Raw genomic sequence first — 113,919 nt, 5'->3', positions numbered from 1 at the left:
TGCTGGAAAAGAACGCTATTGAACGCGAGATCCAGGCGATCGGCGCTACCACCGTTTAATTATTGATCTCGCTACAAGGACCAGCCGTGCTTATCGCCTTTCTGATTTTTCTCGCCACCCTGATCCTCGTCATCTGGCAGCCGCGCGGCCTCGGCATCGGCTGGAGCGCTGCCGCCGGCGCCATCGTCGCGCTGCTGGCCGGCGTCATCCATGTCGCCGATATTCCCGTGGTCTGGCATATCGTCTGGAACGCGACCGGCACCTTCGTGGCGGTGATCATCATCAGCCTGTTGCTCGACAAGGCCGGCTTCTTCGAGTGGGCGGCGCTGCATGTGGCGCGCTGGGGGCGCGGCAGCGGCAAGCGCCTGTTCGTGCTGCTGGTGCTGCTGGGCGCCGCAGTGGCGGCCCTGTTCGCCAACGATGGGGCGGCGCTGATCCTCACGCCGATCGTGATCGCCATGCTGCGCGCGCTGCGCTTTTCGGCCAGGGCCACGCTCGCTTTCGTGATGGCGGCCGGCTTTATCGCCGATACGGCCAGCTTGCCGCTGGTGGTGTCGAACCTGGTGAACATCGTTTCGGCCGATTATTTCAAGATCGGCTTTGCGCGCTATGCCGCCGTGATGGTGCCGGTCAACCTGGTGGCCGTTGCTTCGACCCTGGCCGCCCTGCTGTGGTTCTTTCGCAAGGACATCCCGGCGAACTACGACCTTGCCCAGCTGAAGTCGCCTGCCGAGGCGATCCACGACCGCGCCACCTTCGTCACCGGCTGGTGGGTGCTGGGCTTGCTGCTGGTAGGCTTTTTCTGGCTAGAAAGCCTGGGCGTGCCGATCAGCGCGGTCGCCGCCGTGGGCGCGGCGCTGCTGCTGGCGGTGGCCGCGCGCGGTCATCGGATCGCCACACGCGAAGTCTTGCGCAACGCGCCGTGGCAGGTGGTGGTGTTCTCGCTGGGCATGTATCTGGTGGTCTACGGACTGCGCAATGCCGGCCTGACCGACTACCTGACCGGCGTGCTGAACATCTGCGCGACGTATGGCGTCTGGGGCGCCGCGCTGGGCACCGGGTTTATTACCGCGATGCTGTCGTCGATCATGAACAATATGCCCACCGTGCTGATCGGCGCCCTGTCGATCGATGCGACCACCGCGCAAGGCGTGGTGCGCGAGGCAATGATTTACGCCAACATCATCGGCAGCGATCTCGGACCGAAGATCACGCCGATCGGCAGCCTGGCCACGCTGCTGTGGCTGCACGTGCTGTCAAACAAGGGCATACGCATCTCGTGGGCTTACTATTTCCGCGTCGGCATCGTGCTGACCCTGCCGGTGCTGCTGATCACGCTGGCCGCACTGGCCGTGCGCCTGGTTTGATGCCACCGGCATTCACATTGAAGAGGAGAGCTGCTTGAATATTCGCAACGCAAACAGGGGGGACGCCACGGCAATCGTGGCAATTTACAACCACTTCATCGTCAACACAGCCATCACCTTCGAGGAGCAGGCCGTCACGGAAGATGACATGGCGCAGCGCATCGCCGATGTGCAAGGCGCAGATCTGCCCTGGCTCGTTGCCGAGCACGATGGGACGGTGGTCGGTTATGCGTACGCCACCAAATGGCGCGCGCGCCATGCCTATCGATTCTCGGTCGAAAGCACGGTGTATCTGGCGCCGGCGTTGGCTGGCAAGGGCATCGGTACTTTGCTGTACCAGGCCTTGCTCGGGCGCCTCTGCGAACAAGGCTACCATCTGGTCATCGGCGGCATCGCCCAGCCCAATGCCGCCAGCGTCGCCCTGCACGAGGCGCTGGGATTTGAGAAAGTGGCCGAGTTCAGGGAGGTGGGTTTCAAGTTCGGACGCTGGGTCGATGTCGGGTATTGGCAACTGACGCTGTCAGGCCCCATGCAAAATGAGTCAAGCTGACAGGGCGGCATTTGCCTGGGCCTCGCTGAACAACCCGGCCGTCCAGTCGGTGAATGCCCGCATCGCCGGCGACAGAAAGCGGTGATGGGGGTAGAGCAGCGATACCGGCACCGGCGCCGGCCGCCGGTCGGCCAGCACCTCGACCAAGGCACCGCTGCCTAACTGCTCGCTGACCAGGATCTCGGCCAGCTGTATCAGGCCGTGGCCGTCGAGGCACAGCTTGACGTACAGCGCAGTGTCGTTGACTGCCACCGCACCAGGAACCGGCACCGCGATGCTGACGCTGTCTTCGATGAAACGCAGGTCGCTGCCGCGCCGCATCGTACTGGAAAAGTAATGGACTGCCCGGTGTCCTTGCAAAGCCTCGACGGTCTCGGGAATGCCGTGTTCGGCGAGGTAGGACGGCGCCGCGCAGGTGATCCAGCGCAGCTCGCCCAGGCGGCGCGCGACCAGGGTCGAGTCTTCCAGGCTGCCGGTACGGATGACGCAATCGACGTTTTCCTGGATCAGGTCCACCTGGCGATCGTTGACGCCGATCAGCAGGTAGATGTCCGGGTAGCGCTGCTGGAATTGCCACAACTGCGGCAGGATCACGGCATGGGCCAGGCCGCCAGGCATATCCACCCGCAGGCGTCCTTGCGGACGCCCGCCCGATCCTTGCAGGCTCGCTTCGGTGTCGGCGATCAGGTCGAGTATGTCGCGGCAACGGTGGAAGTAGCGCTCGCCTTCCGGCGTCAGGCTGAGGTTTCTGGTCGAACGATTGAGCAGGCGCGTCTGCAAATGTTTTTCCAGCCGCTTGATGATGGCGGTGACCGATGAGGCAGGCATGCTCAGAGTCTCTGCCGCGCGCACAAAACTGCGGCTTTCGACTACCCGAAGAAATACCTGCATTGCTTGTACGCGATCCATGTTTTGTCCGTCTGGCAGTAATAGAGACGGCACTATAACCCGGCATTGTTCGCGTTTCCTGCATGGTGAAAACGCCGCGTGCCACTTTTTCTGTGTGCTGGCGTTCGCTAGACTGCCAGCAACCGATAATCTACGCAGGAATCCACCATGCTCGAACAAGACCGTACATTGCTGGCGCCGCTGGCAGCAATCCCGCACAAGATGCTGATCAAGGGCGCGACCATCATCAGCATGGACCCCCACGTCGGCAATTTGCCCAGGGGCGACATCCTGATTGTCGATGGCGCGGTTGCCGCCATTGGCACGGACCTGCCGTTTGACGGCGCCGAAGTGATCGATGCCGCAGGGATGATCGCCATTCCCGGCATGGTCGATACCCATCGCCATGCCTGGGAAGGCCAGCTGCGCCGCATCAACCCCAATGCGGCAACGCTCGAGGACTATTGCAACGCCACCCATTTTTCGTTTGCCAAATACTACCGGCCGCGCGACATCTACGTGGGCAACCTGGTGACCGCCCTGGGCTGCATCGATGCCGGCATCACGACCGTAATCGACAACTCGCACAACAGCCGCACGGCGGCGCACTCCGACGCGGCGGTCGAGGCACTGCTCGATACGGGCATCCGCGCGGTGCACGCCGCCGGCTCGCCCGTCTCGGGCGACTGGGACAAGGCGCACTGGCCAGGCAACCTGGCACGCCTGCAGGCCAGGTATTTCACCGACCCTGACAGCCTGGTGACACTGGCCATGATGGCGCAGCTCGAACCCGGGCAGTGGGCCGTCGCGCGGCAGCTGGGCATTCCCATCGTGACCGAGTTTTTTGGCGGCGTCATGGCAGACGAGCTGGAAAGCCTGCACCAGCAGGGACTGCTCGGCAGCGACAATATCTTCAACCACTGCACCTGCCTGCCCGATGCCGGCTGGACCATTTTGCGCGAGGCCGGTGTACGCGTCAATGTATGCCCGCGTTCGGATGCCCACTACGGTATCGAGGACGGCATGTACGCCTGGCAGGCGGCGCTGCACCACGGCATCCGCCCTGGCCTCAGTGTCGACAACGAGACCTCGTACAGCGGCGACATGTTCATGGAAATGCGCGTGGCGTTCTACCTGCAACGGGTGATGGCGCATCACCAGCGCCTGCATGGGCATCACCATGCGGCCGCGCCCACCAATGCGTTCCGCTTGCTGGAGGCGGCCACGATCGACGGCGCCGCAGTGGCGGGACTGGAACAGCGCATCGGCAGCCTGGCGCCGGGCAAGCAGGCCGACCTGATGCTGATACGCACCGGCGACCTCAACCTGTACCCGGTCAACAACGCCATCGGTACCGTGGTGCACGCGGCCGAGCGCAGCAATATCGATACCGTCATCATCAAAGGGCGCGTGCGCAAACGCGGCGGCGTCGTGCCGGGCGTCGACCAGGCCAGGCTGCACGCGGCGATCGACGAGTCCTGCGCTCACCTGTTCGATGCCGCCGGTTACCAGAGCGATCTGTTTGCCGAATCGTTCGCACCGATACACCATGCGTAAGCGGCGACTATCCTTCCCTCGAGCGTCAAAGCATATTTTCGGATGTCCTGACGTTTATCGGCCTGCGTACCAGCAACGCCAAAGATGCGGCCGCGCTGTCGGGCATGTCGCAGTGCATCGGCTATCTGATGGCTGCTGCGGGGCCGATGATGCTGGGCGGCGTGCACGATATGTCGGGGGGCTGGTCCACGCCGCTGTTGCTCGCCGCCGTGATTGCCCTGCTTGGCGCATGGACGGGCTTGCTGGCCGGACGCAACCTCCAGCTCCAGCCCGCCGCAGCAGCAAACTGACTTGTCACTGCCGCGAATAGCGGCTGTGGCAAGAGCGCGGCGGCATCGATTGTGACGCAACAAGCGCGCCAGATTCACCTTGTCGAGCAGATGCCGGTGATAGAATGTAAGATTATCAATTGCCGGCCGCGGCATGGCCGTGGCGGGTCTTGCAGACGATGACAACCAGCAAACGCAGCAAAGCCAGGCAGCACCGCCTTCCAGCCGCTCCGGAAGCGTCGGCCATCAGCTTTCCCGTAGTGGCCATCGGCGCCTCGGCCGGCGGACTCGATCCCATCGTCGCCTTCCTGGCCCAGGTGCCGCAGGAAAGCGGGCTGGCCCTGGTCGTGATCCAGCATCTCGATCCCACGCAAAAAGCCATGCTGCCGGAATTGCTGCAGCGCGCCACCAGCATCCCCGTCACGGAAATCACGCACCATATGCAGTTGCGCGCCAATCATGTTTATGTGATTCCGTCGAATGCCGATCTGGGCCTGTCCAAGGGCCGCTTCGTGCTGCGCGAACCGCTGCAGCCGCGCGGCCACCGCTTGCCGATCGATATGTTTTTTGAAGAGCTGGCGTCCGAGCTGGGCGAACTGGCCGTCGGCGTGGTGCTGTCCGGCATGGGTGCCGACGGCACGCGCGGCATGCAGGCGATCAGGCAGGCCGGCGGCCTGACCCTGGCCCAGCATCCCGATACGGCCAAGTTCGACATGATGCCGCAAAGCGCCATCGCGGCCGAGGTGGTGGACCTGATCGACTATCCGGAAAGGATGCCGGAAAAGATCATCAACTATCTGTTTCGCAGCAGCTTCCTGAGCCTGCCCGGGCATGAGCCGAACGGGCGCAATAGCCTGCATGAAATCGTCAGCCTGCTGTCCGGGCACACCGGCAACAGCTTTGTCGACTACAAGATCAATACGGTGTTGCGGCGCATCGAACGGCGCATGAGCTTGTACCAGATCACCTCGATGGAAGCGTACGTGCCGTATTTGCGCGATAATCCGGCGGAGATCGATTTATTATTCAAGGAATTACTGATCGGCGTGACCAGTTTTTTCCGCGACCAGAAGGTGTGGGAATACCTGAAGATGGTGGCCTTGCCGCAATTGCTGGCATCCAACCCCGACGGACGCGCCTTCAAGGCCTGGATCCCCGCCTGTTCGACGGGCGAGGAGGCGTATTCGCTGGCGATGGTGTTCCACGAGGTGGTGGCCGGCATCAACCCGCCGTCGAAGTACAGCTTGCAGATCTTTGCCACCGATCTGTCGGCCGACGCCATCGACCGCGCGCGCCAGGGACGGTTTTCCAAGAGTATCAGCAGCGACGTTTCGGACGAGCGCCTGCAGCGGTTTTTCGTGGCGGACAAGAACGATTATTGCATCAAGAAAGAGATCCGCAACATGATCATCTTTGCCCAGCAAAACATTATTTCCGATCCGCCGTTCACCAAGCTCGACATCCTGTGCTGCCGCAACCTGCTGATCTATCTGAACGCCAAGCTGCAGCAGCGCCTCATACCGCTGTTTCACTATGCCCTGAACCGCGACGGCTTGCTGTTGCTGGGCAGCGCGGACACGCCGGGCCATTTTTCCGAGCTGTTCGTCCCGCTGATTACATCGACCCGGCTGTATCGCCGCCTCGACAATCTGGCGCGCCAGCGCCTGCCGACGTATTTTCCGACCAAAGTGTCGTTGGCGTCCCCCCCCGCAACCAGCGACACGAGAGAAGTGAGCATGCCCGGAAAGATACAATCCCATGTGGAGCAGTTGCTGCTCCAAAAATATTCGCCGGCGGCCGCCTTGCTGAACCAGGACGGCGATATCCTCTATATCAATGGCCGCACGGGCGCCTTTCTGGAGCCGGCGGCCGGCAAGGCCAACTGGAATATCCACGCCATGGCGCGCGATGGCTTGCGCTATGAATTGCCGGGCCTGATCAAGCAGGCGCTGCAAACGGAAGGGGTGGTGCGCCTGAAGGGCCTGGTGGTCAAGGATCACGCTGGCCAGTCGCTGGGCGTGGACCTGACGGCCGAGGCGCTGAGCCAGCCCGAGTCGCTCAGGGGCATGGTGTTCATTACCTTTTCCAGCGTGCCTCTGACGGCCCAAGCGCGCCGCGGCCGCTCGCCCAGTCCCAAGGTGCTGGAGCTGGAACAGCAACTGGCGCAGGCGCGCAATGAAATCCAGGCGGTGCGCGATGAAATGCAGACCTCGCGCGAAGAACTGAAATCGGCCAACGAAGAATTGCAGTCGACCAATGAGGAATTGCAATCGACCAACGAGGAGCTGACCACCTCAAAGGAAGAAATGCAGTCGCTCAACGAAGAACTGTACACGGTCAACGCCGAGCTGCAGTCGAAAGTGGACGACCTGTCGCTGGTCAACAGCGACATGAAAAATTTGCTTAACAGCACCGATATCGCCACCATCTTCCTCGACAGCGCCCTGCGCATCCGTCGCTTCACGGCGCCGGCCACGCAAATCTACAAGCTGATCCAGACCGACCTGCGCCGGCCGCTCAGCGATATCGTCAACGACCTCGATTATCCTGGCCTGGAGACCGATGCGCTCGAAGTCATCCGCAGCCTGGTGTTTTCCGAGCGCCAGGTGCAGACCAAGACGGGGCGCTGGTATAACGTGCGCATCATGCCTTACCGCACCGTCGACAACGTGATCGATGGCGTGGTGGTCACCTTTATCAACATCACCGAGTCGAAGTTGCTGGAAGCCCAGTTGCGCCAGATACAGTCCGGTGGCGTGGCCGGCAGGGAGCCCGGCGGGAGCGCAGCGTGAACAAGGCAGGCAAGACAGGCAAGGCAGGCAAGACAGGCAAAGTCAGCGATGGCGAGCCGTTCAGCGTGAGGGTGCGTGAGCAGGCCGAGCAACTGGTGACGCAAGCACCACCGTTGCCGCTGTCGAGCGAAGACATGCTGCGCCAGTTGCACGAATTGCAGGTCAGCCAGATCGAGCTGCAGTTGCAAAATGCCGCCCTGGCCGAGCTCGAACAGCTGCGCATCGAGTCCGAAACCAGCCGCGACCGCTATGCGCGGCTGTACGAGGAAGCGCCGGTCAGTTATTTTTCGCTCAACCGCGATGGCGTGATCACGCGCGCCAACCTGGCGGCCAGCATTTTGCTGCAGCGCGACAAAGCCATGCTGCTGGAACGGCGTTTCGAGCAGTTTATCGCACCCGAAGCGCAAGGCTGTTTCCGCCTCTTTCTCGCGGCGGTGTTCGACAGCGGCGCGCGCCAGGTGCACGAGGCGCCGCTGTTCCAGCGCGAGTGCCAGCGCGAGTGCCAGCGCGAGGGCGGCGCGCTGGCCGTCGCCGGCCTGGTGCGCATCGAAGCGAACCTCGACGCCGGCAGCGCCAGCGTGCGCATGCTGGTAACCGACCTCGGCGACGAGCTGGCGCGCGATTCGGCGCTGCGGCGGGCCTTTGTCATTCTCGATACCATCCGCGAAGGCGTGATGGTGACCGATAGCGGCAACCGCATCATTTCCGTCAACCCCGCCTTTACCGCCATTACGGGCTATCTGGCCGAGGAGGCGATCGGCCGCGATCCTTCTTTTCTTGGCGCCGGCACGCACACGCCGCAGTTTTATGCCGGCATGTGGGACAGCCTGCGCCGCGACGGCAACTGGTATGGCGAACTGGTCAACCGGCGCAAGACCGGCGAGCGTTTCGTCGAGTCGCTGTCGATCACGCCGATGCGCGCCCAAGACGGCGCCACCACCCATTTTGTCGGCGTGTTTTCCGATATCACCGAACGCAAGCTGGCCGAAGCGTCGCTGCGCGAACTGCACCGCGAGCTCGACCAGCGCGTGATCGACCGCACGGCCGAGCTGCTGCTGGCCAACCAGCATCTGCGCCAGGAAGTGCACCAGCGCGAAGTGGCGCAGCAGGCCTTGCGCGAAGCCGAGCGTTTTTTTCACGCCACCATCGATTCGCTGTCGGACCGCGTGCTGGTGCTGGACCAGGATGGCGGCCTGGTGCATGCCAACCAGGCTTGCCTGCAATTTGCAGGCCATGCGCCGGGCGATCTGCCATATCTGCAGTTTTGCGAGACGGACCCGCGCTGGCAGCGCGGCGCCGGGCGCGAGCTGGCCGCCGGCATCAAGTCGGTGATTGCCGGCCATGCCGACGCCTTCGCGCTCGAATATGAATTTGTCACCTGGGCCGGCGCGCACTGGTCGCTGGCCAAGGTCAGCCGTTTCCGTGGCGAAGGTCCGCTGCGCGTGGTGGTGGCCCATACCGACATCACGGAACGCAAGTTGATGGACAGCGCGCTGCGCCAGTCCCACGCCCAGCTGCGCCAGCTGGCGCTGCACCTGGAAACGGTCAAGGAAGACGAGCGCAAGCGTATTTCGCGCGATATCCACGACGAGCTGGGACAAAACCTGCTGGCCTTGCGCATCGATATTTCCATGCTCAGCGCGCGCACGCAAAACGCGCATCCGCGCCTGCATCGCCGGGTGGCGTCGGTGCTGGACAATATCGACACGACCATCAAGAGCGTGCGCGGCATCATGAACGAATTGCGGCCGATGGCGCTGGACCTGGGCTTGCAGGCGGCCATCGAATGGCAGGTGGGCGATTTCCGCAAGCGCAGCGGCATCGCCTGCCACTTGCACATCGGCGACGAAGCGCTGTTTGCCACCATCGGCAGCCAGGTCGAGACGGCGCTGTTTCGCATCGTCCAGGAAGCGCTGTCGAACGTCATGCGCCATGCGCAGGCCAGCGCGGTCGAGCTGGAGTTCCATTCGGATGCGCGCGCCGTGTATCTCAGCATCAGCGACAACGGCGTCGGCATCACGGCCGAGCAGCAGCGCAAGAAGCAGTGTTTCGGCCTGATCGGCATCCGCGAACGGGTGCGCGCGCTGGCCGGCCAGGTCGAGATCGGCGCACCGGCCTCGGGAACTGGTTGCCGCCTGTGGCTGCAAGTGCCGCTGCGCCTGCCGGCCTGAGTTGTTCGCCGTGATACATAAAATGCAGTGAAGTAATTTTTGCCGACGCGTGCCCTCCGGCGCGCTATACTTCCGCCTGCTTTTTATGGAGGCTTACCTTGTTCAAGACTATCGTGTTACCAGTCGCCCTGATGGGCGCGTTCGCCGGCGTACAAGCCGACGAAGGGCAGTGGCAACCACACCAACTGCCGCAGCTGAAGGCCGAACTCAAACGTGTCGGCATCGAGATCCCTGCTGAAAAGCTGGCCGACTTGAGCAAGCATCCGATGAGCGCCATCGTCTCGCTGGGCGGCTGCTCGGCCGCCTTTGTGTCGAACGCCGGCCTGGTGGTGACGAATCACCATTGCGCGTATGGCGCGGTGCAGCGCAATTCGACCCCCGAACACAATTACATCACCGACGGCTTCCTGGCCAGGACCCGCTCCGCCGAGCTGCCGGGTGGCCCGAACAGCCTGGTGTATGTCACCGACAAGGTGGAAAACGTCAGCGAGCGCGTGTTGAAAGGACTGACGGCAAGCATGACCGGCCGCGCGCGCCATGAAGCGGTGGAAAAACGCATCAAGGACCTGATCGCCGAATGCGAGACGGACAAGATGTACCGCTGCTCGGTGCCGGCCTTCCATCGCGGCCTCGAGTACTACCGCATCCGCCAGATGATGATACGCGACGTGCGCCTGGTGTACGCGCCGTCGGACAAGATCGGCAACTTCGGCGGCGACATCGACAACTACGAATGGCCGCGCCACACGGGCGACTATTCCTTTTTGCGCGCCTACGTGGGCAAGGACGGCCGCCCGGCCGATCCGTCGCCGGACAACGTGCCCTACCAGTCGAAGGACTTCCTGGTGGTGTCGGCCGAAGGCATCAAGGCCGGCGACGGCATTTTGCTGGCCGGCTACCCGGGACGCACCAGCCGCTACAAGCTGCCATCGGAAATCCGCTATGCGCGCGATGCGGCCTTCCCTTTGAAAGTGGCCGAGCTGCAGGCCGACCTGGCCGTGATGGCCGACGCCACCCATGGCGACGCCGCCGCGCAAGTGCGCTACGCCAGCGTGGTCAAAAGCATCAACAACGTGCTCAAGAAAACCCAGGGCCTGCTCGACGGTTTCGCGCGCAAGGATATCGCCGCCATCAAGGACGTGCAGGATGCGCAGTTCCGCGCCTGGTACGCAAAACAGCCGAACGTGTCGCCGACCCTGCTGGCCGAACTGGACGCGGCAATCGCCAGCGACATGGCCCTGAGCGACGAAGAGTTCGCCTGGTCGGTGGCCACCAATAGCGACCTGCTGAAAAGCGCGCGCTCCTTGTACCGCTACGCGCAGGAAGGCAAGAAGCCCGATGCCGAACGCGAATCGGGCTACCAGCAGCGCGACCTGGCTTTTATCAAGGCCCGCCTGGCGCGCCTGGAACAGTCGTATGTGAACAAGGTCGACCAGGCGCGTTTCGAAGCGGGCCTGAAGCGCTACGCCGCGCTGGCCGCGAAGAGCCATCCGCAAGGCCTGGACGCGCTGCTGCCGGCGCCGAACGCCGTCGTCGCCCTGTACACGAAGACGCAACTGGCCGACACCGCCAAACGCCTGGCCTGGCTGGAAAAAGACCAGGCGGCGTTCGGGCAGTCCGACGACGCTTTCGTGCAACTGGCCATCACATTGCAGCCGGTCGCGGCCGCGCTGGAAGAGCGGCGCAAGGAAATCGACGGCAACCTCGAGCGCGTGATTCCGCAATACATGCAAGCGGTGATCGCCTGGAAACAGTCGCAAGGCAAACCGGTCTACCCGGACGCCAACGGGACCCTGCGCGTGACCTATGGCACTGTGGCGCCATACTCGCCGCGCGATGGCATCAGCAAGGGGCCGTTTACCACCGTCGAAGGTATCGTTGAAAAAGTCACCGGCAAGGCGCCCTTCGAGGCGCCGCAAGGCCTGCTCGACGCCGTCAGGGAAAAACGCTACGGCCAGTTCCGTGATCCGGTGCTGGGCACCGTGCCGGTCAACTTCCTGACCAGCGCCGACACCACCGGCGGCAACTCCGGCTCGGCCGTGATGAACAAGCGTGGCGAGCTGATCGGCCTGAACTTCGATTCGACCTATGAATCGATCACCAAGGACTGGTACTTCGATACGGCCATTACGCGCGCCATCCATCTCGATATCCGCTACATGCTGTGGGTCATGAAAGAAGTCGACCATGCCGACAACCTGCTGGCGGAAATGACGATCAAGTATCCGAAGCCCGCAAAAACAGCGAAGAAATAGTCGTCGGTCGCTGAACGCAAGCCGCATCCGCCTCCGGGCCGATGCGGCTTTTTTACGTATGGGCAACTAGTTGAGTTTCATCAAGATGCCAGCGCTCACCCTGGTTAGCATAAGCCAGGGAAACAATTGCGCAGGAGGCGAGATGGATGATGGCAGGCTGGCAGCCGATCTGGCGCGCCTTTTCGCAGCAGGCCGGCGGGTCCAGGACAGCCGCTTCCTGCGCATGGATTTTCCGCACGACGATGGTCCGCCCGATACCGCGCTGCTGGTCAACAGCTTGCGGGCGCACGAGGAAATGTCACGCGACTTCCGCTTCGAGGCCGAACTGCTGTCCGACAATCTCCACGTTCCCCTGACAGCGATGATGGGACGCATGGTCACGATTTCGATGGTGCGCGATGACGGCAGCTTGCGCCATTTTAATGGTTATGTCGGCGAATTTCGCCTGTTGCGCAGCGATGGCGGTTTCGCGTTCTACCAGATGGTGCTGCAACCCTGGCTGGCGTTTTCCAGGCTGCGCATGGACAACGTCTCGTTCCACGGACGCACGGTCATCGACATCAGCGAAACGACCTTCGAGCATTATTTGCAGCGCGACTGGCAAAACCGGCTGCAAGAAGATAAAGCGATATTAAGCTGCGCCAACCAGCATAATGAAACCGATTACAACCATCTGCACCGGCGCTGGGAAGAGCAGGGACTCCATTATTGGTATGAACATCGCGCCGACGGTCACGCGCTCTGTCTGGGCGACAATACCTGCCTGAGCGACAGCATCGACCCCAGCGACCGCCATGCCAGTGTAGCGGACGAGATGGTATTTCGCAGCGGTGCAGGCTCGCTGGAGCGCGACGGCATACGCGATTGGCAGGCCATACGGAAGATCGCTTCAGGCTCGCTCACGCTGGCCAGCTTCAACTACAAGCATCCGTATGCCACCCGCGCCAGCGGCTATGCGCTGCACCAGCAGGGTGACGTGTTTGCCCATGAACTGTATCAGGACACCGGCTATGGCTATGCCGACATTGACGACGGCGACGCGCTGGCGCAACGCCGCATGGAGGAACACAACTGCCGGGCGCAATACTTCGAAGCGGGCGGCAATCACCGCTGCGCCCAGGCCGGGCGCAGTTTCACGCTGGGCGGCCACTTCAGCGGCAAGCAATCCATGCCGGCCAGAGGTGAAGCGGCGCGCCCGGACATCGGCTCGCGCGAATACCTGATCCTGTCGGTCGATCATATCGCCAGCAACAATTACCAGGCAGGGCCGGGCGCGAAGTCGCATTATGAAAACCGTTTCAGCTGTATCCGCAAGAGCATCCGCTGGTATCCGGGGCGGCTGTTCAACAGCACGCCTTGTACATTTTCCGGCGTGCAGACCGCGATGGTCACCGGGCCGGCAGGCGAAACCATCCATACCGACGCGCTGGGGCGGGTGAAGGTGCAGTTCCACTGGGACCGGCTGGGCAAGTTCGACGCGGGCAGTTCGCCATGGATCAGGGTCATGACGCCTTGGGCGGGCCAGGCGTTCGGCCAGATCGCGTTGCCGCGCATCGGCCAGGAAGTGCTGATCCAGTTTCTTAACGGCAATATCGACCGTCCCGTGATTGTCGGCGCGGTGTACAACGGCAACCATGCGCCGCCGTGGAATTTGCCGGGGCAATGCATGCTTGGCGGCTGGCGCAGCGCCGAGCTGATGCCTGGCGGCGGCTACGGCGTGCGCGGCAACCAGTTGGTGTTTGATGACACGCACCAGCGCATCCAGGCGCAACTGAAAAGCGATCATCAGCACAGCCAATTGTCGCTCGGCTGCATCAGCCGCATCGAAGACGCCAGCGGGCGCAAGGATGGTCGTGGCGAGGGCTGGGAACTGGCGTCAGACGCCTGGGGCGTGGCGCGCGCCGGCCGCGGCATGTTGCTGACCACCGAGGCGCGCCCTGGCGCCGCCTCGTCTATCAAAAGCATGGATGAAACCTTGCGCCGGTTGGCCGAGGCGGCTGAGCGGCACAAGGCGCTTGCCGCCTTGGCGCAGCATTACGGCGCGCAAGAAAGCGCCGCCCAGCAGGGCGCCGCCGCCGATGAGCTGAAATCCCAGCATGCCGCGATCAAGGGTGCCGGCGGTGGCGAAGGCGTATTTCCCGAGTTGGCGGCACCGCATCTGGTGCTGGCCAGCCCGGCCGGCATCGAAACGACGACCGCGCAATCTACGCACATCGCCAGCGCCGGGCACACCGCGCTGACGACCGGGCGCGACCTGTCGATGGCGGCCGGCGGCGGCCTGTTCGCCAGCATCGGTGCAGCGCTGCGCCTGTTCGTCCACAAGGCAGGCATGAAACTGATCGCCGCAGCCGGCCCGGTGCAGATCGCGGCGCAAACCGATGCGGTCGAGATCGTCGCCAACAAGGTACTGGAATTGATCAGCCAAGCCGACTGGGTGACTATTCGCGGCCGCAAAGGCGTGCGCCTGCATGGGGCCGATTGCATGCTCGAAATTGGCGACAAGGTACAGTTTTTTACCGCGTCGCCGACGCTGTTTCATGGAAACCTGGAAACGCTGGCGCCGAAAAACCGGCCGCAACCGGAGATGGAACCGCCCATCGCGCCGGTAGCAGGGCAGTTGCAGCATACGATACAGGCCCGTGCGGATGGCGGCCAGTGTGCCAACGTGCCGTACACGCTGTACAAGGGGGACGTCGAAGTCGGGCAAGGCCTGACCGACGAATTCGGCCGCATCCTGATCGCGCACCAGGACGGCACGCCACGCTACCGTGTCGTCCTTGGCAATGGCGAGGAGTTTTCATTGCAGGCCAGCGCATGCTTCGATGCCAGTGCGGCACCGGACGGCGAACAGAAGCTGTCGAACCGTGGCTTGCGCGCGCTCGACGCTACCTGCGACGGCCGCAGCTTTCAATGATCACCTTGCACTGACTGGAGAACGCCATGCCGGAATCGACCAAGCGCACTGAAACCACCCACATCGACGAGGTCGGCCGCACTGCCACCAGTTCGCTCCAGTGGCTGCTGGAAAACCGCAACCTGAAAGGCAATGCCAGCCACCCGATTACGCATAACAACAAGCTGACGCTGTTCATTTGCGGACAGGAAGGGTTCGCCGACATCGCTGGCGAGATCGCCAGGGCTGAAAAGTCCATCGACCTGTGCTGCTGGGGTTTCGACCCGGGCATGGAACTGGTGCGCGGCAACAGCGCCACCTGGCCGCGCGGCGAAACGTTTGGCGACTTGCTGATCGACGCCGCACGGCGTCACGTCAAAGTGCGGCTGCTGATCTGGCATGACCGGATCGGCTCGCCAATGGTGCACAATATGCCGGGCTATTCGCACGGCACCTCGCCATGGAAAAACAGTGGACAGCGTGCCGACGACATCAGCGCTAAAGCCAGCCTGGCGATGTTGCAGGACGCGGTCGCCAGGAAAGAGAGGGTTAGCGGCGGTTACAGGGGCGATAGGATCCCGCCCGAGGATATCCCGATGCTGGCGCGTGAAGAATATTGCTACAGTTGGTATGTGCTCGCGTTCAAGGGTCTGTTTGGAGGTCTGGAGATTCGCTTGCGCCATGGCGACAGCGCCGCGATCAGCAAGAGTATCGCGACCGAAATCAACCAGCCGCGCGGCTTGACGATGCTGGAAATCGAAAAGCCCGGCATGCAATACCTGGGCACGCATCACCAGAAGCCGGTCCTGATCGATTTCGACCACAAAGAGGGAGCCAAGGCCGTCGGTTACGTGATGGGCCTGAACTCGGTGACCGATTATTGGGATACGACGGCCCATCTGCTCGACGATACGCGGCGCGAACAGGGCGGCGTCAACGAGCGGCGCGAGTGCTTGCAAGGAATGGCCGCGGACGGCGGGTTTGCCACGCTGAAACCGTACCAGGATTATGCCTGCCGCATCGACGGCGGTCGTGCGCTGATCGCGCTGTACAACAATTTCGTGAAGGCATGGGATCGCGCGATCGACGACCGCACGCGTTCGGCTTCCACCGACTGTGTTAGCCGGGAGTTGCCATGTGGTAGCCCACCGGCACGACTGTTGGATAAGGCCGGACCAAGCGACTCCACCGTGCAGATCGTCCTGACGCAGCCCGAGGAGCAGGACAAGACCATCAAGGAAACCTACTTTCGCGCGGTGACCCAGGCCAGCCTGGCGGCCGGCTACCTGTACGTGGAAAACCAGTATTTCCAGTATGAGGAATGGGCCAGGCATTTGCTGGCCGAGCGCAAGAAGGTGGTCGCCGCCTGGAAGGCCGGCAGTGTCAAGGCCGGCAAGACCATGCGTGATATGCCCATCATGCACGTGTTCATCGTCATCCCGGTGCCCGAGCGCGCGCAGATGGTGCCGCGCACCCACGACACGCTGGCGGCACTCGGGCAGCACGATGGCATGACGGGACAAAACACGATGATCGATGACTACAACAAGCAGCCGAAAACCCGGCGTGTCAGAGGCGGATTCGGCATCACCAACGAGGTTGAAGTCAAGTTGCCCGACGTGGTGCGGCACTCCAACGGCATCAACAAACCGGGCGCGATGACGCTCGAAAGCGAGTTCGGGCTGAAGGTCTCGGTGGCCATGCTCAATGTCAGCGCGTTCGACACCGACCGCTGGCGCTACCGTGAAATCTACATCCATTCCAAATTGATGCTGGTCGACGACGTATTCATGACCTTGGGCAGCGCCAACCTGAACCAGCGCAGCATGGCCGTCGACAGCGAAATCAATATCGCCACCGTCGATTACCGCGTGGCCCGGGACTTGCGCAAGCGGGTGTGGCGCATGCTTAGCGGGGGATTGGTCGATGGCGGGGGCGGGACGAAGGCGGAGATTGCGTCGGCGTTCGGGAAATGGGTTGAATTGATGGGAGAAAATCGCGGCAGGAAAAAATCTGATTCTGCAAGTGCGGACCACAAGAAAATGACCGGATTTTTGCTTCCCTTGGAAGATAGCCGTAGTTCAACGCTACGTTTAGGTTGAACATGAAAAATTTTAAAAACTTCTCCCTTCTCCTGTCATTTTTTATCTTGGCAGTATTCCTGAATATTTCTTTAATCGCCTGCAAAATGCCTAACGACAAAAAAGAAGTCTTGCCACGCAACCAAAGCTTGCCATTATTCAATCCCCACGTTGCGGATTTTATCTGTGAAACCGAGGCAAGCAAGGTGCCGCCCATCGATGCGCAAGCCGAGGACTGGTTCCTCGAAGCACGCGCCTTGGAAGATCCTGAAATTTTCGTGGAAGATCGCGATTACAACAAAATTGTCGATCTGACACATCGGGCGGCGGAGCGATTGCACTGGAAGGCGATGCTCAATCTGGCCAGCCTGTATGTGGAAGGGCGCGATCCCTTATACGGTAATGAAGAGGCGGTTCAACTGGTGGAAAAGGCGATGCGGCTCGGGATACCGGCCGCGTATGATCGGATGGGAACGTATTATGCGAACAGCACCGGCGTTGACGGCGACATCACTCGCGCTTATGCCTTCTGGCAAAAGGCGGCGCAGATGGGTAATCCTCAAGCGATGGAATTTTTGGCAGATAAATTAAATGTTGGACCTGCAAATGAGGGTGCAGGGTATTGGGCTAATATTCCTGTCGCAATAAAAATGATGGAATGTGCATTTTCCCAAGGAAATGGGCCGGTTGCATATAATCTTTCTTATATGTATGCGTCCCCCAGAACGGCCACGGGGAGAGTTAGTGGTCCGCGTACGCTAGAAACCAAAGCACTTGCTCTTAAAGTCTTACACAAGGGAGTAGCATTAGGCTGCGGAAAATGCGCAAACAAACTGGAGATTGAATTCGGAGATCCATTTGATCTTGCAAACATGCTGGTTCCATATATTGATAAAGCACGTGCAGAACGTTATGGTGTACTTAATCGTGAACTGGGATTCAATCCCAATGCGCGCTTTCCTAATCTGGACAAGGTATTGCCGCTGCCCCCCGCCGATCTGCCGCCCTGGAATGGCGACAGGGATACCTTGCTGCATGCTGCCAAGGGCGTGCGCCCGCCACCCGCCATCCCGCAGCCAAGCGCCGCCTCGCTGTTACAAAAACCGTATTTCCTGGCCGCCGACTATGCGCTGCGGTCCACCGGCTTGCACAGCGACGCGCCGACTGCGCCATTTTCGGCGTACTGGCAACCCGCCGGTGGGCAGGGCTTGACGGAGCCGGCCCGGCTGCTGCGCAAAGGTGAAGAATTCCGCCATTTCGGCGTGCTCAATGCTGCTGGCACGGTCCGTTATGGCCCCGTGACATGGGAGCATTGCCTGACGATACGGCATAACCATGGCGCGGTGGAACCGCGCGCCGCACGCGGTTTGCTGCGCGAAGTGGCGCGGCCCGAGCCATTGTTGAGCTGCGCTTGCGGGCAAGCGTGTCCGGTCAGCGGCGTCTGGCAACCGTGGGTAGCGGCCGACCATCCTCTGCAGGCCATCGTCAACCAGTCCTGGCGCCAGGCGTGGCTTACCCAGGGCGCGCCGTTCCCGCAACCGCGCCGCGATTGGTTGCTGGCCTTGCCAGATGACGACGTGACGTGGCATTTGATGGAGGCATCCATTGCAGATCCGGCTAACGCCTGACGACGATGGACAGGATGCAGGTCAGCGGTGCTGGCGTCAGTGCCGCTGCCGGCAGCTGGAAAAACCCTGGCACCAGCGCTGGCGACAGTTCCTTGCCGCCCGCTCAGCAGCAGCATCACGTAGCCGTGGCCCAGCGACCAGCCGGCGCTCGCGGCGGCGCGCTATTTGTGTCATTCTGCCGCGCCAGTTTCATAAGTTATCACAGTTTACAGTGCCTGGCTTATGTGTATCATCACCATGTCAGTTGTGAGCACATTCTCTCTACACATGAGGCCACCATGCAAGCAATCACACTCAAGGCGCGCAAGGCAGCCTTGCCGCCGCAAGCGGCCATCGCGCCGCTGTATCCGGGCAGCGACCTGGCCGACGCCTATGTCGTCGCCTTGCCGAACGCGCAGGCGGCCGGCATGGACATGGAGCGCCTGGCCAACGTGGTGTTTGGCAGCCAGCCCGGCTGGGCGCAAAAGCTGATGGTGCTGCGCGACGCCATCGTGGCGCGCTTCGGCATCAAGACCGCGACCGAGTTGACCAAGGGCGGCGGTGGACGGGTGGGCATCTTCCGCATCTACGCCGTCACGGCCAACGAGATTATCGTCGGCGAGGATGACAGCCACCTGGACTTTCGCCTGTCGATGCTGCGCAGCGCGCAGGGCGGCGCGCATGGCAGCCTGACCCTGGCCAGCGCCGTGCACTGTCATAATTGGCTGGGACGCGCCTACCTCATGCTGATACGGCCCTTCCACAAGCTGATCGTTCGGTACACGCTGACGCGGGCGGCACGCAGCGGGTTTCGGTAAGTCCGGTAAGTCCGGCACAGGGGGGGCGATTCTTGCTTATTCAGGCCTGGTATTGCATACTGCACCACCAGCCTCATCCCCACTCTCATGAACGATACGCTTTTCCTGCTGGGTTTTGCCACCACGCCGCTCGAACTGATTTCCTTTGTCCTGGCCTTGATCACCGTCGCGCTCAATATTGGCCAGAATCACTGGGCCTGGCTGTTTGCCATCATCTCGTCGGCCGCTTACGGGTTTGTGTTTTTCGACTCGCGCCTGTATGGCGACATGGGCTTGCAACTGCTGTTTATCGCCATATCAAGCTGGGGCTGGTATCAGTGGCTGCATCCGACAAGCGGCGCGCCGGTCTTGCCCGTCACCTGGCTCACGCCGCGCGGCTGGCTGGGCAGCGGCGCGGCCTGGCTGATCGGTTTCCTCCTGATTTCCTGGCTGCTGACCTCCACCGATACCGACGTGCCGCATGCCGACGGCTTTTTGACGGCCGGTAGCCTGCTGGGCCAGTTGCTGCTGTCGCGCAAGAAGATCGAGAACTGGATCGTCTGGATCGTGGTCGATATCCTGTACGTGGTCTTGTATGTCCACAAGCACCTGATGCTCACGGCCGTGCTGTACGCGGTGTTCGTGGCGATGGCGATGATCGGCCTGCTGGCCTGGAAAAAGGCGGCGCCGGCCGCGCCGGACGCGATGGTCCTCAAGTGAAGGCTGCCTTGTTGCGGGTTGCCATACTGGGGGCCGAATCGTCTGGCAAATCGACCCTGGCCGCGGCCCTGGCCGAGCGCCTGGGTACCGTGTGGGTGCCCGAATACTTGCGCGAATTTGTCGAGACGCAGGGCAGGGTGCCGCTGGCGCAGGACCAGTTTTTCATTGCCAGCACCCAGCTCGCGCGCGAGCGTGAAGCGAGTGATGCTGCGCATGGCGTGCTCATTTGCGATACCACGCCCTTGATGACGGTGCTGTACAGCCGCCATTATTTTGGCGGCGAAGACGCCCCACTGGCGGCGCTGGCCGCCAGTACGCACTATGATTTGACATTGGTGACGGCGCCCGATACGCCGTGGGTGGCGGACGGCTTGCAGCGCGAGTCGGAAGCCGTGCGTCAGCTGATCTACCGTCAATTGCTCGATGAACTGGCGGCGCGCGGGATTGCTCATCATGTGCTGCACGGCAGCTTGGCGCAGCGGCTGGTGCAAACCGCGCCGCTGCTCGATGCGCTGCTGGCCAGCGCTTAAAAGTCGAACTGCGCCGACACTTTCAACGTGCGGCTGGCGCCCGGGAACAGGTAGCCGTCGGATTCGGGCGTCACGTCGCGCCAGTAGAACTTGTCGAACACATTGTTGACGGCGGCGCGCAGCACGGCCTGCTTGCCGGCCAGGCGCGTGATATAAGCGGCGCCCAGGTTGGCCACGTGATACGACGGCACGAAGGTGTTATTGTTGAACTCGAACGCTTTCTTGCCCGAATACTCCCAGCTGCCGTTCACCGACAGACCCGCCACCTGCGGCACGCGGTAATCGAGGTTGACGGCGCTCTTGAAGGCCGGCACGTTCGGCACGCGCTTGCCGTCGAGCGAGGCTAGACCCGTGTTCGATTGCTGGCTGTTCAGGGCCGTGACCGAGACGCCGATATGGAGGTCGCGGCTGGCCTTGCCTTGCGCCGACAGTTCCAGGCCGCGGTGCTGGGCCTGGCCGGCGCGCACGAAAACGTTATTGGCGTTCTGGAATTCCAGGCCCTTGCGGATCTGGAACAGGCTGGCGGCGACCATCAGCTCCGGCGTGAGCTCGGCTTTCACGCCGAACTCGATCTGCTTCGAGCGGCTCGGCGACAGTTCCTCGTTCGCGTTCTGCGCCTTGCGGTCGGCCGTGCCGCCGTGCTCCATGCCCTGCGAGTAGGCGCCGTAGACGGCCAGGTTGTCCAGCGGGTTGTACACCAGCGCCACGTTGGGCAGCAGGAAAGCATGTTTGGCGCGCACTTCGGCCACGCCCGGGTCGGCTTTGAGCACATACTGGAAACCGTCGACATCGATATGGCGCAGGCCCGCATGCAGCTTCCAGTTCGGTGCCAGGGTCACAATGTCCTGCACGAAGACCGAGTTTTCCTTGTCATTGCGCGTCTCGCGCACCGGGCCTTGCACGCCGTTCGAGAGGGGCACGATGACGGGCTTGTAGATATTGCTGGTGCCGGCGTAGTCGTACACATAGCGGCCGGCGCGGTCCTTGCGGTGGAAGGTGGCCACGCCCGCCGTCAATTCATGGCGCAGGCTGCCTGTGGCGAACTTGCCCTGGATCATGGCTTGCGCGCTCAAGGGCTTCTTGGTTTCGCCCAGGCTGCGGTAGTCGTAGACATCGTAGTCGCCATTGCCGCAGAAGCCGGGAAACAGTTCCTGCGTGCTGCAGCCATACGGAAACGCCGTATAGTCGTCGCGCTTGAACGAGTGCTGGTTGGCGCTCAGGGTGGCGTGCCAGATGTCGTCGAACGCATATTCAAAGCGCAGGCCGAGGTTGCTGGTGATGGTCTCGACCGGGCGCGTCCAAGGCTGCAGGTTGAGCAGGGTGTCGGCGCGCACGCCGGTGGGCAGGGTGGTATTGTTCAGCAGTTGAAAACCGGGCGCGGTGATCTGCGATTTGTCCTGGTAATCAAGATCGAGCTGCAGCAGGGCCTGTGGCGAAATCTGCCAGTCGAAGGCGCCGGAGATGAATTTGCGGTTGCCGTCGGCGCCCTTGACGTAAGAACGCAGGCGCTCGGCCGCCACGTTGATGCGGTAGCCGAAGCGCGGGTCGTCCAGGCGTCCGCCCAGGTCGACCGCGCCGTACAGCGTGCCGCGTTCGCGCGCTTCGACGGTGACCGTGCGCAGTGGCGTATTGGTGGGGCGCTTGACGATAAAGTCGATCACGCCGCCCGGCGCGGCCATGCCGGCCTGCAGACCGGCCAGGCCTTTCAATACTTCGATGCGCTCCTTGTTTTCCAGCGGGATTTGCGTGTCGCCGGGGATCGCAATGCCATCCTTGCGGTAGCTGGAATTGTTGTCGAGCTTGAAGCCGCGGATCGAGAACTGCTCGGCATAGCCGACGGCGTTGTAGGCGTCGTTGATGCTGGCATCCAAACGCACGGCGTCGCTGGTATTGCGGATCTGCAGGTCCTGCATGGTTTGCTGCGAAATGACGGTGACGGCGGCCGGCGTTTGCAGCAGCGGTGCATCGGAAAAGCCGCCCACCGAGGCGCGCTGGGCGGCGGGTGCCTTGCTGGCGGTAACGATCACTTCGGCCATGCTTGGTGCATCAGCGGCATCAACGGCGTCATCGGCAAAAACGGGCGCGGCAAACGCTTGCGCGATGGCCAGGGTCAGGATGGAGACAGACAGATTCGGTGTGGACATGATTGCTCGTGGTTCAAGCCGTTTTATCAACGGCAGGCTGCTTGTTCGGCTGGCGCCAGCGCAGGAGCTATCAAAGGGGGAGGTACTTTGCGCTTTCCCTTCGCTGGCATTATCCAGATCAGGTACGAAGGGTATCTCTCACCCGGATGACTGCTCCAGGACCCCTAGCGAGCCGACAGCTTAGCATGAAGCGTCACCCCCTGTCTGCGGGGCTGACGGTTTTACAACACCGTGCAGTGACGCTACAAGCTCAGTTCCAGCACCTTGCGGCTGACGGCCAGCGTTACTTCGCCCTGTTCGCCAAGCGCCGTCATGCCGTGCGCTTCCAGTGCGGCAAGCACGGCGTCGACGCTGGCGTGGTCCAGGCCATAGTCGGCCAGGCGCGTCCTGACGCCCATATGGCGGAAGAAATACTCGGTGCGCGCGATTGCCGTTTCGATGCGGCCGTCCTCGTCGCCGCCATCAAGGCCCCACACGCGGGCCGCGTACTGCAGCAGCTTGGCGCGCTTGGCCTGCTTGCGCACGCGCAGCATGCTGGGCAGGATCACGGCCAGCGTCTGCGCATGGTCGAGTTCATACAGGGCCGTCAGTTCATGGCCGATGGCGTGCGTGGACCAGTCCTGCGGCACACCCACGCCGATCAGGCCGTTCAGGGCCAGGGTGGCGCACCACATCACGTTGGCGCGCACGTCGTAGTCGTCCGGGTGCGACAGCGCCTTCGGGCCTTCCTCGATCAGCGTCAGCAGGATGCCTTCGGCAAAGCGGTCCTGCACCGAAGCGTTGACGGGGGCCGTCAGGTATTGCTCCATCACGTGGGCAAACGCATCGACGACGCCGTTGCCGACCTGGCGCAGCGGCAAGGTAAACGTTTTTGACGGGTCGAGCACGGAAAATTGCGGGTACACCTTGCGGCTCATGAACGAGCGTTTTTCCTGCGTCGCCTTGCGCGTGATGACGGCCGAGCCATTCATTTCGGAACCGGTGGCGGGCAGGGTCAGCACGGTGCCGAAGGGCAGGGCGGCGTCGATGATCTTGCCGCCTTTTTGCAGGATGTCCCACGCTTCGCCGTCGCGCAGGGCGGCTGCGGCGATGAACTTGGTGCCGTCGACCACCGAGCCGCCGCCGACGCCGAGCAGGAAATCGATGCCTTCGCTTTTTACCAGTGCCACCGCTTGCATCAGGGTTTCATAGCTGGGGTTCGGTTCGATGCCGGCAAATTCGAGCACCGTGTGGCCGGCCAGCGCGGCGCGCACTTCATCGTAGACGCCGTTCTGCTTGATGCTGCCGCCGCCATAGGTCATCAGCACTCTGGCCTCGGGCGGTATCAGCTTGCCGATGGCGGCGATCTGGCCCTGGCCGAACAGGATCTGGGTGGGATTGTAGAAGTCGAAATTGAACATGGCGCTCCTGATGCTGATGAGGTTCCAGGCCTGATTATGGACGATGATGGCCGCACGCGTGTTTGCCGCTTGAGATTTTCGCGCGTGCGGTGGAAAATGCAGCGCATGTTGACCCGCCTGGCCGACGCACACAAAGGAAATCGCATGTCGTTTTTACCCCTGGAAGAATCGGGCCTGCCGGCCACCGCACTGGACATGCACCGCGCCATTGGCGCCCTGGTCGCCGCGCTGCAGGCGCTGGACCTCAACAGCCAGCGTCTCGAGGCCTGCACCGACCCTGAACTGCGCCGCGTGCTGGCCCATGCGGGCGACACCAGCCGGCGCGAAGCGGCCATGCTGTTCGAATGGATGCGCCGGCGCGATGCGCGGCTGGACAAGGAAATGAAGGAAGCGCTGTTCAAGGCGGGACCGATCGTGGCGCAATATCACTACGACGACAAGGTTCAGTAGGCCTTGGCGGCTGCGTACCATGCGCCGTGGAAGTGAGGGCTCGCGTAGACTGTGCCCGGAATACGATTTTGGGAGTGTACAGTGATGAAGTCTTTACCATACCGCGAAGGCAGCTGGTTTGCCGTGCCCTTGCCGGGTGGAGGGCATGCCGTCGGCGTGGTGGCGCGCCGGGCGCCGGCAGGGCGCATCATGCTGGCCTATATGTTCGGCCCGAAACGCGATGCGCTGCCGTCGCTGGCCGAACTGGACACACTGCGGCCGGAACAGGCCTTGCGTCGCTTGCGCACCGGCGACATGGCCCTGCTGAACGAGCGCTGGACCATGCTCGGCGACAGCGAACACTGGCAGCGCGATGAATGGCCGATGCCCTCGTTTATCCGCCGCAATGAGTCCTTGCAGCGCGCCTGGCGCGCCACCTACGCCGACTTTGATCCGGCCAAGCTGGACCGCGAAGAATCCGTGCCGTTCGATACGCCGGGGCTGGAAAGCGATTCCTTGTACGGCTATGGCGCGACGGAATTGTTGATGAGCAAATTGCTGGTCACGCCGCCGGCAAACTGATCTGGAACGCCAGCCCGCCACCGGCGCGGTTGCGCACCTGCAGCTCGGCGCCATGGCGCAGCAGCACGCGCTCGACGATCGCCAGGCCCAACCCTGCGCCATTTGCCTGGCCGCGCGCCGTGTCCAGCCGGGTAAATGGCTTTAACATCTGCTCGATCTTTTCCACCGGCACGCCGGGGCCGTGGTCCTGCACGTCGATGATCACGCGCCGCGCGGCGCCGCTGCCCCTGAGCTGGCAGCTGATGTCGAGTTCGGTGAATTCGCTGCCCGGCGTCCTGGCATAGCGGCGCGCATTTTCGACCAGATTGTTCAGCACGCGGCGCAAGTCGGTCGGGTTGCCCATCACATGCGCATCGCCGGCAATCGCGGTGCTAATTCTTACGTCAGGCAGGCGCATGGTTTCGCGCGCCATATCGGTCAGCAAACCGCTCAGGTCGACCTCGGTGAAGCTCGACGCTTCGGTCGGCTTGGCGTAGTCGAGGAACTGGCCGATGATGTCGTCCATCTGGCCGATATCGGACTGAATGCCGTCGCGCGCCTCGTCGGACAGGTTGGCCATTTCCACTTCCAGCTGCATGCGCGCCAGCGGCGTGCGCAGGTCGTGCGAGATGCCGGCCAGGATCACGGCGCGGTCGGACTCCACCTGTTTCAGGTCGTCGACCATCTGGTTGAAACTGCGGTTGGCCTCGATGATTTCGATCGGGCCTTTTTCCGGCAGCGGCGCCGGCTGCTTGCCCTGGGCGATGGCGCGCGCGGCCACCGTCAGGCGCGACAGCGGCAGGTTGATCAGGCTGGAAATGATGGCCGCGCCGATCAGTGACAGCAGCGACACCAGGCTGGCCCAGCCCAGCCACTGGAAGCCGGTCAGGCCGCGCAGGCGCTCGCGGTCGAGCATCAGCCAGTATTCGTCGTCGTCGATCTTGAAGCTGACCCAGAAGCCGGCCACGCCGTTGACGCGCGCGGAAAAGCGCGTGTCCTGGCCCAGCTTGGCCTTGACCAGCGCTTCGATATCGGGCATCAGATAATTGTCGGGCGGCGGATCGATGCGGTCGTCTTCCTCCAGCGGGAAGATGCGGATGCCTTCGTTGCTGACCAGGTCGAACAGCAGCTCGCGGCGCAACTCGGGCGCCGAGTGGGTCAGCGCCGCGTGCGTGATGGTGACCACCGAAATGACCTGCGCGGAAATCTGCTGCGCCTGCGGTTCGCGCTGGATCACGGAAATCATGCCGATCCAGGAAATCATGCTGACGGTAGTCAGGGTGCCGAGCAACAAAAACGTGCGCCAGAACAGGCCGCTTTTCAGCCGCGCAAGGCTGAGTTGGGGAACAAGTTTCATCTAGCCTCGCCAGCGATCAGCGCGGCTGTCCGTCCGGAATGAAAACATAGCCCAGGCCCCACACCGTTTGGATAAACAGCGGGCTCGACGGATCGGGTTCGATCAGTTTGCGCAGGCGCGAGATCTGCACGTCCAGGCTGCGGTCGAACACTTCGTACTCGCGTCCGCGCGCCAGTTCCATCAGTTTTTCGCGTGACAGCGGCTGGCGCGCATGACGGGCAAATACTTTCAGTACGGAAAATTCGCCTGTGGTCAATGGCACCGTCTCGCCTTTTTTCTTCAGGGTGCGCGTGCCCAGGTCCAGCACGAAGTCGCCGAATTCGAAGGTTTGCGGCGTTTCCGACGGCGCGCCCGGAATTTCGTCGGGACCCTTGCGGCGCAGCACGGCGCCGATGCGCGCCACCAGTTCGCGTGGATTGAACGGTTTTGGCAAATAATCGTCGGCGCCCATTTCCAGGCCGACGATGCGGTCCACGTCTTCGCCCTTGGCCGTCAACATGATGATCGGCGTCTGGTCGCCGGCGCCGCGCAGGCGGCGGCAGATCGACAGGCCGTCTTCGCCAGGCAGCATCAGGTCGAGCACCAGCAGGTCATAGCGTTCGCGCAGCCACAGTTTGTTCATGGCGGTGGCGCTCTCGGCCGTGAAGACGTTGAAGCCCTGTTCGGTCAGGTAGCGGCGCAGCAGGTCGCGCAAGCGCACATCGTCATCAACCACCATGATCTTCGCTTGGTGGCCATGGATATTTTGCGTTGTGGCACTGCTGCCGGAAGTGGAAGTTGTGGTCATTTTGGGGGTCGTGTTATCTTATAATTAGTCGCTATAGTAACGCCTGGCGCGGCATGGGCAAGTGGCTGGCGCAACCCATTACATACTGTTACAAACTTTACCCAATTACTCTTACTGCACCGTGTAAAGCATCATACACTGGGGCCACAGTGGAATTGCGCTTTATGTTCGGCATCGCGGAAGAGGAACTCAATGAATATCGTCAGCCAAAAAATTCACCCCGCTCCCGGCGCATCAGCGTCCGTACATGCCGTGCACGTGCTGTCTTCGTTCGTCCTGTGCACGGTATTGGCCTGTGGCGTTGCGCAGGCACAGTCGCAGCAGCCACCGCGCCGTGACGACCAGCAGCAGATGCAGTCGCAGCGCTTCGAACAGCCGCAGCGCGGCAATGATAACCGACTGCGCGAACAACGTGAGGCCCGCAGTTTCGACACGCGCGTGGAAGAGCAGCGCCGCGCTGGCGAAGGCAGCGATGCGGCCCGCCGCACCGGCCGCATGACAGCCGACGAGCGGCGCGACCTGCGCCGCCAGATCAATGAAGCGGGCCAGGATATCTATTCCAATCCACCGCGCCGCTAAAAGCAGGGCTGCGCCGCTTGCTGGCGCGCATGGCGCCTGATTTTTTTTGTTTCCACGATCCCGCCGGCACGCACGCCGGGCCTCCCCGTGATATTGTTCCAGTGCAACGTGAACAGTTTCACTATTGGGGGGCGCAGTGAGTAATGAAGAGACACCAGTGCCCGGCGCCATCGAAGCTGGCAGCTTTGCGCCGGGCTTGCTGCAGCGCAAGGAAGGGATATTCTTCGACTTGTCGCTGGCGCCGGAACAGCTGCGTGCGGCTGTCGACCAGCTGTTCCGGTCAGGCATGCTGCTCGCCGGCATCGACTATCCTCTTTTCCAGATGACCTTGTACCACGCGCCGGGGCCGCGCACCGCGCCCAAGGGCGAAGCCGTGGTGCGTATCGCTGCGGGGGTGGCGCCATTTTCGCCGCTGCGGCGCGAACTGTACGAACATATCAAGGTCAGCGGCGAGGTGGCCGATTGCTATTTCGAAGCAGTGCCGTCGAGCGAGGACAGCCGTGTGCCGGTGGCGCGCGATTTCGACGAAATGGTCGCCGCGCTGTGGGCCACGGGTGTGTTTTACGGTATCGACAGCGGCGTCGTGCGCGCCATGATCGCTTCCGGCAAGGCCGAGCGCATCACGGTGGCGCGCGCGCTGCCGCCCCAGCCGGGGCGTGACGCCCAGCTGGTGGAAGTGTCGCAAGGCATCCATCGCAACGACGCGCCACGCGAGCGCTCGAACGGCAGGCTCGACCTGCTCAGCTTCAAGAACCGTTTCCCGCAAGTCAAAAAGCATGCGCGTTTGCTGTACAAGCTGCCGTCGGTACCGGGGCTGCCCGGTCATGCGCTCGACGGCGCCGTGTTGCCACCGCCGCCGCCGCTGGAAGTCGAACTGGCCACGGTGGCCGGCGAGGGCACCACGGTCGAGCGCTACAGCGAGGGCGAGTTCCTGGTGGCCGCCATGGACGGCTATCTGAATATCGACGAGCAGGGCAAAATTTCCATCGGTAACAAGATTGTCAGCCGCGAAGGGGTCAGCAGCCGCACCACGGGCAACCTGAAGTTGCGCGCCGCCTATGAAGAATACGGCGAGGTGCAGGAGCAACGCGAGCTCGACGGCAGCGACATCACCATCCACGGACACGTGTACGGTCGCCTGCACTCCTATGGTGGCACAATTTTATTGCACAGCAACCTGGTCGGCGGCACGGCCGTCAGCGAGCAGGGCGACATCCGCGTCGATGGCGTGGCGTCCGGCGCCGTGATCCAGGCGCGCCAGGGCGAAGTGCGCTTGCGGCGCGCCGAAAGCTGTGTCATTTCCGGCACGCGCGTGGTGATTGACCATGCCAGCAATTGTGACATCATCGCCGATGAAATCGTCATCGAGATGGCGCTCGGTTGCGCGGTGGCGGCGCGCACCATCCGCATCGGCAGCGCCGGGGCGCGCAAGCAAATTGAAATGCGCGCCTTTCCACTGGTGCCGGACCTGGCGCTGCTGGAGCAGAAAATCGCCGACAGCGTGGCCCGCGCGGCGCAGTATGAGCAAATGCAGCGCAAGCGCCAGCAGGAGATCGATGCCATCGCGCAACTGCCCGAGGTGCGCAGCTACCTGGCCCTGGCCGGCCAGCTGCGGCGCGGCGAGCTGGTGCTGCAGCCAGCCCAGCAGGCGCCGTACGACAAGCTGGCGGCCCGCATCGCGCCGGTGCTCAAGGAAGTGGCGCGGCTGCGGGTGGAAGTGAAACAGTCGGAAATCCTGCAGGCGCAGATGCTGGCGCTGGCCGAGGAGAGCCGCGCGCAGCGCGCGGCGACGGCCGGCCAGTCGCGCTGCGTGCTGGACCTGGTCGATGGCGACACCATCGTGCGCTCGATGGTGGCGCCGCCCGGGCAGGCCAAGGTGTATGACCTGGCGCCGAAGGAAATCAAGGCCCTGCTGCACAGTGCGATACCGGTCACGGAGAATGTGTTTGCCGACAGCAGCGGCAGCCTGGACTGGACCTACACTCCACCGCCGCTCGGAGCCCTTTAATCGGTGACTTTACCGCGCGACTGCTTGAGGGCGCTGTGCGTGCTCTTGCTGTCCAGGCGCCGCCGCTGCGAGCCGCGCGTGGGCTTGGTGGCGCGCCGCACGGCCGGCAGGCAGGTCACGCTATCGATGATTTCCTGCAGCCGGCGCAAGGCCTCTTCCTTGTTCTGTTCCTGGCTGCGCGATTGCTGCGCCTTCAATACCAGTACGCCGTCCTTGCTGATGCGGCTGTCGCGCAGGGCCAGCAAGCGCTCCTTGCATGCGTCGGGCAGCGACGAGGCGGCAATCGGAAAGCGCAGGTGGATGGCGCTCGACACCTTGTTGACGTTCTGTCCACCCGGCCCCTGGGCGCGGATGGCGGAAAATTCGACTTCGGCGGGATTGACGAGGTGTTGCATGGCCTGTCCGGGATTCAAAAGGTGTTCATTGTAAGCGAAACAGGGCGCCGCCCTGTGCTGGCGCAAGGAAGCCAGCCCTTGCTGGAAGTGTCCTACGAGCAATTTGACGTTCCACAACGCCCGCGCTGGCCAGTTGCTTAGCATGGGCTTTTCGCGCAGGCCCGCGCGCCGAACGTTGAGAGGACGCCCATGCAGCCCACCACCATGCCCTGTGCCGAGCAAACGGCGGACTACCTGAGCTTTCGCCTTGGCGGACTCGACTATGGCCTGCCCTATGGCCGCGTGCGCGAATTGCGCCCGTTCAGGGAGCTGGACCGTTTTTCGTCGGAAGGGGCGCTATTGCATGGCGTGGCCGTTTCGCGCGGCATGATCATCCCCATCGTCGACATGCGCGCCGCCTTCGGCCTGAGCAATCAGGCCCCCGATCCGCAGCTCGACGTGATCATCTTGCAACTGAGCAGCTGCGTGATGGGCATGCTGGTCGACGAAGTGGGCGACATCGTCAGCCTGGGGAATGGAAATATCCATCCGTTGCCGGGCCTGGGCACGGTGGAGGCGGACTATCTGATCGGCCTGGGGCTGGCAGCGGGACGGCGTCTGATCCTGCTCGATATCGACCGGCTGATGGCGATTCGCCCCACCCATCCAGTGCAGGCGGCCTAAGACGGCTTGCGCCGTCTTTGGTTTATTGCTTAAGCCCCCAGTTTTTCCAGCTGATCCTGCAGCTCCAGCCATTCCGCTTCGAGCTGCGCCAGATCCTTGTTGAAGAAGGTCTGGTCGGCCAGCAACTGCTTCAGCTTGGCCTTGTTGGCCGCGTCATAGATGCCCGGCTCGCCCAGCTTGGCTTCGGTTTCCGCCTTTTGCGCATTGCGCTTGGCGATCTGCTCTTCCTGGCGCTTGAGCTTGTTTTCGATCGGCTTGCGCAAGGCCGCCGCTTTCTGGCGCTCCTCGGCTTCCTTGCGCTTGTCGCGCACCGGCGCGGCAGCGGCCACCGGCGAAGCGACAGACGACGTCACCGGGAAGTCCGTCTTGTTGGCCTTGCCGGCCGCCGGCAACACGTCGGTGCCCTTGCCCAGCTTGGTCTTGAACAGCCAGTCCTTGTAGTCGTCCAGGTCACCGTCGAACGGCTGCAGCTTGCCGTCGGCGACGATGATGAACTCGTCGGTGGTGGCGCGCAGCAGATGGCGATCGTGCGAGACCACCACCAAAGTGCCTTCGAACTGTGCCAGCGCCTCTGTCAGTGCTTCTCGCGTTTCCAGGTCCAGGTGATTGGTCGGTTCATCGAGCAGCAGCAAATTTGGCCGTTGCCAGACGATCAGGGCCAGCGCCAGGCGGGCTTTTTCGCCGCCCGAAAACGGCGCGATCGAGGCGGTGACCATATTGCCGGGGAAGTTGAAGCCGCCCAGGAAGTTGCGCAGTTCCTGTTCGCGCGTGGTCGGCGCGATCTTCGACAAGTGCCACAGCGGCGACTCGTCATGGCGCAGCATTTCCACCTGGTGCTGGGCGAAGTAACCGATGTTCAGGCCCTTGCCCATGGTGGCGTCGCCCGTCAGGGGCATCAGTTCGCCGGCGATGGTCTTGATCAGGGTTGATTTGCCGGCGCCGTTCTGGCCCAGCAAACCGATGCGCTGGCCGATCTGCAGCGAAAACTTGATGCCGTTGACGATGGTTTTATGCGTGACTTCGCCGGTCGCTTCGTTTTCGATCTTGTAGCCTGCATCGACGTCTTCCATCACCAAGAGCGGGTTCGGCGCGCTCAGCGGCTCGCGGAATTCGAACGAGAACTCGGCGGCGGCGCGCAACGGCGCCAGCTCTTCCATCTTGGCCAGTGCCTTCATGCGGCTTTGTGCCTGGCGGGCCTTGGAAGCCTGCGCCTTGAAGCGGTTCACGAACGACTCCAGGTGGGCACGCTTGCGCTGCTGCTTTTCCAGCGCGCCGGCGGCCAGGATCATCTGCGCCGCGCGCTGGCGCTCGAAGCTCGAATAGTTGCCCGAATAGCGTTTGAGCTTGCGCTCGTCGATATGCACCACCACGTTGACCACTTCGTCGAGGAAGTCGCGATCGTGGGAAATGATCAATAAAGTGCCGGCGTAGCGCTTGAGCCAGTCTTCGAGCCAGATGATGGCATCCAGATCCAGGTGATTGGTCGGTTCATCGAGCAGCAGCAGGTCGGACGGGCACATCAGCGCTTGCGCCAGGTTCAGCCGCATGCGCCAGCCACCCGAGAAGCTGGCCACCGGTTGCTGCATCTGGTCCAGGGTGAAGCCCAGGCCCAGCAGCAATTGCTCGCCGCGCGACTGTACCGTGTAGGCGTCGGCGTCGGCCAGCGCGCTGTACATATTGCCGATGGCGATGCCGTTTTCGGTGCTTTCCGGCTGGGATTCCAGGTGCGCCAGTTCCGCTTCCAATTTGCGCAAGGTGGCGTCGCCGTCGATGGCGTAGTCGAGCGCGGCACGGTCCAGCGGCGGGGTTTCCTGCGCCACGTAAGCCACGCGCCATTTGGCCGGGAAATCGATCTCGCCCTGGTCAGGGTGCAGCTCGCCGCGCATCATGGCGAACAGGCTCGATTTGCCCGCGCCATTGGCGCCGATCAGGCCGATCTTGTCGCCCGGGTTGAGGGTGACGTCGACTTGTTCGAGCAACGGTTTGATGCCGCGCATCAGGCTTACTTGTAAGAAACGTATCATTTTTTTCTTTGTATTGGAAATTAAGGCGCCGCGCCGCTTGCGCCAGCGCTTATGCTAACTTGAGCTGCTCGGCCGTCAGCAAAAACACCATGTCGTCGCCGGCGCTGGTGGTCAGCCAGGTCAGGCCCAGTTCGCCAAATGCCGCTTCGGCGTAGGCGCGCTCGTTGCCGATCTCGATCATCAAAATGCCGTCGTCGGTCAGGCGCTCGGCGGCGCCGGCGATGATTTTGCGTACCAGCTCCATGCCGTCGCTGCCGCCGTCCAAAGCGATCTGCGGCTCGGCCAGGTATTCCTGTGGCAACGAACGCATCGATTGCGAATTGACGTACGGCGGGTTGCTGACGATCAGATTGTATTTCTTGGCCGGTACGTTGGCGTACAGGTCGGACTCGATCAGCTTGATACGGTCAGCGAGCTTGTAGGTGTCGACATTGCGCCTGGCCACGGCCAGCGCGTCGGCGGAAATATCGACCGCGTCCACGGTGGCGCTCGGGAAGGCGTCGGCCATCATGATGGACAGGCAACCGGAGCCGGTGCACAGTTCCAGGATGTTTTCCACCGATTCCGGTTCTGGCACCCAGGGCGCAAAGTATTCAGGGATCAGTTCGGCGATAAACGAGCGCGGCACGATCACGCGCTCGTCGACGTAGAAGTTGTAGGTGCCCAGCCACGCTTCGCGCGTGATGTAGGCGGCCGGCACGCGGTCGATGCTGCGGCGGTCGATCACGCTCATTACGGCTGCCACTTCCGACTGCAAGAGCTTGGCGTCCAGGAAGGGTTCGAGCTTGTCGAGCGGCAGTTTTAACGTATGCAGTATCAGGTAGGCCGCTTCGTCGAAGGCCTCGGCGCTGCCATGGCCGAAAAACAGCTTGGCGGTGTTGAAACGGGTGGTGGCGTAGCGCAGCAGGTCGCGTGGCGTGGTAAACGGATTGGGGGTCATGGCATTCTCGAAAAGACGATGTTCCGGCCCGCCTTGACGGGCCTCGGTAATGAGTCAGGCGGGCAGCAAATGCTCCAGCGTGCGCCGGTAAATATTCGTCAAAGGATCGATATGGCGCAGTTCGATGTGCTCGTCGATCTTGTGAATACTGGCATTGGGCGGCCCGAATTCTATCACCTGAGGGCAGATCTGCGCGATAAACCGGCCATCCGAGGTGCCGCCGGTAGTCGACAGTTCGGTGCTGACGCCGGTTTCTTCGAAGATGGCGTTTGACAAGGCATCGGAGAGCGTGCCGCGTGGCGTCAGGAAGGGCAGGCCGCTCAGGGTCCAGTCGATATGATATTGAAAGTCATGCTTGTCGAGGATTGCATGCACGCGCTGCTGCAATCGTTCGGCGGTGCTGGCGGTGGAAAAACGGAAATTGAAGTCGATCACCATCGCACCCGGTATCACATTGTTGGCGCCCGTACCGGCATGGATGTTCGACATCTGCCACGAGGTGGGCAGGTAATACTCGTTGCCTTCGTCCCAGCGCTCGGCCACCAGGTCGGCGAGCGCCTGCGCCGCCACGTGGATCGGGTTTTTCGCCAGTTGCGGATAGGCAATATGGCCCTGGATACCCTTGACGGCAAGCCGCCCGGACAGCGAGCCGCGGCGGCCGTTCTTGATCATGTCGCCCAGTTGGGCGCTCGACGTCGGTTCGCCCACCAGGCAATAATCGATGGTGACACCACGCGCCTTCAATTGCTCGCAGACGACGACCGTACCGTCAGTGGCCGGGCCTTCCTCGTCGCTGGTGATCAAAAACGCGATCGAACCCGAGTGATCCGGCCTGGCGGCGATAAATTCTTCGCAGGCCACCACCATGGCCGCGATCGAGGTTTTCATGTCGGCCGCGCCACGGCCGTACAGCTTGCCGTCGCGTTGCGTGGGAATGAACGGCGCCGAGGCCCACTGTTCGGCCGGGCCGGTTGGCACCACGTCGGTATGGCCGGCAAACACGAACACGGGCGAGGCCGTGCCGCGGCGCGCCCACAGATTCGTCACGTCATTCGATTGAATGGTTTCGCAGACGAAACCGAGCGGCGTGAGCAGGTCGATCAGGTGCTGCTGGCAGCCCTTGTCATCCGGCGTGACCGACGACAGCGCGATCAGTTTTTCGGTCAGGGCGAGGGTTTTCGAGGCAGTCATGGCTCAGGCGGCAAAAAGAGTGGTGTATTGCGCGCTGGAGAACGCCACGCTGAACTGGCCGTCGCGGTCCAGCACGGGGCGCTTGATCAGCGAAGGATTTTCCAGCATCAGGTCAAGCGCACTGGCCGCGTCAACGATGCTCGCCTTGCGCTCGTCGGACAGGGCGCGCCAGGTCGTGCCTTTCCTGTTGACCAGCAGGTCCCACGGCAATTGCGTCAGCCACTGTTCGGCGGTGGCCCGTTCCAGGCCTTGCTTCTTGAAATCGTGAAAGGTGAAGGCGAGCTGATGGTCGGCGAGCCAGGTGCGGGCTTTTTTGACGGTATCGCAGTTGGGGATGCCGTAGAGTGTGATGGTCATAGTGGGTCGGGCCAGGAAGGACTGCGGATTGCTTGATCGCGACGCTTGCACATTTGCAAGATCAGCGGGTTTGGCCGCCATTATACAGTCGTTGCGGGGCGATGCGGCGCTGCAACACAGCTTCTGTCAAGGTTGCACCTTGCGCGATGGCGCCATTCTGGACTCGATCGCGCTGCTGAAGTCAAGGCCCAGCCGCAAGGCCAGCGCCCGCATGGCGCCGCTCTGTTGCAATTGCATGGCCAGCGCGATATGGCCGTCCGGACGCACCAGGTAGGCGCAATCGCGGCCCAGGCCGGCCAATTTGGCGGCCGCATTGAAGGCATAGCAATGCACGGGCAGCTTCAAGGCGCGCGCCTCGTTCAGCAGTTCGGGCGCCGGCTCGCCATAGATGTGCAGCTGCCAGTCCATGCTGCGCAGGGCCGTGAAATTGTCTTGCGGGCCATCGGACAGCCACGGCAGGCGGTCGCCGCCGCGCAGCTGTTCGGCATGGCCGCCCGATAGCGCGCTGTCTTCATAGCTGATCTGGATTTGCGACACGGTCTTGAACAGCAGCCGGCGCGTGGGCTCGAAGCCGGACAGGTAGGGCAGGGCGTGCGGCAACAGCCAGCGGCGCAGCAAGCGCCCACCTACTCCTTGCGCGACGATGGCGCGAAAGGCGCGGTCGGTGGTGGCGACCAGGCTGCGGGCAAAGCCGATGCGCTCGCTTTCATAGGTGTCGAGCAGGGTGTCGCCGGCCTGGCCATGCAGTTTTTTCGCCAGCTTCCAGGCCAGGTTGACGGCGTCGCCGATGCCGGTATTCATGCCCTGGCCGCCGACGGGGCTATGCACATGGGCCGCGTCGCCGAGCAGGAAGCAGCGGCGCTGGCGAAAGTGGGTGGCGACGCGGTGATGCACGCGGTAGCTGGAAAACCAGTTGACGTGACGGACCTGAACGTCGAGCAAGCTTTCCACTGCGCCGCGCACATCGTCGAACACGGGGGCGGGCGCGTTATCGGGCCGGTCGGGCAGGATGCCGATCAGGCGCTGCATGCCGCTGGTGCGCACCGGCAGCATCAGCGCAAAAGCGTTCTCGCCCAGGTGGACATGCAGGTCGGTATTGCCGCCGGCCACTTCGGCGTCGGCCACGTAGTAGCGGTGCTCGTAGGTGCCGCCGGAAAAGTCGATGCCGGCAATGCTGCGCACGGTGCTGCGCACGCCGTCGCAGCCGCAGAGATAGTCGAACACGCCATGCTGGCGCTGGCCGTGTTTTGTGATCGTGGCCCGTACTTCGCCGTCGACCTGCACCCAGCTCTCCAGCGTGGTCTGCCACTCGACTTCGACGTGGGCGCGCGCCAGTTTGCCGATCAGGAATAGTTCATGTTCGTCCTGCGGCAAGCTCAGCACGAAAGGGTAGGGGCTGAGCCCGGTACCGATCTCGCCCAGCGGCAGGCTGGCCAGTTCCCGGCCTGCCTCGTGGAGATGCATGGCTTCGATCTTGATCCCCAGCGCGACGAGTTCGTCGGCAAAGCCCATCTGCTGGTAAAACTCCAGCGTGCGCGCGTGCACGGCCATGGCGCGCGACGCCTCGCCGGGGCCGCTGTTGCTGTCGATGATGCGAAACGCCACGCCATGGCGGGCCAGCCGCAAGGCGAGCATGAGACCGGTCGGGCCGGCACCGACGATCAGGACCTGGGAGGTGTTCATCCGAACAGTATAGGACAGCTTTTTTCAACAGCACAGAAAATGGATCCGAAAATGACAATGTCCCGCACGTGGCGGGACATTTCTACCTTTTTAACGCAGGTATCGACGCATCAGATACCGCGCAGCAACTCGTTGATGCCTGTTTTTGCGCGGGTTTTGGCGTCCACGCGCTTGACGATCACGGCGCAGTACAGGGAATATTTGCCGTCTTCCGAAGGCAGGTTGCCAGATACCACGACCGAGCCGGCCGGCACGCGGCCATAGCTCACTTCGCCGGTGGCGCGGTCGTAGATCTTGGTCGACTGGCCGATATACACGCCCATCGAGATGACCGAGTTTTCTTCGACGATCACGCCTTCGACGATTTCCGAACGGGCGCCGATAAAGCAGTTGTCTTCGATGATGGTCGGGTTCGCCTGCATGGGTTCGAGCACGCCGCCGATGCCGACGCCGCCGGACAGGTGGACGTTCTTGCCGATCTGGGCGCAGGAGCCGACGGTGGCCCAGGTGTCGACCATGGCGCCTTCATCGACGTAGGCGCCGATATTGACGTAGGACGGCATCAGCACCACGTTTTTGGCGATAAACGAGCCGCGGCGGGCGACGGCCGGCGGCACCACGCGGAAACCGCCCTTGGCGAAGTCTTCGGCCGTGTAGCTGGCGAACTTGGTCGGCACCTTGTCGTAGAACTGCATCGTGCCGTCGGACGGCAGCACGACGTTGTCTTCCAGGCGGAACGACAGCAGCACGGCTTTCTTGACCCACTGGTTGACGACCCAGTCGCCCGAGGTTTTTTCGGCCACGCGGATGCTGCCGTTGTCCAGGCCATTGATGACGTGGCCGACGGCGTCACGCAGTTCGGCGGCGCCGTTGCGCGGAGTGATCTCGGCGCGGTTTTCCCAGGCCTGGTCGATGATGGTTTGCAGTTGTTGGCTCATGATGATGTCTTGTCTAGTTGGTTGTTGCGGATGCGGGAAGCTGCTGGCAGAATTTTACTATGCGCAGAGCCGCTTCCAGCCCTTCGGCCGTTTCGGCCACCAGGGCCATGCGGATGCGGTTGCGGCCCGGATTGCTGCCGTGCGCGTCGCGCGCGAGGTAACTGCCAGGCAATACCGTCACATTATATTCGGCGTACAGGCGCTGCGCGAACTCGGTGTCGGACAGGCCGGTACGGCTGACGTCGGCCCACAAATAAAAGCCGGCGTCGGGCAGTTGCACATCCATCACCGTTTGCAGCAGCGGGGTGATGGCGTCAAACTTGGCGCGGTACTTTGCGCGATTTTCCTCGACATGGGTTTCGTCGTTCCAGGCCGCGATGGAGGCCGCCTGCACGGCAGGGCTCATGGCGCCGCCGTGGTAGGTTCGGTAAAGCAGGAATTTTTTCAGCACTTCGGCGTCGCCGGCCACAAAACCCGAGCGCATGCCGGGCACGTTGGAGCGCTTCGACAGGCTGGAAAACACCACCAGCCGCGCATACGGGCGCTCGACTGTTGACAGGCCCAGCATGTGGGCCGCCTGCAACGCGCCCAGCGGCGCCGTGTCGCCGTGATAGATCTCGGAATAGCACTCGTCGGCGGCGATCACGAAATCGTAGCGTTCGGACAGGGCGAACAGGTGTTCCCAGTCGGTCAGGGTGAGCACGGCGCCGGTCGGGTTGCCCGGCGAACACAGGAACAGCAGTTTGACTTTTTCCCAGACGGCGGCCGGCACGCTGTCATAGTCGCAGCCGAAGTTGCGGGCCGGATCGGAATTGACGAAATACGGTTCGGCGCCGGCCAGGTAGGCCGCGCCTTCATAGATCTGGTAAAACGGGTTCGGGCTGATCACCAGCGAGCCGGCGGATGGATCGATCACGGTCTGCGCCAGCGCGAACAGCGCCTCGCGCGAGCCGTTGACGGGCAGGATCTGCGTGGCCGGGTTCAGCGCGGGAATGTCGTAGCGGCGCTTCAGCCAGCCGGCAATCGCGCCGCGCAACGCGTCCGAGCCGATGGTGGTCGGATAGCTGGCCAGGCCTTTGATATTGTCGATCAGCGCCTGCTCGATAAAGTTTGGGGTCGGGTGCTTCGGTTCGCCCATGCCCAGGCTGATGGGCGTGTAATCGGGATTGACCGTCACGCCGGCAAACAGCTGGCGCAGCTTTTCAAAGGGATATGGTTGCAGTTTGGAAAGAAGTGGATTCACGAGGCGGACCAGGGCAAGAGTAGGGAGAATGGATACGGCGTGTTCTGTGCAAAAATGACAGCGATCAAGCATTCCATTATAGCCGCCCTGACTGCTGTGCATGCCTGGCGCGGGCGCGGCAGGGTAAAATACGCGCCATGTCTACCATACTTGCCCTTGAAACTTCTTCCGAACTCGCCTCGTGCGCCCTGCTGCGCGGCGATGTCGTGCTGTCCCGTTCCTCGTCGGGCGTGCGTACCCATTCCCAGTCGATCTTGCCGATGGTGCAGCAATTGCTGGCCGAAGCCGGCGTCACCCTGGCCGAGTGCGATGCGATTGCCTACGGCTCCGGCCCCGGCTCGTTTACCGGCGTGCGCACGGCGTGCGGCATCGCCCAGGGCCTCGCCTTTGGGGCCAGGCTGCCGGTGGTGCCGGTCGTGACGCTCGATGCCATGGCGCTCGCTTGCCGGCAAGCGCATGGCGCGCAGCAGGTGCTCACCGTGCTCGACGCCCGCATGGGTGAAGTCTATTGGGCGCAATATGATGTGAGCGATGGCGTGAAAACCGTCGTCTCGCCGGTCTTGACCGCGCCTGCCGGCGTGGCGCCGCAAGGCGACGTCACGGCGTGCGGCAATGGTTTTGCCGCCTATGCCGAAGCGCTGGCCGGCTTGCCCTGCGCCCTCGATGCCGATGCCGCCATCATGCCGCACGCGGTGCAAATTGCTCAGCTGGCGCGCATCGCCTTTGCCGCCGGTCATGTTGTCAGCCCCGCCGAGGCGCAGCCGCTGTATCTGCGCAACAAGATCGCCTATACCAGCGCCGAGCGGCTGGTGATGCAAGAGGAGAAAGCGCAGGAGAAAGCGGCGGCGGAGGCGGCGCCATGATGCCGGCCGGCCAGCGCGACTTGCTGCGCCTCGACTACCGGCCGATGCTGGCAAGCGACCTGCCTGAGGTGGCGGCGCTGGAGCAACGCGTCTATCCGCATCCCTGGACGCAAGGCAACTTCGTCGATTCGCTCCACAGCGCCTACCCGGCCTGGGTGCTGCGCGACCCGGATGGTGTGTTGCTCGGTTATTTCCTGCTGATGCTGGTCGTCGATGAGGCGCATCTGCTGAACGTGGCCGTCGATGGCGCCCTCCAGGGCCAGGGCCTGGGCCGCTTCCTGCTGGACCAGGCGTGCCACTGCGCGCGCCAGCATGGCATGGTGTCGATGTTGCTGGAAGTGCGCCCGTCGAACACGCGCGCGCTCGATATTTACCAGCGCTATGGTTTTGAACAGATCGGCCGGCGCAAGGGATATTATCCGGCCAGCAATGGACAACGCGAGGACGCCATCGTCATGCGGCATGCCTTATGAACCGCAGCGCCGTCTTTCTCGATGAAATGGGCGTCGGCCCGCTGTGGCGATTGCGCCAGGGCGCGGCGCCGGCTGTGGCTGAGGAAATCTTGCCCGAGTTGCCCGTGGAAATTGCCGCGCCTGTGCCTGCGCCCGCGCCCGTGCCTGCGCCCGCGCCCGCGCCCGTGCCTGAACCCGTTGCCGTGGCTGCAGACGACTCCACCGCCTGGTTCGACGACGCACCGGCACCAAAGCCCGCCAGGCAGGTCACGGATGCCGAAATTGCGGCGATGGATTGGGATGCCTTGTCCGCCGCCGTGGCCAAATGTACGCGCTGCAAGCTGTGCCAGACGCGCAAAGGCGTGGTGATGGGGCGTGGCGACCGCCAGGCCGAGTGGCTGATGGTGGCCAGCAGTCCGTCGCGCGGCGAGGAGCGCGAAGGGCGCGCTCTCGGTGGCGAGCAGGGACTGCTGCTGGACAATATGCTCAAGGCCATGCAGGTTGATGCCGGCAAGAATGTGTATATCACGCATCTGCTCAAATGCCGTCCGCTCGACGATAGCGGCCAGGAACGCTTGCCTACCGACGCCGAATCGGCCGCCTGCCGGCCGTATTTCGACCGTGAACTGGCGCTGCTGCAACCGCGCACCATCGTCACCCTGGGGCAACTGGCCGCCGCCGGCTTGATTGCCGGTGAAAAACCCGTGCGCGGCAAGGTGCGCTGGCTGGGCAGCGCGTCCGTGGTGGCCACGTTCCACCCCGACAGGCTGCTGCAGGACGAGACCGGCCAGGCCAAGGCGCGTGCCTGGGCCGACCTGTGCCTGGCGACCGGCGCGCATGCCACGCGAGACTGACACTTGCCAGAGGCGCTACGAGCGCCGCTGGGGTCACCTGACCCTGCCCCACGTGCGTGCGCTGGCCTGGCTGCTCGACGCGCCCGACCTGCTCGACTCCCGCAGTGTTCACTGGCACGGGCAGATCGCCAGCCTGGGTCCCGTCACCGCCGATATGGCCGGCTGGCTGGCCGCACTGCAGGAAGACCCGTCGCCGCTCGATCGCGCGCTGGGTGCGAAATGCTATTCCCGCCTTGGCCTGTACGCCGAAAAGCTGCTGGCCTTTTATTTCGAGCAGCACGGCCTGCTGCACGCCCATGGTCTGCAGGTGCAGGTCAACCGCAACGATACGGTGGGCGAGTTCGACTTCCTGCTCAAGCGCAATGGCAAGTTGGTGCATTGGGAATTTGCCACCAAATTCTATTTGCTCGAAGGCGCGCCTGATCCGGGCGTATTTCACCACCTGATCGGTCCCAACCTGGCCGATACGCTGGGTCTGAAAATGCGCAAGATTATCGACAAACAACTGGCACTGTCACGCCATCCCGCAGCGGTCAAGCTGCTCGATGAACCTGTGCAGGCGGCGCAGGCGCTGGTCAAGGGCTGGCTGTTTTATGAAGAGGGCGAGGCGCAGGCGATGGACGGCATTGCTGCGGATCACAACCACGGCTTCTGGTGCACGGCGGCGCAATTGCACGGCGAGCGCTATGTGATGCTGCCGAAACTGCAATGGCTGGCGCCGTTCAAAGGGCGCGATGTGGATGTATTCGATGCTGTCCGCTTGCAGGCCAGTGTGGCCGATGCGGCGCAACCGGTGCTGGTAGCGGCCGTCGAGCAGGTGGACGGCTGGGAAGTGGAAACGGCGCGTGGCTTTGTGGTGCCCGATGACTGGCAACGCCAGGCGGCCGAGCGGCGACTGCTGGGAAAACTGCCGCCCTGATCTGATCAGTTAGTGTTTCTGTTCGCCGATCAGCGCCAGATTGTCATGCTCAGCCTGGTTCAGCTTGTGCTTGCGCATGATCATGTACATGGTGCCCGCCACAAACATGCCGAATACGATAATGATGATGTTCAGCGGCAGGTGCAGGCGGATCATGATGGAATACACGGCCAGCATGGTCAGGATGGACAGGTTCTCATTGAAGTTCTGCACCGCGATCGAGTGCCCGGCGCTCATCAGCACGTGGCCGCGGTGTTGCAGGAGCGCATTCATCGGCACCACGAAAAAGCCCGACAGCGCGCCGATCAGCACCAGCAGCGGATAGGCGATCCACACGGAATGCACTTGCGTCATCATCATGACGATCACGCCCATGGCGATGCCGAGCGGTATCACGGTGAGCGATTTGCGTAGTGGAATAAAGCGGGCCGACAGGATGGCGCCGGCGGCCACGCCGATGGCGACCACGCCGACCAGGCTGGTCGCCTTGTCAAACGGCATGTTCAGCGACTGCTTGGCCCATTCGAGCACAATCAGTTGCAAGGTGGCGCCGGCGCCCCAGAACAGGGTGGTGACGGCCAGGGTGATCTGACCCAGCTTGTCTTTCCACAGGATGCTGTAGCAATTGGCAAAATCGCTGATCAGTTTGACAGGATTGCGTTCCTGGTGCGCATACTTGCAGCCGGTGTCCGGGATTTTCAAATTGGCCACGGTGGCCAGGATATAGATGCCGACCACCACGCACAGCGCCGCTTCGCTCTTGCTGGTGATGCCGGTGTCGATCATGGGGAAGTCCAACGACAGCAGCATGTCCGAGACATGGCCGCTGACAAGGGCGCCGCCCATCACGGTGCCGAGAATGATGGAGGTCACGGTCAGGCCCTCGATCCAGCCATTGGCGGCCACCAGTTTTTCAGGCGGCAGCAATTCGGTCAGGATGCCGTATTTGGCCGGCGAATACACGGCGGCGCCAAAACCGACCACGGCGTAGGCCAGCAGCGGATGGACATGGAAAAAGACGAGCGCGCAGCCGAAGATCTTGACCATGTTGGCGATGAACATGACCTTGCCTTTGGGCAGGGAATCGGCGAAAGCGCCGACAAAGGCGGCCAGCAATACATAGAACAGCACGAACGACAGCTTGAGCAGCGGCGTGATCCACGCCGGGGAGTTCATGGACACCAATAAATCGACGGCGACAAAAAAGAGGGCGTTATCTGCCAGTGAGGAAAAGAACTGCGCCGCCATGATGGTATAAAAACCACGATTCATTCTGGATTGCCTGAAATCATATCTGGCTTGCTTTATACCACGAAAAAACGGCTACCCCCAAGTTTGGGCGGGGCCGTTCTGGCGGAAATACTTAAGACGCCGTTAAACCTTTGTCATAGTAAAAATGTTTATATTCATGAATATTTTATAAATGGCAGCAAGGTCCGCAAGGCGTATCCGATCAAATGCTCGGTATTGAATGCCGCGTGACGCCGTGAGCGCGATTGTATATACTGTATATATAACCAGTTATTTTAAGGCGAACTTCCCCATGGCCAAAGCCAAGACCAATTACACCTGCAGCGATTGCGGCGCCATCAGCAATAAATGGATGGGGCAGTGCACCTCCTGCAATCAATGGAACACCATGGTCGAGACGGTGGCCGAGGCGGCGCCCGGCAATAACCGTTATTCGAACCCGCAGCACATGTCGCTGGCGCAGACGGCGCCGGTGCTGTCGCTCGACGATATCGACGCCATCGACGTGCCGCGTTTCGGCACCGGCATCGAAGAGTTCGACCGCGTGCTCGGCGGCGGCATGGTGGCCGGCGGCGTGGTGCTGATCGGCGGCGACCCCGGCATCGGCAAGTCCACCTTGCTGCTGCAGGCGCTGGCCAATATGTCGCACCACAAGCGCGTGCTGTATGTCAGCGGCGAGGAGTCGGGCGCGCAGATCGCGCTGCGCGCCAAGCGCCTGGCGATCGACGCCAAGGAACTGAAATTGCAGGCCGAGATCCAGCTGGAAAAAATCCTGTCCACCTTGCATGACCTGAAACCCGAAGTGGTGGTGATCGACTCGATCCAGACCGTGTATTCCGATGCGCTCAGCTCGGCGCCCGGTTCGGTGGCGCAGGTGCGCGAATGCGCGGCGCAGCTGACGCGCGCGGCCAAGCAGACCGGCGTGACCATCATCCTGGTTGGCCACGTGACGAAAGAGGGCGCGCTGGCCGGCCCGCGCGTGCTCGAGCATATCGTCGACACGGTGCTGTATTTCGAGGGCGACGCCCATTCCAGCTTTCGCCTGGTGCGCGCCATCAAGAACCGCTTCGGCGCCGTCAATGAACTGGGCGTGTTCGCCATGACGGAGAAAGGCCTGAAGGGCGTGTCGAATCCTTCGGCCCTGTTCCTGTCGCAGCATGACAACCAGGTGCCGGGTTCGTGCGTGATGGTGACGCAGGAAGGCACGCGCCCCTTGCTGGTGGAAATCCAGGCGCTGGTCGATACCAGCCATTTGCCCAATGCGCGCCGGCTGTCCGTCGGCCTGGAGCAGAACCGACTGGCCATGCTGCTGGCCGTGGCCCACCGCCATGCGGGCATCGCCGCGTTTGACCAGGACGTCTTCATCAATGCAGTCGGCGGCGTGAAGATCACGGAGCCGGCGGCCGACCTGGCGGTGTTGCTGGCGATTAATTCATCGATGCGCAGCAAACCCTTGCCGCGCGGCCTGGTGGTATTTGGCGAAGTGGGGCTGGCCGGTGAAATCCGGCCGGCGCCACGTGGCCAGGAGCGCTTGCGTGAAGCGGCCAAGCTGGGCTTTACCCTGGCCATGATTCCGAAGTCGAATCTGCCCAAACAGCCGATCGAGGGGATCAAGGTGATTGCCGTCGAGCGTATCGACGAGGCGTTCAACAAGTTGCGCGATCATGAATAAATAATGATGTGGTCAAACTGATAATTTTATGCTGAGTTAAACGAAATTTCTATTTAGAACTATAATATTCGCCCTAGTCAGGTGTGCCGTTGTGGCGCATTGGAATGAATTTCTTGAAGAGCGTATACAGTGTCAGTAGAACAAAGGCAGAGCGCGCGCAAGATCTTGCGCGCCAAGGCAATGTTGATCATGGATGGTGCCGGCCCGGTGGCGGCGCGCACCATCGATGTGGGGCCGGGCGGCATGTCTGCCGTGGTGGCTGAACCGGTGCAGGCCGGCAAGCAGGGCAAGGTGCTGTTCGAATTGTTTTTTGACGGCAAGCCCAATATCATCGAAGCGCGCATCGGCGTGTCGCATTGCATCTTCAGCAGTGCCGGCTTCAAGGTGGGGTTGAACTTCATGCGGCTCGATATGGCGGTCACCAGCGCCATCTCCAAGTTCATGCGTTAGAATAGGTGTAGTGAGGGAAAAACAGCGTTGTTCGCTGTTTTGATCATTCAGTAATACTGCATAATGAGCAATCGGCAGAAGCTCGCCGCTGCGCCATGCGCGGCGCGGCGTGCTTTCTGCGGGGCGCGCGGTGATGAGCTGAGCCGTGTGTTGTGATCGACAACGGACGGGAATGCCATACCATGTTTAACTCCACCATCACCAGCAAGCCCTATACCAATACGGCCAGCCAGACAGCGCCCTCGGCCGAAGTGTATGCCAAGGTCGAGAAGCAGATGCTGTCGCAAAATACCGGCGTCACCAAACTCAATAACAACCTGACGCGCGACCAGACCAAATTGTCGGCGCTGGGTCAGTTGCAATCGGCGCTGGCCAAATTCCAGGGCGTGGCGCAGAACATGGCCGGCAGCGGCCTGGCGACCTCGGCCACTTCCAGCACGGCTGGCGTGCTGAAAGCCACGACCAATGACAAGGCCGTCAGCGGCAGCTATGCCATTGATGTGAAGCAATTGGCACAGGGCCAGACCCTGGCGACCAGCGCGCAAAAGGCGTCGAATACGGCCATCGGCACGGGCGCCACGGCGCAGATCAGGATCGAGCTGGGCAGTGTTGACGGCAAGCAGTTTTCCGCCGGCGACGGCAAGGCCATCACGCTCGATATCGACAGCAGCAACAATAGCCTGGACGGCATCGCCGCCGCGCTGAAAAAAGCCGGCGTCGACGCCAGCGTGATCAAGGGCGAAGACGGTTACACCCTGACCCTGAACGGCAAGAGCGGCGCCGGCAACAGCATGCGCATCAGCGTGACGGGCGACGCGGCCATCAGCAATCTGCTCACTTATTCGCCCAGCGCCAGCAAGGGCATGCGGCAGACCATGGCCGCACAGGACGCGCTGGCCACCGTGGCCGGCAAGCAAGTGAGCAGCGCCAGCAACACCTTGACCAGCGCCATCGACGGTGTCACCGTCGAGTTGAAAGCCAAGGGGCAGACGAACCTGGTGGTGGCCAAGGACAGCAGCCAGATCGCCAGCAATGTCGCCAGCTTCGTCAAAGCCTACAACGAGCTCAATACCAAGATGCAAAGTCTGCAAGATGGCGACCTGAAATACGATACGGCTCTGAAACAGGTCGGCACGCAGATGTCGCAGGTGCTGCGCACGGCCAGCAATGGCGTGCCGGTCTCGGTGCTGGCCAGCGCCGGCGTGACCCTGGGCAGGAGCGGTGAACTGGTGCTGGATGAAAAGCAACTCAAGTCCGCCATCGACGCCAACCCCGACGCCGTCAGCAAGTTGTTTACCAATAACGGCAAGGGTGTGGCCGATCAGTTTGGCAGCAAGATCGGCGAACTGACGGGCACCAGCAGCCTGATCACCAAGGAAGTGCAAACGGTGGGCAAGGAAATCACCAGCCTGAACACCAAGAAGGCCGCGCTGGCCAAGACCTTGACGGCGCAGGCCGAAGCGCTGGTGAAACTGTATTCGGCGCAGGAGCAGGCGGGCATCGGTTCCGTGCTGCCCGGCTATACCGGTAAAAGCTCCTTGTTCGACTTTATGGCTTGATGATTCAGCGCTGCTCTCGCTGCGCAAAAAACGCCGACGGCGAACTGCCGAAGGTTTTCTTGAACATGGCCGAAAAGGCCGACTGGCTGGCATAGCCCAGTTCTTCGGCCACTTGCGACAGCGGCACTCCGCGCGCGATCAGCGGCGCCGCGTGGGCCAGGCGCACCTGCTGGCGCCACTGGCCGAAACTCAAGCCCAGTTCCCGTTCGAACAGCCGCGCCAGTGTGCGTTCGGAGGCGCCCACCACCTGCGCCCAGTGTTCCAGGGTCTGGTTGGAGCCGGGCTCGTCGATCAGGCTGGCGCACAGGGTTTTCAGGCGCTTGTCGGTCGGTAGCGGCACGCGGATGGGGCGCGTGGCGGAGCGCGCCAGTTCGTCCAGGATCAGCTCGGCCAGCAGCGCTTCGCGTGTCGGTTCCTGGCCCGGATCGAGCTGCTCGAGCGCCATGATCAGCTGGCGCAGCAGATTGGACACTTCCAGCACCTTGCAGTCGCGGCCGGCAAACGGTGCGCGCTCGGCCAGCACGCACAAGGGGCGCAGCCTGGTTTTCTCGAGCATCGTCACTTCATGTTCCACATTCGGCGCGATCCAGATGGCGCGCATCGGCGGCAAGATCCAGCTGCTGCCCAGCGCGGTAATGCGCAGCACCCCTTCGAGCGCCAGCGTGACCTGGCCCCAGGGGTGGCTGTGCGGCAGCAGGAATTCGTCGGGCTGCAGGTCGCGCGCGATCATGGTCACGGGAATGGCCGCGCTGGGCGCTTCGCGCGGCGGACACATGCGGGTATGGCGAAAAATGGGAACAGCCATCAGCTTGGCAGGAAATCGATAAAGAATGTCATTCTATCGGAAAACAGGCGATAGCAATTTGCATACACTACAAGCTGACCAGTATAAATCAGGGGAAGACATGACATCAACCTTGCGCAGCGACGCGCACGTGATCGGCCTGGTGGGCCTGGCGCACGGTGTCTCGCACTTTTATCACTTGATCCTGGCGGCCCTGTTCGTCTGGTTGAAACCCGCCTTCGACCTCAGCTATGCCGAACTGGGCCTGTTGATGACGGTGTTTTTCATTATCTCGGGCGTGGGCCAGGCGCTGGCCGGCTTCGTGGTCGATCGCTTCGGCGCGCGCGCCGTGCTGTTTGCAGGAATGTTACTGCTCGGAATATCGGCCCTGGCGCTGGCCCAGGCGCACAGCTATACCGGGCTGATGCTCGGCGCCATGCTGGCCGGCACCGGCAACAGCGTGTTTCATCCGGCCGACTACACCATTTTGAACCAGCGCGTCTCGCCGGGCCGCGTGGCCTATGGTTTTTCCATGCATGGCATCAGCGGCAATATCGGCTGGGCGCTGGCACCCCTGTTCATGACCTTCATGGCCACCCATTACGACTGGCGGGTGGCCTTGATGAGCGCGTCCGTATTGCCATTATGGGTGCTGCTGGTGTTGTTCCTGAACCGCCATGCGATCCGCCCCGAGCCCTTGAAGAGCCGCGCCGCGCCGGCAAAAGGCGGCCTGCCTGCCGAAGGCACGCTGTCGTTTTTACGCCTGCCGGCCGTCTGGATGTGCTTTGCCTTCTTTTTTATTACCGCCATTGCCCTGGGCGGCATCCAGAGCTTTGCCAGCGTGGCGCTGGTGAAACTGTATGGCATGAGCCTGGCGCTGGCCACCAGTGCCTATACGGCCTATATGCTGGCCTCGGCGGTCGGCATGGCCGCCGGCGGCGTGCTCGGCGCGCGCAGCACCCATCCTGACCGCAACGTGGCGATTGCTTTTTCGGCGGCGGCGCTGCTGGCGGTGCTGCTGGGCATGAGTCTGGTGCCGGCCTGGGGCGCGGTGGTGCTGATGGGCGCGATCGGCCTGACGTCCGGCGTGGCGGGGCCGTCGCGCGACCTGATGATACGCGCGGCGGCGCCACCGAACGCCACCGGCCGCGTGTATGGCGTGGTGTACTCGGGGCTCGACAGCGGCCTGGCCGTGGGACCCTTGCTGTTCGGCGCGCTGATGGATGGCGACCAGCCGGCGCTGGTGTTCGTGTTCATCGGCGTGTTCCAGGCCCTGGCGATCGTTACGGCAGTCGGCGTCGGTGGAAAAGCGCGCGCGGTGGCGCTGCAAAAGGCATAAAATCATGACTATATGTAATGCCCTCGTGCCTGGCACCCTGGAAATGCCGGGCCATGTGCTGGTGACCAGGCACGCACTGGCATGCAGGCTTCAGGGATCGTGTGCGTAGGCGCTGACATTGAGCTCGAAATGGTCGATCTGCGCCCAGGCTTTGCGTGTGCGCACCGGTGTCTCGCCCGAGGCCATCACCAGCATGTAGCCGATGCCGGTGCGGCGGTCGCGCCAGAAATGCGGCGAGCTGTCCCAGGCGCAGCAATAGCGTTTCAGTTCAGGCAAACCGTAGCTGCTGCGCAGATAGCGTTCTGCCTGCAGGGCATGGCTGCCATCGACCCGGTAGCGTGCGACAAGGGGCTGGTCCTGCAGATTTACTTCCTGTTTGCAACCTTGATAGACCAGGTAGTCAGGTTTGTGCTTGAGCTTGGCCAGCAGGTCGCCGCAGGCCAGTTCGGCTTGCGCGGCACCGGCCGCCAGCCATGACAGCAGCGCCAAAAATTTCAATCTTCGCATCATTGCTTCCCCCTTCACTCACGATGGTAGTGTGCATCGCCGGCTTGAGGCAGGCATAGCGAAATGCAATAATGCCCGAACAATACCGTAGCAGACCATAAGGACATCCATGCAAGCCACAACTGGCAACCCGACTGTTTTACTCGATCCGGTGGTCGCGCCGCGCATCGCCGTCGCGCGCCTGCTCGCGGGCGTGCTGCAAGGCTTGTTGTTGTACTGGCTCTACGGCGCGGCGCAGGCCAGGGCCTGGCCCGCCACCGAACCCTGGCTGCTGGCGCCGCTGATGCTGGCGGGCTTGCTGCTGCCGGTGCTGCTGGTATCCAGCCTGGGCCATCTGTCGCCGCGCCGCATCGGGCTGTGGATGACGGGCGCGGCGCTGGTATTGGCCATGCTGGCGCTGCACGATGTGTCGCGTGGCGGCGAGCATTTTATATGGGGCAACTACAAGCCCGGTGCGCCACTGCGGGTGATTTCGGCGCAGCTGTTCGGTTTTTGCGTGGTGGGCTGCTATATTGCCCACGCGCTGGTGCTGGCCAGCGCGCAGGACGGGCGCCGCCTGGCCAGCTATCCGACGTATTTTGAAGTCGCCTGGAAGCTCGGCATCCAGTTAGTGTTTTCCCTGCTGTTCGTGGCGGTGCTGGTGCTGGTGCTGTGGCTGGGCGGGCAGTTGTTCCTGCTGATCAAACTGGATTTTTTGAAAAGGCTGCTGGGCCAGGCCTGGTTCGTGATTCCCGTGCTGTGCTTTGCCTTCTCGTTTGCCATCCATATCACCGATGTGCGCCCCTCCATCGTGCGCGGGATTCGCACCTTGCTGCTGGTGCTGCTGTCGTGGCTGATGCCGATCGCCGCCGTGCTGGTGGCGGGTTTTCTGCTGACCCTGCCTTTTATCGGCTTCGAGCGCCTGTGGGCCACGCGCCATGCGGCCTCCGTGCTGCTGGGCATGGCGGGCTTGCTGGTGGTGCTGATCAACGCCGCCTTCCAGAATGGCCAGGCGGGCCTGGGCGTGGCGCGCGGCATCCGCTTCGGCACGCGCCTGTCGTGCCTGCTGTTGCCCTGGCTGGTCGGCATCGCCATCTACGCCCTGATACTGCGCGTGATGGCGCATGGCTGGACCTCCGAGCGCATTATCGCCGGCGCCTGCCTGCTGGTCGCCAGTTGTTATGCGACAGGTTATGCCTGGGCCGCCAGCAAGTATGGCGACTGGCTCAACTGGATCGCCAATGTCAACGTCGGCACGGCGTTCATTACCTTGCTGGTGATGCTGGCGCTGTTTTCGCCGCTGATGGACCCGGCCCGCCTGTCGGTGGCCAGCCAGATGGCGCGCTTGAATGACGGCAAGGTCAGCGTCGACAAGTTCGACTTCGAGTACCTGCGTTTCCAGGGCGCCCGCTATGGCCAGGCGGCCTTGCAGCAACTCGCCAACCGCACGGGGCCGGACGCGGCCGTGATCCGCGCGCGCGCCGAGGCCGTGCTCAAGCGCGAAAACCGTTTCGATGACACAGGGGCGTTGAGTGATGTGGCGATCAACCTGACCGTGCGCCCGGCCAGCGCCACATTGCCGGCCAGCTTTTTGCAACAGGACTGGAGCGAGGCCGGTCCAGGCTGGCGGCTGCCCGCCTGTCTGAAACGGGCGGGGCAGCAGTGCGACGCCTATGTGCTTGATTTCGACGGCGATGGCCGCCAGGAAGTGCTGTTGATCAGCAATGATCCGCGCGCCACGTCGGTCTTGCTGGCGGAAAAGGAAGCGGGCGGCTGGTATGCGCGGGCGCAGATCCGCAGCGAGACCCTGCGCTGCGGGCCGCTGCGTGAAAAGCTGCAGGCCGGCCAATTCGCGCTGGTGCCGCCGAAAGTGCGCGAGCTGGAAGTGGACGGCCAGCGCGTGCCGATGATCGTGTACAACGAGCAGGAGGCCAGCTGTCCGGAACAGTAACCTGTGTCAGTTGCGCGTCTTGACCTGGCGCACGTGGCGTTCCAGTTCGCTGAACGATGGGCGCTCGGTGGCCGAAATCACCTTGCGGCCGAACTCGACGGCCAGCGCCGGTGCGTAGCCGTTCAGGCTGGCCAGCAGGGTCACTTTCACGCACTGGTACATCTTGCTGGTTTCATGGTGCTTGCGGCGCAGCAAGCTGGCCAGCGGTGCGATAAAACCATACGCCAGCAAGATGCCGATAAAAGTGCCGACCAGCGCCTGCGCGATCAGCACGCCCAGCTCGGCTGGCGGCAAGCCCACCGACGCCATGGTATGCACCACGCCCATCACGGCGGCCACGATGCCGAAGGCGGGCATGGCGTCGGCCAGCTGCGAAATGGTCTGGATCGGCATTTCCGCGTCTTCATGATGGGTTTCCATTTCGTTGTCCATCAGGTTTTCGATCTGGTAGGCATCCATATTGCCCGACACCATCAGCCGCAGGTAATCGGTAATAAATTCCAGCAAATGCTCGTCACCGAGCGTATAGGGATATTTGGTGAACACGGCGCTGCGGTAAGGGTCGTCGACATCGCCCTCGATCGACATCAGCCCTTCCTTGCGCACCTTGCTCAGGATGTCATACATCAGCCCCATCAGCTCCATATAGCGCGACTTGGTGTAGCGCGCGGTATGAAACAGCGTGGGCAGGGCGGCGAACGTGGCGCGGATGGCCTTGGCGTCATTGCCGACAAAAAAAGTTCCCAGCGCTGCGCCGCCGATCATCAACAGTTCCAGCGGCTGGAACAGCGCCGCCAGATGCCCGCCCTGCAGTGCAAAGCCGCCAAAGACGGAAAACAGCACGACGATAAATCCAAGTATGACCAGCACCAGGTACTCCCCGTAAAATTGCTATAACACAATATTGTAGTGTAACCTGATTCAGAGGCCTTGCATGCATCGCCTGGCGGCTGTTGCTTCAGGAATGTAAGCAATCTGCACAGTTTTTGCCGTCTACCATCACGTTTCGCTTGCTCGCTGCCAGAAACGCAACTTGCTGCCAAACGGGTCGGCCACCTCCATGATGCGGCCCCAGTCCTCGTCGCGCACGCCGGCCCGCGCACAGAAATAGCAATAGAACTCTCCCACCTTGTTTTCCGAAAAACTGCGCAGGATGGGGATGGGGGCGTGCATGCTGTGTTTTCAATAAGGCAGGTGGTCTATTTTAGTGTTTTTCAGCATGGCCTGATCAGCTCAATAGCGTGCTGTACATGCTTGCCTCTATAATCCCGGCATGACTTTCCTATCACCTCGCGCCAGCTCCGTGCTGGCCACGGCCGGCAAACTGGCCGCTTCCCTTGTTATTCTGCTCACCGCCCTGTGGGGCGCACTGGCGCTGTGGTACCAGCTGGCCGGCGGCGTGGCTGCGCAGACCATCGGCGCGGCGCTGTGGGCCGCGCTCGGGGTCGGCAGCATCGCGCTGTGGTGGAGCCGTGGCAGCGCGCGCGCCTTGCTGCCGTATGCGGGCGGTTTTGTGTTGCTGCTGCTGTGGTGGAGCCTGATCGCACCAATGCAGGACCGCAGCTGGGCCGACGACGTGGCGAGGAACGTGACGGGCACGGTCAAGGGCAGCGTGGTGACGCTGGACAATGTGCGCAATTTCGACTGGCGCAGCGACGACGATTACACGGTCAGGTGGGAGCAGCGCAGCTACAACCTCGATGAGCTGCGCACGGTCGACACCGCCCTGTCGTACTGGACCGGCCCGTTGATCGCCCACACCCTGGTGTCGTTCGGCTTTGCCGATGGGCGGTTCCTGACCTTTTCGATCGAGATCCGCAAGGAGAAGGGCGAGCGCTTTTCCGCCATCGGCGGCTTTTTCAAGCATTTTGAAACCAGCCTGATCGCCGCCGACGAGCGCGACATCATTCGCGTGCGTACCAATGTGCGCGGCGAAGACATCCATCTGTACCGCGTGATGATGCCGCACGCCGCCATGCGCTCGCTGTTCCTGGCCTACCTCGACGAAGCCGATGCCCTCAAGCGCAAGCCGCAGTTCTACAATACCTTGACGGCCAACTGCACCACCATCGTCTTCGAGATGGCGCGCCGCATCGTGCCGGGCCTGCCTTTTGACTATCGCCTGCTGGCGTCGGGCTACCTCGACCGCTACCTGTTCGACGTGCGGGGACTGGCGCCGGGCAAGACGTTCCAGCAACTGCGCGATGGCGGCCATATCACGGCGCGCGCGCGGGCCGCCAATGACGACCCGGATTTTTCGCATGCGATCCGGCGCGCCATGCCCGGCTATGACGAGCAGGGAATTCCCGTCAGGCAAATGCCCAAGCAGTAGGCATTGCTTTATACTGGCGCCTTTTCAAGAATACAAGAAGGCCCGCCATGCCATTTTCCTCACTGGGTCTGATTCCCGCACTCGTACGCGCCGTCGGCAAGGCTGGCTATGCCGCGCCGACCGCCATCCAGACCGCCGCCATTCCCGCCATCCTGCGCGGCAGCGATGTGCTGGGTGCGGCGCAGACGGGTTCCGGCAAGACGGCCGCCTACGCGCTGCCGCTGCTGCAGGCGCTGATGGCCCCAAGCTCCGGGCCGCGCCAGGTGCGCGCGCTGATCCTAGTGCCCACGCGCGAATTGGCCGCGCAGGTGGGGCAGACCGTGCATGCGCTGGCCAAGCCGCTGCCCGTCAAACTGAAAATTTCCGTGCTGTTCGGCGGCGTGTCGATCAATCCGCAGATGATGGACTTGCGCGGCGGCGCCGATATCGTCGTCGCCACGCCGGGCCGCCTGCTCGATCTGGTCAGGCACAATGCGGTCAAACTGGGCGGCGTGTCGCTGTTCGTGCTGGACGAAGCCGACCGCCTGCTCGACATGGGTTTTACGGAAGAAATCAACGCCATCCTGGCGCTGTTGCCGGCCAGGCGCCAGAACCTGTTTTTCTCGGCCACCTTCCCCGACAGCGTGCAGGCGCTGGCCGACAGTTTATTGACGCAAGCGGTGCGCATTGAAGTGGCGTCCGAACCGCAGGACAAGCCCGACATCGTGCAGCGCGCCATCACTGTTGATGTGCCGCGCCGCACGCAGCTATTGCGCTACCTGATCTTGCAGCAGCAGTGGGAGCGGGTGCTGGTGTTTGTCGCCACCAGGTACGCGGCCGAACACGTGGCCGACAAGCTGCAGCGCGCCGGCCTGCACGTGGGCGCGTTTCACGGCGAGTTCAGCCAGGGCACGCGCAGCCAGTTGCTGGCCGACTTCAAGGCCGGCCGCCTGCAGGTGCTGGTCGCCACCGACGTGGCCGCGCGCGGCATCGATATCGCCGGCTTGCCGGCCGTCGTCAATTACGACCTGCCGCGCTCGGCCGTCGACTACACGCACCGCATCGGCCGCACCGGCCGCGCCGGCGAAAGCGGCATGGCGGTCAGTTTTATTACCGCCGATACGGAAGCGCATTTCCGTTTGATCGAAAACCGCAACGACCTGCGCATCGTGCGCGAAGTGGTGGCCGGTTTCGAGCCGACCGAACTGCCCACGCCGGCGGGCGCCGTCACCGACACCGTCAACGGCGGCGTCAAGGGGGCGCGCAAGAGCAAGAAGGACAAGTTGCGCGAAGCGGCGGCGAAAGCTGCCGGCAATTAAATGGTCCTTATGTGCGCTGGGCACTGGAGTGCCCGGCCGCCGCGGTCTACTATTGCTGTTCAGAAAGCAAAAATACGGGACGGACATGCACATCAAGACGATCAATACGGCAGCGATGCTGGTCACTGTGGCGTTGCTGGCAGCCTGCGCCGGCCTGCCGGGGCAGGGCGCTGGCAAGCCCGGGCTGCAAATGCCGGGCAAGGCGCCCGTGAATGACGACGTGGCCGCCACCTGGTACAACCCGCCCGGCGAGTTTCCGGGTATTTGCCTGACCCAGTTCAAGGATGGCCGCTTGCGCTTCGATGGCGGCTTTGCTTTCTTCAATCCGGGCCGCTGGTCGTATGATGCGGACAAGGCGCAATTGCGGCTGGAAGTGCGGCCCTGGCCGGATCTGGCCAGCGCCCACGCCCACCAGTCCAAAGCGAGCAATCTGCTGCGCGTGGAGGCGGACAGGAATATGCTGGTGTACGGCGTCAAGGCCGACACGCCCACCATCGGCGTGGGCGGCTTCATTTTCTATCGCGACATGCCTTGCCCTGCAGGCGGTTAACTATCTGCAATGAATACAGGGCAATCGCGAATAGTTCGCCGTATAATTCCAGACAGAAGACTGTCGCCTGGCCGGTTCCAGCCGACAGTCCCCCTGCAGGCAAGCCCCGATGTCGCTGCCGCGATGACAGGATGGTACGATGGATGTGCACCATGCCCCGGTACCCGATCGTACCGATGAAAGACCTGACGCTCCCCGGCGCACGCTGCTGCTGGTCGATGACGAGCAGAATATTCTCGCCGCCCTCAGGCGCCTGCTGCGGCGCGACCCTTACCATATCCTGACGGCCACCAGCGGGCAAGAGGGACTCGATGTGCTGGCCGGCCATGCGGTTGACGTGATCGTGTCGGACCAGCGCATGCCGGGCATGCTGGGCGCCGACTTCCTGCGCAAGGCCAGGCTGCTGTATCCGCAGACCATGCGCATCATGCTGTCCGGCTATACGGAGTTGCAGGCCGTGACGGACGCCGTCAACGAAGGCGCCATTTTCAAGTTCCTGACCAAACCGTGGGATGACCAGCAATTGCGCGGGCATCTCGCCGAAGCGTTCCGCCTGAAAGGCATCGACGACGACAACGCGCGCTTGAACGAGCAACTGCGCGAGGCCAACCTGGCGCTGGCCGTTGCCAATGACGCCATGCAGGCCTTGCTGCACCGGCAGCAGCACCAGATCAGCCGCGATGAAGTCAGCCTGGGTATCGCGCGCGAGGTACTGCAGTTCCTGCCGCTACCGGTGCTGGGTCTGGACGAGGATGGCATGATCGCGTTTATCAATACGGCCGCCGCGCAACTGTTCGAACGCGGCGCGGCGCTGCTGGGCAACGAAGCGGCGCTGGCCCTGCCGCAGTTGTTCCAGGCGCACGCCGATACCCAGCGGAAAGTGACCATCGGCGGCAAGTCGTATGCGGTGGCGCTGCACGCGATGGGCGCGCGCTCGCGCTCGCGCGGCAGCCTGGTGACGCTGTGCCTGGACGGAACGCCGCCATGAACGAGGGCGAACGCGAAGTGCCGCTGCGGCAGGCGCAAGAGGGCGCCATCCTGTCGCGCGCCTTGCGCGACGCCAGCGGTACCGTGCTGCTGGCGCAAGGCGCCGTGCTGACGGCGGCCAGCCTGGCCGCCTTGCACAGGCGTGGCGTGGAAGACTGCTGGATCGTCGCCGCAGCGCCGCCCGATGCCGCCGGCCAGGCGCAGGCCGATGCGGTGCGCCAACGCCAGCTGGAACGCTTGTCGATCCTGTTTCGCGCGACGCCGCCCGATGCCGCCGGCGCCGGTCTGCTGGCCTTGCTGCGGCGTTACCGTCAAGGGGATGATGCATGACACCTTTGATCTTTGACCATGTCATCCGGCAGATCCAGGCACTGCCGTCGCTGCCGGCGGTGGTGCTGGAATTGCTCGCCAGCCTGGAGCAGCAGGATATCGACGTGCATGTGCTGGCGCACAAGATCGAACTGGACCAGGCCATGGCGGCCAAGACTCTGCGCATCGCCAATTCCTCGTTCTACGGCATGCAGTCGGAAGTGACGAGCATCGCGCAGGCCGTTGCCGTGCTCGGTTTTCACAGCATCCGCACGGTTGTCACGGCGTGCGCGTTGACGGGCAGTTTCGCGCCCGTGGCAGGCTTCGACTTCCAGGGCTTCTGGCGCCACTCGCTGGCCACCGCCGTGGTGGGCCGCCTGCTGGCGCCGCACCTGGGTGTCAATCCGGAAACGGCGTTTACGGCGGGCCTGCTGCACAACCTGGGCACGCTGGTGCTGGCGACGCGCTTTCCCGAGCAGCATGCGCAGGTGCGCAGCTATCGCCAGCACCATGATTGCCAGATGATCGAGGCGGAACTTGCCGTGCTCGGCATCGACCATGCGCAGGTGGGCAGCGCGCTGGCCGCCTACTGGAAGTTCCCTGCCGCGATACAGCAGGCGGTCGCCGACCAGCATGCCATCGACCGCCTCGATGCGCCCGGCCTGCCGCTGCTGGTGCACATGGCCAACGCGATTGCCCATGCGCTGGACCTGGCCGGCAGCGAGGAGGCGCTGGTGCCGCCGCTGGCGCCCGCCTGGCGCACGGTGGCGCTGGACGAGGCGCACTGGTTTGCGCTGTTTCGGCAGGCCGAGCGCACGTTCGATGACATGTCGCGCATCATGCTGGCGTGACGCCGGCGACACAATGGGAGCATCATGAGACCAGACGACGACAAGACCTTTCCCGGCGCAGCCCTGTCGGCGTTCTTCGACGGCCATCCGGTGGCCACCTTTGCCATCGATACCGACCATGTGGTGACGCACTGGAACAGTGCTTGCGAGCAGCTGCTGGGCTTTTCTGCCGCCGCGATGGTCGGCACGCGCGAACACTGGAAGGCGTTTTATCGCAGGCCGCGCGCCTGCCTGGCCGACTTGCTGGTGGCGGGCGATATCGGTCTGGGCGAGCAGGGACTGTACCAGGGCAAGCTCAAGGCGTCCTCGTTGATACCGGGCGCCTACGAGGCCGAGGATTTCTTTCCCAATATTGGCGCCAGCGGCCACTGGCTGCACTTCACGGCGGCGCCCCTGCGCGACCGTCAGGGGCGGCTGGTTGGCGTCATCGAAACGCTGCGCGACGTGACCGAGCGGCGCAACGCCGAAAGCGCCCTGCGCCGCGCCCACGATAACCTGGAAAACCTGGTGGCCAGGCGCACGGCGGAGCTGGCCGAGATGAACGAGCGCCTGGCCGACGATATCGCCCAGCGAGAAATCGCCGACATGGCGCTGCGCGAACGCAACCTGGCGCTGACCGAACTGAACGACAAGCTGTCGCTGGCCCAGCAAAAACTGCTGCAGTCGGAAAAGCTCGCCTCGATCGGCCAGCTGGCCGCCGGCGTGGCGCACGAGATCAACAACCCCATCGGCTATGTGTTTTCCAATTTTGGCGCGCTCGAAGGCTACCTGGCCGATCTGTTCACCATGCTCGATGCCTATGAAGGGGCCGAAGCCGATATCGCCACGCCTGATGTGGCGCAGCGCCTGTGCGCCTTGCGCGAACAGATCGACCTGGCTTTCCTGCGCAACGACATCGGCCAGCTGATGAGCGAATCGAAAGAGGGCATCGTGCGCGTGCGCCGCATCGTGCAGGACCTGAAGGATTTTTCGCGCTCCGACGCGCTGCAGCAATGGGTCTGGGCCGATCTGCGCCAGGGCATCGACACCACGCTCAACATCGTCAACAACGAGGTCAAGTACAAGGCCGACGTGGTCAAGCAGTACGGCGACATTCCCGATATCGAATGCCAGCCCTCGGAGCTGAACCAGGTGATCATGAACCTGGTCGTCAATGCGGCCCACGCCATGGGCGAAGAGCGCGGCCGCATCACGCTGCGCACCGGCAGCGAGAACGACAGCGAAGTGTGGATCGAGGTCGAGGACACGGGCAGCGGCATCGCCCCCGAGCATCTGTCGCGCATCTTCGATCCGTTTTTCACCACCAAGGCGGTCGGCCAGGGCACGGGCCTGGGCCTGTCGCTGGCCTACAGTACGGTGCAAAAGCACCACGGCCGCATCGATGTGCGCAGCGTGCTCGGCAGTGGCACCACGTTCCGCATCACGCTGCCCGTGTGCCAGGCGCCGCTGGCCGCACCATCACTTTTACCGGACACCGCACCATGACCAGCATTGCCACCGCGCCGCCGACCATCCTGTGCGTCGATGACGAACCGAATATCCTGTCGGCCCTGCGGCGCTTGTTCCGCCCGCATGGCTACCGCATGCTGACGGCCGACAGCGGCGCCGCTGGCCTGGCCTTGCTGGAAAGCGAGGCGGTGGACCTGGTCATTTCCGACATGCGCATGCCGCAGATGGACGGTGCGCAGTTCCTGGCCCAGGTACGCCAGCGCTGGCCCGCCACCATGCGCCTGCTGCTGACCGGCTATGCCGATATTCAGTCGATTCTCGACGCCATCAACCAGGGCGAGATCTACCGCTACGTGACCAAGCCGTGGGACGAGAACGACATCGTGCTGGTGGTGCGCCATGCGCTCGAGCGGCGCGCGCTGGAACAGGACAAGCTGCGCCTGGAAGCGCTGACGGCCAGCCAGAACGCCGAGCTGCTGGTGCTCAACGCCAGCCTGGAAGAGAAGGTGGCCGTGCGCACGCGGCAGCTCAAACTGTCGCATGACGAGCTGCAAACGGCCAATGACAAGCTCAAGGCGACTTTTATTACCACCATCAAGGTGTTTTCCAACCTGATCGAAATGCGTGGCGGCAAGCTGGTCGGCCATGCGCGCAGGGTGGCCGAGCTGTCGCGCAAGCTGGCCCAGGCGCTGGGCCTGGAGGCGCAGGAGGCGCGCGACGTGTTCATCGCAGCCCTGCTCAAGGATATTGGCAAGCTCAGCCTGAGTGACGACTTGCTGGAACTGCCGGCCAGCGCCTGGAGCGGCGAACAGCTGGCCACCTTTCGCAAGCATCCGCTGCGCGCCGAGCAGTTGCTGATGGCGCTCGATGAACTGCGGCCCGTGTCGGTCATCCTGCGCTCGCAGCTCGAGCGCTTCGATGGCGCCGGCTTTCCCGACGCCCTGGCGGGGCTGGCCATTCCGCTGGGCGCGCGCATCCTGGCGCTGGCCTCGGACTACGACGGCTTGCAGATCGGCGCCATGGTGCAGCGCAGCCTGCGCGCCGACGAAGCGTGCAACCTGGTCTATGACAGCAGCGGCAAGCGTTATGATCCGGCAGTGGTGGCCGCTTTTCGCAGCCTCATGGACCAGACGCAGGCGCCGCCGCGCGACATGGCCGTGCTGTCGGGCGAGCTCGCGCCGGGCATGGTGCTGTCGCGCGACCTGGTCAGCCGTGACGGCCTGATGCTGCTGGCCGGCGAACACGTGCTGACGGCGCGCGTGATTGCCCAGCTGCTCGATTTCGAAGGCAAGAATGGCGGACGCCTGGCGATCCGCGTCTATCCGCCCGCCAAAGCGCTCTGAGGCAGCGCTTCGGTCAGCTGCGCCGCCGGCGGCGCCACCGGCAGGTGCACGGTAAAGCGCGTGCCGCGCCCCGGTTCCGATGCCACCTCGATGCGTCCGCCATGCTTCATGACGATGCCGTACGACAGCGACAGGCCCAGGCCGGTGCCGCTGCCGACGGGCTTGGTGGTGAAGAACGGCTCGAAGATGCGGTGCAGGTGTTCGGGCGCAATGCCGGCGCCGGTATCGCCGATCTCCACCCATACCCAGCCGTCAAGATGCCCGGTGCGGATGCTGATCACGCCATCGCCGGCGATGGCCTGGCCGGCGTTGACCAGCAGATTCATGAACACCTGGTTCAGCTGCGAGGGCAGGCATGCGATGGGCGGCAGCTGGCCGTACTGCTTGTCGATGCGTGCCTTGTACTTCAATTCGTTGCCGACGATATTGAGCGTGCTGTCGAGGCCCGCATGCAGATGGGCGACCTGCCAGTCCGTTTCGCCCACGTGCGAAAAATCCTTCAGCGCCTGCACGATGTCGCGCACCCGTTTGAGCCCATCCATCGACTCGCCCAGCAGGTCTTTCACGTCCGACTGCAGGTAGGCCAGGTCGGCCTGCTGGCGTACCTGCGCCACGCACTCGGCCAGCGAGGCGCCATCGAGCGGCTGGCGCATCGCCGCCTCGTACCGGGCTATCACGTCGAACAGGGTGGCGACATAGGCTTGCAGCGAACTCATGTTTGAATTCACGAAGCCGATCGGGTTGTTGATCTCATGCGCGATGCCGGCCGCCAGCTGGCCGATGGAGGCCATTTTTTCGGCTTGCAGCAACTGCTCGTGCGCCTGCTGCAATTTGCTGATCAGGCGCTGCTGCTCCTCGCCGCGCGCCTGCAGCATCGCTTCCATGCGCTTGCGCTCGGTAATGTCGGTCAACGAGCCGATCACCTCGCACGGCACGCCGTGCTCGTCGCGCACCAGGCGCAGGCTGTCGTGCATCCACAGATAATTGCCATCGCTTACGCGGAAGCGGTATTCATAGGCGCGCGCGCCTTGCACGAAGATCTGCGCCAGGCTGGAAAAAATGCCGGGCGCGTCGTCCGGATGGATATGGTCGAACCAGAAGTTGGGATCGGCCACCATCTCGTCGGGATGGTAGCCCAGCACGTTCAGGGCATTGTTGCTGACAAAGGTCATCTTGAAGTCGCCGCTGGGCACGGTGCAATAGATGATCGATGGCGTGTTGTCGAGCAGGTACTGCAGGCGCCCGTGGCTTGTGCCCGTCGCCACGCTGTCGGCTGGCGCCACGGCGTTGGGAAAGCTGAAGTCTTCGAATTGCATCCTCGCACCTCACCGCATCGGTGGCCGGGAGATCGGCCTGCCTCCGATTATGCCCGAAGCCGGCGCCGCCGGCATGGCAATTTTACGGCGCGGGCGGCTCGCCGACCAGCGCCATGCGGCGCGCGATGCGTTGCGCCTCAGGCGCGTCGCCCGCCTGTTCGGCGCGCAGGCGCTGTACCCCCAGCCAGGCCAGCAGCGGGCGGCGCCAGCCCTGGTCCGACGCGGTCGTGACCGCCATGTCGAGCAGCTCGGGGCTGGCGCGGCCGGCGCGCAGCAGCACGCCGGCCGCCACCAGTTTGCCCAATGGCTCCTTGATGGCGGCCGCGGCGCTGGCCGCCTGCGTATCGGACGTGGCGGCGGCCACCGCGCGCTGGCTTGCGGGCAGCAGGGCGGCGTCGGACGGCTGCGCCGTACCGGCCAGATAGCGGGCGTAGGCGCGGTCGGCGTCACCGGCGTCCTCGCGCAGGGCCTCAAAACCGGTGCACGGCGCGAACGCCAGGCTGGCCACGCGCGTGGCGCAGCGCAGCAGTTCGACCCTGGCGATCAGCTCGACCTTGCCGGTGCCGGCCACCTGGCTGCGCGCGCGCTGGAATTCCGTCTGTTCCACCAGCGTCCTGCCGGCGAGGTAAGCCGCTTCAAAGCGCTCGATCGCACTTTGTGCATTCATTTTCCAGTCCGGCACCGGCGGGCCGCTGGCGCAGGCGGCCAGCAGGCTTGCCAGCGTGGCGGCGAGAAAGGGGCGTGTGATGGTCATGGCAGGATAATCTCCGGATTGCGCTTGAACGGCCATTTGCGGTTGATTTCATTGACCAGTTGCTCGACCTTGCGCAGATTGCTTTCCACGTCGGCGCGCAACGGGCCCAGGTCGGCCGTGGCGGCCCTGGCATTGGCGCCCACGGCTTGCGCCTCGACCAGCACGGCGTCGACTTTTTTGAGGCTGTTGCGGGTGTCGGCCAGGAGGGCGTTCAACTGCACGATGGTGGCCTGCGCATCCGTCATCACGCCTTGCGCGCCAAACACGCGGCGGTCGGCATTGGACACCAGGCCATCGGTGCGGTGCGCCAGCTGGTCGGCCGTCACCAGGAGGGCGTTGGCGCGTTCGATCAGCAGTCTTGATTGCTTGTCGTCGCCCGTCAAGAGGCCCATGGCGCCGCCGGGGCCGCTGAGCTTGCCGGTGACCGCCTGCACATTGCGCAGGGTGGTGTCGAGCGCCGAATCGGTGGCCGTCAGCGTGCCCAGGTTGGCCAGCAAGTCCTTGGCGGCGGCCAGCAGGCGCGGGATTTCGGCCGCCATGTCGCCCACCAGCAGCTCGCGCGTGGCTTCGTCGGGCAGCGCCGGATCGGTCAGTATGCCGCTGTAGGCGCGCAGCTTGGCGCCGCCGACAATGCCGCGCTCCAGCGTGAAAATGCTGCTGGTGCGCAGCCAGTGCGCATCTTTTTTCGGCACGTCGACGATCACGCGCGCGCGGCCGGTGGGCGCCAGTTCGATGCGCTGCACGCGACCGATGGGAAAGCCGGAAAAGGTCAGGTCGGCGCCGACCACCACGCCGTCGGAGTCGTCGGCGGCCAGCACCAGCGTCTGCGTCGCCTCGAACGCGCCGCGCGCATACATCAGGTACAGCACCGAGCCGACGATCAGCGCGAACATGGAGACGAGCAGGATGGCCGCCTTCAGTTCGGCATGGCGCACCGGCGGCGGCGCGGGCAGCACGGCCTCGGGCGCCGTGATGTCGGTCTGGTCTGGAGTGGAGGGAGTGCTCATGGCTTGGTACTCGAAGTAAAGTGATCGGACATCAGTAGTAGTTTCCCATCAGCGAGGCCACTTCGACCAGCAGGATGACGGAAAACAGGCGCAGCATTTCGGACAGGCCGTGCGCGGCAAACAGGCGCTGGCGGTGGTGGGCGTCGGGCCGATGGTAGGACGACGACAGCGGGATCAGGGCCACGGCAAAGCTGAAGAACACCACCTTGAGCATCAGGATCAGCACCACCGCCGGATTGAAGATCTGTCCCACCACCCGCGTGTAACCCTGCAGCGCCCACGGCGTAAAGCCGTAGATGGTCAGATAGGCGAGGATCAGCGAGCTGACGCAGCTGGCGATGGCCAGCATCCAGACGGCGAAGATGCCCGATATCACGCGCGGAAAATACTCGCCGCGCAGCAGGTCCGTGCCTTGCCGCTGCAGCTTGTCGAGCAGGCCGTTCGAGCGCATTTGCGCAAACGCGATGCCGTCGGGCAGGGTCAATCGCAGCGCCACGAACAGCGCGGCGGTGAGCGGGATCAGTTCAAGCACCAGCACGCGCACCACCATTTCCAGCGCATAGCGCGACAGGCCATAGCTTTGCGCGCTGACCACCACGATGCGGATCAGCACCAGGCTGACCAGTGTGCAGGCGACGCTGAACCAGACCAGGTTGGGGGCGGTATTGCTGACCAGGCGGTGCGCGAGGATGGGGCGATTCTGCCGGTTGTAGCTCGACGGCGACAGCGTCAGCGAAAAGATCAGGGTCGAAAACTGCAGCAAACGCCACCAGCTGACGAACCAGGCCATGGCGACCCGGTTCAGGCGGCGCAGGCGAATGATGATGGAGGTGGAAGCTGTCATCGTGGCATCTTATCATTGCCCGTGCCTTGCCCGCGCTTCCCTTGCGCCGCCGCCTGCCTCCTGGCCCTTACTCCTGCAGCTTGCGCCAGGCAACCATCTCTTCGATGGTCAATATCGGCATGCCGTGCAGCTCGGCAAAGCGTTCGATATCGTCGCCGCGCATCATGGTGCCGTCCGGGTTCATCAGTTCGCACAGCACGGCGGCCGGGTTCAGGCCCGCCATGCGCGACAGATCGACCGATCCTTCCGTGTGGCCACGGCGTTCGAGCACGCCGCCGGGCGCGGCGCGCAGCGGAAACACATGGCCGGGGCGCACCAGGTCCGATGGTTTTGCATCGGGCGCGATGGCGGCGCGGATGGTGGTGACGCGGTCGGCGGCCGACACGCCCGTGGTGACGCCCTCGCGCGCTTCGATCGAGACCGTGAAAGGTGTGCCGTAGCGGCTGCCGTTGTCAAGCGACATCGGTGGCAACTCCAGCGTTGTCACTGTCTCGGCGGGCAGGCACAGGCAGACGATGCCGCTGCATTCGCGGATCAACAAGGCCATGGTTTCGTTCGTCAGTTTTTCGGCGGAAATGATCAGGTCGGCTTCGTTTTCACGGTCGAAATCGTCGAGCAGGATCACGGGCAGGCCGGCGCGCATGGCGGCCAGGGCCGATTGCATGCGACCTTCAAGGTCATGGGACAGGACGGTGTAGCTGTTGACTAACATGGTGGAACGCTCCTCGCACAGGCGAAAAACGCTGCAGGGCAAGCGCACAGGCGCAGCAGGCCGCTACGCGCAAAGCGAGCGGACAGCAGGTCTGACGCACATCTTCTTTCATCCGGACTATACCGTCGGCCCCGGAGTCACACCGGATCTGCTGACCCTTTCAAGCGAAACTTGAAAAGCGCTCGCGGGCTTGACCGTTGCCGGTCTTACCGCCGGTGGGGAATCGCACCCCGCCCCGAAGACGTATTGTTGTGCCGGTCCACATGACCGGCGGCAATACTTTAGCATAATTCAGGCACCTGGGCCGGAGCTTGTCCTTTGTATCGCAGTATGTCCTCTAAGCTATTTTTAATCGGTGGGCCGGCAATTCGGTGTAAGGTATGCTTGTTGCATCTACCCTATGAGAACACATGAAGCTGAGTAAATTACGCCTGATCTCGGGCGCCGTGCTGCTGGCCTGCGCGTCCCTGGCGCACGCCGATCTCCGTTTGAGCGATGCGCTGCCGGTGGCACCGGAAGTGACGGTCGGAAAGCTGCCGAACGGCCTGACCTATTACATCAAGAAAAATGCCCGCCCGGCGCAGAAAGTCGAATTGCGCCTGGTCGTGAAAGCCGGCTCCATCCTGGAAGACGACGACCAGCAGGGCCTGGCGCACTTTACCGAGCACATGGCCTTCAATGGTTCGACGCATTTCAAACGCAATGAACTCATTTCATATCTGCAATCGATCGGCGTGAAATTCGGCGCCGACCTGAACGCCTACACCAGCTTCGACGAAACCGTCTACGTGCTGCCGATTCCCACCAACAAAAAGGGCAACCTGGAAAAAGGTTTCCTGGTGCTCGAGGACTGGGCCCATGGCCTGAAATTCAACCCGGCCGATATCAACAGCGAGCGCGGCATCGTGCTGGAAGAGGCGCGCCTGGGCAAGGGCGCCAGCGACCGCATGAACAAGGTGCTGTATCCGAAACTGCTGAACGGTTCGCGCTATGCCGAGCGCATGCCGATCGGCAAGGAAGAGATACTGAAAACCTTCAAACCCGATACCATCAAGCGTTTCTACAAGGACTGGTACCGGCCCGACCTGATGGCCGTGATGGTAGTGGGCGACATCGAGCCGAAGCAGGCTGAAAAACTGATCCGGCAGCATTTCGGCAAGCTGAAAAACCCGGCCCGTCCGCGTGCGCGCCTGTATGCCGACGTGCCGCAGCGCGCGCAGACGGAAGCGCTGGTGATCACCGACAAGGAAGCGGCCGACGACAGCGTGTTTATCCGCTATCCGATCCGCCCGGCGCAGGAACCGGTGACGATCGCCGACTATCGCCGCCAGATGATCGAAAACCTGTATGGCCAGATGCTCAGCGCGCGTATGCAGGAACTGACGCAGCAGGCCAACCCGCCCTTTATCCAGGGCGGCAGCAGCATGGGCAAGCTGGTGCGCGGCTATGAATCGTTCAGCGCCTACGCCTTGCTGGGCAAGGGCGGCGTGCAGCCGGCCATCGATGCGCTGGTGCGCGAAGACGAACGGGCGCGCCGCTTCGGCTTCAGCCAGGACGAGCTCGATCGCGCGCGCAAGAACATGCTGCGCAACTATGAGCGCGCCTATAACGAACGCGACAAGTCCGACTCCGCCGGTTTCGTGGCCGAGTATTCGCGCAACTTCCTGGAGCAGGAAGCCATCCCCGGCATCACCAACGAGCTGATGTATGCGCGCGAATTGCTGCCGCAAGTGACTTTGCAGGAAATCAACGAGACGGTGGCGAAAGCCATCCCCGAGCAGCAAAAGAAACTGGTGGTCTTTATGGGGGCTGAAGCCAAGGCTGGCGCTGCCGCATCGAATGTGCCGAGCCAGCAGCAATTGCTCGATGCGGTGGCCAGCGCCGAACAGCAGAACATCGCGCCGCAGGCGGAAAAAATGGTGGCCGGCAGCCTGATGGATGGACCGCCGTCTGGCGGCGCCATCGTCAGCGAGAAGCTCAACAGTGCGATTGGCGTGACGGAACTGACGCTGGGCAACGGCGTGCGGGTGCTGTTGAAACCTACCGATTTCAAGAACGACCAGGTGCTGATGGGCGCCACCCGCTTCGGCGGCCAGTCGCTGTATGACGACGCCGATATCTACAACGCCCGCTATGCCAGCGCCGTGGTCGGCAGCATGGGCCTGAAGGGCATGACGCCGCTGGACCTGCAGAAAGTGGTGGCCGGCAAGACCGTCAACGTGGGTGCCTCGCTGGGCGAACTGAGCGAGGGTTTTGGTGGCTCGTCGAGCAGCGCCGATATCGAATCGATGCTGCAACTGGTGTATTTGTACATGCATGACGTGCGCAAGGATGGCGACTTGTTCCAGTCGTATATCGGCAAGCAGCAGGACCTGGCAAAAAACACCCTGGCCCAGCCCGACGCGGTGTTCTACGATGCCGTGCAGCACACCCTGTTTGGCAATAACCCGCGCATCGACGGCGTACCGCGGCCGGCCGACTTCGACAAGGTCAGCCTCGACCGTTCGCTGGCGATCTTCCGCCAGCGTTTTTCCAGCGCGCGCGACATGACCTTCATTTTCACGGGCAGTTTCGAGCTCGACAAGATCAAGCCCCTGATCGCCAGCTATCTTGGCACCTTGCCGGTGACCGAAGTGGCGCACGCCTACCGCGATGTCGGCATGCGTCCGGTGCAAGGGGTGGTCAAGCAAGCCGTCTATGTGGGCAGCGAACCGAAAAGCACGATTTCGATCACCTTCACGGGTGACGTCGCATACTCGGACGAGCAGAAGCTGACTTTGCAAGCGCTTGGCGAAGTGCTGAACCTGAAGGTCATCGAGGTGCTGCGCGAAAAGATGAGCATGATTTACGGCGGCGGTTTTGAAACCGCGATGGGCCAGCACCCGTATGGGCATTATTCGGTGGCGCTGTCGCTGCCGACGGCTCCTGAAAACGTCGACAAGGTGATCGCCGCCGCGTTCGCCGAAATCAATAAAGTAAAAACGGACGGACCGAGCGTGGCCGACCTGGAGAAGGTCAAGCTGAACTGGATCACGCGCCAGCAAAAGGCGATGCGCGAAAACAATTACTGGATGAGTCAGCTGATGGGCTCGGTAACCCAGGACCGCGACCCGACACAGATCCTGCGCTACGCGCAGCGCGTGCGCGCCATCACGCCGCAAGCGGTGAAACAGGCCGCCCAGCGCTACCTGAACATGAATAATTATGTGCAGGTGGTGTTGTATCCGGAGCAGGCAAAGGTGGCGGCAAACAACAGCCAGCAAGATACCTGGAGGCGGGCGCGGCCGGAAATGTTAAACTGGAGCCTGCCGAGGTGATGGCAAATGAACTCTCAGAAAGCGCAAGATGGCCAAGAAAGAAGAACTCGATCCGGAAACCCTGGAACTGATTAACTGGTGTATCGAAGTCGAAGGCTTTTTAGTTGCCGGCGGCGCCACGGTGGAACAGGCGCAGGACCATATCGAAGAACAGGTCGAGTGGTTTACCGACCAGTTCTATGATGGCCTGACGCCGGAAGAAGCAGCCAAGGAAGCATTGGCCTGAACGCTGGGCCTCACAGCGGCATATTGCCGCATCAGAAACAATAGCGGGCGGTGCCTGCCGGGCGCCAGCCCGGTAGCGCTGCCCGTTTTGCATTTTTAAAAATGTTTTCCCGGGTTCTACCTTCACTTTTCGGACATACGCCATGACACTCCGTTCACGCATCCTTTTGTTATGTTTCAGCACCTTGCTGGGCATTGTCCTGATCGCATCGTTCTCCCTGTATTCGCTGCGCCAGACCATGATGGCCGAGCGCACCGGGCAAGTGTCGGTGCTGATCGAACTGGCCAATGCCGCAGTGGAAAAAGCCTATGCGCTGGAGCAGTCCGGCAAGCTGACGCGTGAGCAGGCCCAGCAGCAAGCCAAACTGGCATTGAGCAGTTTCGTCAAGGATGAGATGTATTTTTTCGTGCGCGATTACACCACCGACATCTTGTATCTGCACATCAAGAAGGACCGTATCGGTGTGCCGCAAAAAGGCGCAAAGGAGGCCGGTGACCGCTATCGCGCGGCCCTCGCCCAGAACCGTATCGGCGTGTTGCAGACCAACGGCAGCCGCCCCGGGGTGGCCGAACCGGTGGCGAAACTGTTTGCGCTGATCAAGTTCGCGCCCTGGGACTGGCTGATCGGCACCGCTACCTATATCGACGACATCAATGCCGCCTTCTGGGCCCAGGCGCGCGTGCTGCTGGGTATCGGCGTGGTGCTGATGCTGGTGGTGGCCGCGCTGGCCGCGCTGATGCTGCGCCGCATACTGGGCCAGCTCGGTGGCGAACCCGACTACGCCGCCGCCATCGTTGCGCAAATTGCCGGGGGCGACCTGACCACGCCGGTGCACACGCGCGCCGGCGACTCCGGCAGCCTGTTGATCGCGATCAGGGTCATGCGCGACAAGCTGGCCCATCTGGTGAGCCAGGTGCGCAACGATGCCGAGTCGATTTCGTTGGCCTCCGGTGAAATCGCCGCCGGCAATCACGACTTGTCGGCGCGCACGGAGCAGCAGGCGGGTTCGCTGGAAGAGACCGCTTCGACGATGGAGGAAATGACCGCGACCGTGCGCCAGAATGCGGACAATGCGCGCCAGGCCAACCAGTTGGCTATTTCTGCATCGCAAGTGGCCAGCCAGGCCGGCGGCGTGGTCGGCCAGGTGGTCGAGACCATGGGCGCGATCAACGCTTCGTCGAAAAAGATCGGCGACATCATCAGCGTGATCGACGGCATCGCCTTCCAGACCAATATCCTGGCCTTGAACGCGGCCGTGGAAGCGGCGCGCGCGGGCGAGCAGGGCAGGGGGTTTGCCGTAGTCGCCACCGAGGTGCGCAACCTGGCGCAGCGCTCCAGCCAGGCGGCCAAGGAGATCAAGCAACTGATCGACAGTTCCGCCGAGCAGGTCGGCACCGGTGAAAAGCTGGTGGCGCTGGCAGGCGACACCATGGCCAGGGTAGTCGCCAGCGTGCAGCAGGTCACCGATATCGTGGCCGAGATTTCTTCGGCCAGCAGCGAACAAAGCACCGGCATCGATCAGATCAACCAAGCGATTGTCGAGATGGACAACATGACCCAGCAAAATTCGGCGCTGGTGGAGCAGGCGGCGGCGGCGGCGCAGGCCATGAACGAGCAGGCGGCGGGCCTGGCGCAGCTGGTCAGCGTGTTCAAGGTGGCTGCCACGTCGGGCCAGGACGGGTCGCGCGCGACTGCGCTGCTTCTGAAATAAATTTCAGGTATTTCGGGAACTTTTTATCGTAATGCCTGTCAATACTTTCTTGGTTCTTGCGTAATGACGCAAGGCATCCGGAAAGGTGAGCATGACAGACGGTTTTTCTTATCACGCGGCATTTGCCCGCAACCTGGGCTGGGTCACGCGGGCCGAACAGGACAGCTTGCGTGGCAAGCGCGTGGCCATTGCCGGCATGGGCGGCGTCGGTGGCGTGCATTTGCTGACCCTGGCACGGCTGGGCGTCGGCGCCTTCCATATCGCCGATTTCGATACCTTCGATATTGCCAATTTCAACCGCCAGGCCGGCGCCATGGTGTCGACCTTGGGCCAGCCCAAGGTCGAGGTGCTGGCGCAAATGGCGCGCGACATCAATCCCGAACTCGACATCAAGCTGTTCCCCGACGGTATCAATGACGCCAATCTGGCCGAGTTTTTTGACGGCGTCGACCTGTACGTGGACGGTCTCGATTTCTTTGCCTTTCCCGCACGCCAATCGACCTTTGCCATGTGCGCCAGGCTGGCGATCCCGGCGATCACGGCCGCGCCGCTGGGCATGGGCACGGCGGTGCTCAGTTTCCTGCCCGGGCAAATGACGTTCGAGCAGTATTTCGGCTGGGGCGATTTGCCCGAAGAAGAAAAAGCGCTGCGCTTCCTGGTGGGCCTGGCGCCGGCCGGCCTGCACGGGCCTTACCTAGTCGACCCGTCCGCCATCAACCTCAAGGAGCGGCGCGGGCCATCGACCATCATGGGGTGCCAGTTGTGCGCGGGCGCGGCCGCTACCGAGGCGCTGAAGATCCTGTTGCGGCGCGGCAAGGTGATCGCGGCCCCGCATGGCATGCATTTCGATGCCTATCGTAACAAAATGGTGCATACCTGGCGTCCGGGCGGCAACCGTCACCCGCTGCAGCGCCTGGCCATGGCCCTCATCAAGCGGCGCCGCGCCGCCAGGGGGGCCTGATGACAAACAGCTTGGCGATCGATCCCGTGCTGGAAGCGATCCTCGACCAGGGGCGCTGGGCGCCCAGCGGCGACAATACCCAGCCCTGGCGCTTCGAGGTGCGCGGCCCGCGCCATGTGGTGGTGCATGGTTTCGACACGCGCAGTCACTGCGTGTACGACCTCGACGGCCATCCCAGCCAGTTGTCGCTGGGCGCGCTGCTGGAAAGCCTGGCGCTGGCGGCCAGCCGCCATGGCCTTTCGATGGACGCGCGGCGCCGCCCAGGCATGCCCGATCACTTGCCCACCTTTGACGCCGTCTTTATCGACGCGCCCGGCCTGGCGCCCGATCCGCTGGCGGCCTTTTTGCCGCAGCGCACGGTGCAGCGCCGCAGGCTCAGCACGCGCAGCCTGCGCGTGAGCGAAAAGGCGGCGCTGGCGGCCAGCCTGCCGGAAGGCTACGGCGTGCTGTGGCTGGAGGGAAAGCGCACGCGCTTCGCTTGCGCGCGGCTGATGTTCAACAATGCCCGTTTGCGCCTGATCATGCCCGAGGCGCACCGGGTGCACTGCGCCGTGATCGAATGGAATGCGCGCTACAGCGTGGACCGCATGCCGGACCAGGCACTCGGGGTCGACCCCATGACGGCCAAATTGATGCGCTGGATCATGCGCAGCTGGCGCCGCGTGGATTTCTTCAATACCTGGCTGGCCGGCACCCTGGCGCCACGGCTGCAGATGGACTTGCTGCCAGGCTGGTACTGTGGCGCGCATTTCGCGCTGCTGGCCCAGTCGCCACCGCGCCATGTCGACGATTACGTGGCGGCCGGGCGCGCCATGCAGCGCTTCTGGCTGACGGCTACCGAGCTCGGCCTGCAGATGCAGCCGGAACTGACGCCGTTGATCTTTGCCCGCTATGTGCGCGAGCGCCGCGTGTTTTCCCGCACCGAAGGCTTGCAGGAGGTGGCGCAGGAGCTGGCCGTGCAAACGCGCGCCTTGCTGGGCGAGCAACATGCCGAACGGGCCGTGTTCCTGGGCCGTATCGGCGCCGGCGCGCCGGCCCAGGCCCGTTCGCTGCGCCGGCCACTGCGGGAACTGATCGTGACGCCGGGCGCGAAGGACTAGCCATGCGCAAGATCGGTACGCAAGAAATCGTGGTGTTCCTGTGCCTGCTGGCCTTGATCCTGCTGCTTGGCGTCGGCAGCGCGGTCTTGCTGCTGGGCTTGCTGCCGCCGGGCGAGTTTCGTGCTGTCGCGGTGGTGTGTGCGGCCGTGCTGCTGGTGTATCTGTTTGCCTTCGCGGTATACAGGCTGTGCTTGCGCGTGCTGCCGCTGCGTGCAGGCGCCGCCGCGCCCGGTTCGCGCGAGGAATTCGCCGCCAACCTGAATATTTTGTTTTATCTGCTGCTGTTCAATTCCCTGATCCGCACGCACTTCCTGCCCTTGCCCCTGCTGCGCCTGGTCTACCTGGCGCTGGGTGCCCGGCTGGGCAGCAATACCTACAGCGCCGGCGCTCTGCTCGATCCACCGTTGACCACCATCGGCAGCGACAGCATTGTCGGCCACGATGCGGTGATATTCGCGCATGTGATCGAGGGCGACAGGCTGGAACTGCGCCCGGTGATGATCGGCAATCGCGTGACCATCGGCGCCCATGCGGTCATCATGGCTGGCGCGCGCATCGGCGATGGCGCGATTATTTCCGTGGGCGCCGTGCTGACCAAGGACAGCGTGGTGGGCGCCGGGGAAGTATGGGGTGGCATTCCGGCGCGCCTGCTCAGGAAGCAGGCGTGACCCTGGCAAGTCAGCGCCCGCTGCGTCGCAGGCACAGGCCCAGCAAGCCCAGTACCAGCAGGGCCAGGGTGCCCGGCTCGCTTACTGGCACCACGCGCGGCACGATGGTCAGATCGGCGCTGTTGACCGTATTTAAGGTCAGGGCGTAGTTGCCGGCCACCAGGTTGTTGCTCAGCGCTGTATAGGCGCCGCCGCAACTGGTGCCGCTGCCGGTGCCTGCGGGCGCGCCGCAGCCGAGCGGGTCGTAGGTGAGCATCTTGCCGGCCGTAAGGGTATTGGCCGCATAGCTGATATTGAGGTCGGCCGCGTCGGCCAGTTCGGTGCCGCCTGAAATGCCGGAGCCGACCTTGCCATCGGGCGACCAGTTGAAGACGTTTTGTCCCAGCGCATTGGTGATGGTAAAGTTGACCGACATATTGCTGCTCGACGCCGAGCCGGGCCCGGCCAGCGTATCGAGATAGGCCTGCATGAAGGGGGCGGCCAGGAAGTTGAACAGGATGGTGGCGCCCGGCGCGCCGACCACCAGGTTGACCGACAGGCCGGTGTTCGAACCATTGCGTCCCGAGGCATCGGCGCTGCCCGTATCGAACAGAAAGGCTTCGGCGGCGTTGACGGAGTGGGTGCTGGTCGCGCCCGGCGGGAAGGGAGGAATCTGCGAGGTGATGATTTGCGCGTCGCCGCGCGAATACGAGGCATTGCCCAGCCCTTGCTGGGTAAAATTGTTTTGCGCCTTGCTCACCGCGCCCAGTGCCGATTGCGGCGCATCGACAAAACCATTGCCGCCACGGATGATGCTGCCGCCGTTGAGGGTGGCCGTCGAGCGCGAGATATCGGTATTGCCTGCCACCGAAATGCTGCCGGTGGGGTTGGAGATGGTCAGGCCGAAAATACTGTTGTACGAGTAGGCGTAGGCCGAGGCGTGTGCGCCACCGCTGGCGCCTGCCATCAACAATGCCGTCAGGCTCAGGGCGGTGGAGAGGGGCGTACGGAAAAACAGTGTCATGGAAGATCCTTGGTCTGTTGCCCGCTCAAGGGCCCATGCGTCTGTAAAAAATGCCGACAAGGTGGCATGGCCTGTGCTGCAACCGAAAAGGGCGGGAGCTCCCCCGCCCTTGATTGCCGCTGTCGAGCTCAGACAGTGATTTTGCGGCGGCTGGCGTAGCCCAGGCCGGCCAGGCCCAGGCCCAGCAAGGCCAGCGTGCCCGGTTCCGGCACGGCCGTCACTTTCACCAGGTCCACGCTTTCCACCGCGTTCAGGGTCAGGGTGTAGCTGCCTGCCGCCAGGGTGTTGGTCAGGGCCGAGAAAGTACCGCCGCAAGCGGTGCCGATGCCGGTGCCGGCCGGTGCGCCGCAACCGGTGGGGTCATAGGTGAACAGATTGCCCCGGGTCAGGAAGTTGGTCGACAGGTTGGTGTTCAGGTTGGCCGCATCGGCCGACTCCGTACCGCCCGAGATGCCGGAACCGACCGCGCCGTCCGGCGCCCAGTTGAACACGGTGGCGCCGGTCGCATCGGTGATGCTGAAGGTCACCACCAGGTTGGCCGTCGACGACGAGCCCAGCGCCACGTCGTTGTTCAGGAACACTTGCATGAAGGGATTGGCCAGGAAGTTGAAGGCCAGTGTGGCCGTGGGCGAGCCGACCACGAAGACAACGGAAAAGCCGGTGGTCGAACCGTTGCGGCCCGAGGCGTCGGCGGTGCCGGCCGTGTCGAGGTGGGCCTCGGCCACGTTGACGGCCTGGGTGCTGGTCGCGCCAGCGGGGAAGGGCGGGAACTGCGTGCTGACGATCTGTGCGTCGCCACGCGCGTAGGTGCCGGTCGGGCCTTGCTGCGAGAAGTCGTTCTGGCCCTTGGTCACGGCGCCGACGGCCGATTGCGGCGAGTCGAGTTGGCCGGAGCCGCCATTGATGACGCTCACGCCGTTCAGGGTGGAGGTGCTGCGCGAAATATTGGTGGAGCTGGCGACAGTGACGACACCGGTCGGATTGCTGATGGTCAGGCCGAAGATGTTGTCGTACGAGTAGCCATAAGCGCCTGCCTGCGCGCCGCCGGCCGCGCACAGCATGGCCAGCGCCGCAGCGGCGGGGAGCAGTTTCAGTTGAGATAGTTTCATTTGGGTTACCTCACAGCATGGAGTGGTGAAAGGGAAGTCGGGTTTGAGTCCTGCAGTCAGGTGCTCACGGCCATTCCAAAGCGACTTCCATGCCAAGCGGGGACTTTGCTTGTAAATCAAGCACTTGCGGGATTGTTGTTGACGTTTGGCAGGGATTGCGCGGTCGGCTGTAAAAAATGCCGACGCCCTGCCGGCAGCCTCAGGCGAGCAGGGCCTGCATGCGTTCCTGCAGGCGTGCATGTGGCGAGTAGTCCTGGAATACAGCCGCCAGTTGCCGTGCCGCCTGCTGCGCCGGGCGATCGCCGAGCAGGCGCGTGACGGCCTGGCGCAAGACGTCGTCGTTGTATCGGTCGGCGCGCAGCAATTGGCCGGCGCCTGCGGCAACGATGCCGTGCATGTTGAGGAACTGGTCGAGATTGCCGGCGATGCCGATGACGGGCACGCCCGCAACCAAAGCCTGCTGGCTGGTGGGGCTGCCGCCATTGCAGATCACCAGGCTGGCGCGGCGTGCGGCCGCGTCGCCAGGCAGGAAGGGTGTGACATGGGCGTTCGGCGGCACGCTGTCCAGTTCAATGGTGCCGGCCGTGGCGGCCAGCACGGTGACGGGCAAGGTCGACAGCGCATGCAGCACGCGCGGCAGCAACTGCGACTGGCCGGAACTGCCCAGGGTGACGTAAATCAGGGGCCGCCCCTGGTCCTGGCGCAGTTCCGGCAGTTGCCACCAGGACGGCAAGTCCATCGGCGGCGCCCAGACGATGGCGCCCAGGTAGCCGTGATGGGCCGGCATGGCCTGCGGTGGAAACAGTTGCGGGATATCGGCATACAGGGTCTGGTCGGCATCGGTATAGATACGGCGCAAGTCGCCACCGAGCGAAGGCAGGCCATGGCGGCGGCGCACGCGGTTCATGGGGACGGCATGGCTGGCAAAGGCCAGCGGGCGTATCAGGCGGAACAGGGGATCGGCCAGCCAGATCGGCAGCATGCGCGTGAGCGGCAGGCTGGGCACCGTGTAGTGCTGGCGCACATGGGGGCTCCAGTAGGCATTGCTGACAGTGATGTAGGGGATGGCGCGCAGGCGCGCGCTGACCGACAGCGACAAACGAAAGTCGCCGATCACCAGATCGGGCCGCACCGCGTCGAACAGGCGCAGGTCGTCTTCGACATAGGCTTGCAAGGTGGCTTCGTCATACACGGGCTTGCCTTGTGCCAGGGCATGCAGGAATTGCCGCGATGGGATGCTGTGGATGCGCCAGCGCTGGAAAGGGGTGCCCTGAAAGCAGAAATCATAGCCATCGGTGCACGCAAAATGCACCTCGTACAGGGTATCGTCCAGTCCTTGCGCCAAGGTCAGCGGACGACCGACATGGGCCAGGGTGACGGCCTCGGCGACAAAGAGAATTTTCTGGCGATGCATCGGTGCTCCGTTTCCCGGCATGCATGGTTGGAGCCGGCTGCTACGGATTAGTTCCCGCACCGCTTTGCGCGCCAGGATTTTCCGGCCTGCGTTACAGTGGTGGCCAAGGAGGAACACCATGGACGCTTTGAACCCACATGCCGGTTTGCATGCCCACAGTACCCCGGAGCCGGACAACGTTCCGCCACCGGAAGGCGATCCGGTGACGCCGCCGCCGGAAAAAATGCCCGACGTCGACCCGGTGCCGATTGAAGAGCCGACGCCGGCGCAGCCCCCCGTCAAGATGCACTGACGGTTGGCCAGGCAGCGCATGGCGCCGGCGGCGTCACGCACTGCCTGTGCGTCGCGCCAATAAAACAACAAAATTGCGCGATGTGCTCGTGCGCACACACAAACCTGCGGCGAACTGCCGTGCGTCACGCAGGCGTCACGATTCTGTTCTTATAATGAGACATCACCATCAATCCAGACCAGGAGACGATCATGGGCAATTCTCTGCATAACAAAATTTATCTGGGCCGTCGCCCTGTGCTGGACAGCAAAAGCTTGCTGGCGCTGGCCCTGACGGGCGCCGTGGCCGGTTGCGGCCTGGCCTGGCTGTTGCTGCGTAACTTCAGATAAATGCCGTCTTGAGGTCATTTCAACGGGCCGGGCGCAGCGCGCGCGGCGATGGAATCACCTTGCCTGTTGCCGATGCGCAGCGGGGCGCGTACCATGGGGGCCGAACACCTGGCCTTTTATGGAAATGCAATGAAGAACGAGAAATTAACAACCGATGAATATGACGCGCTGGAGCAGGTTGCACGCGGCATCAAGACCGAGCGCCCGAGCGCTTGCGTTGCCCGCAATGCCAAGCGCCTGTCCGGCCTGAAGCTGCTCAGCTATGCCAGGGATGGCCGTTTGTCGATCACTGACAAAGCGCAACAACTGCTGTTCCTGCGCCGCTGCATCATGGGATTGCGCGCCGTGGCCGCCGACCCGATGACCAGGCTTGACACCGACGTGGCCTATTTCCTGGGCAAGAAAGCCCATATCGTGGCACGCCCCGAAGGCGAGGGCCACGATATTTCCGACAAGGGCCGCGACTCGCTGGCCGACATCGATACCTTGGGCTTGTAAAGCCTGCCACCGGCCCCTGGGGCCGGTTTTCATTTCCCCCATTACTTTTATCTTCCCCCTTGGAGAACACTTTGGACAGCGCGATGAACTGGTCGGCCCACGAACTGACGATGACGGTCCTGATGACGCCCGATATGGCCAATTTTTCAGGCAACGTACACGGCGGCACCATTTTGAAATATCTCGACAGCGTCGCCTATGCCTGCGCCAGCCGCTATTCGGGCAGCTATGTGGTGACCCTGTCGGTTGACCAGGTGATGTTCCTGCAGCCGATCCACGTGGGCGAACTGGTGACTTTCCTCGCCTCGATCAATTACACGGGCACCACCTCGATGGAAGTGGGCATCCGCGTGGTGACGGAAAACATCCAGCAGCGCCTGGTGCGCCATGCCAACAGCTGCTATTTCACCATGGTGGCCGTCGACGCCAACCGCAAGCCGGTGGCCGTGCCGCCGTTGGTGCTGGAGACGCAAGAGCAGAAGGTGCGCTTCGAGCAGGCCAAGCTGCGCAAGCTGTCGCGCCAGAAAGTATCCAGGAAATAATCTGCCGCACAATAAAAAAACGGCCACCAGAGCGATCTGGTGGCCGTTTTCTATGACCCGCTAGCTAAGAGCGATCCGTGATTAACGGTCGCCGTAGCTGCGGCGCGCGCCGTCGGTGCTGCGCGGGTTGGAACCCTTGTAGCCGCCGCCGGTGCTTGGTGCGCCATCTTTGCGTGGCGCGCCTGGTTTGCTGAACGTGCGTTGGCCCGGCTTGGCGGCAGTGCGATTGTCGCCTGGTTTCCAGCCGCCTGGACGTGCGCTCGAACGTGGTGCCGAGGCGGTTTTCTTCGGCTCGAAGCCTTCGATCACATTGACCGGGATCAATTGCTTGGTAAAGCGTTCGATACGCTTGACGTTCATGCCTTCAGCGTGGTTCACCAGCGAGATGGCCAGGCCGTTGCGGCCAGCGCGGCCGGTACGGCCGATGCGGTGGACGTAATCTTCCGGGAACTTCGGCAGGTCGTAGTTGAACACGTGGGTAATCGTCGGCACGTCGATGCCGCGGGCGGCAACGTCGGTGGCAACCAGTACCTTGACCTGGCCGCGGCGCATGCCGTCCAGGGTGCGGTTACGCGCGCCCTGGTGCATGTCGCCGTGCAAGGCGGCAGCCGAGAAGCCGGCGATGTTCAGACGGTCGGCGATGGTGTCGGCGTCACGCTTGGTCGCGGTAAATACCACGGCCTGGTCCAGCGTTTCGTCGCGCAGCAGGTGGTCCAGCAGGCGATTCTTGTGCGACAGGTCGTCGACGAAGTGCACGCGCTGGGTGATGTTTTCGTGCTTGTTCGACGAACCGGCGATCTGGATGACCAGCGGGTTTTTCGTGATGCGGCGCGCCATGTTGCCGACCACACCGTCCAGGGTGGCCGAGAACAGCATGGTCTGGCGGCCTTCCGGCGTGGCTTCGACGATTTTTTCGATGTCGTCGATAAAGCCCATGTCCAGCATGCGGTCGGCTTCGTCCAGCACCAGGATTTCCAGTTGCGAGAAGTCGATCTTGCCCGAATCCATGTGGTCGATCAGACGGCCTGGGGTCGCCACCAGAATTTCCGGGTTCTTGGCCAGCAATTGCATCTGTTTCGGGTAAGGCATGCCGCCCAGGATCGACACCGCCTTGATGCGGCGGATGCCGGTGCTGTACTTGTCGGTGTTGGTGGTCACCTGCAGGGCCAGTTCGCGGGTCGGGGTCAGCACCAGCATTTTGGGCTGGGCAGCCTTGAAGCGTGGACGCTCGCCGCGGGCGCGCGAGGCTTGCATTTCCTGGTTCGGCGTCTTGCCGGCGGCGTTTTGTTCGGCGCTGGCCAGTTTGTGCAGCGACGGCAGCATGAATGCTGCGGTCTTGCCCGAACCGGTCTGCGACGAGACCAGCAGGTCACGGCCTTCGATCGCCGCAGGAATCGCTTGCAACTGTACCGCGGTTGGCGCGGTGTAGCCCGATTCGGTCAGAGCGGAGATGATGGACGGATGCAGGCCTAAGGATTCAAATGTCATTCTTTTTCTTTCGTGAAAATCAGCGTTCTTGCAAAAAGCAGAACGCAAAATAGCAACGCCAACCAAAACGAAATGACTCGACTAAAAAGAAATTTCGGCACAAAAGCTTTGCGCCGGGACGGTGTCAGGTGCGACACACAAGGCGGGAGGGCTTTAATAAGCGGCATCCTGAGGATGCGCTAAGGCTTGCGAAGCTGCTAAATTTATTGTGCATCTTGCTGCGGCAGAAAGCATATTGCAGCGCACAACGACACTATACCGTATTTTCCACGGTTTTGCACGTTCTAAATGGTTTTGCTTGCGGCAAGCAGCAGATTGTGTCATTTCCATCGCCGTATCCTGGCGATATTGACCTGCCTGCTCGCCTGTGCGAAGTCGACCAGGTTGCCTTCCGGCGCCAGGCGGCCCGGCTGTCCCGGGCCCGTCATGGCGACTGCCTGGACTGGGTAGGCAAGGAAAAACCGGCCGCGACAGCGAGGCTGTGGCGGCCGGTGAAGTTCAGCGCTGGGTCAGGACGTCGGTCAGTGGCGTGCCTTGGCACGGCTGTTGCCGCCACCGCGCTGGATGCGCGGCTTGACCAGCGAGATCGGCGCGGCTTGCACCTTGCCGCCCTTGACGGCGCGGCGCGCATTCTTCAACGCGCGTTCCGGACGGTCCGCTTCGAACAGCATGGTGGCGTTGTCGGCGATTTCCTGGGTAATGTTCATGTTCATGGTGGCCGAGGTTTTCGGTACCAGGATGGTCGAGCCGGCGCGCAGGCGCATGCTTTGCGGAATATTATTGGCCTGGCGCAGCACATCGGCCGTGGTACCGAATTTCGACGCCAGCGTTTCGATGCGTTCGCGCGCATTGGTGATCTTGTGCGTGGTCCAGCTCGAAAGTGCATGGCCCCATTGCGCCAGGTTGGTGGTGAACTTGGCGGCGTTTTCCTGCGGCAGCAAAATCTTGGTCTTTTCACCGCCGATGATGACGGGGCGGTTGAATTGCGGGTTCAGGGCCTTGAATTCGTCGGTCGACAGCTCGGCCAGCTGGGCGGCCACCGTGATGTCGATATCGCTGGTCTTGTCGATGGCGGTGAAATAAGGCTGGTTCTCGACCACCGGCAGGGTCAGGCCATACTGGGCCGGATTGGCGATAATGTTCTTCACCGCCTGCAGCTTGGGCACGTAGTTGCGCGTTTCGGCCGGCATCAGGTCGGCCAGGCTTTCAAAGTCGGTCGGCTTGCCCAGCGACTGGTTTTTCTTGATGGCGCGCTGCACCGAGCCTTCGCCCCAGTTGTAGGCGGCCAGTGCCAGTTGCCAGTCGCCAAACATGTCATACAGGCGCTGCAGGTAGGTGAGCGCCGCATCGGTCGAGGCCAGCACGCCGCGGCGCTCGTCCTTGAACATGTTCTGCTTGAGGTTGAAATCGCGTCCGGTGGCCGGCACGAATTGCCACAGGCCGGCCGCGCTGGCGCTGGAGAAGGCCTGCGGGTTGAAGGCCGATTCGATAAACGGCAGCAAGGCCAGTTCGGTCGGCATGCCGCGCTTTTCCAGTTCCTGCACTACATAGTAGATGTAGCGCGAGGCGCGCGCCGTGGTGCGGGCCAGATGGTCGGGGCGGGTGGCGTACCAGTTGACGTGGTTGGCAACGAGCTGGTTGTTCAGGTCGGGGATTGCATAGCCGCTGCGGATGCGGCCCCAGACATCGGCTTCGCGCAGCGGATCGGAACTGTCGCTGAGATTTTTCATCAGGCGGTCGGTCTTTTGCAGGCGATTGTCGAGTGTCGGGAGCTTTGCCGTGACCTGGGCGGTCATCGGGATCAAGGCCGGCGTGGTGGCGGCGACTGGCGCGTTATCGCTCTCAACACCGGCGTCGTACGCCTGGCTCAGCGCTGGCGCCAGGGCCAGGACCAATGCCGCCAGTGCGGTCGATTTAAAGGAGTTTTCGTGCATAGTGTTCCATTGTTGTCGTCGAGGAAACATCGGACTGAGCCATGAGCAAGCAGCGAGTGTACGTATATCCACATGCCGGAGTCAAGAATTATGTCAGCCTGATGACAGCGAAACGGGTAGTTTCCATTCGCAAATAATGCAATTATTGCCAATAAAATTTGCCCAATAGCGTGTTCGACCGCTGTTATAGCATAGTTGCGTCAGGGCCTGGCGCAAGCGTGACGGCCCTCAAGTATGAGACTGCGCAAAGAGTGCGTACAATTTGGCTTTGCCCGGCCGGTGCAAAGCCGGTCACCCATTGATAGAGAGTCTGCGCTTATGAATACCCCGCCACGCCACGACGACGACCACGCCGTCATTATCGCCAACACCGTCGACTGGCTGGAAAAGGCTGTGATCGGCCTGAACCTCTGCCCGTTCGCCAAGGCCGTGCATGTGAAGAAACAGATCCGCTACGTGGTGTGCGACGCCAGCAATCCGGAAGATTTGCTGGCGATGCTGATGGACGAGCTGCAAACCCTGGCCGATACCAGTGCCGAGCAGATCGACACGACCCTGCTGATCCATCCGTACACACTGAACGATTTCCTCGACTACAACGAGTTCCTCGATGTGGTCGACGCCGCCGTGGAAGACATGCACCTGGCGGGCGAGTTGCAGGTGGCCAGTTTCCACCCGCACTACCAGTTTGCCGAAACGTTCGAGGACGATATCAGCAACTTCACCAACCGCTCGCCCTATCCGACCCTGCACCTGCTGCGCGAGGACAGCATCGAGCGCGCCGTGGAAGCGTTCCCGGAAGCGTCCGAGATTTTCGACAAGAATATCGCCACCCTGGAAAAGCTCGGTCTCGAAGGCTGGGAAAAGCTCGGCATCGCGAAGGTGTCTTGAGATGGCCGGGAATTTGGCTCAGTTGCCCGAGCGCCCCGACACGCCCTGCGTGGCCGTCTGTTCCACCACCTTTGACGAAATCTGCCGCGGCTGCGGCCGCAGCGTGGTGGAAGTGGCGCACTGGGTGTCGATGACGCCGGAACAGAAGGAAGTCGTGTGGGTCAGGATATTGGCGCAGGGCTACCCGCGCCGCAATACCTGAGCCGGTATCAATAGCTGCCGATGAAATCCTTCTTGCCCACTTCCACGCCGTTATGGCGCAGGATGTCGTAAGCGGTGGTCGCATGGAAGAAGAAGTGCGGCAGCGCGTAGTGGAACAGATAGGTCTGGCCCGTGAAGTGCTTGGACTTTTCGCCGCTGCCGGTGGTGATGGCGCGCGTTTCGCTGCCGTCGATGTCCGCTGGCGGCAGGCTTTCCAGGAAGGCGATGGTTTTCACGATGCGCGCCTTCAGTTCGGCAAAGCTCTGTTCGGTATCTTCATACGGTGGCACGGCCACGCCGGCCAGGCGCGCGCCGCAGCCCTTGGCGAAGTCGGTGGCGATCTGGATCTGGCGCACGAAGGGCAGCATGTCCGGGAACAAGCGGAACTGCAGCAGCGCGTTCGGATCGATTTTCTTGTCTTGCGCATGCGTTTCGGCCTTGTCCAGGATGGCGGCCAGGCTGCCCAGGATTTGCTTGAAAACAGGAATCGATGCGGAATGGATGGAGAAGGTCATGGTGGTTCCTCTAGGTAAAGTGGGGCGATGATAGCAAGGTGCAGCCTTTTCTGCTGGGCCGTGCGGTTTCCGGCACATATTCCCACAGCGCCAGCCGGTAGAGATGACTTTGCCCGCTTTTTCCATGCATAATTGCCGTTGAATAATTTCTCCCGCCGTTCGCTTCCCGTAACCTTCCGCTACTATCCGATGATCGCTCGCATGACTTACCAAGGCCCGTGCCTGCATGGCTAATTTTCCGTATCGCCGCTGGCTGGCCAGCCTGCGCACCCTGTATGGTTCCTCGATCTATGGCGCCTTGCTGCTGGTGGTGCTGGGCGGACTGGTGATCCCGGCCCTGATCGGCAGCTATCTGCTGGTCGGCGTGCATGAGCGCCAGTCGGCGCGCACCAGTCTCAACGAAGCGCTGCAGCGCAATGCCGACATCCTGGCGCTGGGCCTGCAGGAGTCGCTGTGGAACATGAATGCCGAATCGGCGCAGTCGCTGGTCGAATCGGTGATGCGCGACCGCGCCGTGCTGCTGGTGCGGGTGGTCGGCCAGGGCGATACCGAATTCATGCGCCTGCAGGCGCCGCAGCGCCCGGTCGGCAATGTCTACCGCGCCGAGCGCAATATTGCCGTGCGCGGCGAACGCATCGGCCATGTGGTGGTTGAAATGGACGATGCGCGCAGCCAGCAGGAGCTGCGCGAAAAGCAGATCGCCTATGTGTTCGTGCTGGGCGCGCAACTGGCCGTGTCGATGGCGCTGATCGTGCTGTTCATGAACCGCCGGCTGCTGGGGCCGCTGCGCCGCCTGATGCGCTTTTCCGACCGCCTGTCGCATGGCGACTTCGATACGCGCCTGGAGGCGGGCGGCAATGACGAGCTGGGCCGGCTGGCCGCGCAGCTCGAGCAGATGCGCGCCGCCATCGGCCAGCTGTTCGAAGACATCGGCCAGCGCGAAGAGCGCTTTCGCACCATCGTCACGCAGGTACCGGGCGCCGTGTTCCGCTACCGGCCGGACGGCGCCATCGATTTCGTCAGCGACGCCATCGAAGACATCGCCGGCTACACGGCGGCGCAACTGATGCGCGGCACCACCCATGCCTGGGTCGACCTGATCTGCCCGGAAGAGCGCCGCATGCACCGCCACGCTGTCAGGGAGGCGGTCGGCGAGATGCGGCCGTATGCGCTGGAATACCGCATCGTCGATGCCAGCGGCACCGAGCGCTGGGTAGCCGAAAATGGCCAGCCGCAGGCCGGCCCTGACGGCCTGTTGTGGGTCGACGGCATCATTGCCGACATCAGCCAGCGCAAGCACCATGAAATGCGCATCGAGGCGCTGCTGACCGAGCAAAGCGCGATACTCGACAATGTGATGTTCGGCGTGATGTTCGTGCGCCGCCGCCGCATCGTTTCCGTCAACCGCCGCTGCGAAGAGCTGTTCGGCTACGATCATGGCGGCATGACGGGCAGTTCGACGGCCATCGTGTTCCCCTCCCGGTATGAGTTCGAAAAGGCGGGCGAGCGCCAGTACCCGGCCATGTCGGCGGGCGGCGACTTCAGCGAGGAGCGCCATTATCGGCGCCGGGACGGCAGCCGCTTCTGGGCGCTGGTGAGCGGCTGCGCGCTCGATCCGCTGCATCCGGCCGAAGGCAGCATCTGGGTGTATGCCGACATCACCGCGCGCAAGGAGGCCGAGGAAAAGCTGCGCCTGTCGGCCACCGTGCTCGAACATATCGCCGACGCCGTGATGGTGGTCGATATCGAGGGCGTGATCGTCGCCGTCAATCCTGCTTTCACGCAAATCACCGGCTATGCCGAGGCCGAGGCGGTCGGCAGGCACTCGTCGCTGACGCGTTCCGAACGCCATGACCCGGCGTTTTACCAGGCCATGCGCGATGAACTGATCGCCTCCGGCTTCTGGCGCGGCGAGCTGTGGCGCCGGCGCAAGAATGGCGAGATCTACCTCGAATGGCTGACCCTGAGCGCGGTGCGCGACACCAACGCGCTGGCCACCCATTACGTGGGCGTCTCGCGCGACATCACCGAGGTCAAGCGGGCGCAGGAAAAGCTCGACCACCTGGCCCATCACGATCCGCTCACGGCGCTGCCGAACCGCCTGCTGTTCCACGACCGCCTGCAGCACGCCTTGCTGCGCGCCGCGCGCCGCGCCGAACAGCTGGCGATCCTGTTTATCGACCTCGACCGCTTCAAGAACGTCAACGACACGCTGGGCCACCATATCGGCGACGAATTGCTGCAGCAGGTGGCGGCGCAGTTGTCGGCGCGGCTGCGCGAAGGCGATACCCTGGCGCGCCTGGGCGGCGACGAATTTATCGTGCTGCTGGAAAATGTCGACGGCCAGTACGGCGCGACCCAGGTGGCGGAAAAACTGGTCGGCATGTTCGAGCAGCCCTTCCTGGTGGCCAGCCACGAATTGTTCGTCACCTGCAGCGTGGGCGTGAGCCTGTACCCGGACGATGCGCAGGACCTGAACATGTTGATCCGCAATGCCGACGTGGCGATGTACCAGGCCAAGGCGCGCGGGCGCAACGGCTACCGCTTCTATGCGCCGTCGATGACGGGCGAGGGCATCGAAAAGCTGCGCCTGGAAACTTTCTTGCGCCGCTCGATCGAAAAGAACGAGATTTTCCTGAACTACCAGCCGCAGGTGGAGATCGACACGGGCCGCCTGATCGGCGTCGAGGCCCTGGTGCGCTGGAACCATCCCGAGCTGGGCCTGGTCGCGCCGGCCCGCTTCATTCCCCTGGCCGAAGACAGCGGCTATATCAACCAGCTGGGCAAATGGGTGCTCGACGAAGCGTGCCGCCAGATGATGCGCTGGCAGGCGCAGGGCCTGCACGTGCCGAAGATGGCGGTGAACCTGTCGGTCAAACAGTTCGAACGCGGCAGCATGGCCGGCATGGTGGCCGACATCCTGCGCGAAACCGGCCTCGAACCACAGCGGCTGCAGCTGGAAGTGACGGAATCGGTGATCATGAACACGGGCGATGCGCTCGGCTTCATCAACGACCTGCACGCCATCGGCGTGGGCCTGGCCATCGACGACTTCGGCACCGGCTACTCCTCGCTGGCCTACCTGAAGCAGTTGCCGGTGCAGACCCTGAAAATCGACCGCTCCTTCATCAAGGACATCGCGCGCGACGCCAACGACGAAGCCATCGCGATCGCCATCATCGAACTGGGCAAGAGCATGCATCTGTCGGTGATCGCCGAAGGCGTGGAAACGCAGGAGCAGGCCGCCTTCCTGCTGCGCCATGGCTGCCGCCTGGCGCAAGGCTATTTTTATAGCCGTCCGGTGCTGGCGCAGGATATAGTCGAGCGCTGGCGCGACAACTAAAACTGACTGGACAATCCCATGGCCGCAAGTACTCCTGCCCGCACGCCCACTCCCCGCCGGCGTTTTCTGCTCAAAGGCCTGGGGCTGGGCGTGGCCGGCTTTGGTGCGCTGGTGCTGGGCTGGGGGGTCTTGCCGCCGCGCCAGCGCCTGCGCGGCAGCGACCCCTTGCCGGTCCAGGATGGCGCCGTGGCCCTGAACGGCTGGCTGGCGCTGCGCCCTGACGGCATGGTAGTGCTGGCCATGCCGCGCAGCGAAATGGGGCAGGGCGTGCACACGGCGCTGGCCATGCTGGTGGCCGAGGAGCTCGACGTGCCGCTGGCGTCCATCACCCTGATGCAGGCGCCCATCGACAAGATCTTCGGCAATGTCGCGATGCTGGTCGACGGTCTGCCGTTTCATCCGGACGATGATGGACGGCTGAAGCGGCTGGCGCAGTGGACGGTGGCCAAGGCCGCGCGCGAACTGGGCGTGGTCGTCACGGGCGGCTCGTCGAGCGTCAAGGACGGCTGGCAGCCGATGCGCGAGGCGGGCGCCAGCGCGCGCGCCATGCTGGTGGCGGCCGCTTGCGCCCAATGGCAAGCCTCGGCGGCGCAGTGCCGCACGCAGGACGGCGAAGTATTGCACGCCGATGGGCGGCGCGCCAGCTACGCCAGCCTGGTGCAAAGCGCCAGCGCGCTGGACCCGGGCCAGCCCGTGTTGAAATCCCCTGCGCATTTCAAGCTGATCGGCAAGGCCATGGCGCGCACGGACACGCAGGCGAAAGTCAATGGCCGCGCCGTGTTCGGCATCGACGCGCGCCCGCCCGGCATGCTGTACGCGGCCCTGCATCTGCCGCGCCGCCTGGGCGACACCCTGTCCTCGTTTGACGCGCCGGTGGCGCTGGCCATGCCGGGCGTGAAAAAAGTGCTGGACCTGACCTCGGCGCTGGGCGCGCACAGCATCTCGTGCGCGGCCGTCGTGGCCGATACCTGGTGGCGCGCCAGACAGGCGGCGGCCACCTTGCCGACGCAGTGGCAGGCGGGAGCGCAATCGAATCTGTCCAGCGCCGAGGTATTTGCCGATTTTGCGCGCCTGCTCGACGTCGAGGCCGGCCATGTCTACCATGCCAGCGGCGAGGTCGAGGGCAAGCATGTGCGGGAGCTGCAGCAGATCACCGCCGAATACCATGCGCCTTTTCTGGCCCATGCGGCGATGGAGCCGGTCAACTGCACCGCGCAGGTAAAAGACGGCAAGGTGCACCTGTGGGTCTCGACCCAGGCGCCCGGCATCGCCGTCGATGTGGCGGCCAGGGTGGCCGGCGTGGCCAGCGGCGACGTCACCATCGAGGTGCTGCTGCTCGGTGGCGGCTTTGGCCGGCGCCTGGAAGTGGACATGGTGGCGCAGGCGGTGGCCATCGCGCTGCAGTGCGAGGGCGCGCCGGTGCAGCTGATCTGGACGCGCGAACAGGATACGCAGCACGATATGTACCGGCCGGCGGCGCTGGCGCGCTTCCATGCGCGGCAGGACGCGCACGGCCGCATCGCTTCCTGGGACAACAAGTCCGTCAGCGCCTCGATCACGCACCAGTACTTGCAGCGCAATTTTGGCCTGCCCGGCATGGGGCCGGACAAGACCACGGCCGAAGGCGAATTCGACCTGCCCTACGAGATCGCCCACCAGCGTATCGCCCATGTGATCGCCGACAGCCTGGTGCCGGTCGGTTACTGGCGTTCGGTAGGCCACTCGCACAATGCGTTTTTCAAGGAAAGCTTTATCGATGAACTGGCGCATGCGGCCGCGCAGGATGGCGTGGCGTTCCGGCGCGCCATGCTGCAACACCATCCGCGCCACCTGGCCGTGCTCGACGCCGCCGTGGCGCAAGCCGGCAGCGCGCCGCCCGGCCATGCGCACGGCGTGGCGCTGCACCAGTCGTTTGGCAGCATCGTTGCGCAAGTGGCGCAGGTGTCGGTGGAAAACGGCGAGATCCGCGTGCACAGGGTGGTGTGCGCCATCGATTGCGGCCTGGCCGTCAATCCGAATATCGTCGCCCAGCAGATGGAATCAAGCGTGCTGTTCGGCCTGTCGGCGGCGCTGGGCGGCGAAATCACGTTCAAGGAAGGCAAGGTCGTGCAGGGCAACTTCCACGATTACCCGGTGCTGCGCATGGGCCAGGCGCCTCACGTCGAGACCATCATCATCGCCAGCGCTGCGCATCCGCAAGGCGTGGGCGAGCCGGGCACGCCGCCCATCGCGCCGGCGGTGGCCAATGCCGTGTTTACGTTGACGGGCAGGCGGCTGCGCAGCCTGCCCTTGCGGCTGGGGTAGAAAAGCTCAGCCGATCGCCAGCATGGTGCGCAGATTGCAGTCGCGCTGCCAGCCGCGCCGCTCCTCGTTGCTGGCCGATAGAGCCGCCAGTTCGGCCGCAGTGAGCGCCTGCTGCGCCTGCACCATGCGGTGCGCAAGGCCGCCATCGGGCAATACGGTGCCAAAAAATGCCACGTTGTCGTCCTGCTGGATCAGCAGGGTAGGGAAGTTCTCGATATCGAGTTCGCCCACCACCTCGGACTGGTCTTCGATATCGATCCAGACAAACACCGCGTCGGGGTGGCGCGCAGCGAGCTCCTCGAACGTGGCGCGGTAGCTGGCGCAAGTGCCGCACCACTGCGCGCACAGGCAGGCGATGATCCAGCGCGGGCCGGCCAGGGCGGCCGCGATGGCGGCGCGGTTGTCGGTAGTTAAGGTCAGGCTAGGCATGTCTTGGTGGCATTCAGTGCAGATGGCGCTCGCGCCGGTGCGCATATTCTACCGCGCCAGGACCAGGCAGGCTTGGCAACTGCCCAGTCGGTACAAGCGGTTTTTTGATGCCGGGACGGTTTCTAGTGGATAATGCTGGAAATTGCGCGCTCATTACGCTGGTCCATGCTGTTTCCTGGCCCGGCAGCCTGACCCTCCCAGTCTGTTCCCATGCTCTGCCCGGTATAAGCGTAAGCGCAGCCCCACCTTTACTTTATTTTATGGAATTGCCAGCTTATGTTGAGTTACCGCCACGCCTTTCATGCGGGTAATCACGCCGATGTGTTGAAGCATTATGTGCAGATTCAGTTGTTGCAGTACCTGAATCAAAAAGATACCGCCTACAGTTATATCGATACCCATTCGGGTGCCGGCGTGTATGCGCTCGACGGCGGCTATGCGTCGAAGAACGCCGAGTATGAAACCGGCATCGCCCCGCTGTGGGACCGTACCGACCTGCCGGCATCGCTGGCCGAGTACCTGAAACTGATCAAGGAAATGAATCCGAGCGGCAAGATGCGCTACTACCCGGGTTCGCCGTATTGCGCCGACCAGGTCAGCCGCGAGCAAGACCGCTTGCGCCTGTTCGAGCTGCACCCGGCCGATGCGAAGATTCTTGCCGATAATTTCCGCAAGGTCGAAGCCCACGCGCTGGCCCAGGGCGAACGTCCGACCGTGCGCGGCAAGCGCGTCATCATCACCAAGGCTGACGGTTTCCAGAGCCTGAAAGCGCTGCTGCCGCCGCCGTCGCGCCGCGCGCTGGTGCTGATCGACCCGCCGTATGAAGACAAGATGGATTACCGCAAGGTCAAGGACACCCTGGCCGACGCCCTGGTGCGCTTTCCTTCCGGCATCTATGCCGTCTGGTATCCGGTGCTGCAGCGCATGGAGTCGCGCCAGTTCGCCGACAAGCTCAAGCAACTGCCCTCTACCGAATGGCTGCACGTGACCCTGACGGTCAATACGCCCTCGCCGGACGGCTTTGGCCTGCACAGCAGCGGCATGTTCATCCTCAACCCGCCGTACACGCTCGAGCCGATGCTGCGCGAAGTCATGCCTTACCTGGTCAAGGTGCTGGGCCGTGACGATGGCGCCAAATTCGTGCTGGAAACAGGCAAGGGTGGCGTCAGGAACACGGGTACGCGCCGCGTCTGATGGTGGTTTGCGCGCACCGCGTGCGCTGTAGAACATAACGATGTGGCAGGCTGGGGCTATACTGGGTACGGGTCGGCAAGCGCCGTCCCAGGCCCTGCCGCAGCCTGAACGCGGCCCTCATTAGCGGGCTGTTCCATGACTCTCTCCTGCCAAAATCCTGCGCTGCAAGACTTCTTTCTCGCCCGTCAGCCCATCCTGAACCGCGACCAGCGCCTGGTCGCCTACGAATTGCTGTTTCGCAGCACCGCCGACAACCACGCCAGGATCACCGGCGACGCCGTCTCGGCCACCGCCACCGTGATCGCCCATGCGTCCGACCTGGGCATGGAGCAGGTGGTGGGCTTGCAGCTGGCCTTCATCAATGTCGATGCGGTGGCGCTGATGAGCGACTTTATCGGCTTCCTGCCGCATCACAGGGTGGTGCTGGAAATCCTCGAAACCGTGCGTCCCACGCCGGCCCTGCTGGCGCGCATCGGCGAGCTGCGCCAGGCCGGCTTTCGCTTTGCCCTCGACGACGTGGTGCTCGATACGCCCGATGTGCAGCAATTGCTGCCGCTGGTGGACGTGATCAAGGTCGATATCGCCCAGCTGACACCGGATGAATTGCCGCGCCTGGCGCGGGCGCTGGCCGGGTCGCGCAAAAAACTGCTGGCGGAAAAAGTCGAAACCGTGGCGCAGTTCGAGCAATGCCTGGCGCTGGGCTTTGATTTTTTCCAGGGTTATTATTTTGCGCGGCCTGTGATTCTCAGCGGCAAGCGCATGTCGGCCTCGGAATTGGCGATTTTGCATCTGCTCGAACTGATACAAGGCAATGCCGACAACCGCGAGCTCGAGCGCTGCATCAAGCACGACGCGATGATCGGCCTGAACCTGCTGCGCCTGGTCAATACGCCCGCCGTCAGCGCCGGCGTGCGCGTCGACACCCTGGGCCAGGCCTTGCTGCTGCTGGGGCGCAGGCAATTGCAGCGCTGGCTGCAGATCCTGCTGTATGTGCGGCCCGGAACGTCAGCGCAGTTCACCTCGCCCTTGCTGCAACTGGCCACCACGCGCGGCAAGCTGCTGGAACTGATGACGCAAAAACTGCGGCCGGGCCAGCATCAATATGCCGATATCGGTTTTACGGTGGGCATCATGTCGCTGATGGACACGCTGTTTTCCATGCGGATGAGCGAAGTGGTGAGCAGCGTGCGCGTCAACAGCAAGGTCAGCGACGCCTTGCTGTTCCGTCATGGCGAACTGGGCAATATGCTGGCGCTGGTCGAGCAGCTCGAGCAAGCCGATGGCGGCCCGGCCACGGCCGCCATGCTGGCGCAATTGCAATTGTCGGAAAACGAGCTGACGGCCATACAGATGGCCGCCTATGCCTGGGTCAACGACTATGTGCACGGCATTTCGCGCACCGTGCATTGATGCTTATTGCCCCAGCAGCAAAAATACGGTCGGCTTCTTGTGGAAGTCTGGCGCCTTGCCGGCCGCCAGCTGTTTCTTCCACTGCCCGCCGTTCAGGGTCTGGATGGTTTCCGTATCCAGGCTCAGGTCGGTCGCCACGCAGATCAGCGTCGTGGCCTGGCATTGCGCCACCAGGGCTTCGAGCATGGCGGCGTTGCGGTACGGCGTTTCAATGAAAAGCTGGGTTTGCTTTTCGCTGCGCGAGCGGCTTTCCAGGTCCTTGATGCGCTTGGCGCGCAGCGCCGCATCCGTCGGCAGATAGCCATTGAAGGCAAAGCTTTGTCCGTTCAGGCCGCTGGCCATCACCGCCAGCAGGATCGATGACGGCCCCACCAGCGGGCGCACTGTCACGCCATGCTGATGCGCCAGGCGCACCAGGTCGGCGCCGGGATCGGCCACCGCCGGCACGCCCGCCTCCGACACCAGGCCCGCGTCGCGTCCGGCCAGCAGCGGCGCCAGCAGGCCGGCCAGCGCCTGCGCCGGGGTATTCACATTCAGTTCAGAAATCGTGATTTCCTGCAAAGGTTTCGCCAGCGGATGTTTGATGGCGATCAGTTTCAGGAAGGCACGCGCCGTCTTGGCGTTTTCGGCCACGAAATAATCGAGCTGCGCGGTGATGCTGCGCACCTGCTCGGGAATGATATGGCCCAGCGCATCTGCCGGGCTGTCGGACAGGCCGAGGTGGTTGGGGATCAGGTAAAGGGTGCCGGTCATGGTGTGTGCTTGTTAAATGGTAAAAAACGCCACGCCCGCGCGGCGCAGCATGCCGGTCAGGGCAATCAGCGGCAAGCCGGTCAGGGCGGTCGGGTCGGTCGTGTCGATGCTGGCCAGGATGGCGATGCCCAGGCCCTCGTTCCTGGCGCTGCCGGCGCAGTCATACGGCTGTTCGATGCGCAGATACGCGTCGAGCTCGGCGTCGGGCAGGTCGCGCACGGTGACGATGGTCTCGATATCCTCGACCTGGGCGGTGGCGACCGCCTGGCGGCCATCGAGCAGGCACAGCGCCGTATGGAAGATCACCTCGCGCCCGCGCATGGTCTGCAACTGGCGCAATGCCTTGTCGTGATTGCCCGGTTTGCCGATCTGCGCGCCGTCCAGCGTGGCGACCTGGTCGGAGCCGATCACCAGGCTGCCAGGGAAGCGCTCGAGCACGGCCTGCGCCTTGGCCTGGGCCAGGCGCAGGGCGGTGGCGCTGGGCTGCTCGCCGGGCAGGGGGCTTTCGTCGAGGTCGGGTATGGCCACCTCGAACGGCAGGCGCAAGCGCGACAGCAGTTCCTTGCGGTAGGCGGAGCTCGAAGCAAGAATCAGGCGCAATGGGGTGGAAGTTGGTATCATTCGTTGTATAAAGCGGCTGGCAAGGCCGCCAGTGTAGACGGTCGCGGCGTTACTGCGCAATTTTGCTTGCGGCTGCGTGCCTGAAGTAGCCTGCTTGATATCAAAAAAATGCAAGCAGGCTTTGACTCCGGCTTGAAAACCCTGTTATGATCGCTGGTTTTCCGGGGAAATTTTCTACCAATGAATGCTTTTGTGATCGACGCCTTTGATTTTTGTCGTATCAGCGGGAGCCGCGAGGGTGTCACTCCTGTCGCTGAAATGACCCGGTTGACCAAGGATTGTGCCGATACTTCCGGCGAGATCGCCTGGAAAATCGTCGGCGGCACCAGCAAGCTGGGCTACCCGCAGCTGACCTTGGCGGTCAACGGCACCGTTCAGCTGGTATGCCAGCGCTGCCTGGTCCCGTTTGCTTACGATATCGATTCTTCGACAGTATTAGTGCTTGGCAAGGATGACGAGCATGCGGACGAGATCGAAGAGATCATCGACGATGAGTCGATCGACGTGATCGTCGGCAGCCGCAGCATGGATGCCGCGGCCCTGATCGAAGATGAAGCCTTGCTGGCCCTGCCGCAGGTACCCAAACATGAGGTTTGCCCCGATACGGCGCAGCTCGATGCTCTCAAGACCGAAAAGAAGTCGCCGTTTGCGGCCCTGAAAGACTTGAAGCCAGAATAAGCAGTGTGTAACCAACGTGTCAAACGCGTGTAGTAATCGAGTATGGCAGTGTGTAGTGAAACGTAGCATGAAATAAACGATGTCGGTACGGCCTGTTTTCGGATAGTCTTTGCCGCTGGGATACTCGATTCGCATGAATTTGCTGATCGATTGTGCTAAAATTTTAGAACTTATGTATTAGGAGTCATCATGGCAGTTCAACAGAACAAGAAAACCCCTTCCAAGCGCGGCATGCACCGTTCGCACGACTTCCTGGTCGCGCCGCAATTGAGCGTCGAGCCAGTTACCGGCGAAACACATATGCGTCACCATATCAGCCCTAACGGCTTCTATCGTGGCCGTAAAGTGTTGAAGACCAAAAACGACGAGTAATCGACGTTTTGTTGGGTAAGATGAAAGCGGTGTTGCGTTGGTTTTTCGGCGTGGCGCCGCTTCTTCTTTTTTATCGGCTGCAATTCATCTTGTGCACCGTCATTTTGAATCACGCTGGCCAGGTCTGCGCATCCCTGCAGCGACAGTCCGATTCACACCTTGCCGCAAGCCCGCAGCGGTACTGAATCACACCAAATGACAATCAAAATTTCTATCGACTGCATGGGCGGAGATCACGGTCCCTCAGTCACGATCCCCGCAGCACTTTCCTTTATTGAACACGAACCTGACGCCGAACTGATCCTGGTAGGATTGGAAGACGTGATCCGTGCCGAGCTGAAAAAGCACAAGGCGGAGACGCATCCGCGCCTGTCGGTATTGCATGCTTCCGAACAAGTCACCATGGACGACCCGCTCGAAGTGGCCCTGCGCCGCAAGAAGGATTCGTCGATGCGCGTGGCCATCGAACAGGTCAAGAATGGCGCGGCGCAAGCCTGCGTTTCCGCCGGCAATACCGGCGCCCTGATGGCCGTGTCGCGCTATGTGCTGAAAACCATGTCGGGCGTGGACCGCCCGGCCATCTGCAGCATCCTGCCGAATCAAAAGAACGGTCCGACCTATATGCTGGACCTGGGCGCCAACGTCGATTGCGAACCGCATCACTTGCACCAGTTCGCCATCATGGGCTCGGTGCTGGTGTCCGCCATGGAAAACATCGAGCGCCCGACCATCGGCCTGCTGAACGTGGGCACGGAAGACATCAAGGGCAATGAAGTGGTGAAGCTGACCGCCAAGCTCTTGCAGGCCGACCACGAGCGCGGCGCGCTGAACTTTCATGGCAATGTGGAAGGCAACGATATTTTCAAGGGCACCACCGATATCGTCGTCTGCGACGGCTTTGTCGGCAACGTCACCCTGAAGGCCATCGAAGGCCTGGCGCGCTTCATGAAAGACGTGCTGACCTCGGAATTCAAGCGCAATCCGATTACCATCCTCGGTGCCCTGATCGCGCGCGGCGCCCTGAAAGCCATTACCAACCGCCTGAACCCCTCGCGTTATAACGGCGCCAGCCTGCTGGGCCTGCGTGGCCTGGTGATCAAGAGCCATGGTGGCGCCGATGCCTATTCGTTCGAATGGGCCTTGCGCCGCGCCTATGAGGCGGCAAAGAATGATGTGCAGGCCCAGTTGGCCAGCATGATCGCCGAGCTGATGCCGCGCATACCAGTGGCGCAGGAAGCTCAATCTACAAGCTCCAGCATTTAGTGGATGATAAGCATGACTATCGTACGTAAAATTTACAGCAAAATCATCGGTACCGGCAGCTACCTGCCGGAGAAGCGCGTCACCAACCAGGATCTGACGGAACAGCTCGCCGCCAAGGGCATCGAGACCTCGGATGAATGGATCGTGTCGCGCAGCGGCATCTCGGCGCGCCACTACGCGGCACCACTGCAAAATTCCTCGGACCTCGGCGTCGAAGCGGCCAAAAAGGCGCTGGAGATGGCCGGTCTCGACGGCAACGATCTGGACCTGATCATCGTCGCCAGTTCGACCCCCGACTTTTTCGGCAGCTTCCCCAGCACCGCCTGCATCGTGCAGAGCAAGCTGGGCATTACCAATCATTGCGCCGCCGTCGACGTGCAGGCCGTCTGCAGCGGCTTTGTCTACGCGGTTGCCACCGCCGACAGCTTCATCCAGTCGGGCATGCATAAAAACGTGCTGGTGATCGGCGCCGAAGTGTTTTCGCGCATCCTCAATTTCGACGACCGCGGCACCTGCGTGCTGTTCGGCGACGGCGCCGGCGCCATCGTGCTGACGGCATCGGACGAGCCGGGCATCCTGGCCACCAAGCTGCACGCCGATGGCCGCCACTCGGATATTCTCAGCGTACCGGGTAGTGTGGCCGGCGGCGCACTGGCCGGCAGCGCCTTCCTGTACATGGACGGCCCGGCCGTGTTCAAGCTGGCCGTGTCGGTGCTGGAAAAAGTCGCGCATGAGGCCTTGGCGCACGCCAACATGACGCCGGACCAGATCGACTGGCTGATTCCGCACCAGGCCAATATCCGCATCATGAACAGCACCGCCAGAAAGCTTGGCTTGCCATTGGAAAAGATGGTCGTCACGGTCGACCAGCATGGCAATACCTCGGCCGCCTCGATCCCGCTGGCGCTGGACATCGCCGTGCGTGATGGCCGCGTCAAAAAAGGCGACAATGTGATGATGGAAGGCGTGGGCGGCGGCTTTACCTGGGGTGCCGTGCTGGCCCGCATGTAGGCTGCAAGCAAGCTGCAACACTATTCAAAAAACGGAGTCACGATGACACAATTTGCATTTGTTTTCCCAGGCCAGGGTTCGCAAGCGATCGCGATGCTCGACGGTTTCGCCGGCAACCCGGTGGTGGCGCAGACCGTCGCCGAAGCGTCCGAGGCGCTGCGCTTCGACCTGGGCAAGCTGATCGCCGAAGGTCCGAAGGAAGAGCTGGACCTGACCACCAATACCCAGCCCGTCATGCTGACGGCGGCCGTGGCCTTCTACCGCGCCTGGCTGGCGGCCGGCGGCCCGCTGCCCACCGTGGTGGCCGGTCACAGCCTCGGTGAATATTCGGCGCTGGTCGCCGCCGGCGTGATCGCCTTCAAGGACGCCGTGCCGCTGGTGCGCTTCCGCGCGCAGGCGATGCAGGAAGCCGTGCCGGTCGGGCAGGGCACCATGGCGGTCGTGCTGGGCCTGTCGGACGACGAGGTGCGCGCCGCCTGTGCGCAAGCGTCCGCCGAAAACCCGGCCCTGGTGGTCGAGCCCGTCAACTTCAATGCGCCTGCGCAAGTGGTCATCGCCGGCCATACGGCCGCTGTCGAGCGCGCCTGCGAGCTGGCCAAGGCCAAGGGCGCCAAGCGCGCCATGAAGCTGCCGGTATCGGCGCCGTTCCACTCCTCGCTGCTGCAACCTGCATCCGACCGCCTGCGCGACTATATGGCCGACCTGGCGTTCAATACGCCGCAGATCGCCCTGATCAACAACGTCGATGTCGCCATCGTGACCGATCCGGCTGGCATCAGGGATGCGCTGGTGCGCCAGGCGGCCAGCCCCGTGCGCTGGGTGGAGACCATGCAGAAGGTAGCGGCGGACGGCATCACCCAGGTGATCGAATGCGGTCCGGGCAAGGTCCTGATGGGCCTGGCCAAGCGCATCGATCCGGTGCTGGTGGGTGACGCCATCGTCGACCAGGCCTCGCTTGACCGTATTTTGACGCAGCTCAAATAAACAGTGCGCGGCAGCGGGCTTGCTTTGCTGCCGCCAGCCATTTTTAAGGATACTCATGAAGCTAACGAATCAAGTCGTGCTGGTCACGGGCGCCTCGCGCGGCATCGGCCGCGCCATCGCCACCGAGCTGGGCAAACAGGGCGCGACCGTGGTCGGCACCGCCACCTCGGACGCCGGTGCGCAGGCAATCACCGACTACCTGGCCGCCGAAGGCGTGGCCGGCAAGGGCGTGGTCCTGAACGTGACCGATGCGACGCGCTGCGCGCAAGTGGTCGACGAGGTGCAGAAAACCTATGGCAGCCTGTCGATCCTGGTCAACAATGCGGGCATCACGCAAGACCAGCTGGCCATGCGCATGAAGGATGAAGAGTGGGACAATGTGATCGCCACCAATCTGTCGGCCGTCGGTCGCTTGTCGCGCGCCGTCTTGCGCGGCATGATGAAGGCCAAGGCCGGGCGTATCATCAACATCACCTCGGTGGTGGCCTCGTCGGGCAATCCGGGCCAGATGAATTACGCGGCGGCCAAGGCCGGCGTGGAAGGCATGAGCCGCGCGCTGGCGCGTGAAATCGGCAGCCGCAACATTACCGTCAATTGCATCGCCCCCGGCTTTATCGATACCGACATGACCAAAGCCTTGAGCGACGAGCAGCACGCGGCCTTGCTGACGCAAATTCCGCTGTCGCGCCTGGGCAAGCCGGAAGATGTGGCGGCCGCCGTGGCGTTCCTGGCTTCGCCGCAAGCGGCTTACATCACGGGCACGACCTTGCACGTGAATGGCGGCATGTACATGAATTGATGTGAAGATAGATGAAACACCAGTTTGTGGCATGATGTGCAACTGGTTTTTTGACTATAATCGCATCTTTTAGCAGCAGTTTCGGTTGAATTATCAGCAGACGCCGAAATTAGTATCCGGACGCGCAAACCTGATAAAATGCGCGCACTTTCCGTAACACACACTTTGGAGCCATAACATGTCGGATATCGAACAACGCGTTAAGAAAATCGTCGCTGAGCAACTGGGCGTTGCAGAAGCAGACATCAAAATCGAATCCTCCTTCGTCGACGACCTGGGCGCCGATTCCCTGGACACCGTGGAACTGGTGATGGCACTGGAAGACGAATTCGAAATGGAAATCCCTGACGAACAAGCTGAAAAAATCACCACCGTGCAACAGGCGATCGACTACGCCACCGCACACGTCAAGGCCTAAGCCTGTCTGACCGACTTCAGGAGAATCGCTTGAGCCGTTCTAAAAACCGTCGTGTTGTTGTCACCGGCCTGGGCTGCGTTTCACCTGTCGGCAATACTATTGCCGAGGCGTGGAGCGCAATCGTCGAAGGAAAATCGGGCATCGCCACGATTACCAAGTTCGATGCGCAGCCATTCACCACGCATTTTGCCGGTGAAGTCAAGGGTTTCAATATCGAAGATTATATCTCCGGTAAGGAAGCTCGCCATATGGATACCTTTATCCATTACGGCATGGCTGCCGGCATCCAGGCGATGCAGGACTGTGGCCTGGAGGTTACCGAAGAGAACGCCGAGCGTATCGGCGTCATCATCGGCTCCGGCATCGGTGGCTTGCCGCTGATCGAAGAAACCAAGTCCGAGTACGAAAAACGTGGCCCGCGCCGCATCTCGCCCTTTTTCGTGCCTGCCTCGATCATTAACATGATCTCTGGCAACCTTTCGATCAAATATGGTCTGAAAGGCCCGAACCTGGCCATCGTCACGGCTTGCACCACCGGTTTGCACAGCATCGGCGCGGCCGCGCGCATGATCGAGTACGGCGATGCCGACGTCATGATTGCCGGCGGCGCCGAATCGACCGTGTCGCCACTGGGCCTGGGCGGTTTCGCCTCGGCACGTGCCTTGTCGACCCGCAACGATGACCCGGCAACGGCGTCGCGTCCGTGGGATACCGACCGCGACGGTTTTGTGCTCGGCGAAGGCGCCGGCGTGATGGTGCTCGAAGAGTACGAACACGCGGTGGCCCGCGGCGCCAGGATCTATGCCGAAGTGCATGGTTTCGGGATGAGCGCGGATGCTTATCACATGACCTCGCCGCTGGAAGATGGTAGCGGCGGCAGCAGGTCGGTGATCGCGGCGCTCAACAACGCAGGCCTGAACCCGGACCAGATTCAATATCTGAACGCGCACGGTACGTCGACCCCGCAGGGCGATGTGGCCGAAGTGATGGGCGTCAAGCGCACCTTCGGCGACCATGCGAAAAACCTGGTAGTGAACTCGACCAAATCGATGACGGGCCATTTGCTGGGCGGCGCGGGCGGTCTGGAAGCGGTGTTTACGGTCCTGGCGCTGCACCATCAGGTGTCGCCGCCGACCATCAACATCTTCAACCAGGATCCGGCGTGTGATCTCGATTTCTGCGCCAACACGGCGCGGGACATGAAGATCGATTTTGCAGTGAAAAATTCCTTTGGCTTCGGCGGAACGAATGGCACGCTGATTTTCGGCAAAGCGAAATAAGCTGTTCATTGCTTGAACTTTCTGGCGCTCGCTGCGGTCAAACCGTAGTGAGCGCTGATTCGGCGCCAACGTTCGTTGGCACCTGAATTTGCCCGGCATGGTGCCGGCGCGCCTGATATTTCCCCATTGAGAATGTATGTCGATTGCCGTATCGGCTGTCTTGCGCACGCCTGTCGGCTTGCTTCTGCTGCAAGCCTGCCTGGGTCTTGGCGCCTTGCTGGCGGCCTGGCCGCTGGCAACGGGCGCCTATGCCCTGGCCTGGCCTGCTGCACTGATCAGTGTGGCTGGCGGCGTGCTGGTGCTCGCCGTGCCCGGCGTTGTGTGGTGTTCTCGCAGAAAGCCGCGCACGCTTGATATTTCACCGGTTGGCCAGTTTCGGCTGACGGAACATGAGGTACTTGAGGCACATGCGGGGCGGTCCGCGGCACCCGCGCAGCCGCTGCGCCTGCTGCCCGGCTCCACCTTGTGGCCTGCGCTGCTGGTGCTGCGCCTGGCCGATGACGACGGGCGCACCGTCACGGTGGTGGTGCAGCGCGCCCTGCCGGGCACGCTGGCGTTCCGCGAACTGGCCGTGGCATGCCGTGCCATCGCGGCGCGCGGGAGGGCGTTATAAAAAGTGCGGAAACTACTGAACTTCTTGCAGCGGGCCAACTCTATAACCATACAGACGCCCGCGCTGCATGCTACCAGGGATACAGGGCGTGAGGACAGAACGCGAAGGTGATCAATTATTGGTCGAGCGGGTCCAGGCTGGCGACAGGCGGGCATTTGACGTACTGGTATCGAAATACCAGCGGCGCCTGATGCGGCTGGTATCGCGGCTGGTGCATGACCCGGCGGAGGCCGAAGATGTGGTGCAAGAAACCTTTATCAAGGCGTATCGCGCGCTGCGGCATTTCCGCGGCGACGCGGCCTTTTATACCTGGCTCTATCGCATCGGCATCAATACGGCCAAAAACCATCTGGTTACCCAGGGCCGGCGCGCGCCCACGTCCGGCGACACCGATGCCGAACACGCCGAGTCCTTTGATGACGGCAACAAGCTGCGCGACAATAATACGCCCGAGTCCGTGCTTGCCAGCAAGCAGATCGCCGCCACCGTCAATGCGGCCATGGATGTGCTGCCGATCGAATTGCGCACCGCCATCGTGCTGCGCGAAATCGAAGGGCTGAGCTATGAAGAGATCTCGGAAATCATGGCCTGTCCGATCGGTACCGTGCGCAGTCGTATCTTTCGGGCGCGCGAGGTGATTGCGGAAAAACTCAAACCCTTGCTGGACATGCCGATTGACAAGCGTTGGTAATGCACTGACCATAAGCAAGCCGCACCACTTCCTTTGACTGGCAGGACCCAAGATGGACACATATCCAGGATTGCACGAGCATATTTCGGCCTTGGCCGATGGCGAACTGGCGGCGAGCGAACTCGAACTGGCCTTTGCCGCGCTCGACACCGATGCGGGGCAGCAGGCCTGGCATGCGTATCGCCAGATCGGCGAGGCATTGCGCGCCGGGCAGGACGCGCTGGCCCTGAGCGCCGGCTTCGACGCGCGGCTGGCCAGCCGCCTGGCGTGCGAAGCCGTACCAGCCCCGCTCCTGGCGCCGGTCGCGACCACGGTGTCCAGCGTAACCGGGCAGCCGGGCGTGGGCGCTGTTCCCCAGCGCTAGTTTCCTGGACTGCTTACGCCAGCCTTAATACCGGCGCCACCCTCTTGACACCGGCCTTCTGCACGATTGACACTAGCCGCTGGCGATATCTTGCTTATGCGATATATTGTTGCACGGTTTGCCATGTGCGGTCTGTCCAAGGCCGCCGTCTGTGCCTCCGGCGCCTTGCCCTTGGCCGCAGCATGGGCGGGAAGGCAACAGCTCGCTCCGACTAACATTCGAAAAGATAACTCCATGAAAAAAAATATTTATGCACACAGCAAAACGTTTTCAGCGAAGACGCTTTCCGCCTTATGTCTGGGGACGGCCGGCGCTTTGTTCGCGCCCGCCATGCTGGGCGTCGTCGCGTCTGCCCAGGCCGCCGTGCCCGCCGTGCGGTCCGTTCAATTGCCTGATTTTGCCGACCTGGTCGATGCCGTCGGCCCGGCCGTCGTCAATATCCGCACCACCGAGCGCCTGAAGATGGGCGCTGCTGGCGCCGGCAGCAGCGACGAGCAGGAAATGCAGGAATTCCTGCGCCGTTTTTTTGGCGGCGCCATGCCCGCGCCGCGCCAGCAGGGTCCGCGCAGCCGCCGCGCCCCGCCGGAACAGGAAGTGCAGCGCGGCGTCGGCTCCGGCTTCATCATTTCCGCCGATGGTTATGTGCTCAGCAATGCGCATGTGGTCGATGGCGCCGATGAAGTCTATGTCACGCTGACCGACAAGCGCGAATTCAAGGCCAAGGTGATTGGCGCTGACGCGCGCACCGACGTGGCCCTGCTGAAAATCGAAGGCGCCAACTTGCCGCGCGTGACCATCGGCGACTCGGAAAAAATCCGCGTCGGCGAATGGGTGATCGCCATCGGCTCACCCTTCAACCTGGAAAACACGGTGACTGCGGGCATTATCTCGGCCAAGTCGCGCGATACGGGCGACTACCTGCCGCTGATCCAGAGCGACGTGGCCGTCAACCCGGGCAACTCGGGCGGTCCGCTGATCAATCTGCGCGGCGAAGTGATCGGCATCAATTCGCAGATCGCCACCCTGTCCGGCGCGTATAACGGCATTTCGTTTGCCGTGCCCATCGATGAAGCCATGCGGGTGGGCGAGCAACTGAAAAAGACCGGCAAGGTGGTGCGCGGACGCATCGGCGTGCAGATCGGCGAAGTGAGCAAGGAAGTGGCCGAATCGCTGGGCTTGCCAAACGCCAAGGGGGCGCAAGTGTCGCTGGTCGAACCCGGCGGCCCGGCCGACAAGGCCGGTGTCAAGCCCGGTGACATTATCCTGAAATTCAATGGCACCCAGATCCAGCGCTCGTCCGACCTGCCGCGCCTGGTGGGCGGCGCCGCCGTCAATGGCAAGGCCACCATCACCGTCTGGCGCAAGGGCGCGCAGCAGGAGCTGCCCGTCACGGTGGCCGAACTGGAAGGCGGGAAGACGGCAGGCAAGGCGTCAGCCAGGCAGCCCGAAGCGCAGACCAGCAATGCGCTGGGCCTGAAGGTCAGCGACGTGCCGGCCGCCAGGAAGCAGGAGCTGAAAATCGATGCGGGCGTGCTGGTCGATGACGCCGACGGCGTGGCGGCCCTGGCTGGCCTGCAGCCTGGCGACGTGATCCTGCAACTCAATAACGTCGCCGTGCGCGACGCCACGCAGTTCAATGCTCTGGTCGCCAGGCTCGATCCGAAGAAAACCTCGGCCCTGCTGGTGCGCCGCGGCGAGACGACGCAGTTCGTGTCCCTGCGTCCTTTCGCCAAATAATCGTTCATTCATCCGCGTCCCGGTGTTGGCCGGGACGCGCTATCGCCGCCTCCATGCACTTCACTCTCTATTCCCGCAGCTACTGCCACCTTTGCCAGGACATGTTTGACGCCCTGCAAGGGCTGCAAACTGCCGCAAGATCCTTCACGGTCGAGGTGATCGATATCGACACCTCGCCCGACCCCGCGCTGCTGGTGCGCTTCGACGAGCTGGTGCCGGTGCTGTACGGCGACCTGGCGCAGCCCGAGCTATGTCATTATTTCCTTGACGAAGCGGCCGTGCGCCGCTATCTGGCATGAGGCAAATGGCTCATTTGCAGCGTTGCCCGGGTGCCGGCCGCTGAAAGACGGGCTTTCTACTCTGAAATCCGGTAAAATGGGGTGGTCGAAAAAGCTCCTGTCCGCAGCAGCAGCTTATGTCGCTTCAAAAGCGCTCGCCTGGACATGCAGATGTCCTGTCCGGAGCGCTTTTTTCATCATGAGCGGGGTGCCGGGTTTGGCCCGGGCATGATCCCCTTGATTCCTGTTAAAGCAGTGTTGTCACTCGCACACATATTAGTTAATGAATAACATACGCAATTTCTCCATCATCGCCCATATTGACCACGGTAAATCGACCCTGGCTGACCGCATCATTCAATTGTGCGGCGGCTTGTCCGACCGCGAGATGGAGGCGCAGGTGCTCGATTCGATGGATCTGGAGCGCGAACGCGGCATTACCATCAAGGCGCAAACGGCGGCCCTGCACTACAAGGCCCGAGATGGCCAGATCTACAACCTGAACCTGATCGATACGCCGGGCCACGTCGACTTCAGCTATGAAGTGTCGCGCTCGCTGTCCGCCTGCGAAGGCGCATTGCTGGTGGTCGACGCCTCGCAAGGGGTGGAAGCGCAAACCGTCGCCAACTGCTACACGGCGCTGGACCTGGGCGTGGAAGTGGTGCCGGTCCTCAATAAAATCGACTTGCCGAACGCCGATCCACCGAACGCGATCGCCGAAATCGAAGATGTGATCGGCATCGACGCCGGCGACGCCGTGCATTGCTCGGCCAAGACCGGCTTTGGCGTGCTCGACGTGCTCGAACAATTGATCGTCAAGGTGCCGCCGCCAAAGGGCGACCCGGACGCGCCGCTGCAGGCGCTGATCGTCGACTCCTGGTACGACGCCTATGTCGGCGTGGTGATGCTGGTGCGCGTGGTCAACGGCACCCTCAAGCCGAAGGACAAGATTCGCCTGATGGCCACCGACTCGGTGCAACTGGTGGAAGACCTCGGCGTGTTCTCGCCGCGCTCGCAATCGTTGCCGCAACTGTCGGCAGGCCAGGTGGGCTTCATTATTGCCGGCATCAAGGAATTAAAGGCGGCCAAGGTGGGCGATACCGTCACCCTGGTCAGCCGTCCCGCCGCCGAGCCATTGCCAGGCTTCAAGGAAGTGCAGCCGCAAGTGTTCGCCGGCCTGTTCCCGGTCGAGGCGAACCAGTACGACGCGCTGCGCGACTCGCTGGAAAAACTGAAACTGAACGACGCCGCGCTGATGTACGAGCCGGAAGTATCGCAGGCGCTGGGCTTCGGTTTCCGTTGCGGCTTCCTGGGCCTGCTGCACATGGAAATCGTGCAGGAGCGCCTCGAGCGCGAATTCGACATGGACCTGATCACCACGGCGCCCACCGTGGTGTACGAGGTGGTGCAGCGCGACGGCACCCTGATCAATGTCGACAATCCGTCGAAGATGCCGGACCCGTCGCGCATCGAGGAAGTGCGCGAGCCCATCGTCACGGTCAATCTGTACATGCCGCAGGAATACGTGGGCTCGGTGATCACCCTGTGTATCTCCAAGCGCGGCATCCAGATGGACATGAGCTACCACGGCCGCCAGGTCAAGCTGGTCTATGAAATGCCGATGGCCGAGATCGTGCTCGACTTCTTTGACCGTCTGAAATCGACTTCGCGCGGCTATGCCTCGATGGATTACGAGTTCAAGGAATACCGCGCCGCCGACGTGGTCAAGGTCGACATGCTGATCAACAGCGAAAAAGTCGATGCGCTGGCCATTATCGTGCACCGCTCGAACAGCCAGTACCGTGGCCGCCAGGTGGCCGCCAAGATGCGCGAACTGATCCCGCGCCAGATGTTCGACGTGGCCATCCAGGCCACCATCGGCGCCAACATCATTTCGCGCGAGAACGTCAAGGCGTTGCGCAAGAACGTGCTGGCCAAGTGCTATGGCGGCGATATCAGCCGCAAGAAGAAATTGCTGGAAAAACAAAAGGCCGGCAAGAAGCGCATGAAACAAGTGGGTTCCGTGGAGATTCCACAAGAAGCCTTCCTGGCAATCTTACAAGTGGATGGTTGACATGAGCCTGCAAGTGATTTTAGGAAATTTTGCGCTGATTTTGTTCGTACTGATGGTGGTGACGGGCTTTATCTGGTGCCTGGACGTGTTTTACTTGTCGAAACAGCGCCGCCTGGCGGCCGACCGCGCGCTGTTTGAGTTCGATGCGCGCCAGTCGAAGCTGGCCGCCGAAGGCATCAAGGCCGAGCATGGCGGCAGCCGCGCCACGATCGAAGCGGCGCTGCTGCGCCAGCCGACCTGGGTCGAATACTCGGGCAGCTTCTTCCCCGTGATCGCGATGGTGTTCTGCCTGCGCTCGTTTTTGTACGAGCCGTTCAAGATCCCGTCGAGCTCGATGGTGCCGACCTTGCTGGTGGGCGACCTGATCCTGGTAAACAAGTTCACCTATGGCATCCGCCTGCCCATCGTCAACAAGCGCATTATCGAAGTCAATGATCCGCAGCGCGGCGACGTGATGGTGTTCAAGTATCCGAAGGATATGTCGCAGGACTACATCAAGCGCGTGATCGGCGTGCCTGGTGATAAAATCACCTATGACAACAAGCGTTTGACCGTCAACGGCAAGCCGGTCACCTATACGCCGCTCGATGATTACCTCGACGACGAAAGCACCGTGTACCACAAGCAGCTGGAAGAAAACCTGACCGGCGTGAACCATCGCATCCTCAACGACGATCCGGCGCCGACCCTGAACCTGGGCCAGGTCAGCGACTTCCCGCACAAGGATGCCTGCGACTACAACGAAGACGGCTTCACGTGCGTGGTACCAGCAGGAAATTATTTCATGATGGGCGACAACCGCGACAATAGCGCGGACAGCCGTTACTGGGGTTTCGTGCCGAACGAAAATATCGTCGGCAAGGCCTTCCTGGTGTGGATGAATTTCAGCAATCCGAAACGCGTGGGCGGCATTCACTAAGCCGCTCTGGTTCCTTATCGAACCAACCCCGCATGCCGGCGCCCTGAATGCGCGCCGGCATGCCGACTCAATCAGATGACACAGAACCAACAATGAATCTTCAGCTATTGCAAACCCGTCTAGGCTATACGTTCCAGGATGCTGGCCTGTTGCAGCAAGCCTTGACGCATCGTAGCCACAGCAGTTTGCATAATGAGCGGCTGGAATTCCTCGGCGACTCGATACTCAACTGCGTGGTCGCGTCCATCCTGTACGAGCGCTTCAAGGCCATCGACGAGGGCGATCTGTCGCGCCTGCGCGCCAATCTCGTCAAGCAGCAGTCGCTGTATGAAATCGCGCAAAAGCTGGAACTGTCGCAGTTCCTGCGCCTGGGTGAAGGCGAACTGAAGTCGGGCGGTTTCCGCCGTCCGTCTATCCTGGCCGATACCCTCGAAGCGTTGCTGGGGGCGATCTTCCTCGACACCGGTTTCGACGCCGCCAGCACCGTGATCCGCGCCTTTTATATTCCCATTCTCGACTCGGTCGATCCGCAGACCCTGGGCAAGGATGCCAAGACGCTATTGCAGGAATTCTTGCAGAGCAAAAAAATCTCGCTGCCACAATACAATGTGGTGGCCACCCACGGCGCCGCCCACAGCCAGGAATTCGAGATCGAATGCCTGGTGCCGAAATTGAATATCCAGGTCTACGGTCGTGGCGGAAGCCGCCGCGCCGGTGAGCAAGCCGCCGCCAAACTGGCGCTGGACGTGGCCGAGCAGGCACTGCTGAAGTCGCCTGCCGCCAACCGCAAGCCCAAACCGCGCGCCGCCCAGCTCAAGCTGGCCGGCATTGCCACCATCCAGAGCGACGACGCCGCCGTCGCCGCTCACACTCAACAGAAATCGACACCAGCATGACAGCCACCAAAATGCCCGACAACTTCCGCTGTGGCTATATCGCCATCGTGGGCCGCCCCAACGTGGGAAAATCGACCCTGATGAACGTGCTGATCGGCGCGAAGGTCAGCATCACGTCGCGCAAGGCGCAAACCACGCGCCACCGCATCACCGGCATCCAGACCGTGCCCGACGCCCAGTTCATCTACGTCGACACGCCCGGCTTCCAGACGCGCCACTCGAACGCGCTGAACAAGACGCTCAACAAGACCGTCACCAACACCCTGATTTCCTCGGACGTGATCTTGTACGTGATCGAGGCTGGCACCTTTGGCCCGGCCGACCAGCAGGTGATGGACTTGCTGCCGAAGGAAGTGCCGTGCATCCTGGTGATCAACAAGTCGGACCGCGTGAAAGACAAGGCCGTGCTGCTGCCGTTCGCGCAAAAAGTGGCCGCCATGCGCGACTTCGCCGCCATCGTGCCGGTCTCGGCCAAGCTGCATTTCCAGCTGGAAGGCTTGCAGAACGAAATCAAGCGCTTCCTGCCGGAAAACCAGCCGATCTTCGGGCCGGACGATATTACCGACCGCAGTGAAAAATTCCTCGCCTCGGAAATCGTGCGCGAAAAATTGTTCCGCTTTGTCGGCGACGAACTGCCTTACACCAGCACGGTCCTGATCGAGAAATTCGAGCAGGAAGGCGACTTGCGCCGTGTGTTTGCGGCCATCCTGGTCGAGCGCGATACGCATAAATCGATGATCATCGGTAACAAGGGCGCGCGCCTGAAGGAAGTGTCGACCCAGGCTCGCCTGGACATGGAAAAGCTGTTCGGCGGCCCCGTCTACCTGGAAATCTGGGTCAAGGTCAAATCGGGCTGGGCCGACAACGAAGCGGGCCTGCGCGCCTACGGCTACGAGTAAGCCCTTACCCGGGGACGCCATCAACCGCATGAGCACCAGCACGCCAGAGCTCGTCGTCGCGCTTGCGTCCACACCTGCGCTCGCTCCCACCCCAGCGCCCGCTCCCGCTCCCGCGCCCCGGCGCGCCAGCCGCCCGTCCGGGCGCGATGGCCGCATCACGGGCCAGCCAGCCTTTGTGCTGCACAGCTATCCCCATAAAGAAACCAGTTTGATCATCGACGTGCTGACGCGCGACTTTGGCCGCATCGCGCTCGTCGCCAAGGGCGCCAAGCGGCCCCATTCGCAACTGCGCGGCGTGCTGCAGACCTTCCAGCCGCTACAGGCGGGCTGGACCGGCAAGTCCGAGCTGCGCATCCTGACGGGCGCCGAATGGGTGGGCGGCATGCTGCCGCTGGAAAAGACCGCCTTGCTGTGCGGCTTTTACCTGAACGAATTGCTGGTCAAGCTGCTGGCGCGCGATGATCCGCATCCGGTACTGTTCGATCACTACGTTGCCACCTTGAATCAACTGGCGCACAATGAGCCGGCGCCCATCGTGCTGCGCAAGTTCGAGCGCGCGCTGTTGAAGGAAACCGGCGTGGCGGCCGATCTGGTGCGCTGCACCGGCACGCGCCAGCCGGTGCAATCGGGACAGGTGTATGTGGTCGACCCGGAGCGCGGGCCCCGTCCGGCCCTGGCCGGCGACGCCTGGCCGCGCATTACCGGCAAGACCTTGCTCGACATGGAGTGCGAAGATTACACGGATACCGCCACGCAGGCGCAAAGCAAGACCCTGATGCGCTTCTTGCTGGCCCATCAGCTCGGCGGCGCGACCCTGAACACGCGCCAGATGCTGATCGATTTGATGCAGTTGTAATATTTGACCACTACAGTTACCACGGAAAATTACCATGAGCTTCTTGCAGCCTGCCGGCCCCGTCATCGACCTGGGCGTCAATATCGACCACGTGGCCACCCTGCGCAATGCGCGCGGCACCCAATACCCTGATCCGCTGCGCGCGGCGCTGCTGGCCGAGCAGGCCGGCGCCGACTGCATCACCCTGCATTTGCGCGAAGACCGCCGCCATATCAAGGACGCCGACGTGATCGCCATCGCGCCGCAGTTGCTCACGCGCATGAACCTGGAAGCGGCCGTCACCGCCGAGATGGTCGATTTTGCCTGCCGCATCAAGCCGGCGGACGTGTGCCTGGTGCCGGAAAAACGCACCGAAGTGACCACTGAAGGCGGCCTGGACGTGGTGCGCTACTACAAGGAAGTGTCGGCTGCCGTCAAGCAATTGCAAGGCGAAGGCATCCGCGTGAGCCTGTTCATCGATGCCGACGAGCAGCAAATTGCCGCCGCTGCCGAGATGGGAGCGCCCGTGATCGAACTGCACACGGGCCGCTATGCCGACACCGAAGGCGAGGCGCAACTGGCGGAGCTCGAACGCATCAAGGCCGGCGTGCTGTTTGGCGCGACGCGTGGCCTGAAGGTCAATGCCGGTCACGGCTTGCATTACAGCAATGTGCAGGCCATCGCCGCCATTCCCGATATTGCCGAACTGAATATCGGTCACGCCATCGTCGCCCACGCCGTGTTTGTCGGCTGGGAAAACGCCGTGCGTGAAATGAAGGCCATCATGGTCGCGACACGTATCGGCAACCGGGCGGGCAAGTCATGATCTACGGCATCGGTACCGATATCTGCAAGATTGCGCGTATCGAGGCGGCGCTCGGGCGCCACGGCGAGCGCTTTGCAAAGAAGATACTGGGGCCGCAGGAGCTGGAAAAATTCCGTGCCCGCAGCGCCAGGAGTGCCGTGCGTGGCCTGCGTTTCCTGGCCACCCGCTTTGCAGCCAAGGAAGCGTTTTCCAAGGCGATTGGTCTCGGCCTGCGCATGCCGATGACCTGGCCCGCCGCCCAGATGCTGAACCACCCGAGCGGCAAGCCGATGATCGTGTGCAGCGGCGTGCTGCTTGACTTCATGGAGCAGCACCGCCTGAGTGCGCAAGTAACGATCAGCGACGAGGAAGAGTACGCTGTCGCCTTCGTGATTGTGGAACAATCGCCAGAATAACCGAGCCAGCAATGACCGAAGCAATACCCGATCTGAACGCCGTCGTCTCCGCGCCTGACCCGCGCGCGCAAGTGCTGGCCACCGTTGCCAAACTGCCCAACCTGCCGGGCGTGTACCGTTATTTTGACGCCAGCGACAAGGTGCTATACGTGGGCAAGGCGCGCGACCTGAAAAAGCGCGTATCGAGCTACTTCCAGAAAAACCTGGCCAGCCCGCGCATCGCCATGATGGTCGAGCGCATCGCGCGCCTGGAAACGACCGTCACGCACAGCGAAGCGGAAGCGCTGATCCTGGAAAACAACCTGATCAAGGCGCTGCAGCCGCGCTACAACATTCTGTTTCGCGACGACAAGTCCTATCCCTATCTGAAAATCACCAATGGCGAGGCGCCGCGCATGGTGTATTACCGCGGTTCGGTGGACAAGAAAAACCAGTATTTCGGGCCGTTTCCCAGTTCCTGGGCGGTCAAGGAATCGATGCAGATCCTGCAGAAGGTTTTTTTGATACGCACCTGCGAAGACAGCGTGTATGCGAATCGCACGCGGCCCTGTTTGCTGCACCAGATCGGCCGCTGCAGCGCGCCCTGCGTCGACCTGATCAGCAAGGAAGACTATCGACACGACGTGGAAAACGCGGCGCGTTTCCTGCGTGGCCGGCAAAGCGAAGTGATGGCCGACCTGGAAAAGAAAATGCACGCCTATGCGGCCGAGCTGAAATTCGAGCAGGCGGTGGTGGTGCGCAACCAGATCAATTCGCTGTCGCGCGTGCTGCATCAGCAAAGCATGGAAACGACGGGCGACGCCGACGTCGACATCCTCGCCGTGCGGGTGCAGGGCGGGCGCGCCTGCGTCAACCTGGCCATGGTGCGTGGCGGGCGCCACCTCGGTGACCGCGCCTATTTCCCGAGCCAGCTGAACGACGCGGCGGCGATTGCCGAAGAACCGATCGAAGTCGAAGTGCTGGCCGCCTTCCTGGCCCAGCACTACACGGAAAAATTTATTCCCGGCACCCTGATCCTGAATATCGAATTCGATCAGCCGGCGCTGATGGTGGCGTTGATGGAGCAGTGCGGCCACCGCATCAATCTGATTTTCCAGCCGCAGGGGCAGCGCCGCCAGTGGCTGGAGCTGGCGCACAAGGGCGCCGAAATATCGCTGGCGCGGCTGCTGTCCGAGCAGGGCTCGCAGCAGTCGCGCACGCGCGCGCTGGCCGACGCCCTGCGCCTGGAAGCGGAAGAGCTCGACACCATCCGCGTCGAATGTTTCGACATCAGCCACACCCAGGGCGAAGCGACGCAGGCGTCCTGCGTGGTGTTCCATCACCATGCGATGCAGAACGGCGAATACCGGCGCTACAACATCAACGACATCACGCCTGGCGACGATTACGCGGCCATGCGGCAGGTGCTGATGCGCCGCTATGAAAAGGTTGCCAATGGCGACGGTGTGATGCCCGACGTGGTGCTGATCGACGGCGGCAAGGGCCAGATCGAAATGGCGCGCCAGGTGTTTGCCGAGCTCGGCCTGGATATCAGCCTGATCGTCGGCGTGGCCAAGGGCGAGGGCAGGCGAGTCGGCCTGGAAACGCTGCTGTTCGTCGACGGCCGCGAAGCGCAGGAGCTGGGCAAGGAATCGGCGGCGCTGATGCTGATCGCGCAGATCCGCGACGAGGCCCACCGTTTTGCCATTACCGGCATGCGCGCCAAGCGCGCCAAGACGCGCCAGACCTCGCGCCTGGAAGAAATCGAGGGCATCGGTGCCAAGCGACGCCAAAAACTGCTGTCGCGCTTTGGCGGCCTGCGCGGCGTGGTCGACGCCAGCGTGGAAGACCTGATGTCGGTGGAGGGGATTTCGACCCAGCTGGCGGAAGAAATCTACAAGCAATTGCACTAGTCACCTGGCTAGCAACTTCGGCCTGGTCCGGCTACGCGGCAACCGGACTAGGCTAATACCCGCGTGCCATGTAGACTAGTGGCGCTTTGTTTAATTTACCCGTCGGCCGATTGCTTCCCTATGCCTTTTAATATTCCCATCCTGTTGACGTGGCTGCGCGTGGCCCTGATTCCGCTCGTCGTCGGCGTGTTCTACCTGCCGCCGTCGATGCTGCTGCATGGCGACCAGAATCTGGTGGCCACTCTGGTCTTTATTGTTGCCGCCGTGACCGACTGGTTCGACGGCTTCCTGGCCCGCCGCTGGAACCAGACCTCGGCCTTCGGCGCGTTTCTCGACCCGGTCGCCGACAAGCTGATGGTGGCCGGCGCCTTGCTGGTGCTGGTGCAGCTCGATCGTGTCAACGCCGTGCTGGCCTTTATCATTATCGGCCGCGAGATCACCATCTCGGCCCTGCGCGAATGGATGGCGCAGATTGGCGCCTCGAAATCGGTGGCCGTCAGCTCGATCGGCAAGATCAAGACGGCCGCACAGATGACGGCGATTCCGCTGCTGCTGTACCACGAGGTGATTTTTGGCGCCATCGACACCCATGTGTGGGGCGAAAAGCTGTTGTGGATCGCCTGCGTGCTGACGGTATGGTCGATGTTTTATTATCTGCGCCTGGCGTGGCCCCTCATTAAAGAAAAGGCGGGCAATCTGCATTGAGCTTGGTCGGGCGTGAAACGACGGGCCGGAGGCCCGGGGTGCCTTTGCTGGCGTGCTGGCGGTGTCAGGGGCGGACTTGAAGGGGATGGGTAAAATCCCATTGACAGCCTCTGTAATCCCTCTATAATGCTGGCCTGTTGTTGATGACGCGGGAGTAGCTCAGTTGGTAGAGCGCAACCTTGCCAAGGTTGAGGTCGAGAGTTCGAGACTCTTCTCCCGCTCCAGTGAA

Annotated in this window: 105 protein-coding genes, 1 tRNA gene and 2 riboswitches; of the genes, 74 read left to right on the top strand and 32 right to left on the bottom strand. The window is 62.7% G+C overall.

Annotated features, from left to right (window positions below; genetic code table 11):
• The first annotated feature begins 86 nt into the window (after positions 1-86).
• A complete protein-coding gene (locus tag CD932_RS01915) occupies positions 87-1,367 on the top strand; it encodes an arsenic transporter (RefSeq protein ID WP_094441161.1) in 1,281 nt (426 codons plus the stop codon).
• 34 nt (positions 1,368-1,401) lie between these two features.
• A complete protein-coding gene (locus tag CD932_RS01910; RefSeq protein ID WP_176460848.1) occupies positions 1,402-1,917 on the top strand; it encodes an arsinothricin resistance N-acetyltransferase ArsN1 family B in 516 nt (171 codons plus the stop codon).
• Here the strand turns inward: CD932_RS01910 and CD932_RS01905 are convergent.
• A complete protein-coding gene (locus CD932_RS01905) occupies positions 1,909-2,808 on the bottom strand; it encodes a LysR family transcriptional regulator (RefSeq protein ID WP_254926595.1) in 900 nt (299 codons plus the stop codon). The two genes, CD932_RS01910 and CD932_RS01905, sit on opposite strands and share 9 nt — an antisense overlap.
• A 165-nt stretch (positions 2,809-2,973) precedes the next feature.
• On the opposite strand from CD932_RS01905, the gene CD932_RS01900 reads away from it, so the two are divergent.
• The 11 genes from CD932_RS01900 to CD932_RS01850 all read left to right on the top strand — a co-directional run bounded on the left by CD932_RS01900 (position 2,974) and on the right by CD932_RS01850 (position 20,477).
• A complete protein-coding gene (locus tag CD932_RS01900) occupies positions 2,974-4,362 on the top strand; it encodes an amidohydrolase family protein (protein ID WP_094441159.1) in 1,389 nt (462 codons plus the stop codon).
• Between the two features lie 104 nt (positions 4,363-4,466).
• The gene (locus CD932_RS01895; protein WP_094441158.1) at positions 4,467-4,652 is read left to right on the top strand and encodes a hypothetical protein; all 186 of its coding nucleotides are present in this window, start codon (positions 4,467-4,469) and stop codon (positions 4,650-4,652) included.
• 158 nt (positions 4,653-4,810) lie between these two features.
• Positions 4,811-7,423 (top strand): chemotaxis protein CheB, encoded by a 2,613-nt coding sequence (locus tag CD932_RS01890; RefSeq protein WP_094441157.1) that lies wholly within the window; start codon positions 4,811-4,813, stop codon positions 7,421-7,423.
• Positions 7,420-9,594: a PAS domain S-box protein gene (locus tag CD932_RS01885; protein WP_254926425.1), complete on the top strand. Its 2,175-nt coding sequence runs from the start codon at positions 7,420-7,422 to the stop codon at positions 9,592-9,594. The genes CD932_RS01890 and CD932_RS01885 overlap by 4 nt, the downstream gene beginning before the upstream one ends.
• Positions 9,595-9,692: 98 nt before the next feature.
• On the top strand, positions 9,693-11,849 hold the full coding sequence (locus CD932_RS01880) for a S46 family peptidase (RefSeq protein WP_369679801.1): 2,157 nt from the start codon (positions 9,693-9,695) through the stop codon (positions 11,847-11,849).
• A 142-nt stretch (positions 11,850-11,991) separates the two neighbouring features.
• Positions 11,992-14,763, top strand: coding sequence for a type VI secretion system Vgr family protein (locus CD932_RS01875; RefSeq protein ID WP_254926424.1), 2,772 nt, complete (start codon positions 11,992-11,994; stop codon positions 14,761-14,763).
• Between the two features lie 26 nt (positions 14,764-14,789).
• Complete coding sequence (locus CD932_RS01870; RefSeq protein WP_094441155.1) at positions 14,790-16,844, top strand: phosphatidylserine/phosphatidylglycerophosphate/cardiolipin synthase family protein; 2,055 nt, start codon at positions 14,790-14,792, stop codon at positions 16,842-16,844.
• Between the two features lie 2 nt (positions 16,845-16,846).
• Complete coding sequence (locus tag CD932_RS27990) at positions 16,847-18,451, top strand: tetratricopeptide repeat protein (protein WP_141213148.1); 1,605 nt, start codon at positions 16,847-16,849, stop codon at positions 18,449-18,451.
• 278 nt (positions 18,452-18,729) lie between these two features.
• Positions 18,730-19,248 (top strand): DUF2867 domain-containing protein, encoded by a 519-nt coding sequence (locus CD932_RS01860; protein WP_094441153.1) that lies wholly within the window; start codon positions 18,730-18,732, stop codon positions 19,246-19,248.
• An 87-nt stretch (positions 19,249-19,335) separates the two neighbouring features.
• A complete protein-coding gene (gene pnuC, locus CD932_RS01855; RefSeq protein ID WP_094441152.1) occupies positions 19,336-19,947 on the top strand; it encodes a nicotinamide riboside transporter PnuC in 612 nt (203 codons plus the stop codon).
• 8 nt (positions 19,948-19,955) lie between these two features.
• Positions 19,956-20,477, top strand: coding sequence for an AAA family ATPase (locus tag CD932_RS01850; RefSeq protein WP_254926423.1), 522 nt, complete (start codon positions 19,956-19,958; stop codon positions 20,475-20,477).
• On the opposite strand, the gene CD932_RS01845 is transcribed toward CD932_RS01850, so the two are convergent.
• Together CD932_RS01845 and CD932_RS01840 are read right to left on the bottom strand one after the other, a co-directional pair.
• Positions 20,474-22,621, bottom strand: a complete 2,148-nt coding sequence (locus tag CD932_RS01845) for a TonB-dependent siderophore receptor (protein WP_094441150.1) — start codon at positions 22,619-22,621, stop codon at positions 20,474-20,476. The genes CD932_RS01850 and CD932_RS01845 overlap by 4 nt on opposite strands.
• A 77-nt stretch (positions 22,622-22,698) precedes the next feature.
• Positions 22,699-22,797: riboswitch (TPP riboswitch) on the bottom strand.
• A gap of 66 nt (positions 22,798-22,863) precedes the next feature.
• Positions 22,864-24,021 (bottom strand): iron-containing alcohol dehydrogenase, encoded by a 1,158-nt coding sequence (locus CD932_RS01840; RefSeq protein WP_094441149.1) that lies wholly within the window; start codon positions 24,019-24,021, stop codon positions 22,864-22,866.
• A gap of 144 nt (positions 24,022-24,165) precedes the next feature.
• Between CD932_RS01840 and CD932_RS01835 the strand changes: the two genes are divergently transcribed.
• Both CD932_RS01835 and CD932_RS01830 read left to right on the top strand, forming a co-directional pair.
• Complete coding sequence (locus tag CD932_RS01835) at positions 24,166-24,471, top strand: hypothetical protein (protein WP_094443392.1); 306 nt, start codon at positions 24,166-24,168, stop codon at positions 24,469-24,471.
• A gap of 84 nt (positions 24,472-24,555) precedes the next feature.
• Entirely contained in the window at positions 24,556-25,032 is a 477-nt protein-coding gene (locus CD932_RS01830) for an Imm26 family immunity protein (protein ID WP_094441148.1), read from the top strand.
• Here the strand turns inward: CD932_RS01830 and CD932_RS01825 are convergent.
• The gene (locus CD932_RS01825) at positions 25,013-26,368 is read right to left on the bottom strand and encodes a sensor histidine kinase (protein ID WP_094441147.1); all 1,356 of its coding nucleotides are present in this window, start codon (positions 26,366-26,368) and stop codon (positions 25,013-25,015) included. The two genes, CD932_RS01830 and CD932_RS01825, sit on opposite strands and share 20 nt — an antisense overlap.
• Before the next feature lie 16 nt (positions 26,369-26,384).
• Positions 26,385-27,086, bottom strand: coding sequence for a two-component system response regulator OmpR (gene ompR / locus CD932_RS01820; RefSeq protein ID WP_254926594.1), 702 nt, complete (start codon positions 27,084-27,086; stop codon positions 26,385-26,387).
• A 261-nt stretch (positions 27,087-27,347) separates the two neighbouring features.
• Between ompR and CD932_RS01815 the strand changes: the two genes are divergently transcribed.
• Positions 27,348-27,734, top strand: coding sequence for a hypothetical protein (locus CD932_RS01815; protein WP_254926422.1), 387 nt, complete (start codon positions 27,348-27,350; stop codon positions 27,732-27,734).
• 136 nt (positions 27,735-27,870) lie between these two features.
• Entirely contained in the window at positions 27,871-29,742 is a 1,872-nt protein-coding gene (locus CD932_RS01810) for a flagellar assembly protein A (protein WP_141213147.1), read from the top strand.
• On the opposite strand, the gene arfB is transcribed toward CD932_RS01810, so the two are convergent.
• The gene (arfB, locus tag CD932_RS01805; protein ID WP_094443390.1) at positions 29,739-30,137 is read right to left on the bottom strand and encodes an alternative ribosome rescue aminoacyl-tRNA hydrolase ArfB; all 399 of its coding nucleotides are present in this window, start codon (positions 30,135-30,137) and stop codon (positions 29,739-29,741) included. The two genes, CD932_RS01810 and arfB, sit on opposite strands and share 4 nt — an antisense overlap.
• Before the next feature lie 189 nt (positions 30,138-30,326).
• On the opposite strand from arfB, the gene CD932_RS01800 reads away from it, so the two are divergent.
• Positions 30,327-30,800 carry a chemotaxis protein CheW gene (locus tag CD932_RS01800; protein WP_094441144.1) on the top strand — a complete coding sequence of 158 codons (474 nt, stop codon included), beginning with the start codon at positions 30,327-30,329 and terminating at the stop codon, positions 30,798-30,800.
• A gap of 29 nt (positions 30,801-30,829) precedes the next feature.
• Here the strand turns inward: CD932_RS01800 and CD932_RS01795 are convergent, their stop codons facing one another.
• The 7 genes from CD932_RS01795 to dapC all read right to left on the bottom strand — a co-directional run bounded on the left by CD932_RS01795 (position 30,830) and on the right by dapC (position 39,176).
• Complete coding sequence (locus CD932_RS01795; protein ID WP_094441143.1) at positions 30,830-32,824, bottom strand: ATP-binding cassette domain-containing protein; 1,995 nt, start codon at positions 32,822-32,824, stop codon at positions 30,830-30,832.
• 49 nt (positions 32,825-32,873) lie between these two features.
• The gene (gene prmB / locus CD932_RS01790; RefSeq protein WP_094441142.1) at positions 32,874-33,764 is read right to left on the bottom strand and encodes a 50S ribosomal protein L3 N(5)-glutamine methyltransferase; all 891 of its coding nucleotides are present in this window, start codon (positions 33,762-33,764) and stop codon (positions 32,874-32,876) included.
• Positions 33,765-33,818: 54 nt separating this feature from the next.
• Positions 33,819-34,955: a succinyl-diaminopimelate desuccinylase gene (gene dapE / locus CD932_RS01785; protein ID WP_094441141.1), complete on the bottom strand. Its 1,137-nt coding sequence runs from the start codon at positions 34,953-34,955 to the stop codon at positions 33,819-33,821.
• 3 nt (positions 34,956-34,958) lie between these two features.
• Positions 34,959-35,312 carry an ArsC family reductase gene (locus CD932_RS01780; RefSeq protein ID WP_094441140.1) on the bottom strand — a complete coding sequence of 118 codons (354 nt, stop codon included), beginning with the start codon at positions 35,310-35,312 and terminating at the stop codon, positions 34,959-34,961.
• Between the two features lie 126 nt (positions 35,313-35,438).
• A complete protein-coding gene (locus tag CD932_RS01775; RefSeq protein ID WP_094441139.1) occupies positions 35,439-36,995 on the bottom strand; it encodes an FAD-dependent monooxygenase in 1,557 nt (518 codons plus the stop codon).
• Positions 36,996-37,105: 110 nt separating this feature from the next.
• Positions 37,106-37,933, bottom strand: a complete 828-nt coding sequence (gene dapD, locus CD932_RS01770; RefSeq protein ID WP_094441138.1) for a 2,3,4,5-tetrahydropyridine-2,6-dicarboxylate N-succinyltransferase — start codon at positions 37,931-37,933, stop codon at positions 37,106-37,108.
• Positions 37,934-37,946: 13 nt separating this feature from the next.
• On the bottom strand, positions 37,947-39,176 hold the full coding sequence (dapC, locus tag CD932_RS01765) for a succinyldiaminopimelate transaminase (RefSeq protein ID WP_094441137.1): 1,230 nt from the start codon (positions 39,174-39,176) through the stop codon (positions 37,947-37,949).
• Positions 39,177-39,313: 137 nt separating this feature from the next.
• Here dapC and tsaB point away from each other — a divergent pair, with 137 nt between their 5' ends.
• The 4 genes from tsaB to CD932_RS01745 are packed head-to-tail and all read left to right on the top strand — an operon-like array spanning position 39,314 to position 42,264.
• The gene (gene tsaB / locus CD932_RS01760) at positions 39,314-40,039 is read left to right on the top strand and encodes a tRNA (adenosine(37)-N6)-threonylcarbamoyltransferase complex dimerization subunit type 1 TsaB (protein WP_094441136.1); all 726 of its coding nucleotides are present in this window, start codon (positions 39,314-39,316) and stop codon (positions 40,037-40,039) included.
• On the top strand, positions 40,036-40,512 hold the full coding sequence (gene rimI, locus CD932_RS01755) for a ribosomal protein S18-alanine N-acetyltransferase (RefSeq protein ID WP_094441135.1): 477 nt from the start codon (positions 40,036-40,038) through the stop codon (positions 40,510-40,512). The genes tsaB and rimI overlap by 4 nt, the downstream gene beginning before the upstream one ends.
• Complete coding sequence (locus CD932_RS01750) at positions 40,509-41,345, top strand: uracil-DNA glycosylase family protein (RefSeq protein WP_094441134.1); 837 nt, start codon at positions 40,509-40,511, stop codon at positions 41,343-41,345. The genes rimI and CD932_RS01750 overlap by 4 nt, the downstream gene beginning before the upstream one ends.
• Entirely contained in the window at positions 41,329-42,264 is a 936-nt protein-coding gene (locus CD932_RS01745) for a DUF1853 family protein (protein ID WP_094441133.1), read from the top strand. The genes CD932_RS01750 and CD932_RS01745 overlap by 17 nt, the downstream gene beginning before the upstream one ends.
• A 9-nt stretch (positions 42,265-42,273) precedes the next feature.
• Here the strand turns inward: CD932_RS01745 and lplT are convergent, their stop codons facing one another.
• A complete protein-coding gene (lplT, locus tag CD932_RS01740) occupies positions 42,274-43,536 on the bottom strand; it encodes a lysophospholipid transporter LplT (RefSeq protein ID WP_094441132.1) in 1,263 nt (420 codons plus the stop codon).
• Between the two features lie 271 nt (positions 43,537-43,807).
• On the opposite strand from lplT, the gene radA reads away from it, so the two are divergent.
• The 3 genes from radA to fliD all read left to right on the top strand — a co-directional run bounded on the left by radA (position 43,808) and on the right by fliD (position 47,196).
• The gene (gene radA / locus CD932_RS01735) at positions 43,808-45,187 is read left to right on the top strand and encodes a DNA repair protein RadA (RefSeq protein ID WP_094441131.1); all 1,380 of its coding nucleotides are present in this window, start codon (positions 43,808-43,810) and stop codon (positions 45,185-45,187) included.
• Positions 45,188-45,316: 129 nt separating this feature from the next.
• Complete coding sequence (locus tag CD932_RS01730) at positions 45,317-45,637, top strand: PilZ domain-containing protein (RefSeq protein WP_254926421.1); 321 nt, start codon at positions 45,317-45,319, stop codon at positions 45,635-45,637.
• Positions 45,638-45,819: 182 nt separating this feature from the next.
• Positions 45,820-47,196: a flagellar filament capping protein FliD gene (fliD, locus tag CD932_RS01725; protein WP_094441129.1), complete on the top strand. Its 1,377-nt coding sequence runs from the start codon at positions 45,820-45,822 to the stop codon at positions 47,194-47,196.
• Positions 47,197-47,200: 4 nt separating this feature from the next.
• On the opposite strand, the gene CD932_RS01720 is transcribed toward fliD, so the two are convergent.
• Complete coding sequence (locus CD932_RS01720) at positions 47,201-48,001, bottom strand: helix-turn-helix domain-containing protein (protein WP_176460847.1); 801 nt, start codon at positions 47,999-48,001, stop codon at positions 47,201-47,203.
• Between the two features lie 100 nt (positions 48,002-48,101).
• Here CD932_RS01720 and CD932_RS01715 point away from each other — a divergent pair, with 100 nt between their 5' ends.
• Positions 48,102-49,319 carry an MFS transporter gene (locus CD932_RS01715; protein ID WP_094441128.1) on the top strand — a complete coding sequence of 406 codons (1,218 nt, stop codon included), beginning with the start codon at positions 48,102-48,104 and terminating at the stop codon, positions 49,317-49,319.
• A gap of 90 nt (positions 49,320-49,409) precedes the next feature.
• Here CD932_RS01715 and CD932_RS01710 read toward each other — a convergent pair whose 3' ends face one another.
• Entirely contained in the window at positions 49,410-49,829 is a 420-nt protein-coding gene (locus tag CD932_RS01710) for a DUF4952 domain-containing protein (protein WP_094441127.1), read from the bottom strand.
• A 106-nt stretch (positions 49,830-49,935) separates the two neighbouring features.
• Here CD932_RS01710 and CD932_RS01705 point away from each other — a divergent pair, with 106 nt between their 5' ends.
• Positions 49,936-51,756, top strand: a complete 1,821-nt coding sequence (locus CD932_RS01705; protein WP_094441126.1) for a DUF4153 domain-containing protein — start codon at positions 49,936-49,938, stop codon at positions 51,754-51,756.
• 6 nt (positions 51,757-51,762) lie between these two features.
• Here the strand turns inward: CD932_RS01705 and motA are convergent, their stop codons facing one another.
• Both motA and CD932_RS28650 read right to left on the bottom strand, forming a co-directional pair.
• Entirely contained in the window at positions 51,763-52,626 is an 864-nt protein-coding gene (motA, locus tag CD932_RS01700; protein WP_094441125.1) for a flagellar motor stator protein MotA, read from the bottom strand.
• A gap of 129 nt (positions 52,627-52,755) precedes the next feature.
• The gene (locus CD932_RS28650) at positions 52,756-52,929 is read right to left on the bottom strand and encodes a hypothetical protein (RefSeq protein WP_176460846.1); all 174 of its coding nucleotides are present in this window, start codon (positions 52,927-52,929) and stop codon (positions 52,756-52,758) included.
• Between the two features lie 100 nt (positions 52,930-53,029).
• On the opposite strand from CD932_RS28650, the gene CD932_RS01695 reads away from it, so the two are divergent.
• From CD932_RS01695 to CD932_RS01660, 8 genes are all read left to right on the top strand, one after another.
• A complete protein-coding gene (locus tag CD932_RS01695) occupies positions 53,030-54,088 on the top strand; it encodes a DUF4105 domain-containing protein (RefSeq protein ID WP_094441124.1) in 1,059 nt (352 codons plus the stop codon).
• 47 nt (positions 54,089-54,135) lie between these two features.
• On the top strand, positions 54,136-55,386 hold the full coding sequence (locus tag CD932_RS01690; RefSeq protein ID WP_094441123.1) for a DEAD/DEAH box helicase: 1,251 nt from the start codon (positions 54,136-54,138) through the stop codon (positions 55,384-55,386).
• Positions 55,387-55,471: 85 nt separating this feature from the next.
• Positions 55,472-55,936, top strand: a complete 465-nt coding sequence (locus CD932_RS01685; protein WP_094441122.1) for a hypothetical protein — start codon at positions 55,472-55,474, stop codon at positions 55,934-55,936.
• Between the two features lie 139 nt (positions 55,937-56,075).
• Entirely contained in the window at positions 56,076-56,924 is an 849-nt protein-coding gene (locus tag CD932_RS01680) for a response regulator (protein ID WP_176460845.1), read from the top strand.
• Positions 56,921-57,253 (top strand): hypothetical protein, encoded by a 333-nt coding sequence (locus CD932_RS01675; protein WP_094441121.1) that lies wholly within the window; start codon positions 56,921-56,923, stop codon positions 57,251-57,253. Before CD932_RS01680 ends, CD932_RS01675 begins: the two co-directional genes overlap by 4 nt.
• Positions 57,250-58,083, top strand: coding sequence for an HDOD domain-containing protein (locus CD932_RS01670; RefSeq protein ID WP_094441120.1), 834 nt, complete (start codon positions 57,250-57,252; stop codon positions 58,081-58,083). The genes CD932_RS01675 and CD932_RS01670 overlap by 4 nt, the downstream gene beginning before the upstream one ends.
• Positions 58,084-58,107: 24 nt before the next feature.
• Positions 58,108-59,568, top strand: a complete 1,461-nt coding sequence (locus CD932_RS01665; RefSeq protein WP_094441119.1) for an ATP-binding protein — start codon at positions 58,108-58,110, stop codon at positions 59,566-59,568.
• Positions 59,565-60,875: an HD domain-containing phosphohydrolase gene (locus CD932_RS01660; protein ID WP_094441118.1), complete on the top strand. Its 1,311-nt coding sequence runs from the start codon at positions 59,565-59,567 to the stop codon at positions 60,873-60,875. Before CD932_RS01665 ends, CD932_RS01660 begins: the two co-directional genes overlap by 4 nt.
• Here CD932_RS01660 and CD932_RS01655 read toward each other — a convergent pair.
• The 5 genes from CD932_RS01655 to ribB form a co-directional block, all read right to left on the bottom strand.
• Positions 60,851-62,191: an ATP-binding protein gene (locus CD932_RS01655; RefSeq protein ID WP_094441117.1), complete on the bottom strand. Its 1,341-nt coding sequence runs from the start codon at positions 62,189-62,191 to the stop codon at positions 60,851-60,853. The genes CD932_RS01660 and CD932_RS01655 overlap by 25 nt on opposite strands.
• A gap of 82 nt (positions 62,192-62,273) precedes the next feature.
• Complete coding sequence (locus tag CD932_RS01650; RefSeq protein ID WP_094441116.1) at positions 62,274-62,945, bottom strand: hypothetical protein; 672 nt, start codon at positions 62,943-62,945, stop codon at positions 62,274-62,276.
• The gene (locus CD932_RS01645) at positions 62,942-63,952 is read right to left on the bottom strand and encodes an MlaD family protein (protein WP_094441115.1); all 1,011 of its coding nucleotides are present in this window, start codon (positions 63,950-63,952) and stop codon (positions 62,942-62,944) included. The genes CD932_RS01650 and CD932_RS01645 overlap by 4 nt, the downstream gene beginning before the upstream one ends.
• A 31-nt stretch (positions 63,953-63,983) precedes the next feature.
• Entirely contained in the window at positions 63,984-64,796 is an 813-nt protein-coding gene (locus tag CD932_RS01640; protein ID WP_094441114.1) for an ABC transporter permease, read from the bottom strand.
• Between the two features lie 67 nt (positions 64,797-64,863).
• Positions 64,864-65,508: a 3,4-dihydroxy-2-butanone-4-phosphate synthase gene (gene ribB, locus CD932_RS01635; protein WP_094441113.1), complete on the bottom strand. Its 645-nt coding sequence runs from the start codon at positions 65,506-65,508 to the stop codon at positions 64,864-64,866.
• A 96-nt stretch (positions 65,509-65,604) separates the two neighbouring features.
• A riboswitch (FMN riboswitch) is annotated at positions 65,605-65,755 on the bottom strand.
• Between the two features lie 163 nt (positions 65,756-65,918).
• On the opposite strand from ribB, the gene CD932_RS01630 reads away from it, so the two are divergent.
• The 6 genes from CD932_RS01630 (at position 65,919) to CD932_RS01605 (ending at position 73,491) form a co-directional block, all read left to right on the top strand.
• Entirely contained in the window at positions 65,919-68,825 is a 2,907-nt protein-coding gene (locus CD932_RS01630; protein ID WP_094441112.1) for a pitrilysin family protein, read from the top strand.
• A gap of 28 nt (positions 68,826-68,853) precedes the next feature.
• A complete protein-coding gene (locus CD932_RS01625; protein ID WP_065306651.1) occupies positions 68,854-69,051 on the top strand; it encodes a hypothetical protein in 198 nt (65 codons plus the stop codon).
• 142 nt (positions 69,052-69,193) lie between these two features.
• Positions 69,194-70,762 (top strand): methyl-accepting chemotaxis protein, encoded by a 1,569-nt coding sequence (locus CD932_RS01620; protein ID WP_094441111.1) that lies wholly within the window; start codon positions 69,194-69,196, stop codon positions 70,760-70,762.
• A gap of 91 nt (positions 70,763-70,853) precedes the next feature.
• Entirely contained in the window at positions 70,854-71,723 is an 870-nt protein-coding gene (locus CD932_RS01615) for a ThiF family adenylyltransferase (protein ID WP_094441110.1), read from the top strand.
• Positions 71,723-72,823 (top strand): nitroreductase family protein, encoded by a 1,101-nt coding sequence (locus tag CD932_RS01610; RefSeq protein ID WP_094441109.1) that lies wholly within the window; start codon positions 71,723-71,725, stop codon positions 72,821-72,823. The genes CD932_RS01615 and CD932_RS01610 overlap by 1 nt, the downstream gene beginning before the upstream one ends.
• Positions 72,824-72,825: 2 nt before the next feature.
• Positions 72,826-73,491 (top strand): transferase, encoded by a 666-nt coding sequence (locus tag CD932_RS01605; protein ID WP_094441108.1) that lies wholly within the window; start codon positions 72,826-72,828, stop codon positions 73,489-73,491.
• Between the two features lie 10 nt (positions 73,492-73,501).
• On the opposite strand, the gene CD932_RS01600 is transcribed toward CD932_RS01605, so the two are convergent.
• From CD932_RS01600 to CD932_RS01590, 3 genes are all read right to left on the bottom strand, one after another.
• A complete protein-coding gene (locus CD932_RS01600) occupies positions 73,502-74,494 on the bottom strand; it encodes an EDSAP-1 family PEP-CTERM protein (RefSeq protein ID WP_094441107.1) in 993 nt (330 codons plus the stop codon).
• 128 nt (positions 74,495-74,622) lie between these two features.
• The gene (locus CD932_RS01595) at positions 74,623-75,603 is read right to left on the bottom strand and encodes an EDSAP-1 family PEP-CTERM protein (protein ID WP_094441106.1); all 981 of its coding nucleotides are present in this window, start codon (positions 75,601-75,603) and stop codon (positions 74,623-74,625) included.
• Between the two features lie 199 nt (positions 75,604-75,802).
• Positions 75,803-77,017 (bottom strand): glycosyltransferase, encoded by a 1,215-nt coding sequence (locus tag CD932_RS01590; RefSeq protein ID WP_094441105.1) that lies wholly within the window; start codon positions 77,015-77,017, stop codon positions 75,803-75,805.
• A 118-nt stretch (positions 77,018-77,135) separates the two neighbouring features.
• Here CD932_RS01590 and CD932_RS28645 point away from each other — a divergent pair, with 118 nt between their 5' ends.
• From CD932_RS28645 to CD932_RS01580, 4 genes are all read left to right on the top strand, one after another.
• A complete protein-coding gene (locus tag CD932_RS28645) occupies positions 77,136-77,309 on the top strand; it encodes a hypothetical protein (RefSeq protein ID WP_176460844.1) in 174 nt (57 codons plus the stop codon).
• Positions 77,310-77,500: 191 nt separating this feature from the next.
• Positions 77,501-77,638 carry a hypothetical protein gene (locus CD932_RS28640; RefSeq protein ID WP_176460843.1) on the top strand — a complete coding sequence of 46 codons (138 nt, stop codon included), beginning with the start codon at positions 77,501-77,503 and terminating at the stop codon, positions 77,636-77,638.
• A 129-nt stretch (positions 77,639-77,767) separates the two neighbouring features.
• Positions 77,768-78,136, top strand: coding sequence for a hypothetical protein (locus tag CD932_RS01585; RefSeq protein ID WP_094441104.1), 369 nt, complete (start codon positions 77,768-77,770; stop codon positions 78,134-78,136).
• Positions 78,137-78,219: 83 nt separating this feature from the next.
• The gene (locus tag CD932_RS01580; RefSeq protein ID WP_094443387.1) at positions 78,220-78,678 is read left to right on the top strand and encodes an acyl-CoA thioesterase; all 459 of its coding nucleotides are present in this window, start codon (positions 78,220-78,222) and stop codon (positions 78,676-78,678) included.
• 81 nt (positions 78,679-78,759) lie between these two features.
• On the opposite strand, the gene CD932_RS01575 is transcribed toward CD932_RS01580, so the two are convergent.
• Complete coding sequence (locus tag CD932_RS01575; RefSeq protein WP_094441103.1) at positions 78,760-80,166, bottom strand: DEAD/DEAH box helicase; 1,407 nt, start codon at positions 80,164-80,166, stop codon at positions 78,760-78,762.
• Between the two features lie 521 nt (positions 80,167-80,687).
• The gene (locus CD932_RS01570) at positions 80,688-82,100 is read right to left on the bottom strand and encodes a transglycosylase SLT domain-containing protein (protein WP_094441102.1); all 1,413 of its coding nucleotides are present in this window, start codon (positions 82,098-82,100) and stop codon (positions 80,688-80,690) included.
• 318 nt (positions 82,101-82,418) lie between these two features.
• Here CD932_RS01570 and CD932_RS01565 point away from each other — a divergent pair, with 318 nt between their 5' ends.
• Both CD932_RS01565 and CD932_RS01560 read left to right on the top strand, forming a co-directional pair.
• Positions 82,419-82,991, top strand: a complete 573-nt coding sequence (locus tag CD932_RS01565) for a DUF1415 domain-containing protein (protein WP_094441101.1) — start codon at positions 82,419-82,421, stop codon at positions 82,989-82,991.
• A 1-nt stretch (position 82,992) separates the two neighbouring features.
• Complete coding sequence (locus CD932_RS01560) at positions 82,993-83,193, top strand: DUF1289 domain-containing protein (RefSeq protein WP_094441100.1); 201 nt, start codon at positions 82,993-82,995, stop codon at positions 83,191-83,193.
• 7 nt (positions 83,194-83,200) lie between these two features.
• On the opposite strand, the gene CD932_RS01555 is transcribed toward CD932_RS01560, so the two are convergent.
• Positions 83,201-83,707 carry a DUF1993 family protein gene (locus CD932_RS01555; RefSeq protein ID WP_094441099.1) on the bottom strand — a complete coding sequence of 169 codons (507 nt, stop codon included), beginning with the start codon at positions 83,705-83,707 and terminating at the stop codon, positions 83,201-83,203.
• 226 nt (positions 83,708-83,933) lie between these two features.
• Between CD932_RS01555 and CD932_RS01550 the strand changes: the two genes are divergently transcribed.
• The gene (locus CD932_RS01550; RefSeq protein WP_094441098.1) at positions 83,934-87,050 is read left to right on the top strand and encodes an EAL domain-containing protein; all 3,117 of its coding nucleotides are present in this window, start codon (positions 83,934-83,936) and stop codon (positions 87,048-87,050) included.
• Positions 87,051-87,068: 18 nt separating this feature from the next.
• A complete protein-coding gene (locus CD932_RS01545; protein WP_094441097.1) occupies positions 87,069-89,354 on the top strand; it encodes a xanthine dehydrogenase family protein molybdopterin-binding subunit in 2,286 nt (761 codons plus the stop codon).
• A 6-nt stretch (positions 89,355-89,360) separates the two neighbouring features.
• Here CD932_RS01545 and CD932_RS01540 read toward each other — a convergent pair whose 3' ends face one another.
• On the bottom strand, positions 89,361-89,783 hold the full coding sequence (locus CD932_RS01540; RefSeq protein ID WP_094443386.1) for a thioredoxin family protein: 423 nt from the start codon (positions 89,781-89,783) through the stop codon (positions 89,361-89,363).
• A gap of 276 nt (positions 89,784-90,059) precedes the next feature.
• Between CD932_RS01540 and CD932_RS01535 the strand changes: the two genes are divergently transcribed.
• Positions 90,060-90,977 (top strand): 23S rRNA (adenine(2030)-N(6))-methyltransferase RlmJ, encoded by a 918-nt coding sequence (locus CD932_RS01535; protein ID WP_094441096.1) that lies wholly within the window; start codon positions 90,060-90,062, stop codon positions 90,975-90,977.
• A gap of 135 nt (positions 90,978-91,112) precedes the next feature.
• A complete protein-coding gene (locus tag CD932_RS01530; RefSeq protein ID WP_094441095.1) occupies positions 91,113-92,387 on the top strand; it encodes an EAL and HDOD domain-containing protein in 1,275 nt (424 codons plus the stop codon).
• 3 nt (positions 92,388-92,390) lie between these two features.
• Here the strand turns inward: CD932_RS01530 and CD932_RS01525 are convergent, their stop codons facing one another.
• Both CD932_RS01525 and CD932_RS01520 read right to left on the bottom strand, forming a co-directional pair.
• Positions 92,391-93,140, bottom strand: a complete 750-nt coding sequence (locus CD932_RS01525; protein ID WP_094441094.1) for an SAM-dependent methyltransferase — start codon at positions 93,138-93,140, stop codon at positions 92,391-92,393.
• Positions 93,141-93,152: 12 nt separating this feature from the next.
• Complete coding sequence (locus CD932_RS01520; RefSeq protein WP_094443385.1) at positions 93,153-93,761, bottom strand: Maf-like protein; 609 nt, start codon at positions 93,759-93,761, stop codon at positions 93,153-93,155.
• Between the two features lie 180 nt (positions 93,762-93,941).
• On the opposite strand from CD932_RS01520, the gene CD932_RS01515 reads away from it, so the two are divergent.
• From CD932_RS01515 to CD932_RS01405, 23 genes are all read left to right on the top strand, one after another.
• Entirely contained in the window at positions 93,942-94,439 is a 498-nt protein-coding gene (locus CD932_RS01515) for a DUF177 domain-containing protein (protein ID WP_094441093.1), read from the top strand.
• Positions 94,440-94,628: 189 nt separating this feature from the next.
• Positions 94,629-94,811, top strand: coding sequence for a 50S ribosomal protein L32 (gene rpmF / locus CD932_RS01510; protein WP_034749653.1), 183 nt, complete (start codon positions 94,629-94,631; stop codon positions 94,809-94,811).
• Between the two features lie 195 nt (positions 94,812-95,006).
• Positions 95,007-96,074 (top strand): phosphate acyltransferase PlsX, encoded by a 1,068-nt coding sequence (plsX, locus tag CD932_RS01505; RefSeq protein ID WP_094441092.1) that lies wholly within the window; start codon positions 95,007-95,009, stop codon positions 96,072-96,074.
• A gap of 12 nt (positions 96,075-96,086) precedes the next feature.
• Positions 96,087-97,085: a beta-ketoacyl-ACP synthase III gene (locus tag CD932_RS01500; protein ID WP_094441091.1), complete on the top strand. Its 999-nt coding sequence runs from the start codon at positions 96,087-96,089 to the stop codon at positions 97,083-97,085.
• Positions 97,086-97,127: 42 nt separating this feature from the next.
• Entirely contained in the window at positions 97,128-98,069 is a 942-nt protein-coding gene (gene fabD, locus CD932_RS01495; protein WP_094441090.1) for an ACP S-malonyltransferase, read from the top strand.
• Between the two features lie 55 nt (positions 98,070-98,124).
• Entirely contained in the window at positions 98,125-98,868 is a 744-nt protein-coding gene (gene fabG / locus CD932_RS01490; protein ID WP_094441089.1) for a 3-oxoacyl-ACP reductase FabG, read from the top strand.
• A gap of 178 nt (positions 98,869-99,046) precedes the next feature.
• Positions 99,047-99,286 (top strand): acyl carrier protein, encoded by a 240-nt coding sequence (acpP, locus tag CD932_RS01485; protein ID WP_008449912.1) that lies wholly within the window; start codon positions 99,047-99,049, stop codon positions 99,284-99,286.
• A gap of 29 nt (positions 99,287-99,315) precedes the next feature.
• Entirely contained in the window at positions 99,316-100,566 is a 1,251-nt protein-coding gene (gene fabF, locus CD932_RS01480) for a beta-ketoacyl-ACP synthase II (RefSeq protein ID WP_094441088.1), read from the top strand.
• A 136-nt stretch (positions 100,567-100,702) separates the two neighbouring features.
• Complete coding sequence (locus tag CD932_RS01475; RefSeq protein WP_094441087.1) at positions 100,703-101,179, top strand: hypothetical protein; 477 nt, start codon at positions 100,703-100,705, stop codon at positions 101,177-101,179.
• Positions 101,180-101,267: 88 nt separating this feature from the next.
• Positions 101,268-101,870 carry an RNA polymerase sigma factor RpoE gene (gene rpoE, locus CD932_RS01470; RefSeq protein ID WP_094441086.1) on the top strand — a complete coding sequence of 201 codons (603 nt, stop codon included), beginning with the start codon at positions 101,268-101,270 and terminating at the stop codon, positions 101,868-101,870.
• Positions 101,871-101,922: 52 nt separating this feature from the next.
• On the top strand, positions 101,923-102,234 hold the full coding sequence (locus CD932_RS01465) for a sigma-E factor negative regulatory protein (RefSeq protein ID WP_094441085.1): 312 nt from the start codon (positions 101,923-101,925) through the stop codon (positions 102,232-102,234).
• Between the two features lie 330 nt (positions 102,235-102,564).
• The gene (locus tag CD932_RS01460; RefSeq protein ID WP_254926593.1) at positions 102,565-103,971 is read left to right on the top strand and encodes a DegQ family serine endoprotease; all 1,407 of its coding nucleotides are present in this window, start codon (positions 102,565-102,567) and stop codon (positions 103,969-103,971) included.
• Positions 103,972-104,024: 53 nt separating this feature from the next.
• Positions 104,025-104,270 (top strand): glutaredoxin family protein, encoded by a 246-nt coding sequence (locus CD932_RS01455; RefSeq protein WP_094441083.1) that lies wholly within the window; start codon positions 104,025-104,027, stop codon positions 104,268-104,270.
• A gap of 262 nt (positions 104,271-104,532) precedes the next feature.
• The gene (gene lepA, locus CD932_RS01450) at positions 104,533-106,323 is read left to right on the top strand and encodes a translation elongation factor 4 (protein ID WP_094441082.1); all 1,791 of its coding nucleotides are present in this window, start codon (positions 104,533-104,535) and stop codon (positions 106,321-106,323) included.
• 1 nt (position 106,324) lies between these two features.
• Complete coding sequence (gene lepB, locus CD932_RS01445; protein ID WP_094441081.1) at positions 106,325-107,242, top strand: signal peptidase I; 918 nt, start codon at positions 106,325-106,327, stop codon at positions 107,240-107,242.
• 92 nt (positions 107,243-107,334) lie between these two features.
• A complete protein-coding gene (rnc, locus tag CD932_RS01440; RefSeq protein WP_094441080.1) occupies positions 107,335-108,138 on the top strand; it encodes a ribonuclease III in 804 nt (267 codons plus the stop codon).
• Positions 108,135-109,037, top strand: coding sequence for a GTPase Era (era, locus tag CD932_RS01435; protein WP_046683972.1), 903 nt, complete (start codon positions 108,135-108,137; stop codon positions 109,035-109,037). The genes rnc and era overlap by 4 nt, the downstream gene beginning before the upstream one ends.
• A 28-nt stretch (positions 109,038-109,065) precedes the next feature.
• Positions 109,066-109,893: a DNA repair protein RecO gene (gene recO / locus CD932_RS01430; RefSeq protein ID WP_094441079.1), complete on the top strand. Its 828-nt coding sequence runs from the start codon at positions 109,066-109,068 to the stop codon at positions 109,891-109,893.
• Between the two features lie 34 nt (positions 109,894-109,927).
• Positions 109,928-110,698: a pyridoxine 5'-phosphate synthase gene (gene pdxJ / locus CD932_RS01425; RefSeq protein WP_094441078.1), complete on the top strand. Its 771-nt coding sequence runs from the start codon at positions 109,928-109,930 to the stop codon at positions 110,696-110,698.
• Positions 110,695-111,093, top strand: a complete 399-nt coding sequence (gene acpS / locus CD932_RS01420; protein WP_094441077.1) for a holo-ACP synthase — start codon at positions 110,695-110,697, stop codon at positions 111,091-111,093. Before pdxJ ends, acpS begins: the two co-directional genes overlap by 4 nt.
• Before the next feature lie 11 nt (positions 111,094-111,104).
• The gene (gene uvrC, locus CD932_RS01415) at positions 111,105-112,985 is read left to right on the top strand and encodes an excinuclease ABC subunit UvrC (protein ID WP_094441076.1); all 1,881 of its coding nucleotides are present in this window, start codon (positions 111,105-111,107) and stop codon (positions 112,983-112,985) included.
• 120 nt (positions 112,986-113,105) lie between these two features.
• Positions 113,106-113,690, top strand: coding sequence for a CDP-diacylglycerol--glycerol-3-phosphate 3-phosphatidyltransferase (pgsA, locus tag CD932_RS01410; protein WP_034749601.1), 585 nt, complete (start codon positions 113,106-113,108; stop codon positions 113,688-113,690).
• A 148-nt stretch (positions 113,691-113,838) separates the two neighbouring features.
• A tRNA-Gly gene (locus CD932_RS01405) sits at positions 113,839-113,914 on the top strand.
• Positions 113,915-113,919: the final 5 nt, after the last annotated feature.

Origin of the sequence: Janthinobacterium sp. PC23-8, assembly GCF_002250505.1 — a bacterium.
Classification (GTDB): Bacteria; Pseudomonadota; Gammaproteobacteria; order Burkholderiales; family Burkholderiaceae_D; genus Janthinobacterium.
The sequence above is the reverse complement of the archived record's forward strand: the minus strand, read 5'-3'. Positions and strand labels throughout refer to the sequence as shown.

Bases quoted from the DNA above. Each gene is read 5' to 3' on its own strand.
- CD932_RS01905 (WP_254926595.1), bottom strand. From the start codon at position 2,808: ATGCAGGTATTTCTTCGGGTAGTCGAAAGCCGCAGTTTTGTGCGCGCG.
- CD932_RS01900 (WP_094441159.1), top strand. From the start codon at position 2,974: ATGCTCGAACAAGACCGTACATTGCTGGCGCCGCTGGCAGCAATCCCG.
- CD932_RS01895 (WP_094441158.1), top strand. From the start codon at position 4,467: ATGTCGCAGTGCATCGGCTATCTGATGGCTGCTGCGGGGCCGATGATG.
- CD932_RS01890 (WP_094441157.1), top strand. From the start codon at position 4,811: ATGACAACCAGCAAACGCAGCAAAGCCAGGCAGCACCGCCTTCCAGCC.
- CD932_RS01875 (WP_254926424.1), top strand. From the start codon at position 11,992: ATGGATGATGGCAGGCTGGCAGCCGATCTGGCGCGCCTTTTCGCAGCA.
- CD932_RS01870 (WP_094441155.1), top strand. From the start codon at position 14,790: ATGCCGGAATCGACCAAGCGCACTGAAACCACCCACATCGACGAGGTC.
- CD932_RS27990 (WP_141213148.1), top strand. From the start codon at position 16,847: ATGAAAAATTTTAAAAACTTCTCCCTTCTCCTGTCATTTTTTATCTTG.
- CD932_RS01860 (WP_094441153.1), top strand. From the start codon at position 18,730: ATGCAAGCAATCACACTCAAGGCGCGCAAGGCAGCCTTGCCGCCGCAA.
- pnuC (WP_094441152.1), top strand. From the start codon at position 19,336: ATGAACGATACGCTTTTCCTGCTGGGTTTTGCCACCACGCCGCTCGAA.
- CD932_RS01845 (WP_094441150.1), bottom strand. From the start codon at position 22,621: ATGTCCACACCGAATCTGTCTGTCTCCATCCTGACCCTGGCCATCGCG.
- CD932_RS01840 (WP_094441149.1), bottom strand. From the start codon at position 24,021: ATGTTCAATTTCGACTTCTACAATCCCACCCAGATCCTGTTCGGCCAG.
- CD932_RS01835 (WP_094443392.1), top strand. From the start codon at position 24,166: ATGTCGTTTTTACCCCTGGAAGAATCGGGCCTGCCGGCCACCGCACTG.
- CD932_RS01830 (WP_094441148.1), top strand. From the start codon at position 24,556: ATGAAGTCTTTACCATACCGCGAAGGCAGCTGGTTTGCCGTGCCCTTG.
- CD932_RS01825 (WP_094441147.1), bottom strand. From the start codon at position 26,368: ATGAAACTTGTTCCCCAACTCAGCCTTGCGCGGCTGAAAAGCGGCCTG.
- ompR (WP_254926594.1), bottom strand. From the start codon at position 27,086: ATGGTGGTTGATGACGATGTGCGCTTGCGCGACCTGCTGCGCCGCTAC.
- CD932_RS01815 (WP_254926422.1), top strand. From the start codon at position 27,348: ATGAATATCGTCAGCCAAAAAATTCACCCCGCTCCCGGCGCATCAGCG.
- arfB (WP_094443390.1), bottom strand. From the start codon at position 30,137: ATGCAACACCTCGTCAATCCCGCCGAAGTCGAATTTTCCGCCATCCGC.
- CD932_RS01800 (WP_094441144.1), top strand. From the start codon at position 30,327: ATGCAGCCCACCACCATGCCCTGTGCCGAGCAAACGGCGGACTACCTG.
- CD932_RS01795 (WP_094441143.1), bottom strand. From the start codon at position 32,824: ATGATACGTTTCTTACAAGTAAGCCTGATGCGCGGCATCAAACCGTTG.
- prmB (WP_094441142.1), bottom strand. From the start codon at position 33,764: ATGACCCCCAATCCGTTTACCACGCCACGCGACCTGCTGCGCTACGCC.
- dapE (WP_094441141.1), bottom strand. From the start codon at position 34,955: ATGACTGCCTCGAAAACCCTCGCCCTGACCGAAAAACTGATCGCGCTG.
- CD932_RS01780 (WP_094441140.1), bottom strand. From the start codon at position 35,312: ATGACCATCACACTCTACGGCATCCCCAACTGCGATACCGTCAAAAAA.
- CD932_RS01775 (WP_094441139.1), bottom strand. From the start codon at position 36,995: ATGAACACCTCCCAGGTCCTGATCGTCGGTGCCGGCCCGACCGGTCTC.
- dapD (WP_094441138.1), bottom strand. From the start codon at position 37,933: ATGAGCCAACAACTGCAAACCATCATCGACCAGGCCTGGGAAAACCGC.
- tsaB (WP_094441136.1), top strand. From the start codon at position 39,314: ATGTCTACCATACTTGCCCTTGAAACTTCTTCCGAACTCGCCTCGTGC.
- rimI (WP_094441135.1), top strand. From the start codon at position 40,036: ATGATGCCGGCCGGCCAGCGCGACTTGCTGCGCCTCGACTACCGGCCG.
- CD932_RS01750 (WP_094441134.1), top strand. From the start codon at position 40,509: ATGAACCGCAGCGCCGTCTTTCTCGATGAAATGGGCGTCGGCCCGCTG.
- CD932_RS01745 (WP_094441133.1), top strand. From the start codon at position 41,329: ATGCCACGCGAGACTGACACTTGCCAGAGGCGCTACGAGCGCCGCTGG.
- lplT (WP_094441132.1), bottom strand. From the start codon at position 43,536: ATGAATCGTGGTTTTTATACCATCATGGCGGCGCAGTTCTTTTCCTCA.
- radA (WP_094441131.1), top strand. From the start codon at position 43,808: ATGGCCAAAGCCAAGACCAATTACACCTGCAGCGATTGCGGCGCCATC.
- fliD (WP_094441129.1), top strand. From the start codon at position 45,820: ATGTTTAACTCCACCATCACCAGCAAGCCCTATACCAATACGGCCAGC.
- CD932_RS01720 (WP_176460847.1), bottom strand. From the start codon at position 48,001: ATGGCTGTTCCCATTTTTCGCCATACCCGCATGTGTCCGCCGCGCGAA.
- CD932_RS01715 (WP_094441128.1), top strand. From the start codon at position 48,102: ATGACATCAACCTTGCGCAGCGACGCGCACGTGATCGGCCTGGTGGGC.
- CD932_RS01710 (WP_094441127.1), bottom strand. From the start codon at position 49,829: ATGATGCGAAGATTGAAATTTTTGGCGCTGCTGTCATGGCTGGCGGCC.
- CD932_RS01705 (WP_094441126.1), top strand. From the start codon at position 49,936: ATGCAAGCCACAACTGGCAACCCGACTGTTTTACTCGATCCGGTGGTC.
- CD932_RS28650 (WP_176460846.1), bottom strand. From the start codon at position 52,929: ATGCACGCCCCCATCCCCATCCTGCGCAGTTTTTCGGAAAACAAGGTG.
- CD932_RS01695 (WP_094441124.1), top strand. From the start codon at position 53,030: ATGACTTTCCTATCACCTCGCGCCAGCTCCGTGCTGGCCACGGCCGGC.
- CD932_RS01690 (WP_094441123.1), top strand. From the start codon at position 54,136: ATGCCATTTTCCTCACTGGGTCTGATTCCCGCACTCGTACGCGCCGTC.
- CD932_RS01685 (WP_094441122.1), top strand. From the start codon at position 55,472: ATGCACATCAAGACGATCAATACGGCAGCGATGCTGGTCACTGTGGCG.
- CD932_RS01680 (WP_176460845.1), top strand. From the start codon at position 56,076: ATGGATGTGCACCATGCCCCGGTACCCGATCGTACCGATGAAAGACCT.
- CD932_RS01675 (WP_094441121.1), top strand. From the start codon at position 56,921: ATGAACGAGGGCGAACGCGAAGTGCCGCTGCGGCAGGCGCAAGAGGGC.
- CD932_RS01670 (WP_094441120.1), top strand. From the start codon at position 57,250: ATGACACCTTTGATCTTTGACCATGTCATCCGGCAGATCCAGGCACTG.
- CD932_RS01665 (WP_094441119.1), top strand. From the start codon at position 58,108: ATGAGACCAGACGACGACAAGACCTTTCCCGGCGCAGCCCTGTCGGCG.
- CD932_RS01660 (WP_094441118.1), top strand. From the start codon at position 59,565: ATGACCAGCATTGCCACCGCGCCGCCGACCATCCTGTGCGTCGATGAC.
- CD932_RS01655 (WP_094441117.1), bottom strand. From the start codon at position 62,191: ATGCAATTCGAAGACTTCAGCTTTCCCAACGCCGTGGCGCCAGCCGAC.
- CD932_RS01650 (WP_094441116.1), bottom strand. From the start codon at position 62,945: ATGACCATCACACGCCCCTTTCTCGCCGCCACGCTGGCAAGCCTGCTG.
- CD932_RS01645 (WP_094441115.1), bottom strand. From the start codon at position 63,952: ATGAGCACTCCCTCCACTCCAGACCAGACCGACATCACGGCGCCCGAG.
- CD932_RS01640 (WP_094441114.1), bottom strand. From the start codon at position 64,796: ATGACAGCTTCCACCTCCATCATCATTCGCCTGCGCCGCCTGAACCGG.
- ribB (WP_094441113.1), bottom strand. From the start codon at position 65,508: ATGTTAGTCAACAGCTACACCGTCCTGTCCCATGACCTTGAAGGTCGC.
- CD932_RS01630 (WP_094441112.1), top strand. From the start codon at position 65,919: ATGAAGCTGAGTAAATTACGCCTGATCTCGGGCGCCGTGCTGCTGGCC.
- CD932_RS01625 (WP_065306651.1), top strand. From the start codon at position 68,854: ATGGCCAAGAAAGAAGAACTCGATCCGGAAACCCTGGAACTGATTAAC.
- CD932_RS01620 (WP_094441111.1), top strand. From the start codon at position 69,194: ATGACACTCCGTTCACGCATCCTTTTGTTATGTTTCAGCACCTTGCTG.
- CD932_RS01615 (WP_094441110.1), top strand. From the start codon at position 70,854: ATGACAGACGGTTTTTCTTATCACGCGGCATTTGCCCGCAACCTGGGC.
- CD932_RS01610 (WP_094441109.1), top strand. From the start codon at position 71,723: ATGACAAACAGCTTGGCGATCGATCCCGTGCTGGAAGCGATCCTCGAC.
- CD932_RS01605 (WP_094441108.1), top strand. From the start codon at position 72,826: ATGCGCAAGATCGGTACGCAAGAAATCGTGGTGTTCCTGTGCCTGCTG.
- CD932_RS01600 (WP_094441107.1), bottom strand. From the start codon at position 74,494: ATGACACTGTTTTTCCGTACGCCCCTCTCCACCGCCCTGAGCCTGACG.
- CD932_RS01595 (WP_094441106.1), bottom strand. From the start codon at position 75,603: ATGAAACTATCTCAACTGAAACTGCTCCCCGCCGCTGCGGCGCTGGCC.
- CD932_RS01590 (WP_094441105.1), bottom strand. From the start codon at position 77,017: ATGCATCGCCAGAAAATTCTCTTTGTCGCCGAGGCCGTCACCCTGGCC.
- CD932_RS28645 (WP_176460844.1), top strand. From the start codon at position 77,136: ATGGACGCTTTGAACCCACATGCCGGTTTGCATGCCCACAGTACCCCG.
- CD932_RS28640 (WP_176460843.1), top strand. From the start codon at position 77,501: ATGGGCAATTCTCTGCATAACAAAATTTATCTGGGCCGTCGCCCTGTG.
- CD932_RS01585 (WP_094441104.1), top strand. From the start codon at position 77,768: ATGAAGAACGAGAAATTAACAACCGATGAATATGACGCGCTGGAGCAG.
- CD932_RS01580 (WP_094443387.1), top strand. From the start codon at position 78,220: ATGAACTGGTCGGCCCACGAACTGACGATGACGGTCCTGATGACGCCC.
- CD932_RS01575 (WP_094441103.1), bottom strand. From the start codon at position 80,166: ATGACATTTGAATCCTTAGGCCTGCATCCGTCCATCATCTCCGCTCTG.
- CD932_RS01570 (WP_094441102.1), bottom strand. From the start codon at position 82,100: ATGCACGAAAACTCCTTTAAATCGACCGCACTGGCGGCATTGGTCCTG.
- CD932_RS01565 (WP_094441101.1), top strand. From the start codon at position 82,419: ATGAATACCCCGCCACGCCACGACGACGACCACGCCGTCATTATCGCC.
- CD932_RS01560 (WP_094441100.1), top strand. From the start codon at position 82,993: ATGGCCGGGAATTTGGCTCAGTTGCCCGAGCGCCCCGACACGCCCTGC.
- CD932_RS01555 (WP_094441099.1), bottom strand. From the start codon at position 83,707: ATGACCTTCTCCATCCATTCCGCATCGATTCCTGTTTTCAAGCAAATC.
- CD932_RS01550 (WP_094441098.1), top strand. From the start codon at position 83,934: ATGGCTAATTTTCCGTATCGCCGCTGGCTGGCCAGCCTGCGCACCCTG.
- CD932_RS01545 (WP_094441097.1), top strand. From the start codon at position 87,069: ATGGCCGCAAGTACTCCTGCCCGCACGCCCACTCCCCGCCGGCGTTTT.
- CD932_RS01540 (WP_094443386.1), bottom strand. From the start codon at position 89,783: ATGCCTAGCCTGACCTTAACTACCGACAACCGCGCCGCCATCGCGGCC.
- CD932_RS01535 (WP_094441096.1), top strand. From the start codon at position 90,060: ATGTTGAGTTACCGCCACGCCTTTCATGCGGGTAATCACGCCGATGTG.
- CD932_RS01530 (WP_094441095.1), top strand. From the start codon at position 91,113: ATGACTCTCTCCTGCCAAAATCCTGCGCTGCAAGACTTCTTTCTCGCC.
- CD932_RS01525 (WP_094441094.1), bottom strand. From the start codon at position 93,140: ATGACCGGCACCCTTTACCTGATCCCCAACCACCTCGGCCTGTCCGAC.
- CD932_RS01520 (WP_094443385.1), bottom strand. From the start codon at position 93,761: ATGATACCAACTTCCACCCCATTGCGCCTGATTCTTGCTTCGAGCTCC.
- CD932_RS01515 (WP_094441093.1), top strand. From the start codon at position 93,942: ATGAATGCTTTTGTGATCGACGCCTTTGATTTTTGTCGTATCAGCGGG.
- rpmF (WP_034749653.1), top strand. From the start codon at position 94,629: ATGGCAGTTCAACAGAACAAGAAAACCCCTTCCAAGCGCGGCATGCAC.
- plsX (WP_094441092.1), top strand. From the start codon at position 95,007: ATGACAATCAAAATTTCTATCGACTGCATGGGCGGAGATCACGGTCCC.
- CD932_RS01500 (WP_094441091.1), top strand. From the start codon at position 96,087: ATGACTATCGTACGTAAAATTTACAGCAAAATCATCGGTACCGGCAGC.
- fabD (WP_094441090.1), top strand. From the start codon at position 97,128: ATGACACAATTTGCATTTGTTTTCCCAGGCCAGGGTTCGCAAGCGATC.
- fabG (WP_094441089.1), top strand. From the start codon at position 98,125: ATGAAGCTAACGAATCAAGTCGTGCTGGTCACGGGCGCCTCGCGCGGC.
- acpP (WP_008449912.1), top strand. From the start codon at position 99,047: ATGTCGGATATCGAACAACGCGTTAAGAAAATCGTCGCTGAGCAACTG.
- CD932_RS01475 (WP_094441087.1), top strand. From the start codon at position 100,703: ATGTCGATTGCCGTATCGGCTGTCTTGCGCACGCCTGTCGGCTTGCTT.
- CD932_RS01465 (WP_094441085.1), top strand. From the start codon at position 101,923: ATGGACACATATCCAGGATTGCACGAGCATATTTCGGCCTTGGCCGAT.
- CD932_RS01460 (WP_254926593.1), top strand. From the start codon at position 102,565: ATGCTGGGCGTCGTCGCGTCTGCCCAGGCCGCCGTGCCCGCCGTGCGG.
- CD932_RS01455 (WP_094441083.1), top strand. From the start codon at position 104,025: ATGCACTTCACTCTCTATTCCCGCAGCTACTGCCACCTTTGCCAGGAC.
- lepA (WP_094441082.1), top strand. From the start codon at position 104,533: ATGAATAACATACGCAATTTCTCCATCATCGCCCATATTGACCACGGT.
- lepB (WP_094441081.1), top strand. From the start codon at position 106,325: ATGAGCCTGCAAGTGATTTTAGGAAATTTTGCGCTGATTTTGTTCGTA.
- rnc (WP_094441080.1), top strand. From the start codon at position 107,335: ATGAATCTTCAGCTATTGCAAACCCGTCTAGGCTATACGTTCCAGGAT.
- era (WP_046683972.1), top strand. From the start codon at position 108,135: ATGACAGCCACCAAAATGCCCGACAACTTCCGCTGTGGCTATATCGCC.
- recO (WP_094441079.1), top strand. From the start codon at position 109,066: ATGAGCACCAGCACGCCAGAGCTCGTCGTCGCGCTTGCGTCCACACCT.
- pdxJ (WP_094441078.1), top strand. From the start codon at position 109,928: ATGAGCTTCTTGCAGCCTGCCGGCCCCGTCATCGACCTGGGCGTCAAT.
- acpS (WP_094441077.1), top strand. From the start codon at position 110,695: ATGATCTACGGCATCGGTACCGATATCTGCAAGATTGCGCGTATCGAG.
- uvrC (WP_094441076.1), top strand. From the start codon at position 111,105: ATGACCGAAGCAATACCCGATCTGAACGCCGTCGTCTCCGCGCCTGAC.
- pgsA (WP_034749601.1), top strand. From the start codon at position 113,106: ATGCCTTTTAATATTCCCATCCTGTTGACGTGGCTGCGCGTGGCCCTG.